The sequence below is a fragment of the Ignavibacterium sp. genome (genome assembly GCF_025998815.1).
Taxonomy (GTDB): Bacteria; Bacteroidota; Ignavibacteria; order Ignavibacteriales; family Ignavibacteriaceae; genus Ignavibacterium.
In genome coordinates this window covers 3,448,187-3,563,529 of the sequence record NZ_AP026678.1, presented here as the reverse complement: position 1 = coordinate 3,563,529, position 115,343 = coordinate 3,448,187, and the positions used below count along the sequence as shown (strand labels likewise).

Here is a 115,343-nt window from a genome sequence, read left to right as displayed (position 1 = left end):
TATTTGATCATCATAACTGTGATAGGTTTTTACTTTGAGAAGAAGGCATCATCAGGAATTGATTCTTACTTTCTTGGTAACAGAAAAATTCCCTGGTGGGCTCTTGGTGCTTCCGGTATGGCATCTAACTTTGATGTAAGCGGAACAATGATAAATGTTGCTTTGATTTATGCTTTCGGTGCGGTTGGATTCTTTGTTGAAATGCGCGGCGGACTCGTTTTAATAATGGCTTTCCTTATGATCTTTATGGGTAAGTGGAATAGAAGATCAAAAGTAATGACGCTATCTGAATGGATGACTTACCGATTCGGTGAGGGTATTCAGGGAAAATCCGCAAGAATAATTTCTGCGATTTCAACTTTGATAATAACAATAGCTATCGTCTCATACTTCGCTGTTGGAGCTGGCAAATTGATCGGTGATGTTCTCAATATACCTGCATTTCTCGGATTTACTTCAGAGTTTTGGGCTGCAGCTATCATAATTACTTTTACAACACTTTATACTGTAGCAAGCGGATTGCAAGGAGTTGTCTGGACGGATGTATTTCAGGGAATCTTGATTTTTGCAATGATAATTATTGTTTGTACGATAGCAATTTTATCAGCAAATATTCCTGAGACATTTTCTATTTCAGTTCCATTGAAAGACGGAAGCTTTTTACCAATTGAAACTACGAGAGATAGCTGGACAAGTATTTTGCCTTCGTGGAAATTAAGTTTTCCTGAAAATTCTTCTTACTCAATTTATAACCTTTTCGGAATTGCTCTGATATTTTATCTGATAAAAGTTATTGTTGAAGGAAGTGCAGGAACCGGTGGCTATATGGCTCAAAGATTTTTTGCTGCACGCAGCGATCGGGATGCCGGATTACTTTCAATGTTCTGGATTTTTCTTCTATCTTTTCGTTGGCCCTTCATTGCAGCCATAGCAATGCTAGGAATTTCATATGGAATTAATTCAGGTGAAATTATTTCTGATCCGGAAAAAGTTTTACCCACAGTTATTTTCAATATTCTTCCTGGTGGATTAAAAGGATTATTAGTAGCAGGACTGATGGCGGCAGCAATGTCAACTTTCAGTTCGCTTATTAATTCCGGTGCTTCTTACTGGGTAAGAGATATTTATCAGGAATTTATTAATCCCAAAGCTGATGAAAAGAAATTAATTATTCACAGTAGAGTTGCATCAATACTAATAGTGCTGTCAGGACTTTTTCTTGCAGCAGGAATTAAAAGCATAAATGAAATTTGGGGTTGGTTGACTATGGGACTTGGTGCAGGTATGGTTGTTCCACTTTTGGTAAGATGGTATTGGTGGAGAATGAACGGATATGGTTTTACTATCGGAACAATTTTCGGAATGGGTTCAGCTATCATTCAAAAAATATTTTATCCCGAAGCTACAGAATATTCTTCTTTTGCAATTCTTCTTGTTTCATCATTAACAGCAACAATATTAGGAACATTACTAACAGAACAAACCAGTAAAGAAACACTTATCAACTTTTACAAAACAACACGTCCGTTTGGTTTATGGAAACCAATTAAATCAAGTTTACCGGAAGAAAAGAAAATCCAAATCAATTCTGAAAATAGAAGAGATATAATTGCAATTTGTTTTACTCTGCCCTGGCAAATAGTTTTATTCCTGACAGGAATGACAGTAATTCTAAAAAGGTTCGATTTGTTCGGGTATCTCTTTGTAATACTTATTATACTTTCGGTAGGATTATATTATTTCTGGTTCCGGCATTTATCAACTGAAGTAAAGCTAGAATAAGAAAGTAGCTATTAACCTAACTGCAGTGGGGAATTTTTCTAGTAAATTAATTATTAGTTAAGCTTATTAATCAAATTTACAACAACCTTTACGATTACATCTTTTTCTTTTGGATTACTTTCTGCAATTAACAGGCACAAAGCAACTAAAGCGTTATCAGCAATTCTCTTCCTGCCATTTTTCCCATACAAATAATTATTCATTTCAAGGAACCATAAAAACAAAGCTGCTGCAATGCGTTTATTACCATCTACAAATGAATGATTTTTAATAGTGAAGTACAGTAAATGAGCCGCTTTTTCCTCTATGCTTGGATAAACTTCATTTTTACCAAAAGTTTGATAAATTGCTCCGATAGTTCCCCTGAAGGATTGATCTTTTTCTTTTCCAAAAAGTTTTGAGCCTCCAAATTTCTCTTTTAACTTTTTAATTACCTTTTTAGCAGAATCATAATCTATCCTAAACAATTCATTTTTACTGGTCCTTTCAATTTTTAATCTTTGATGATCATAGTCATCAAGAAGGTCCAGTGCTCTTGTATAATCTTTAACTATTTTTAGAATTCCGGAGAATTCATCTCGATTCAGTTGATAATGCTCTACAACATTTGAAAATATTTCTAAAGTTTTTTCGAGTTCTTTTATTTTCTCTGTTTGTTCTTTTAATCTCTTCTCATTCAGTGCATATCCCTTAACAAGATACTCCTTTATCACATTATTCGCCCAAATTCTAAACTGAGTTCCTCTTTTGGATTTTACTCTGTAACCGACTGAGATTATCACATCGAGATTATAGTATTTGGTTTTGTATTTTTTACCGTCTGCAGCAGTTGTCAAGTATTCCTTGACAACTGATTTCTCTGAAAGCTCACCTTCTTTAAAGATATTATTGATATGTAAACTGACATTTTGCTTGGTAGTTTGAAAAAGAATTACCATTTGAGCTTGAGTCAACCAAACAGACTCTTCCTCAAGTTTAACATCCAGTTGAGCTGAGCCATCACTGGCTTTATAAATTACTATTTCACCTCTTGGTGCATCGAATTTTTTCATAATAAGAATCCGTTTTACTATACTAAAAATAAAAAATGTAGCTGATGTTTCTCTTGAATGTTTAACTTCGCCAGAATATTTTTTTCTTTGTAAAGAAGCTTGTAATTAAAGCTGCGAGTAGTGTGACAATTACTCCTTTCAAAAATCCCAACCAGGGATTAATGAGCATTTCATTGAGCAAAGAAGATAGTCTGGTCAAAGCAAGTATGGGCATAATGATATGACTGTTAGATAAGTAAGCAATCATCGGATTTTGTCCGTTTTGAATTATAAGTCGGATATACTTTGACTTTCTGAAATAATCAGTAATAACAGAAAATCCAATGAGGCAAAAGATTGCAAGTCCGGTTGTAACCAGATAATAACTTAATGTTGATGGATCTTTTTTTATTCCACCTTCGAATGATTCAAAAGTTAATCCAAGCAAAAGCCAGTAGGCAGCCCAGTAGAATAACTTCTTGTAAAAGTAAAATAAATCAGATTTTGAATTTTTTAGAATAAAATAGAAGATAGTTAGTAGAATTATATTCACAATTAAATTCAGAGTTAACAATCTTGAATAAAGTCCGAATAAATTCCAGATGATTATTCCAATACTTAATACCAACACCGAAACAGAAATATATTTTGCTTCTTTTATATTCGATTCATTTTCAGTTTTCATCCACTTGTAAATAATATCTCCGACAATTGTTCCCGGAATTACAATAAATAAATATTGAAGGTAATAGAATTTATAAATTTCGGGAATTGGAGTTGCATCCCAAATAACTTTAGTCCAGCTTCCATCAATGTTATGTGTTATCCTGAAGGCAAGCAGGAAAGCAAGAATTCCTAAACGAATTAAGATTTTATCCTGAGTAAATAACCAAATTATACTTCCGAACAATGCTACATTAGCAAGAACCAGAATAATTATATCACTACGACTAAGAATAAATCCTTTTCCATTTGTATAAGTCAACTGAGAAAATAAAATTACTCCCCCAACTATGGCTAACAATTTTATCATCAACACTACTTTTTTGCTTATTGAAGATGGATACCGATAATAAATCAGGAATAGAATGACAAATCCAATCAATCCAATCAGCCAGTGAAATGTTTCAGGATTACCACTTAGCGCATAAGGTTTTGAGTGTTGAAGAAACAATGCAAAAACGACAAGCAAAAATCCCCTTTGGACAGCGTGCCAAATTATCAATAGATAGTTTGCACCCTTTTCAAGTTTTTTCTTCAGAGCGAATGGAAATGCTGCGCCCATTGCAAAAAGAAAGAATGGAAATACAAGATCGACCCAGGTTATTCCTGGTAAATTTGGATTGAAAACATGATCCGGTGGAGGAAGTTGCGCGTGATACATCCAACCAGGAAGTGCTGCAGGACCTGAAAACGGAATCGTTCCTGATAATATCATTGTTATGATTGCAAATCCACGAAGGGCATCTAAAGCATCAGCACGTTTTTCCATTAGCGAAGTAAAATCATTTTTTTTGTCTGGACAGAACTGCCGGTCTGTAATTGATAAAAATAAACTCCACTTGTTAAATTACTACCATCAAAATCTACTTCATATAGTCCTGCTTGCTTCTCTTCATTTACCAGTGTTGCTACTTCTTTTCCCAATAAGTCATAGATTTTTAATGTTGTTAGATTCCTCACTTCGTTCGGAATGACAAATCTTATCTTTGTTACAGGATTAAATGGATTTGGATAATTCTGCTCTAATACAAATTCGGTTGGTTGAGTTACATCATTTTCTTTTTCATCATTAACATCCGTAATTACTACATCAGGTGATAACTTCCTGTTTATCATTATCATTACAGCATCTGCCACCAAATATCTTCCCGACTCCAAATATGTGTTATCTATCTTCATCACTCTCTTTGTTCCTTCACTCAGATATACTACTCCTATCTTCTGCCATCCCTTCTTATTCAGATTTGATTGATCTATTATTATTTCACTCGAGTCTGTATCTGAATAGATTACATATCTTGCATTCTGTGTCCAAGTTGTATTTGGTGTCAGATATGCATATACATCAAAGTTTGCACTGAACGGTACTTCAACATTGTATTCTACTGATGCGTATCCTGTTGTTTGATTTGTTCTGATTATTTGCCCTGTATATCCCTGCATTGGATAATTTGTCCAATTTCCTGTTAATGTAACTCCTGATTCGTTTTCATTTTTTATTGTTGCTTTGGGACGCCAGATGTTGCCATTCCTTCCCGGGACCAAAGCCGGTTGTGAATAAAAAGTTGCCCTTAAGGTATCACCAAGTTGATTATTATTTTTTCTGAAACCTTCATAATAAAAATATGCTTCGCCCATAACTCCACGATCTCGATTTGCCTGCAAAGCGGCAAGCAGATATTCCGGAGATATCAGATAGTCATTTGGTGGAAGACCAATATTCATAAGTATGCCACCAAATAATTTATGAAGATTATTCGGTCCAGCCTGATTTATTGCCTGATTAAGTTCATACAAATACTCCGGGAAAGTATATCTATAAAGTTGAGGTATGAACTGATCACATATTCCTGAATCTAACCATGTCTGAACATCCTGAAGATAATTATCATAACTCCACGGATAGATACTTGGACTTGTTGAAACAAAATAATTTTGGTCAAAATTTTTCATCAGCTCTCTGACATTTTTATACCATTGATTCATTTTATTAGCTCGCCATCGTTTCCAATTAACATCATTATAATTTGTAGGAGGATTTTGTCCATTGTGTTCAGATTGATAAAGAGAAACTGTATAAGGCTCATATCCTCCCTCAATCGGCATTGCAGGTATTCTATCTGAAAATTCTATTCCATCAATATCATATTGCATTACTTCAGTAATGAGCTTATTCATAAAATCCTGTACTTCGGGATGAATTGCAGACATCCAGTCAAATCCATTTTTCTTGGCAATCTGTCCATTACTTAATCTGCAAGCCCAATCGGGTTTTGTTTGCAGAATGTGTCCACCTGTCGGAGGATTATTTCCTGAATACCAGGCAGCAAAACCATATTCAAACCATGGATAAACTTCTATTCCATTTCGATGCGCTTCTATTATAACACGCTCCAACATATCACGACCAATAAAATTCGGATGAACAGGTTTTGCAAACAAACTATCCATAGTTGAGCTTGGATACAGAGTATAACCACCATTCCAAACTACCGCCAGAACAACATTTATATTCACAGATGCAAGGTAATCCATTCCCTGAGCAATATTCAGGTCTGTGAACAAAACATTGCTGTCAACATTTGTAAGTTTAACTGCACGAAATTCCTGAAGTGGTTGTGCATAGGATATGAAATGAATTACTACAAAGAGAAAATAAAATAACCTTATCACAATTTTATGCCTCACCCAAACCTCTCCCAAGGAGAGGGCTTATGAAAATTATTTACAATCATCTTAACAATATCATTTTCTTTGTTTGAATAAATTCTCCTGATTTCAGTTGATAGAAATATACTCCGCTTGAAAGATTTCTTCCATCAAATTCTACTTCATATAATCCTGCTTGCTTCTCTTCATTTACCAGTGTTGCTACTTCTTTTCCCAATACGTCATAGACTTTTAATGTTGTTAGATTCCTCAATTCGTTCGGAATGACATATCTTATCTTTGTTACAGGATTAAATGGATTTGGATAATTCTGCTCTAATACAAATTCGGTTGGTCGAGTTACATCATTTTCTTTTTCGTCATTAACATCCGTAATTACTACATCAGGTGATAACTTTCTGTTTATCATAATCATTACAGCATCTGCTACCAAATATCTTCCCGCCTCCAAATATGTGTTATCTATCTTCATCACTCTCTTTGTTCCTTCACTCAGATATGCTACTCCTATCTTATGCCATCCCTTCTTATTCAGATTTGATTGATCTATTATTATTTCACTCGAGTCTGTATCTGAATAGATTACATATCTTGCATTCTGTGTCCAAGTTGTATTTGGTGTCAGATATGCATATACATCAAAGTTTGCACTGAACGGTACTTCAACATTGTATTCTACTGATGCGTATCCTGTTGTTTGATTTGTTCTGATTATTTGTCCTGTATATCCCTGCATTGGATAATTTGTCCAATTTCCTGTTAGTGTAACTCCTGATTCGTTTTCATTTTTTATTGTTGCTTTGGGACGCCAGATGTTGCCATTACGATACGGAACAAGAGCTGGTTGATTGTAGTAATTTGTTCCTAAAAGATTTCCAATTTCATTATTGTTTGCTCTTAATCCTTCATAAAAAAAAGTGCATTCACCATTAACATTATTTGTTCTGTTAAGGTCTATTATCTGAGTAATTAAAGTTGGAGTAATTACCCACGAACCAGCTTTAATTAATACTCCCGCGAAGTAGATGGAAGGATTAACACTTCGTATTTGGGAAAGTGATTGCGAAAGCACTGATTGATATCCTGAAAAATCATAACGATAAAGTTGAGGAATGATATTATCTACAACATTATTCTGAGCCCAATATCTGGAATCCTGAAGATACTCATCATAACCCCAGGGATATGGAGTCGGTGAAGATGATAAAATCAAATAATCTCCTCGTGACTTAACGGAATCTCTCATCCGCAGAAAGAATTGATTTAATTTATCTGCTCTCCATCTTTTCCAGTTCGTATCACCGGGATTATTTGGTGGATTATTTCCATTATGTTCAGATTTATAAATTTCAACAGTAACAGAATCATATCCACCTTCAACAGGCATTGCCGGTAAACGATCATCTCCCTGAACACCATCAATATCATATTTATCAATTACTTCCATAACGAGTGAAAGCATATAGTTCTGAACCTCCGGATTAATTCCGCTTAACCAATCAAATCCGTTTTTTACTACTAACTGACCCTGATTATTCTTTAATGCCCAATGTGGAAATCTTGCAACTATGTGCCCGCCATTTAAACTATAAGAAGAAGAAAATCCAAATTCGAACCACGGAATAACTTCAATACCAACACGATGAGCTTCTATTACCAATCTCTCAAGAAAATCTCTGTTCTGAAAAGAAGGATCAGGAATAGTTGGAGCATTGAAGAGACTATCCATAATTGAACTTGGATAGATTGTATAACCTTTATTATAAACCACAGGAAACACAACATTAATCCCAATCGATGATAGATAGTTCATTGCTTCTACAATAGAAGCATCTGTTGTGAGAACATAACTATCAACATTAGTTAACCAGGTAGCTCTGAACTGTTGATTAGTTTGCGCGAGTGAGGTTGAAATAAGAATAAAGAGTACGAATATTTTAATTTTTTTTCTGACCATAAAAACTTTCTTTTAATTAGATATTCATTTGTTCAGAAGTTCAGGAAATCCAACTCTATCTTTATAAAATTCTTTGAATAAATCAGGATATTTTTTAATACCTTCGTAAAAGAAAAATACCTCACCATTTATTCCGCTTTGCCTGTTAAGTTCTATCATTTGTCTTAGAAATTTTTCATCGGGTTGATATGAACCGACTTTCAGCAAAACTCCGGGAAAAAATCTATGAAAATTATTTTTACTTATCTGATTACTGATTATCTCATTTAACGCTGAAGAATAATCATCAATATTATACCTGTAAACCTGTGGAATAATTAATTCAACAAGTCCTCTTTTCATCCATTCAGGCCAGTCCTGAAGATATTCCTCTTTACTCCACGGATAAATACTCGGAGCCATTGAAACAATCAGATTTGAATTAAAAGTTTTTACAGAATCATAAATGCGCTGCATAAAATCAGTAAGTATATTTGCACGCCATTGAATCCATTCTTCATCTTTATGATTTTCAGGTGGGAATTTACCATTGTGTTGTGACTTATAGAGATTTACCGTGTATTCATCATAACCAGCTTCACTTGGTAATGCAGGCAAACGGTCATCGCCCTGTATTCCATCTACATTATAGTTTCTTACGACTTCCATAATCAGAGAAAGTAAAAAGTCCTGAACTTCGGGATGAAAACCATTCATCCATTCAAAACCATTTTTGGTTACTAAATTTCCATTAATATCTCTAGCTGCCCACTCAGGTTTTTTGTTAAGGATAATTCCACCGTTTTCTTTAAATGATGAAGAGAAACCAAATTCAAACCAGGCGAAGACTTTAATATTTTTTTTATGTGCCGAGTCAATTAATTCTTTCAAAGGATCTCTTCCGGTAAAAGATGTATCTATTTCAATTCCGGTGAGATTCTTCATTACATTACTTGGGTAAGTTGTCATTGCTTTATTCCAGACAACAACAAAAATTGAGTTGAAGCCAAGTTCATCAAGCAGTTTAACAGCATCATCAATATTTTTTTTGGAATTCAGAACCTCGCTATCAACATTAGTTAACCAAACACCTCTGACGGCTTTCGTTTCTTTTGAATCTTTGCTGCAAAAAATTAAGAAAGAGCTGATGATAATTAAGAAAATTATTTTCATTGAAGTCAAGCTCTGTTGGAAAGGATTAAAATTCATACTTTAAGCCGGCTCTTAACTCTATAAATTGAATACCGCTGACATTTTCAAGATTAAGTGCAAGCGTTGGCCAGAGCTCTGCAATAATCAATTTGTAATTAGCTGATAGAATGAAAGTTAATGGATGAAAGAAGTTAAAATTTAAATCAGTTCCAAAGTTCAAAGTTCCGCTCCAATCTTTCTGTCTTAATGATGGAACATCTAGTGTTTCGATAAGAACAAAATTTCCTGTGCCTGATGAGTCGATAGTAAGAGAGTCTTTATAACTGTCTCTGAAATATTCCCAGAAATAAAAACCAAAACCAAAATTAACATCGCAATTAAATCCATCGGCTCTCAATAGATTATATTTTGCTTCAGCAGATAATCCCGCAGCAGTAAATTCCATTTTCATTTTGGGTAGCTGAAATTCAAAAGTTTTCAGGTCACCCAATACATCGGACTTAACAAATTTTTTCATTTCATCTTTGTTAACATCAGTAAGTTTGAAATACTCAAACTTCCCTATCCATGTCCAATCTGTTGAAAGCGGTTTTCCGGCAAAAAGCATAACACCAATGTTGCCCTGCATTCTTTTTGACATCATACCAACAGGAATATTATAGACCGAAGATGCTCCGACAAAGAAATTATTTTCCTGAGCAATCAGAGTTAAGTTAAATAGTAAAACAATTGCTGCTATAAAATATTTTTTCATATCAGTACTTGAATGATAATCCCAGATTGAAAGAAAATTCGCTGCTGAAAGGAAACATATCATATCCCACTGTGCCTTCAGTCTCAAACATTTTTACATAGTATGAAGATGCTGTTATATCAAGATAGCTTAAAAGGTTGTATGTAACATCCAAACCAAATTTGCTAAAGAATGGATTTCCTTTTTTATCAGGTGCAAAATTCCTGAAGGAATAAGTTAAAGTGTAACCGGCATCAGGAAATTTTTTAGACCAGGTTTCAGTAGCGAACATTCGTCTTGTATAAAAATAAACTCCTCCACCAACTGATGGAGTAATAATTAAATCATCAGTTAACTGAAAATCGTAGTTGAGCAAAAGAATAGCAGGTATCAAATCCATTTTCTGGATTGCACCAATCTCCACTGAAAGATTTGGATCAGCATTTAAATCAGATATAATTTTGGGATAATATCTTGCTGTCCAGAAATCCCAGTTCCATGTTTTTAAAACATCAGGTTCATTCAATGAGTAAAGCTTATAACCTGAAGAGAAAGTAAGATTAAAATTATCTATCAGATTCACTTTAACCGAAACCAGTGCGCCCAGAGAATTTGCTTTTGTAATTTGTAATCTTTTATCCTGAGCAAAAGAATAATCAGAAACTAAGGTTATGTTTTTTATCTGTGCAAAAGAAAAGCAGCTGAAAATACTAATAAATAATATTGAAAATATTTTCTTCATTTTACTTCTCTCAATACAAACCAAGTTGAAGAGTAAATCTCAAAACATTACCAAGTCTTCCGTAATCCACAAAAGAAAAATCAGCAATAACCGGCAGACTTATTCCGGGATTCAATCCAACACCGAATGAAAAAGTTTCTTCGTCATAGAAAAATTTATATCCTGCACGAAGTATAATCATCTCATTCCATCCTATTTCAGTTCCGATATTAACTCTTTCATCTGCATCAGTTGGATGTAGAGCTTCGGCTGTAAGTGTTATTCTGTATTCAGAATCTTTTTGACCGATTAGTTCTGCAGCAGCTCCAAGTCTGAGCATTATTGGCATTTTGAATTCATCAGCAATAAATTTTGAATTTGTTCCGAAGTTTTGAAGACTTGCAGCAATCCGAAGAGAGCCAAGTCCGGTATAATATAAAACTCCTCCATCCAACAAAAAGTTATTTGCTTTGTAAACATCTATTTTCTCTTCGACATATTTTGCTACTAATCCAAACGAAAATCTATCAGTCAGCATTTTTGAAAAACCTAATCCGAGTGAAACAGAATTTGCATCAAATGAACCAAGTATATTATAAACCCGTTGACCACCACCAGCAACCGTTCTGGGCATTGAACCGTAATCGAGCATAACTACTCCAACTGCAAACACACCAAGGTCTGATTTGAATGAATAGCTGGAAGCATAGTGTTTAGTATCAGCAAACCAACCTGAATATGATGCAGAAAATGAGTGAGTCAGTTCTGTAAAACCAATGGAGGCAGGATTAGTGAAAATTCCTTGTGAATTCATATCAGAAAGAGCAATTGAAGATTCACCAAGTGCTGCTGTTCTGGCTGTAACCGGAATTTCCAAAAATGCAAAGCCTGCTGTTGCAGTTTTCTTAAAGTCTTGTGCAAAGACAAACGAAGAAACAAATAAAGAAACCAGTAATGATATTTTAATTAAACTCTTTGCCATAAATTTTATCTCACTATTGCGAACTTTCCGATTTTAGTTCCGCCATTAAACTCAGCGTGGAAAATATAAACGCCGCTTTCAACAAATTGTCCAAAGTCAGTAACCTGATCCCACGAAACTATTGCTCCATCACCTTCCTTAACATCAATTGTTTTAACCAAATCTCCGCGCACAGTATAAATTCTTATAGTACAAGGATTAGGTAAATTAACAAACTGAATTTTATCCTGCTCACCCGGTTGTGAAAATCCTTCTCCGATTACAAAAGGATTTGGTACAACCAGAATATCTTCCAGATTATCTCTTGGTGGTAGTGTTGCAGTAAAGGGTATCTGCAAACGATTAGCAAAAATTGAAGTTTCAAGACCTTGAGTATCAAACGAAGTCAGAGCATAATAATATCTTTGTCCAATCGTTACCAAACTATCAACATAGGTATAAGTATTGCCTTCCAGATAATTAATATCACCTTTTGTAACGGTATCGATTGCAATCCAGGGACCAATAGGTAAAAAATCAGAGCGATAGATTATATAACCAACTAAATCAAAATTACCATTATCAGGATCCGGAATTGCTTCTTTGTCATTGTTCCATTTAATAATATTTGCAACAGATTGACTTTCGCGATTATAATCAACTATAAAGTCTGGTGCAGCAGGTGGATCATTATGATTGAATCCATTGTCATAAGTCTGTTGTGCACGGTCTGCTGAAGCGAAAAATGCATTCCGTGTATCACGATTAATTATATTAACAGGATTGTTCTGAGGGTCAATTGCCTGCTTGTAGTCAACTCCATCAACAATCTCAGCAATAACAATTCTGATAGAATCGCCGGGCAATATATCATAAGGTCCAAGTTGCATCAGTGACCACATTCTGGAACGGGTCATAAAAACTGTATCTGTTGAACTTGAAACAAAATTTGCAGCAAGACGAATATCTTTAACAAAATCATACTGAGCTTCAAGCGAGCCGATGTTTGTAAGTGGTCCACTGAGGTCTATTGAATTACTCGCAGCCGACCAACCATATCTTACAACATTAGACTGTATTCCGTTTTTATCCGGTGAAGAATATAAAAGTTTAATGCCTGCAAAAGCCGGTGCAAGATATTCGCCGGTTGGTCTTCCGTTTATTGTGGGACCAAATGCCGGTGAGTAACCAAAGTCCTCATTTAATCCCGGAGTTTCGGGATAATCTGCTGCTCTTCCATATAGTAATCTTCTGGCTGAATTATAGAAAAACTGTGTGTTGCGGGCACCGGGTGAAAGCGAAGGAAAAAGCACCGACCATGATCTTGAATTACTATGAATTCCGTAATTTATCACTGCATAAAAATCAAAAAGTGTATCAGCAACAAAACGCGTTGGAGGAACAATATTTTTTATCTCAGGTGAGATATTTTTTATTATGTACTCGTGAATTATATAATTCTCATCGGCTTTTGATCCACTCCATTGATGTGAAGTTCTCCTTACTCTTATCGGAAGCATTCTTTTGATCTGAAATTCATCTGTGTAGTCAGTATTATATTCCCAGATTGTTTCAATCACTTCTTCACCAGCATTGGGATTGGACTGCAACCAATGATTTGCACCATTTGGATAGACTCTTCTATGAGTTTTCACTCTGTATTTAGCTCCGGCTCCTTCAGCAACCGAACCAGCATACATTGACCATTCTTCAACTGAAAGAATACTATCCTGAGTCCATTTTGTTCCAACAATCAAACCACCAGAAACAAGATGTGATGCTTGTCCACCAATATTATCACTGATAAGACTTGCATCAAATCCGGGCCAATCTAATCCAATGCCTCTTTGTGTCCAGTTACTAAATTGCGGACCGACTTTTCCAAACTGAACTGTTTGCCAGAGTTTACCGCGATTAAATATCAGTGATGATGATTCAATCTGAGCGAATACTATTATTGGATTTACCGATAGAATAAAAAGTAAAATGAAAAATAAATTTATTTTATACTTCATAATTAAAATCCGAAACCTACTGTAAAGAAAACCTGTCTTGGAATATTACTGAATGCACGATAAGGTGCAACCAAATAACTAAATCTGTTAGGATTGTTTCCGGCATCCATCATAGTTACACCTTGTTCTACCCACAGATTTATATCATCATTCGTTGACATTGGTGTAATCCATTTATTATCAAACAAATTCATTACTCTTATTCCAATCAAAAGCTTATATGAACCGAAATAAATATTTTTGATAAAATTTATATCAACACTTGATTCAATCGGATAGCGACGATTATTGACAACATCTCTAAGTCCAAAATCCGTGATATAAGTAAAAGGAACACCAGATTGTGCAGTGTAAGTCATACTAAGAGAAGCATCAGCAAGGGGCTTAACTCCAAATAATTCAGGACCTTCATCTTTATCCCAAAAGTATTGAACTAATGTTCTGAGATTATGAGTTCTATCCCACGAAGCCAAAAATTCACCGGTAAAGTTTCTTGTTGAATAACCCCGTGTATTGTCAGGATAAACTATCGAAGCGCCATAGTTTCCTGTTGTAGTTTGGGATAAGCTGTAACTAATTCTGTATGACCAGTTTTTCGTTCCAAAAGATTCAAGCGTTGCTTCAAAGCCAAGCGTTGAACCGAAAGCATTGTTGGCATAAGATAAGTAATAATAAAGTGGTGTGTTATCAACTGTAAATCCTGCAAACTGATTTCTGCTTCCGGTATAAGCAGCAATATTTCTTGAACCGATTTGTGTTACACGATCATTGTAATAAACAGCAAAATCCAGTCTGTTGCTTTCTCCAATAGTTTGTTGTAATCCGAATTCATACTGGATTGTTTTTTTTGGTTCAAGATTAGGATTTCCTATTCCCTGCCATCCAACCCAGGTTTTATTTGAAAGTGCCTGAGAAAAAATTGGCATTGAAGCAAAATGTCCATACTGAATTCTGAATGCTGTACTTTCTCCGATTGGAAATGAAACACCTACTCTTGGAAGGAAAATATATTTGGTTTCTGAATCTTTAGTTTCCGGATTTCCTATTACTCCGGGACCATCTGTTCCCGGATACAAAACATTAAATGGATCAACCGGCACTCTTGCCTGAAAATTATAAGCTTCGGCTCTCAGTCCGATGTTAGCAATCATTCCTTCAAATTCCATTCTGTCCTGAACATAAAATCCTAAACTTATTGGATAAGCTTTATAGTAATCAGCAAAACCATTTCGCGCAACAAAACTATTTGCCTGAAAACTTGAATTAACTCCATTATTTATCATATCCCAATAATTAAACGACAAACCGGATTTAATCAAATGATTTTGATTAATCTGATTGGTATAGTCGAATCTTAATCCATAGTTTTCAGTACGGCTATCCTGATAATAATTTGTACTGAAACTAAATGGTGCTCTGAAGAAATCTTTTTCCCACCAGCTTCCTTCTCTTAAAACAGTTCCGCTTGGATCTTTTGAACTATCTGCTCTGTCAACTTCTAAACCGTAACCTGCAAGATATTTAAATGGCAATTCATACTTTTCCTGCTGATGTGTTAAGATCAATTCAGAAAAGGAAGTATTACTTATTGTATAAACCCAATTAAGAGTCTGAGCAATTGTCTGTTCATTTCTTACTGGATCAATTGTTACAAGATATTTTGTTGAAACTCCAGGTGGAGTAAATGCAAGTCCTGACCATCTTATATCTGAAGAGCCAGACCATATTCCGCCAAGATAACTCTGATAGCTTCCCATAAATCTAAACTTATGTTGCGGGAACGGCTGATAAGTCATATTCAAAATATAGTTTTGAGTTACCTGTACTTTTTCAGGAGTAGGAAGTCTGGTTGGATTTCTTTTGTACTCTCCTGAAATGTAAAACTTAAGAATGTTTGGATCTTTCCCGAGTGGACCACCAAATCCAAACAAATAACGCTGATAAGAATATTGTCTGTAATCATAAACTCCGAGAACATTATCTTCAGAAGGTTCGTGATTTTTTACCCAAAGATCGTAAGCCCATTTTATTTCTCTTTCAACAAGTTGATTGTATGTATCAGGATCATTGTCTTTATACCATTGATATCTTATATCAAGTTTTAATTCTGAAGCAATTTCATTTTTTCGCGCCATCCAGTTTTCAAGTTTTCCCCACTTCTGCCATTCCCAATTATTTTTATCATAGATATAAGGTCCATAATGGTATTGTCCTGAAGGTCTGTATTCTACCCGGAATTCACCGGTAAAACGAGGAGCACCTTCTTTCAAGACAACTTTTACAACACCTGCCTGAGCATTTCCGTATTCAGCAGAAAAGCCACCTGTTATTAACTGTAATTGTTGAACACCTAAAGGATTGACATCATATTTCCATGAATTATCAGACTTCTCAGTTCCGAAAGTTGCAGGTGCACTGGTGTTGGAGCTCATTTGCTCAACACCATTAATCTGAAAATTAACTTCATAAGAGGATGAACCACGAACCGAATAATTTCCCTTCTGATCTTTCTGAAATCCGGAAGTTAAATCAAGTGCTCCTCTTAATCCTTCAATTGGTGCTGCCTGAATTTGTTTATCGTCAATGTGTGATTGACTTGATGTTCTGTCTTTAATAATCGGTGGTCTTTTGGCAACTACCACTACCTGGTCAAGTTGAACAGTTTCATCTGATAGTTTAAGATTTATCTGAGTTGTCCGATCAATGAAGATTTCAACATTCTTTTCGATAACTTTTGTGTAGCCAACCATGCTTGCAACAACATTATATTTGCCCGGAGCGATGTTAAGAATTATAAATCGTCCTTCGGCATTTGTTGCAGCGCCAATATTAGTACCTTCTAATAAAACATTTGCACCGATCAGAGGTTCACCGGTATTTGCGTCAGTTATTGTTCCGACTAATTTGCCAGTTTGTCCCTGGGAAAGAATAACAGAGTTGAATAGTAAAAAAATCAAAATGATTTTATTTAATAGAATGTGTTTCATATTTAAGTTGATTGGTATTTTCAACTCATTAAATCAATCAAAAAATTTCCCTGTGGTCATTTATGGACCACAGGTATTAAACTCTCCAACAGAATAACTTATCGGAGAAGTAACATTTTTCTGGTTTGCTTAAAATTATCCGTAATTAAACTATAGAAATAAACACCGCTTGGAAGATTAGAAGCATTGAAAGATTTTGTGTATTTCCCAGCGGGCAAATTCTCATCAACAATTGTTGCAACTTCATTTCCCAGAACATCAGTTACAATTAACTTCACATTACTTTGATTTTGTAATGTAAATCTTATCATCGTTGATGGGTTAAAGGGATTCGGATAATTCTGCTCGAGTGAATAATCCAGAATTCCATTGTACTTATCTTCAACAGAAATTAATTGCTTTTCAAATTTAAACGCAGCTCTGGACCACATATCAATTACATAAGCTGTTGAAGCGCTTGGTCCGATTGATACATCACACGGTGAAGTCATCGGAGCACCATTTGGATCAGGAATATCTTCACTGAATTGGCTTGGTAAATCATAGACTTCAAGAGCATTTATTCCATCAATTTCAAATGCTTTTACCCATCGTCTTGTTGAATCAATTCCGGCAACCCACAGAAGTCCGTTTTCATCAACATCAATTCCATAAGGATATGGATCTATAAACTGCAGGAAGAAATCAAAGTCTTCAACTCTGAATGGATCGTAAGTTTGAGGATCATATTGACTACCATTTATCCATTTTGCAATTCCACCGGTAAGCTGAGTTGACGAAATTGAATTTCTTGAAGTATAAAAAGGAACTGTAGTATCTGCATAATTTGCATTTGGTATTAAAGCAACATCTCTGATAAAACTTTTTCCACCCTGATCTGGTCCGCCGGGTTCCATTACATACTGTGGAGGCGGAACATACGAACCATATCCAACAGAGGTCCAACCATAACTAAAGTTATAACATCTGAAAGTTGTACCGAAAGAAATTCCTGTAAATAAAATTGAATCTTTGGAAATGGCTGCTCCGTGGTTATAAGAACCATATCCGCTTCCCTGAATTCCGAACCCATACTTAATAACTTGAGTAGTATCAAAATTTGGATACAGGTAAGTTGCTGATACTGTATTCGGTTGCGTTTTAGGATATGGTTGTGTCGCTACTATATATAGAGTATTACCCAGAACGGTTATACCTCTCAAGAATCCGATATTCCCGGTAAGCGTATCAGAGTCCCCGTTCTCACTAAAGTCAATAAATTTTGTAAAAACAGTATCACCGGGAGCTAACTTATAAATTGCATTATGAGCATTAACATCTAAAAGCCGGGAGGAAATTACCCACAAAGTTCCATCACTTGCTAATGTGGAAAGGTATGGTCTTACGATAAGCGAATCTTCAGGCGGGAAATATAATCTTTGAGTATATCTCCATTCCTCAACCTGAGCAAAAGAAATATTTAAAGTTAAAAGAAAAATGATAAGGACTTTTGGTAAGATGTATTTCATAGCTTCCTCAGATTATTGCTAAATATAAAACTTTTTAATTCCGTGAACTTCTGATTTAAATATAAAAAAAAAATTTTTTTATAAAGAAAATTCTAAAATAATTTTTCCTGAAAGTCGCTTTATTTAAATTTTAACAAACAAAAAAAATCAATATGGAATCAATTCAGGTAATTCTTCTGATAGCAATTTTTCTTTTCTTTGCTCTGATGATGTTCTTCAGGAAGATTCCTGCGTTAATTGCCCTTCCTTTAATGGCTTTTTTTATTTCAATAAGTGGTGGAATTCATTTCAATGATATTATTCAATTCGTAATTGGCGAAGGTTCACTTAAACTATATCAGGCATACACAATTGCAATGTTCGGAAGTATGCTTAGCATTTTAATGCAAAAGACAGGTGTTGCAGAAGCTTTTATTAAAAAAGGTGCCGAACTTTCCGGTGATAATCCGTGGATGATTGCAGTAATAATGTTGCTATTGATTATTTCTTTGTTCACAACTCTTGGTGGATTAGGCGCAATAATTATGGTTGCAACAATCGTACTTCCAATTATGTCTTCAGTCGGAATTGGTCCAATGACTTCTGTGGGAATATTTTTATTTGGACTTAGCATCGGTGGAATTCTTAATGTTGGTAACTGGGCAGTTTATATAAGCGTAATGGGACTTACTGTAAATGAAATCAGACCTTTTGCAATGCTGATGCTCATATCCTCAACTTTAGTAGCAATAAGTTATATAACAATTCAACTTTATAAAGACGGACATCAGATTAACTTCAAAAATATTTTCATCAAATCATCAATCTTGATAATTCTTATTGCAGTTGCTTATTATTCCTACAATTATTTATTAAGCACTGAAGCACAAGATGCAACAAACGCATTCCTCTCAAAGATTGGAAATCTAATCAAATTTTTAGTTGCAGCTTTGATAATTATTCTGTTCGCAATTGCATTCATCAGAATATTACTAAAGAAAAATGAAAATCTTACTCAGCCATACTGGGTTAGTTTCTTCTCTCCATTTCTTCCTTTACTTCTTATACTTTTATTCGATGTGAATTTTATTGCATCTTTTATTCTTGGATTACTCTTTGCTTTTCTTTCAACTTATAAAAAAGGAAGTTTAAATATTTTCATCAAGTCATGTTTTGAAGGTGGTGGAGTTGTAATGCCTGCAGTTGCTTTGATGTTTGGAATCGGAATGTTGCTTGTCGCTATAATGGGTCCAGGAACTCAATTACCGCAATATCCAAATGGCTGGCCTGTACTTAATTTAATTAAACCTCTGATGTTAGAAATTATTCCTTCGAATGCTTTTGCTTATGTTTTAACATTCACTTTAGCAGCTCCACTGGCGCTTTATAGAGGTCCACTTAATGTTTGGGGAATGGGATATGGACTTGCAGCAGTTTTTCTTGCAAGTGGAATGATTCCCGCTTCAGTGATGGGACTATTGATGGCTGTTGGACAAATACAGGGAATTTCTGATCCAACAAATACTCATAATGTGTGGCTTGCAAATGAAATGCGCGTTGATGTTCAAAAAGTTTTATGGAATACAATTCCTTACACATGGTTATTAGCATTTATCGGATTAATTATTTCAGCAATAATGTTTATGTGATGATACATTGAAAGGATTTTATTCGTCATCCTGAACGAAGTGAAGGATCTAATCAAGAGATTCTTCATATCCCGAATAGTCGGGAAACTCAGAATGACAATTACATATTCTCAGTTTATGTTAATAAAAAAGTAAGAATTATTTGATGTCAAGAAAAATTAAAATAGGAATTGATGTCGGCGGTACATTTACTCATGCAGTAGCAGTGGATATTTCAGATTATTCACTGGTTGGAAAATCATGTGTGCCAACAACTCATAAAGCTAAAGAAGGGGTTGCACGTGGAGTTGTTGACTCGATGAAAAATCTTTTGACTGAAAATAATATCCAGCCTGGTGAAGTTGTATTGATTGCTCATTCAACAACTCAGGCAACAAATGCTTTGCTTGAAGGTGATGTTGCTGTTGTTGGAATAATTGGAATGGCAAAAGGAGTTGAAGCGTTTCGGGCAAAGAATGAAATCAATCTTAAAAACATTGAACTTTCACCCGGGAAATTTTTACAAACAAGATTTCGTTTTGTTAATACTTCAAAAGAAATCTCAAAAGTACAAATACAAAAAAGCATTGAAGAACTTTTGAGCGAAGGCGCTCAGGTAATAGTTGCATCAGAAGCATTCGGAGTTGATAATCCTGCAAATGAAGATTTGGTTATTGAAGTTGCTGAGTCAATGAATTTGCTTTGCAGTGCAGCAAGCAGAATTTCAAAATTATATGGACTTCGTGTTCGTACGAGAACTGCCGTGATAAATGCCAGTATGATGCCTAAGATGCTCGAGACTGCAAATATGACCGAGCAGGCAATTCGTGAAAGTGGTGTAAAAGCTCCTTTAATGGTTATGCGTTCAGACGGTGGAATAATGGACATAAACGAAATGCGAAAGCGACCAATCCTTACGATGCTTTCCGGCCCTGCTGCGGGAGTTGCGGCAGCTTTAATGTACGAAAAAGTTTCTGATGGAATTTTTCTTGAAGTCGGTGGAACTTCAACCGATATTTCTGTAATTAAAAATGGTAAACCACAAGTTAAAAGTGCACAGATTGGTGGCAACCGGTTATACTTGCGAACGCTTGATGTTCGCACGCTTGGTATTGCAGGTGGTTCTGTTCCGAGATTTTACAAAAATAAAATTGTTGATGTTGGTCCGAGAAGCGCTCACATAGCTCAGTTAAATTATGTTGCATTCTCAGATGAAGATTTCTCTGATATTGAATTAGAAAAAATTCAACCGCTTGAAAATGATCCTGATGATTATCTCGCTATTAAAATCAAATCATCACAAAATAAATTTACTGTTACACCGACCGAAGCATCGTACATACTAAATCTTGTTGAAGAAAAAGGTCATAGCGAAGGAAACATCAATTCCATTAAGAAATGTTTTTCATCTTTGTCAAAAATTTTTAATAAATCTGAAAATGATTTGGCTGAAGAAATTCTTAAAATCTCCGCGGAAAAAATTAAACCTGTAATTGATCAGTTAATCCGTGAATATAAATTAGACAAAGAATTGGTTGAGTTAGTCGGTGGTGGTGGAGGTGCTTCTGCAATTGTTCCATTCACATCAAAATATCTTAATTATCCTCATCGAATCGCAAAGGATTGTGAAGTAATTTCTGCGATTGGTGCTGCGCTTGGAATGATTCGGGATTCGGTCGAGAAAACAATAATCAATCCGACAGAAAATGATATAATTGCTTTAAGACAGCAGGCATTTGAATCAGTTGTTAAAATGGGTGCTAATCCGGAAACGATTGAAGTAAGCGTTGAGATTGACACAACAAACAAAAAAGTAATCGCCGTTGCAATGGGTTCGAGTGAAATGCGTTCAAAAGAAATTGTTAGTAAAATTTTATCAGAGGAAGAATTGCTTGAGATTGCTTCAAAATCTTTGAGGACTGATAAAAAGAATGTGAATATTTTCTTCAACTCAGATTTCTTCACTGTCTTTAATCTTGAAAAAATTCAGAAGCATTTATTTGGATTGATAAAAGAAGATGTGAACAGTTTCAGAGTAATTGATAAAGAAGGAACAATAAAACTACAATTGCAAAATGCAAAAGGATTGAAAGTAAAAGTAAGTGAAGTAAAATCTTCAATTTCAAAAATAATTTCAGAGTTGACTTCATTTGGAGATGCCGGTGCTTTGGTTCCTGATATTTTCATAATTGCTTCATCACGGATTCTGGATTTTACTGGACTAATAAACGAGACTCAAATTACTTCGTTATCAGAATTTGAGCTTTCTAAAATTTCGCAAGATGAATCTGTTGTAATTTTAGCTTCGCAAAAGAAATGAAAGTAATTGACAAGAAATATGATTTCATAATTTATCCTGCTAACCTTGTTGGCTGCGTTACTGCAATTCAAAAATCAAATGAAGGTGCAGAAGTTTTGTTGCTCAACAACTACGGATTTCCCGGTGGAGAAGTTACACATAGTCTTTGTTGTAATCAGTTTATAAATGAAGAATTGCTTTCCGGTATAACTCTTAAAATTTATAATCAGATTGTTGAAGAAAGACACGGATTATTTTACAAATATCAGAATCAGGTTGTGATGAATCCTGAATCTGTAAAATATGTTTTACAACAAAACCTTGAACGAAGTAAAGTTGATTTATTGTTTCATGTTGTTCCGTTCAAATTAAAAGACGGGAAAGTTTTCAATCAGATTCATCTTTCCGCAAAGGAAGGTGAGCTTGTTTATTCAGCAAAAAAAATTATTGATTGCAGTGAGAACTTTTCACTGATGAAACTTCTGGGGATAAAAAGAGAATTAATCAAAGCTAATTTCAATTTGTTTGTAAGTAAATCCGGCAATAATGGTTTTAACATTGATTTATCGAGAGATGAGGAAGTTATTAATCACAAAGCTGTTGAAAAATTTGTACAACTATTTGATTTAAGATTCTGGGTTTCATTAAACATTCCGATTGAAAGTCAGGAACTTTTTCTTGAGAATGAAGCGCAAAAAATCCTTAATGATTACGAAATTTATCTGTTGACAAAAGGCGCGAGAGTTCAGCTTATAGCACCACAGACTTATAGACTATATAAATCCGAAACATTACCGGATTTTAATGAAGATATCTTTCATACTAATTCATTGATTAATGAAAATTTTGGAATCGAACATAATTTCATAAAATCGTCTTTAATCGAAAAAGCACTTAAAGAAAAAGTAAATCAAAATGTTAAATGAATTAATAGAAAAGCTTAAAGGACAATTGATTGTATCGTGTCAGGCAGAAGGTGATTCCCCTTTCAACTCGCCGGAAGGAATTACAATGTTTGCCAAAGCAGCTATTATGGGCGGTGCGGCTGCTATTCGTTCAGAGGGAATAGAAAAAACAAAAATGATAATTGAACAAACTCAGGTTCCTGTAATTGGTTTAATCAAATCAAAGTTTAAAGATGCTTCAGTTAGGATTACAGGAAGCTTAAAGGATGTAGAAGATTTAATTTCAATCGGAACACACATCATTGCAATTGATGGAACTTTCAGAAAAAGAGAGAACCTTACCGGACCCGAATTTATAAAAAAAGTAAAAGCTGATTTTAATTGTCTGGTAATGGCTGATATCGCAAAAGAAGATGAAGCAATTGCCTGTGCTGAAGTTGGTGCTGATTTTGTTTCGACAACTTTAAATGGTTACACACCTGAAACAGCCGGTGATAAAATTAAATCGCCAAATTTTGAATTAGTAAAATCATTAGTTAATAAGATTAAAACTCCCGTTATTGCTGAAGGAAGAATCAATACTCCGCAAGATGCAAAAAGAATGATTGAGTTGGGGGCATTTGCAGTTGTAGTGGGAACAGCAATTACTCGTCCGCATATTGTTACAAGCTGGTTTGTTGAAGCGATGAAAAAAGTTTAGCAAAAAAAAATGAAAAACATAAAACTTAAATATGATATAATTGTAGCAGGTGCTGGGATTGCCGGAATTAGCGCTGCAGTAAAAGCTGCAAGACTTGGAGCTTCTGTTCTGTTAGTTGAGCACTATGGATTTGTGGGTGGAATGTCCACTGCTGGAATGGTCTCTCCTTTTATGAAACACAAAGTAAATGATGAAACTTTAGTTCGTGGAATTTTTGAAGATATAGAAAATGAAATGATAAACAGAAAAGGAATGATTGATAATGGATTTTATGCTTCATCTTTTCGTGCCTCAGCTTTTAATTTACTGAATGATGCTAATTCAACAGTGCTTCTCAATGCCCAGATTAACGAAGTGATAAAAGAACAGAATAATATTAAAGCGATAAAAGTTTTAGTAAACGGTGAAGAGATAACCATCGAAGCTGATGTATTTATTGACACAACCGGCGATGCACAACTTGTTTACCTCGGAGATTTCCCCTGGGTAAAAGGCGATGAGAAAACAGGCAAACTTCAGGCACTAACTCTCTTTTTCAGAATGGCAGGCATTGATGTTAAAACAGTGACTGAATATGCAAAGCAGCATAAAGAAGATTTCTTCGATTGGATGGAATATGATTTTGACTTTAGTAAAATAATTTCTATAGCAGGATTTTTCTCTTTCGTTAAAAGAGCAATTGCTCAAAAGAAACTTCAGGAAGATATTCAATACATATTCTTTACAACTTTACCGGATTCAGGCGAAGGTTCATTCAACACATCCAACATACTTGGAATTGATGGTTCTACATCTGAAGATCTTACAAAAGCAGAACTGCTTGGAAGAAATCAGGTTCATCAGGTTGTTAAATTGTTACAGGATGAGGTTCCGGGTTTTGAAAACGCAATACTACTTGAAACTGCTGTGCAAGTTGGTGTGAGAGAAACCCGACGCGCAATTGGTGATTATATTGTTACAGGTGACGACATAAAGTTTGCTCACAAATTTGATGATGCGATTGCAAGGGGTTGTTACGGAATTGATATTCACGGACAAAAGGATGAAGATAGCCGAATGGAACATCTTCCCGAAGGTGATTACTATGAAATTCCTCTTCGGGCTTTAATTGTGAAAGACGCTGAAAATCTTCTTGTTGCAGGTCGCTGTATTTCTTCAACCCGTGAAGGTCACAGTGCATTAAGAATTCAGCCTACATCTGCTGCAACTGGTGAAGCTTGTGGTGCATTGGCATATCTTGCCGTAAAACAGAAAAAGAAAATTCGTGAAATAAATTTCAAAGAAGTTCAGAAACTTGTTGAAGAAAATATATCGAAGAGAAATTTATGAACATTTTTTTTGGAACTGATGGCTGGCGTGGTTTACTCGATAAAGAAGTAAATGAACAATCAATTTCTATTGTTGCTCAGGCATTTGCAGACTATCTGAATGAAAATAATAATGAAAATTCAGTTGCAATTGGATTTGATGGAAGAAAAAATTCACAACTCTTTGCAAAAATCTTTGCTGAAGTTCTTTCAGGCAATAAAGTAAAAGTTTTTTTATCCGACAGAGTAATTCCAACTCCGGTTCTTTCTTTTACTGTAAAGAATAAATCTCTTTCTGCCGGTGTGATGATCACTGCTTCACACAACCCGCCAGAGTATAACGGAGTAAAGTTCAAAGCAAGTTACGGCGGACCATTTCTTACTGAGGAAACTGCTAAAGTTGAAAAACTTCTTAACAAAAATTTAATACGAAGAAATAATCTAATCACACAGGAAAATTTTCTGATAGATTATTTTAATCATTTAGAAAAGTTAATTGATTTTGAACTTATAAGAACTGCGCGACTAAACGTTTTAATTGATTCGATGGGTGGTGCCGGAGCAGATTATCTCGAGCGAATTTTACTTGCTCATAATATTCCGGCTAAAACTATTTATCAGTTACCCGATGAAAAATTCTTTGGAAGATTAGCCGAACCAATTGAAAAAAATCTCAAACCGCTTTCAGAAGAATTAAAACAAGGTAATTATTCAATTGGAGTTGCAACAGATGGTGATGCAGACCGTTGCGGCGTAATGCTTGATGATGGCAGCTGGCTGAGTGCTCAGGAAACAATTTTGTTGCTCGCTGATTTTTGTGTGAATATAAAAAAGTATCGCGGCAACATTATTAAAACTTCAAGTGTTACTGATAAGCTTAAAACATTTTTCGAGACAAAACAGAGAAAAGTTATTGATGTTCAGGTTGGATTTAAATACATCACTGAAGTTATGATTAAACAAAATATTGCTTTTGGTTGCGAGGAAAGCGGCGGATTTGGTTATGGCGTTCATATTCCTGAAAGAGATGGAATTCTTTCATCATTATTTATGATTGAAATGCTTGCTCATTCCGGTTTTAATAAGCTTAGCGAGTATGTTCATCATAAAAGAAAAACTTTCGGAGAAATCTTTTACGACAGAATTGATTTGAGTTACGATAAACCTGACAGAAATGATTTGCTTCCGGAACTTTATAAAAAATATTTAGATAAAATTTCTGAATTCAGAGTAGTTTTTGTTAAACCATTTTACAGCAGCAGAAATGTAATAAATGGTTTAAAGTTTTTCCTTGAAGGAAATAACAGATGGCTGTTGATAAGATCATCAGAAACAGAACCGATCGTGAGAATCTATGCTGAAGGACAGAGCACTGATGAAGTAAAACAATTTCTGGAGTTTGGAAAAAATATTTTGAATAAATGATTCTGTCATTCCGAACTTGTTTCGGAATCTCAAAGAAAAATAAGATCCTGAAACAAGTTCAGGATGACTTATGATAATATTATGAAAAAGAAATTCGCAAATAAAAAAGAAGCAAAACAACTTATCTCAAAACTTGGTGATGAGTTTGCCGTTGTAAAAAATCCCGGATACATTCATCCTGAGTATGAGCTTTATCCGCTTGCAAAGAAAATCCGCAAAACAAATAAGCTTGTTGCTGCGGTTATGGATATGGACGGAACGACTACAACAACGGAAGTTCTTTGCATTCATTCACTCGAGTTTATGATTCGCAAATTTTCCGGAAGAATGAATAAAACCATCTGGCAGGGGCTTACAGAAAAGGATTATCCGCATATAATCGGAAACAGCACAACAAAGCATGTTGAGTATCTAATTTCAACTTATTCAAAATCATTCAAGAAAAATGAGATAATAAAATCTTTCCTGTTCGCAGCTGTTTGGACAATATTTTTCGGAAAAGATCAGCAGCGAAAAGATGAAGTGCTTTTGAATTTAAAATCTTTTAGTTGTCAGGATTTAATTGATGATCCTTTCATTAGGAAGTTTAAAAATATCAATGCACTTGTTGATGAAGACAAAGAACAAATCTCAGAATATCTTTTTAACAAATACAAAAATCATTTTAACACATTTGGCTTCAGTGATTATGTTCGATTAGGAATTGATGTTTACTATCAGCGTTATCACGAAATACTGGAAAGAATTCGTTTGGGTGAAAGCCGCTTTATTGCGGAAGAATTATTCAACGATGCAAATAAACATCTGATCGAGGCAATGCCCGGAATAGCAGTCTTCCTTCCGATGATTAAGGGAATGATTACTGAACATCAGGAACTGTTTTATGATTATCTCATTAAATCTTATGAACATAAAACCGGAAAAACATTAAGCAATAAAAAAATTGAGAGTGCACGAAAATATTTTTATTCGCTTTGTAATCATTTTCAGAAGTTACCGATGAAGACAGCAATTGTTACTTCATCAATTTTTTATGAAGCCGATATAGTTTTAAGAGAAGTGTTCAAAGTTATTTGCAGCGAATTGAATAATCTTCTGCCGGATTCAGATTTTAAGAGAAATCTGATTGAGAAATTTTCTGATTATAATTTGTATTACGATGCAGTTGTAACTGCCAGTGACTCAAGTGAAATAAGACTGAAACCTCATAGAGATTTGTACAGCATTGCTTTATACAAATTAAATATTCCAAAAAATGATTTCGACAAAGTAATTGGATTTGAAGATAGCGAAAGCGGAACAATTGCAATTCGTGCAGCGGGAATTGGTTTATGTGTTGCTGTTCCGTTTACACAAACAAGCGGACATAACTTTAAAGCGGCTTCTTACATTTGTAAAGGCGGAATCCCAGAAGTTATTTTGAAGCATAATTTGTTTATACAATACTAGATTTGTCACTCTGAACGAAGTGAAGAGTCTTTTATCAAAGATTCTTCACCAGATAAATGTGGTTCAGAATGACAATAGAAAATTATAAGATTCACATTTGATAAATTTTTAAGAATTATGACAAACTATAAAGACAAAACATTTCACATAATTTCAAACACTCACTGGGATCGTGAGTGGCGTTATCCTTTTCAGCGCAACAGACAAATGCTTGTTGATATGATTGATAAAGTTCTGGAGATTCTCGAATCAAATCCTGAATACAGAGCTTTTCATCTTGATAGCCAATCAATTGTTGTGAAAGATTATCTTGAAATAAAACCACACAAAGAAAATCTGATCAGAAAATTTGTTCAGGAAAAAAGATTGTTCATTGGTCCCTGGTATGTGTTACCCGAACAATTTCAGGTTGGTGGAGAAAATCTAATCAGAAATTTGTTGATTGGTCACAAGCTTAGTAAAAAATATGGAAGAGTTTCAAAAATTGGTTACTCACCTTTTTCGTGGGGACAAATTTCACAATTACCACAAATCTATAAAGAGTTTGGTATCGAACTGATAATGTTTTATCGTGGTGTAAATTCGCTTGATTCCCCCAAAGCAGAATTTCTTTGGATTGGTGCTGATGGAACCGAAGCTATTGCTTCAAGATTTTCTACAATGCCGCGATACAATTTTTACTTTTACATTTATCGTCCCGTTGTGCATAATGAATTTCCGTTTGACATTGAATACAAGTGGTCCAATGGCGGAGTTCCATTCCACTTTGCAGATAAACTTTTAGTTGATGAAGATTATTTTATAGTTGAGCCGGTTGACGGATACTATCCGGAAAATATCGAAAAGCAAGTTAAAGCAATTATTCAGGATCAGGTGAATGATTTTACAACACCGCATATAATCTGGATGGAAGGACACGATTCAAGTGGTCCTAATGAAAAAACAGTAAGAATAATCAAAGACATAAAAAAAATATTTCCTGAGTTGAATGTTGTTCACTCAACGCTTGAGAATTATGCGAAAGCTCTTTTTGAAAGTGTTGATGTCAATTCATTGAAAAAAGTTTATGGCGAAAGAAGAAGCGCACAATTCGACAGAAGAAGCGGCAATCTTTATGGCTATACAACTTCTGCACGAATGTACTTGAAGCAAAAAAATTTCGAAGCTGAAAGATGGATTCAGTTCTATGCAGAACCGTTCAATATTTTTTCCGCACTTGTTGGCAGAGACATTAAAGATAATTACACAGAACTCGCCTGGGATTTGATTGTTCAAAACTCCGCACATGATTCAATCGGTGGATGCAGTCTCGATGAAGTACACGAAGATATGATGTACAGATACAAACACGCAATTGAAATCTCAAAAGGTGTTTTTGAAAGAGCGATTAAGTTTATCAGTAAAAACATCAATCTGAAAGTATTTAATAGTGTTTCAAGTTCAGATGCAAATTCAATTTTCTTAATTGCGTTCAATCCCACTCAGTTTGTAAGAAACGAAGTCGCAGAATGTTTTATTGATATTCCAAAAGAGTTCGACACAGGTAATTTGGTTGTCGAAGATTCTCAAAGAAATAAAATTCCATTTCAGATAATTTCAGTAAAACCTGTTCAACCGGTACTCGAGCAAATGATTGATCGTCCAATGTACTTTGATATGATTCGCTATCATTGTTTACTTTATCTGAATGAAATTCCTTCGTTTGGATATAAAGCTTTTTCGGTTAAGACGATTGAAAAGTCAAATGTCATAATTCAAAAGTCAAAAAACACCAAATCGAAAAACAATATCATTGAGAATGAATATCTGAAAGTAAAAATAAATGCAAACGGGACTTTCAATATTCTAAACAAAACAACTGGTATTGAGCACAAAAATCTCGGTTACTTTTATGATGAAGGAGAATCCGGACACGCTTGGGTAAACATTCCGACAAAACCATTTATCACTACATTAAAAAGCAAGCCACTGATAAAGCTAACTGAAAATAGTGAATTACTTTCCAAAGTAATGATTAAACACAAGCTTAATATTCCGGCAAACCTTTCAGAAAGAAAAAAGAAAAATCCTAAAACAAAAGTGCTTGATATTGAACTGACACTAACTTTAAAATCAAATTCAAAAATTCTTGAGATGAATATTGAAGTTGATAATGAATGTGAAAGTCATCGCTTGAGAATAATGTTTCCAATTGGATTGAATGCCGATTATCATTTTGCAGAAGGACAATTTGATGTTGTAAAAAGAGATGTGAAAAGAATTGATTCAAAAGATTGGATTGAGCAACCGATGTATGATTTTCCTCTTCATCATTTTATGGATGTAAGTAATGATAAAAATGGACTTGCAGTCATTGTAGATGGACTTAAAGAATATGAAGTAAAAGAAGATAACCAACGAACAATAGCAATAACTCTGTTCAGAGGTTTTGAATACATCATTCAGCCAAGCTCAAAACAGGATTATACTTTTCAGAAAGGAAGTCAATGCCTCGGAAAATCAAATTACAGATTGGCTGTTTATCCTCATAAAGGTGATTGGCAAATTGGAGAAGTTTATAGAGAAGCGCTGAACTTTAACAATCCGCTATCACTTGTTCAAACAGGAAAATCAAATGGAACATTACCGGTTGAAAATTCTTTTATTAAAATTTATCCCGAAGATTTGATATTCAGTTCATTAAAAAAATCAGAAGATGAAGATGGATTTGTGCTAAGAGTTTATAATCCTACTGAAAAGAATATCGAAGGAAGAATTGAGTTGATGAAAGAAATTAAAAAAGTTGAGCAGGTTACTTTGGAAGAAGTTTTTATCAATCACATAAGTTTGATTGATAAAAACAGTTTTAATGTTTCACTTGGTGCTAAGAAAATCGGAACATACAAATTAAAATTTACTTAGTGTTTCTTTGTGCTCTTGGTGACTCAGTGGTAAAAGAATTTCTCTGTGGCACTAAGACACTCAGTTCACGCAGATTTCACTTAGAATAAAAGGGATTATTACTATGATAAAAAATAAATATGGATTCTTTTCCAAAGATGGAAGAGAGTTTGTAATCACGAATCCAAAAACTCCAAGACCGTGGTTTAATTATATGTGGAATGAGAATTATGCCGGACTCATTTCACACACAGGCGGAGGATTCAGTTATCTTGAAACACCACGGGATAATCGTTTAACAAGAATGCGTTACAATTGTCTTCCCTGGGATCGTCCGGGAAGATATGTAATTGTCAAAGATGTTGAGTCGGGAAAATATTGGTCGTTAAGCTGGGCTCCAACAATTGATAAGAAGTATGATTTATACGAGTGTCATCACGGACAGGGATACACAACAATTATCACTGAGAAAAATAAAATAAGAGGTGAGATTACTTATTTTGTTCCGACTGATTTAAATGGTGAAATCTGGAAAGTAAAACTCACAAATCTCTCTTCCAGAAAAAGAAAACTTGAAGTTTATTCTTTCACCGAGCTATTGATGGGTAATGCATTGAATGACATTATCAATCAGCCAAATGATAAACACTTCACTGATATTCATTTCAATAAAGAACACGAAACGCTTGTTTGCACAAGAAGATATTGGGTGTTGAACAGAAAAGTTACTGTTGCGCAGCCAAACATTGACTGGCGATACAATCTTCTTTTCACAACAACTCTTCCCGTTAGTGGATTTGACGGAAGTCTTGATAATTTTATTGGCCGCTGGCGTTCAGAAGCAAATCCAATTTCTGTTGAAACAGGAAAAATGAGTAATACAGAAATCACTGCTGGCGATCCAATTGCAGCACTTCAATCAAAAATTACTCTGGATAAAAAATCCGCCATTGAATTTGCAGTGATAATGTTGGTAGTGAGCAAAGATGAAAAAAATCCATTCAAAGCTTCCCAATTAAAACAACTGAAAGAAATAAAAACTATAGACAAAAAATTTGAAGCTGTAAAAAAATATTGGGATGATTACCTGAACAATGTTAAAGTATCAACTCCGGATAATAAGTTTAATCTTATGCTTAATGTTTGGAATCAGTATCAGGCAGCAGTAACATTTGATATGGCCCGTAACTCCGGATATTATCACGGCGGTTTGTTATTCGGAACAGGAATGCGCGACCAGTTTCAGGATATATTGGGAATGGTAATAGCTCATCCTGAAAGAGTAAGGAAAAGATTGTTGAACGCATTAAGATTTCAATTCAAAGATGGTTCTACACTTCACAACTTTTTTAAGATTACTGAATGGGGTGAAAAAACAAATCACTCTGATACTCCGCTCTGGATTCCTTTTGGCATAGTTGAATATTTAAATGAAACTGCTGACTTTTCAATTCTTGATGAAGTTGTAAAATTCTATGATGAGGGTGAAGCGACAGTTTATGAACATCTCAAACGTGCTGTTGACTTTGCGATATCTTCCTGCACTGAAAGAGGTTTGCCTAAAATTATGAACGGTGATTGGAATGATACTCTTGATCACATCGGACCTAAAGGAAAAGGTGAAACAGTTTGGGGTGCATTTTTCCTCGGCTACATTTTGAAAAAATCTTTTGAGCTTCTTGAATTCAAAAATGATATTGAAACTCTGAAAAGATGGAAAGCAAAATACGAGCAACTGAGAAATGTTATAAATGATGTTTGTTGGGATGGTAAGTGGTATCTTCGGGCTTTCCGCGATGATGGAAGTGAAGTTGGTTCACAAAAACATAAACAAGGAAAAATATTTATTAACGCACAATCGTGGGCAGTTATTTCTGAATTAGCACCGAAAGAAAGAGCAAGCTCTTGTTTACAAAGTGGAAGAAAATATTTGTTAACTCCGTATGGAATGCAGATTGTCTGGCCTGCTTACAGAGAGATTGAAGATAATACAGGATTGATAAGCCGTTGTGTTCCTGGCAAAAAAGAAAATGGCGCTGTGTTTAATCACGCATCATCCTGGTTTGTTCTTGCTTCGATATTAAATGGTGATATTGAGTTTGCTTATGATGTTTACTCAAGAATGATTCCTTTAAACTCGTCGAAAAGAATTGACAGATATGAAGTTGAACCTTATGTTTATGCTGAGTATGTAACAAGTCCTGAACACGAAACTGAAAATCAGGCAAGTCACAGCTGGCTCACAGGTACTGCAGTGTGGATGTACAGAATTGGTCTTGATTATATTCTTGGATTCAGAACATCATTGAAAGGATTGACAATTGATCCACACATTCCATCAAGCTGGAAATCATTTAAAGCTGAAAGAAATTTCAGAGGAAAAAGAATTATTTTAACTGTAGAAAATCCAAACGGAAAAAATACCGGGATTCAATCAATCGAGATTAATGGAAAGTCAGTTGAATCGAATTTCATAAATCCGGATGATTATTCTGAGAAAGAACTTAATGTAAGAATTGTTCTTAAATAATTCCGTAATAATCCGTCTAATCCTTGTTCTATTGTTTTAAAGAATGGGACACTGATTAGACTGATCAGACAGATTTAAACTGATTAATATTCTTAAGGTATAAAAATGAAAAAATATATACTTGTGTCATTGCTGTTCGCATCAATAACATTCTCTCAGACAATAACCTGGACAGAAATTACATCAAACTACAATTTGCCATCAGGCATAAAAGTTTTCCAGGGCGACAGAGCAACACCGAAGCTCAAAATATTTTACATTGATGCTGATATGAATAATCCTGATTTGGTTATTCATCCCTATATCACAAGTCCTAATAAACTTGTAAAAGATTTTGTTCCGTTTGTTGGTGCATATGCCGGAGTAAACGGTGGATTCTTTGGAGGATCAACATCCTACTCAGCAGTTGTTTATCCTTATGAAGTTAAAGCACAAAATGTTGCTGCTGTTACAAGATTCAGTCAATCATATCCTGTTATCAGAAGTTTTTTTGGAATGAAAGCAGATAAAACTTTTAATGTGGAATGGATTTATCACTTCGGAAATAATGTAAATGATATTTATAAATTTTCCGCACCGATGCCTTACACAAATAATCAGCAAACACCTCTTCCTCCGCCTCAGCAATCTGCAGGAACAGTTTATTCCAATTTACTTGTTGGAATTGGTGGCGCTCCAACTTTAGTTAAAAATGGTCAGGTCAATGTTACTTATGATCAGGAAATTATGTGGGGCAGCGGAGTTGGATATGATAATCGTGATCCAAGAACTGCCGTAGGATATACAGCAAATAATCATGTTATCTTAATTGTTGCAGATGGCCGTCAGATAAACAGCGAAGGAGTTGGATTGCCTGAGCTTGCACAAATAATGATTGACCTCGGTTGTGTTGAGGCAATGAATCTTGATGGCGGAGGTTCAACACAAATGGCAATAGGAAATCAATATGTAAACAATCCGTCAGAGCAGAGAGCTGTGCCAACCATTCTGACAATTACACATAAAGATTCGCTTCATCTACCGCCAACAATTCAATTTGAAAAAATAATTGATACCAGTGACCCCGAATGCAGTTTAATTGGTAGCGGATGGTTTACCTCTGCAAATCCAGGTTATTGGGGAAATACACCGGCTTATTTAAATCCGGTTGGTGATGGAAGTGCCTATGCAGAATTCAGACCTCAATTCCCTGCTGATGCAACCTATGAAGTTTACGGTTGGTGGGTTTCTTCTTCAAATCGTTGTCAGGATACTCCATTTATAATCAGACACAAAAATGGAATTGATACAGTCAGAGTGAATCAGGTACAAAATGGTTCGATGTGGAGTTACATTGGAACATATAATTTTTCGCCTGATACTTCACAAAAAATTTTCATTTCAAATGCAGGTACTCCTGGTACATCAACCACCTATGTTGTTGCTGATGCAATAAGAATTATTTCCTACGATCCAGCAACGCCGGTTGAAGAAGAATTTAATACAATTCCATCAGAATTTATTTTATATCAGAATTATCCCAATCCGTTTAATCCAAGCACTAAAATTAGTTGGCAGTCTCCTGTTGGCAGTTGGCAAACTCTAAAGGTTTATGACATACTTGGTAATGAAGTAGCGACACTTGTAAATGAATATAAAAATCCCGGGTTTTATCAAATTGAATTTGACGCCTCAACATTTAATCTGAAAACCGGAATATATTTTTATCAGTTGAGAAGTGGTTCATTTGTAGAAACAAAAAAATTAATTCTTATAAAATGAGGAATACTAATTGAAAAAACATTTTCTATACATTCTGTTAATCACGATTTTCAATCATAATATCAGTTCTCAGATAATATCAGGAATTGTTAAGGATAAAATTTCTCTTAAAGCTCTTGCTGGTGTTAAAGTAGAGATTACAAATATCAATACCGGATTAAAAGATTCGGTTTTCACAAATTCATCAGGGCAATGGCAATTCAATCTAATAACTGATGTTGAAGATAAAATCATTCCAAACGGATTTTATGTTAGTCAAAACTTCCCTAACCCATTTAATCCTTCAACCAGAATTCAGTTTATTATTGACAAAGCAGATAATGTTGAAATTATGATTCACAATGTTCTTGGCGAGCTTGTGGATTATAAACAACAATATCTAACTTCAGGCGTTTATTCTGTTGATTACATAGCAAAAGGTGCTGCAGGAGTTTATTTCTATACCATAAAAACAGGTAACGAATCTGCAACAAGGAAAATGATTCAACTTGATGGCAGTGGTAATGGTTCGGGCTTACAATCAATTTATTCGATTGGAAATTTATCTGGCAAAACAGTGAATAAATCATTAACTAACACATATAAAATTGTTTATTCCAAAAACTCTCATCTTGCTGATTCAGTTCAGCTTTCTCTCAATGGTGGTGAAAGTCTGATGATGCTTCTTACTTCTTTTCATTCCGTGTCAACTCTTATTGATTTGCACAATGATGTTCTTGAAGTTATGGCTAATGATACTTCATATCATTTGAAACAAAGACATAACTACAATCATACTGATATTCCCCGTTTAAAAGATGGCGGAGTTGATTTACAATTTTTTTCCGTTTGGGTTTCACCAACTCAATACACAAATTATTATCAGCAAGCACAAGTGATGTTAAATATTTTTAATTCTGAGTTAAATCAGAATACAACCTCAATTTCACAGGCAAGGAACTGGTCACAGGCAGATTCGATCATTCAGCAAAATAAAATTGCTGCAGTTATTGGTGTTGAAGGAGGTCATCATATTGAAAATAGTATTGATAAGCTGGCTAATCTTTATAATGCAGGAATGCGTTATATGACCATCACCTGGAATAACAGTACTGATTGGGCAGTTTCAGCTCAGGATTCCCGCTCAACTACAGTTGGATTAAGTGATTTTGGAAGACAGGTTATTCGGTCGATGGATTCACTTGGAATTATCATTGATGTTTCACACACAGGAATAAAAACTATTCAGGATATACTTCAGGAAACACAAAATCCGATAGTCGCTACCCACTCCGGAGTACGTGCTTTAAGAAATCATTACCGGAATTTATACGATTGGCAGATTCAGGATATTGCAAACAGCGGTGGTGTGATTGGAGTTGTTTTCTATCCATATTTTCTAAATGGCTCAAGTAATGCAAACATCAATGATGTAATTGCGCATATTGACTACATTAAAAATCTTGTCGGAATTGATTATGTTGCAATCGGCTCTGACTTCGATGGAATAGAAGTAGTTCCGCTTGGACTTGAAGACACATCAAAATTTCCAAACCTCACAGAAGCACTATTTGATCACGGCTATTCAAGAGAAGAAGTAGAGAAAATTCTTTATAAGAATTTCAAAAGAGTATTTGAACAGGTCTGTGGCAATAAATAAAAAACCCCGCTTACTCAGCGGGGCTTTGCTGAAAGTAAATCTAAAATTACTTCATCAGAATCATCTTGTTAGAAATTCTTACTCCGTTTACATTCAACTGATAGAGATAAGTTCCTGAAGCAAGGTTTTGAGCATTGAAATTAACTGTATGTTGACCTGCTGACATTTCTTTATCAATCAATGTTGCTACTTCATTACCAAGCATATCATAAATCTTCAATGTGGTATAACCATTTTTAGGCAATTCAAAATTAATTGAAGTAGTTGGATTGAATGGATTAGGATAATTTTGTGAAAGCTTGTAACCTTCAACAACTGTTAATCCCTGATCGTCTACAGAAACATTTGGATTGCGGAATTTCTGTACTGCCGGGTAATCGCTAGCACCAAAGCAAGTTACATAAGCATATCTGTAATCCGGACTGAAAGCAATTCCCCTTGGTCTTTCATTCGGATTAGCAGGAGTATTAAATTGCCATTTAATACTGTCAACAATCTGACCTGTATTCATATCTCTTGCATACCAGGTTGCAACATCCCAATATGTTGTTTCGCCAGGATATCTGTTTGGCAAATCATTGTATGAACCTGAAGAAGCCCAAAGAATTTGTCTGTTTGGTGACCACGAGAAAGATTCAGAATCAAATCCTTTGAAAATAGTATCGACGACAGCAAAAGGATCAAATTCGGAAGCTCTGTTATAAACAATCACACAGTGATTAGTATAACCTGCCCAGTATATAGTGTTTCCGTCAGGTGATACTTCAAATGATCTTGAGAATCCAACTGTTGTATCAACTGCATTGCCCAAAAATGTGAAGTCAGCAGCATATTCTTTTATTGGCATTGCGCCAGGTATGACAGGGGCAGTAAATACTCTACCATCATCAGCAACACCCGGAGCGGTTAAAGTTTGGCCGGCCACTGGCTGTACTTTAGAAATTCCTTCGCCGGTCTGATAGTTAATCTTATAGAGAACATCAAAGCTTGCAACTAAAATATTACCATCAGCAGCTGTTCTTAGTCCTCTGTTTGAATTAAAGAGCGGTTCCAAAACACCATTAATAGTTACAGACCTAATCGGTGAGAATGATGCAGGAGATCCATCTGGATTAAATACATAAACTACTCTGACTGGTAAATATCTACCACTATCTGGAATAAATAAACTATCAGTTGCTCCAAATAATTGAACCCATACTTTACCATCTGGATCGACAGCTACGCCGTGACCGCCAGAGCCACCTTTAAGGTTTGTATCCGGGAAAGCCCCCTCATAAATCCAACCCTGCGAAAACGCAGCGCCGGAAAGCATTAGAACAAGAGAAAGTGTTGTGAGAAGTTTTTTCATAAAGTACTCCTTTGTTTGTTGTTAGTAATTATGTCCTTTGAGACAATTTTCTTTATTGATTATAATAATTTGCCCCAGGTTTCTGAATATCAATTTTGAGTATAGTTTGAGTTCTTATTATACTACCTGAAGTAGCATCTCTTTCAGCTTCTCTGGTAACATACAAAAAGTTTCCTGAAGGCCAATACATTGAAACAATATTTTTAGCCGGAATCACACCTTCATATAATGTCTGCGTGCTTTTATCCGGTTTAACAATTATAATCGGGTCTGTTGAGCGATCTGTTCCAAGGAATAAATCGCCATCTGCAGAGAATGTCATTGCATTAATTTTTACACCAGGAAAGTTTGCTGTCATATTGAAATATAATTCTTCTGTACCCAAATCACCATTTGCATCAATTGGAATTCTCCAGACACCTTCAACTCCTGACTTAAGTCCAGCAACATACAGATTACCATTATAAACTCTGACTGCTCTTAACTGTGCCTGAAAAGGAAATTGTGCAACGGATAAATCCTGTTTAATTCTGAAAATAAAATTATTACTTCCAACAGCCCATAAGTTTGTATTTTGATCGAAATCAAAATCAATCAGCACTGTTCCGCTTGGCGTTGCAACCCAAGGTGCATTTGGTGGAGTAACACCTGCAGTCAGTTTCCAGATTCCTCTTAAACTTTTTGAAGCATAAATCTCACCATTTGAGAATTGGCGGAGAGTATTCCACTTTGTTTCAGCTCCTTTCGGAATATATGTTTTGTTTGGGTTTGCATCTCCTGAAAATTTCCAAACGCCCTTCCCTTCAACTGAAACAACCATATTCTGAGTATTGTCGAAAGTTACTGCCCAGGGAACTTCTCCGTTGTTGGGATCGAATTTATAAACTTCAACTACTGCTGCAGTTAATTTATAAATTAGTGTATTGCTAAGATTTATTGCTCCGGCAACTTTCACTTTTACTAAAACTGTATCAGCTACAACAACAGGAGGTTTTACCTGAATTTGTGTAGTTGTGACATTCAGAATCTGACCTTTGACACCGTTGAAGTAAACTGAAGTTTCGCCAGGGATATCTGAAAAATTATTTCCGGTAATTGTTAAAACTGTAACACCGGCAAGAGCAGAACCCGGAGGATCGATGTTAGTGATTACCGGATCTTCTCTGAACTGATATTTACCGGGATCGTAAAGACTTGGTGCTGTCTCTTCAGAACAACTATAAAGAATGCTTAATCCAAGTGCTGCGATTATTAGTAATAGTTTGTATAGATTTTTCATAATTCTATCTCTTAAAATTTTTAATAACCAATGTTAACTGATACTCTGTGAACATTATCGAATATTCCAAATGGAGTGTAGGAATAATCAATTGCGAAATTAACTCCGGCTAATTCCTGTTTAAAGCCAACACCGGCGCTGAATTCCTGTTCATCAGTCGGGAAAGTGTAACCACCACGAATTGAGAAAGTATTCAGGAAAGTATATTCAGCACCAACCGAAACCTGTTCAGGATAATCTCTTGGGTGCGATGCATCAACAGAAAGCAGGAATGAATGCATACCACGATCAATTTCTGTTAAATCAATCAGATTCATTGAAAGACCAATTTTGAATGTAAGCGGAAGCTGAAATGATTCATCAATATATTTTATTTCTTTAGAAAAATTTCTGATACTCATTCCAAAATCCAAGCTTTTGAATCCTGTGTGATATAACATACCGAAATCAAAAGATAGAACTTCTGCCTTATGCTCTTTTGAAACTGCTTTACCTGTAGGATCAACTGTTACAACGGCTGTTCCCATTGATTGTCTTACGAATCTAATATTTCCACCAACAGAAAATTTCTGAGATAATGCTTTGGCGTAACCAATACCAAGAGCAACTGCTGTTGGCTTATATGTTCCGACATCAATGTAACCATCATCGTTATTGGCTACAATTGTACCATTGAATTCACCGTAATCCACAGCAACAAGCGAAAGTCCTATAACTCCATATTGTCCGTCAAAAAGATTTAATGCAGCAGTTCCGTGAATGTAGTTAATATCTGCAATCCATCTTGTGGTACCGAATGAATAATCAACTAATCTATCCATTTCAGCCATACCTGAAGGATTATAAAGCATTGAGGCTGAATTATTCTGAACGGTAGTCATAGCATCGCTTAACGCTGCAGCGCGTGGATCAAGTGAAACACTTAAAAATTTCATTCCAGTTTGAGCCAGCTTTTTTCTTTCCTGTGCATTAACATTAAGCACAGTAGTGATGATTAAGCTGACGACCATTAGTAAAATTATTTTTTTCATTTAAATACCTATAATTTTTTTTCAGATTTAAGAGTAATGAATTTTCTACTCAAGTAAATCCACTTTTATAACTGCATAACCTTGCGGTAATGTGTTGTTTGTATAATTCATATCATAAGATTTTTTATGAACTGCATTTGCCGGAATTTCAGTGCTGTAGAGAATAATGTTTGGTGCTGTTCCGTTTGGGTCACCATTTCTCCTTTCAAGACTGATATGAGCTTTAACACCTCTGAGATCAAGAGGAAATGTAAAACCAGAAGGTGCATTGTTCAGAAAATCTTCGCCGGGAAAGGGATAAGCAGCTGCTGTTCCACTAAATCCGTTAAACAAATCTGCTGCAGCAGGATTTGAAAATCTTCCTGTCGAAATGAAATTTCCATTTACTTCAATCCATCCTTCATAAATCCAACCACCGTAAAGAATTGGTAAATCAAGACCAGCAGCAGGTGTACCGGCATCGAGTGAATCAACAAACCATAATCCGCTGAAATCATTTGCAGCCGGATCGTCAGTTGGAGTATCAAGAGAATATTTGGCTCTTGCTATGGAGTACTTGTCAGCGTTTTCACTTATCCAAAGGTTAGCAGCACCTTTAGTGAATCTTCCCTGAAGTATAATTCTTGAACTCGGTCTGAAATTGGGTGCGCCAACATCAGCCTTGTTTTCTATTGTGATATAGAAAATCTGAGCGCTGTCGAGAATCTTCAAAGGTGTTTCATTATTTATATAAGATATATTTCCGTTCGCATCAGCATCTTTATCGAAAAGGTAAGTTGCAGGAATATCATCTCCATCGAACCATCCGACATAAGTAAGTGATGAGGGTAATGTTGGTAACCCGGTAAGATTCACTTCAAATGAAGAGATGTTCAATGTATCGCTATTCTCGAAATATTCGCATCCTGCAAATGAAAGAACTGCTGTTGCAATCAGTAGAGTTAATAATCTTTTCATTTGTAATGCCTTTTTTATTTTCATAAAATTTTTGTTAACGGATAATTGCGAATTTTTCAATCTTACTTTCGCCTGTATCATTATCTGTAAATACTGCGATGTAAATTCCGCTTGCAACTATCTGGTTTGATGAAGTAACATTATACCAGTAATTATCACCACTTCCCTTGTGTTCAATTGTCTTGATCAATTCACCAAGTTCTGTATAAATCTTTATAGTACAATTTGTCGGGAGATTGAAGAATGAAATTTTATCATCGTCATATCTTCCTGAATATCTGAAATCAGAATCTATAACATAAGGATTAGGAACAATTTTGATTTTTGATAAATCTTTTTCCGGAGGTCTTTTCAATGTGACCGGTTCATAAGTTTGAGTATAATATCTGCTGCTCTCAAGTTTTCCCGGAGGAGTTCCAGGTCCACCAGGTTGATCAGCACCAATAGCAGTTATATAGTAGAAATAACTGAAACCGCGAATTGCTGTTACATCATCAAAACTTCTGGCATCTGCAGGAAGCTCTGCAATCAAAGTATAATCTCTGAAGTAATCGCCAAGTGTACGATAAATTCTGAAACCTGTTGGCGGATTTGGATCAGAAGCATCAACAGACCAGGTAAGAGAAATTCTGTCACCAAGTCCCTGAACTTCAAATGTTTTGGGAGGTCTTGGCGGCTGAGGAATGTTCCAACCGGAATTGAAGTTATCAGTTGCTCGCTGGAAAGTCTGAAACAGTTTTACTCTTCCGCTGTCGATAACTATTCTGTCTTTATCAATAGCACTTATACCCCCGGTTTTAAATAATCTTCCAACTCTAATCTGCTCTGCTCTTGAGAGTCCATCAGCACCTTCAACCATAACAATTCTTACGCTTTCACCAGGACCCAGTGTATAAGGACCATAGCCGTTATTAAATGAAAACCCACCAGTATTGCCAAGGTTCGGGTTTGTTCTTTGCAGAGCGAAATCACCACTTGGCTCAACAAGGTCTGCGTGTCTCGGACTCATATGACCGGTGTTAGCCATAAACTCATATTGAGTTGTCATTCTTGCAATATTAAAAGCATTATCTCTACCGCCTAATAATTTATCATCATCAGAATCAAGATAAGAAGTGTGAGAAGGTTGAGCAGGATCATCTGATTTATCAGTTGCCGATTTATCAGCGTGTAATGTTAATACTCCAATGAATTGTGTTGCACCAAGTCTTCCAATTGTATCATCAGAAGCATTATATAATAACGCATTACTATTCAGTGCCCAGATAGGTCCACCGATATTATCATAAGAAACATCTTTTTCACCAGTGAAACCATGCCAGGAGAACTGACAACGAAATTGTTCACCGGCAGGATCTGGTTTAACTCCATCGCCTCTGGCATCGTTCATTGTATTTTTACCCCAACCTGTTGAATTACCAATTACATATCTTGTAGAAGCATTAACAGCATTTCTGTAAGTCCAGAAAACATACATATCTTTAACAGTATTGTTAGGAAGTTCGATTTCCGGGTCGCCGTCTGTGTTACCGGTATTTGTAAATGTATATTCATAAACGATGTAATTATCGTGATACTGCTGAGAGAACTGATAAATTTTTCTTTCCATTGTAACACCAAGCTGGGTGTTAACAGCATTGATAATCATTCTATCAGCTTTGAGAGTATCTTCCACTCTGTCTATGGTTACGGATTTCTCATAAGTAAGATTTCCATCAACAGTTACAATCGGAGCATCAAACTTGCTAACGAGTTCCATTTTAACAGGATAAGCAGCGTAAAACATTGGATTACGAGGTCCGATTGTTACAACTTTATAAGGAAAATTATTTCCCTGTTCATCAGTGAAATCTTTAGCACCAATCCAGAATCCTCTGGCTGCCTGCATATCCTGAGCTTTGTAAATTGCTGGCCATTGCATTCCGTACTGTTGTCTTCTGACGAATGCTTCTTCAAGCTCAGAGCCAATTTCCGAATACCAGCTATGTAAACTACCTGCTGACATCCAGACATTTGTGAATTGTGCTTTCACTTCAGTTGATGAAAGGAAAACAAACATTATGGAAATCAGTATGATTGATAGCTGTGTTGTTTGTTTTAATCTTTTCATTAGTTCCTCTATTTAAATTCTTTAACTATTATAAATCGAAATTAAATTTAATTCCGAAGAATATATTTCTTGGGTTAAGAAAAGTTGTATAATGCAAATTAGGCATATCAATGTACGCTTTGTTATCAAGCACTTCCTTTACTTTTGAATCAGGTACTTTATTCCATTTATTTCCATCCCATTGATAATAATTGCTTGTTTGTGCATCAAAATACCAGGCTCTTTTATTTGGATTCGACAGTGTAAAAACATTGTTAGCATACTCTAAAGGTTGCCATTCAACTCCTGGTTTTCTGTAATCACCCGGATTATCATCACCCGGAATATTGCCATAATTGAAATCTTTAACTTTATCTGCCGGCAGATGAAGTGATTTCATATAATCATAATAATCCTGTGCATCAACAAATCCTGCCTGATAACTCATATAACGGATATTTAATGCATTATACATATCCATAAATAATTCTACTTCAAGTCTTCCGAAATTAAATGTCTTTGATAATCTTAAATCAAGATTATAGAAATCATTCCATTGGAAATTATTTTCATAACCAGCTTGTGCTGCACCGGGACCAGTCCAACTAAAGAATGTTCCTGAACTCCAGGTTCCGAGCAAATTCAATCTCCACTTATCAAAGATTTTTACTCCGCCTAAACTCGGACCCCAATCATCAGGAGTAAAGATATCAATATTAGCACGAGCATAAGGTTGAGGAACAGGTTTATTCTGATAAAGTAGTTTTGTATCAGTTTGTCTTTGTCTGAATAATGCTGGGTCTTCATAATAAATATCAAGTCCGAAGAAACCGCTTGTTGTGACCATATAAGTATAGTTGAAAAATCCTGTTATCCATTCGCCTCTGTTCTTGCGAAGTTCAATCTCAAATCCTCTGATATCAGCATAGTTGTTCGGTTCAGGTCTGGAATAATTAACTGCACCATTTCTGCTGATATAAGTTACCAATCTTGGTTGATCGCTTATGTCTTTGTAATAACCTTTAATACTTAATAAAAACTGATCAAACATATTTTGTTCGTAACCCAACTCATAAGCAATAGTCCTTGGTAATGGATTCGAAGGATTTGCAATTCTTGTTACTTCGAATGTTGAAAGAGAGCGTCTTAACAAGAACAAGTTTTCAGGAACGGGCATTGATCTGAAATGACCATAGTTGAAATAAAGTTTGCTGTTAACTGTGATTGGGAATGCTACACCAAGTCGTGGTGAAATGTTTAATTGTTTCTCAACGCTAACTTTCTTTAACAGAGTATCCAATCCACCAGCAAATTTTCCGGAAAGAGCTTTGTTGTATGGATCATATTCATACCACTCTCCGCCCGGGTCAAGATAGTCTAATCTTATACCGAGATTTGCAATCATACCTTCAAACTCAAGTTTGTCCTGAACATAAACTCCTAATCTTTTCGGGAATGTATGCCATGCTGAAATTGAATTGCTTGAAGGCAGAGCCGGTTCAATTAAACCATAGTTAACATTGTTATCTGTATAAATAAATTCGAATCCGGTTTTTATGTAGTTATATTTATCAACCTGGCTGGCAAAATCTGTTTTTAATGTGTATGTGGCAAGTTTACTTGAATCTCTTGAGTTACTGTATCCAAGTCCCATATTCATTGCAGAACCAATTCCGGAGCTTACTCCACTAAAGTAACCAATTGGAGATTCATCGAACAGAACACCACCAATATTATAAAGTTTTCTTGTATCTCTTTTTCTTCCCGGATTTGTATCATACTTCGATGCAACACGACTTCCGAGTACTTCATAGAATGTTTGAGGACTTAAAACATGAGTAAATTTAAATCCTTGCATATTAGTTATGATCTTACTTGGAGCCCAGTAATCTGACGCATAAACTCGGGCATCAAGATAGCTTGCACCAGCTCTCACATCGATATTGCTTGCAATACCGGAAGCAGAACGGAATAAACCAGGTCCACCTGAACGACTGCTGTTTGTTCCGGTTTGCTCTCCATATAATCCTTCAACTGATAGCTTCATTCCGGTTGCAATGTCAGAAGTTAATCTAATCTGACCATTAAAATCCTGATAAGAATCTTTTGAAAGAGGAATGTAATACATTTCTCTGGTTTGTCTGTATGAAGCTAAAAACCTCAGATTACCAAGCGATTGCCCACCCGGAACCGGACCACTTACACTCATATCAACATCATAATCATGTTTATTGATATCAAGTTCTCTTCTGTGTTGCCATAAGAATAGTTGCTGAGCTGCTTCAGGTGTTAAATCATTTGTTGGGTCAGAATCACTTAACAAAGCTTCGGAAACAGCATTCCATCCACCGGGGAATTTTGCATAATTTCTTTGAGTGTATATATCCCAATTTCCATTGTTTGTTCCAGTCCATGCGACATCAGGATCAATATATGGTTTTATCCAATATGAATTTGGATCATTGACAGCTGCGCCAAAATGTTTTCTTCCTGCAGGTCTGTATCTTCCAATAAAGGAAACTGAATATTTATCTTTCTTTCCTTCTTTGGTTACAATGTTGATAAGACCTGAGCGAATGTTTCCATATTCAGCATTAAAACCACCTGTCTGAATCTGCAATTCTTCGATTGATGTAAAACTGATTCCGGTATAAGGTGTGTTATCTCTTTCATCGCGAAGTGTGATACCATTAACTACAAATGCAGTTTGATCACTTCCACCACCACGAATCGTTAAGCCCTGAACACCTGCCTGAAGTCCAATGATTCCTGTTACACTTACAACAGGTAAGCTTTTTACTTCTTCAATATTCAGGTTCACAACACTTGAAGAAACATCCTGACGAACAATCGGTTGGGTTGCAATTACCACAACTTCTTCAGTCTGTATTGCAGATGAACTAAGAGTAATATTCAATTCAGTTGTTAAATTGATATTTACTCTTACATCCTGAAAGGTTTTGGGAGAATAACCAACCATTGAAGCTCTTACTGTATAAGAGCCGGGAGGAACATTGATAATTGAATAATAACCATCAATATTCGTTGCGGCACCCATTGTCGTGCCTTCAATAATTACATTTGCACCAATAAGCTCTTCGCCTGTTTCAGCGTCACGGACATATCCGCTTATTTTTCCTGTTTGTGCAAAGGATTGAATTGTGAAGGCAGTTATAAAGAGGGTGAAGAACAGTAGAAGTTTTCTCATATCTCTGACTCCTTTGATGGAAAATTATGAAAACCTGTTACGGTATTCATATAGTTCTATCGTGAATTAATTTTTAGTCAATTGGAATTTTTGACTATTGAAAAACTAATTATTTCGCTTGCTAAAGTCAATAAATTGCATCTACAAAAGTCATTTATAAACAATATTTCGGTGTTAAATTTTAACCTTTGCAGAGTTTTTCTTTTTCCGTGCTAATAATTCGATTGTTCTGATTTTGTCTTTATAAAAATTATTTGAGTTTATTCTTGGTAAATCAAGCTTTGCATCAGTATTACCTTCCCACCTTCTGCAAAGATAAAGTGAATGATAGATTCTACCAATTTTATAATCACGACTAATTGCTAAACCAACAGCATAGTCTTCACCATAACTAACATTCGGAATTTTTATCTCACGAAGAATTGGAGTGTAAAACGCACGTGGTGCACCAAGTCCATTAATTCTTAATGCATTGTTTGCACCATTTTCATCTGTCCATTCTCTGTGATCTATTAGTCCCGGTGGTAATTCATTTAGATTAAAATCTGTAATCTGGTATGAACCTATTACCATCGCACATTTCTCTTTATGAAAAGTATCAACTATTGTCTGAAGTGTATTCTCATCTTTATAGATGTCATCGCTATCTAACTGACAAGCAAATCTTCCGCATTTTTGATGATGAACTGCTTCATTCCAGCAACCTCCGATTCCAAGATCTTTTCTTTCGGGAATAATATGAATTATTCTGTTATCTTCTTTTGCGTGTTTTGATATTACTTCGGTAGTGCCATCAGTTGAATGATTATCAACTATAATCAGATTGAATTTAAAATTTGTATTTTGTGATAAAACTGATTTGATTGCATCGCCAATTGTTTTAACTCTGTTGCGAACTGGAATTATAACACTTGCTTCAAATTCAAAATTATTTTCAAACTCAATTTGTTTTTGCTCGGGTTTTAAATACGCTCCAACAGTTTTCAAATGCTCTGTACAGGCAGCTTCCATTTCAATTTGTACTTGTCTGTTTTTCGGATCAACATAACTGAAATGTTTATCCTCTGTTCCAACTTTCTCAGCTTTTTCTACTGTGTATAAGTATTCCTGAATATGAAACAAAGAATTACTTTCTGAAATTTTTAATCGCAAATCATAAATTCCTGCGAACTTATAATCACTGTTCATTTTGCTAACTGCATTTTTGAAAGCATCTGCTCTGATGAAAAGCATCTCACCGAAATCAAAATCATCTCGTAAACTTCCTTCCTGATAATCAATTACCTGGTGAGCAATCAAAGTACCGTTTTCCGATTCATAAAAATCGGAGTAAACCAATCCGGCGTTTGTGTTTTCAGAGATCTGAATGAATCTTTCAATCATAAAATGACCAGGAAGAATTGGCTTATCACTTAAAACCAACAAAACATATTGAGTATTAAGATGTTTGGAAATTTTTTTAATTGTATCTGTTGTCTGAAAACTTTCAATTTGAATTACTTCATCAGCATTAAGTTTATCATCATCATTGGAAAGCAAAATTATTTTATCGACTAAAAGATTATTCTTTAATCTTTCGATAGTAACCTGATTTGCCTGCTTATTGCCTTTTGGAATTACTATGGTAAGTTTTTTATTCATTTAAAAGCACCTTTTAATTTCATTTCAAAAATAGAAACGAAATAATTGAAATTATATAATGATTGTTAAAAAAATTTTTAATATCTTTTCAATGCTCTTATGGGGAAGCAGATAACAATTTATAATTATCAAATAAAATTAAAAGGCACTTCTGATGAGAATAAAAATCATCGTCTTAATGTTAAATCTTCTTCTGATGAATGTTGTTGCTCAAACTCTCCCGATCAAAATTACTGGTTCAGTTGAAGACATTTGTATGAATCCAACAATTTCACCAAATGGTGAATTTGTTGCATTCACAAAAGCAGGATACCAGGGTATCTGGATTTATAAATTTTCTGATAATTCTATCAATCAAATCACTGATGAAATTGCTGCCGGTTTCGCAATGCAATGGTCACCTGATTCAAAATTTATTTTAAGCAGACCAGCTTATTATGATGGACCGATTCGCTACAACGCAGTTAAAATTTATAATGTAGAAACTGCTGAAGCAATACAACTTACTGATTACAGAACTAAAATGCCTTCATTACCAAGATGGTCAAATTACAATGAAAATGTTTTTATCGTAACTGATAATCAGATTGAAAGCTTTAGTACCGGACTAATTGCAAATGTTGAACAAAGACAAAGTTCAGCACAATTTTTAGTTTATCTGACTAATGATGATAAGATTGGTGTAAAAGATTTAACTAATAACACAATAAAAATCTTTGAACCTACTCCTGGTAAAAAATGTATGAACATTTCCGTTTCTCCCGATAACCAAAGAATTGCATTTGAGATTTACGGAGGTAATTTGTATTCGATGAAAATTGATGGAACTGAGTTAGTCGATTTAGGGAAAGGTTACAGAGCAAAATGGATGGCTGATTCACAACACCTGATTTATATGATTACTGAAGATGACGGACATCAGTTTACTTCATCAGACATTTATACAATTAAATATGATGGAACTGAAAAAAGAAACATCACAAATACAAATGACAAAATTGAATTATCACCTTCCGCTTCTTTTATGAACAACAAAATTGTATTCGAAGTTTTTGATGAAGGTTCAATCTACTTTATGAATTTGGATTAATGGAGTTTAAGATGAAAATAAAAAATTTAGCTGTCATCACATTTATAAGTTTAATTCTGTGCAACCACTTTGATATGAAAGCACAGGTTACAGGATTATCGAACTGGAATATTTATCTGGATCCCGGACACAGTCAGTTTGAAAATATGGGAATTTACGGTTACTCGGAAGCAGAGAAAAACTTAAGAGTAGGTTTGCATCTCAGACAAATGTTACTCAACTGGACAGACATTGATACAGTTTACATTTGTCGTGAAAATGATTCTGTTCAGGTATCACTGGGACAAAGAACTGATCAGGCAAACGCACTTGGTGCTGCTCATTACCACTCAATCCACAGCGATGCTGCATCTTCACCAACTCCAAACAGCACTTTACTCTTGTGGGGACAATTAGGAATCAACGGTCCTGAAAAATATCCTCCGGGTGGAAAAAAGATGAGCGATATTATGGTAGTTCTTCTGACTGCCGGAATGCGAACAACTACAAGAGGTTCTATTGGAGACAGAACATTTTATAATGTCCCAGGATCAACTCCATATCTTTGGGTAAACAGAGAAACAAATATGGCTTCAGAACTTAGTGAAGCTGGTTTTCATACTAATCCAACTCAAAACCAAAGAAATATGAATGAGCTTTGGAAAAGAATGGAAGCCAAAACAATGTTCTGGACAATATTAAAATATCACAATCTTTCGCGACCTTATGCCGGAACTGTTGCAGGAATAATTACTGATTATGAAAGTGGTTTACCAATCAACGGTGCAATCATAGAGATAAACGGTCAGATTGATACTACTGATACTTATGAATCTTTGTTCTATCGTTTCGGATATGATCCTGAATTTTTAAGAAACGGTTTTTACTACTTTGAAAACATACCTCAGGGAACTCATCCGATTAAGTTTTACAGAAATGGTTATGATACTTTACTGACAACAGTTACAATGCCGGATACTTTCATTACATTCAAAGATGTGCAGATGATTTCAAATGTTCCACCAACAGTTGCAAGCACTTCACCAGCAAATGATACTCTTTATCCGGGATATGAAAGTTTCGTCATAAACTTCTCTCGACAAATGGATAGAGCTTCCACTGAAAATGCAATCAACATTAATCCTTCTGTTGGGGTTACTTTCACCTGGAGCAACAGTGATAAAACTTTGTCAATTAATACATCAAACTTTGCCTTTAATTCATCATACCAGATTACAATAAATCCAACTGCCCAGGGAAAATTCGGTCATCCATTTGATGGAAATGGCGACGGAACTCCCGGAGATGCTTTTACAAAAACCATATACACAAAACCGCAGGATGTAACTGCACCGCAGATTCTGAGTGTTTATCCGGACCCAAATTCAACAGATGTTGAAATAAAACCTGTTGTAAATATCTTATTCGATGAACCGCTTAGCACATCAACAGTTTCGGGTAAAGTTAAAGTTTACAGAAATTCTAACGGGACTTTTGCAAATGGAATTTTGAGATTTTACACAGTAAACGGAAAAAGCGCTTTGAACTTTTTCGTTACGACATTGCTTGCAGAAAATGAAACTTACACAATTCAACTTCTTCCGGGAATAAAAGACCTTTACGGAAATGAAATCACTTCACAAAATGATTTTACTTTCACGACTGGAAGCAATACATACAATCAATTACTTCTGATTGATAATTTTGAAAATGGTGTTGGTTCCTGGTGGCAACCAACCGAATCCGGTTCAACTGTTGGAGTAAATCCTGCAAATACAACAATGGCTCTTAACTCTTCGATAGTAAATCTTAATACAGGAAGCACAAGGTCAATGCAATTAAATTATGATTGGAACACAAGCGCTTCTAACTGGTTGATAAGAGAAAAGTATACTCCGGTTACTCCAACATTTGACAACACAAATATTCTTCAGACTTTTGTCTGGGGTGATGGAAGCGGAAACTATTTCAGATTTTGTGTAATTGATCAGGGCATTGGCGGATATGAAGTAAGTCCCTGGTATGAAATAGATTGGGTTGGCTGGAAAGCTGTTAACTGGAACCTTGCTGAAGGACAAACCGGAACATGGCTTGGAAATGGAGTACTCGAACCACCGTTGAGAATTGATAGTTATCAGCTAACATATTTCCCCGGCAATCCAAGCACCGGCACAATTTATTTTGATGATTTACGAATTGTAAACTTTGCACCATTATCGGTTGAACAAACGGATCCGGAGTTACCTGTTTCTTATCAACTTGAACAGAATTATCCGAATCCGTTTAATCCATCTACAAAAATTAAATTCAGTATTCCTGAACAGACTTCTGTTAAAATAATTGTTAGCGATATTCTCGGAAGAGAGGTTACAACTTTGGTTGATGATGTTTTGAATGCAGGCAATTACTCTGTTGAATTCTCTGCTAATGATTTTTCGAGCGGAGTTTATTTCTATTCTTTAATTACAGATAATTTCAAGCAAAGTAAGAAAATGATATTATTGAAATAATTATTCTGTGGGGAAAGGTCTCCTGACCTTTCCGTGCTTATAAGATTTAACAATAAAATTACCAACGCAACTAAAAGGTTGCGTTTTTATTTGTTACGGTATTCATAAATTTGTGAACAAAAAATAACATTCAGGTATATATGAACTACAGAAAATTCGGGAACACAGATTTACTCGTGAGTGAAGTTGGTTTTGGTGCCTGGGCAATTGGTGGTCCGGCAAAGGTTGGAAATTTACCAATCGGTTGGAGTAATGTTGATGACAACACTTCGATCGAAGCTCTCAAAAAATCTTTTGACCTTGGAATTAATTTTTATGATACAGCTGACTTTTATGGCTTCGGACACTCTGAAGAACTTATCGGAAAAGTTTTTGGTAACAGAACTGATGTTATAATTGCCACAAAAGTTGGTCATCGTGTTGAGAATGATCAAATTCTTCTTGACTATACCAAAGCTCACATTCTCAAATCCTGCGATGAAAGTCTGAAAAGATTAAAAAGAGATTATATTGATTTCTATCAACTTCATTCAGCAAAACTAAATCATCTTGAGGATGGTCAATGTATTGAAGCTATGGAAGAACTGAAATCTAAGGGCAAAATCCGGTACTGGGGAATTTCTCTTAACACTTTCAATCCATATCCAGAAGCTGAATTTTTAATGCAACGAAATCTTGCTTCTGGTTTTCAGGTTGCATTCAACATCATAAATCAAAGAGCGATTAAACTTATCGAAGCTGCATCCCAAAAAGGTTATGGAATAATTGCAAGAATTCCGCTTCAGTTTGGATTGCTTACAGGCAAGTTCACCAAAGAAACAAGATTTAGCGAAGATGATCACAGAAGTTTCCGTCTTAAGCCAGAATTTCTATCTGAGCTTATTGATTCCCTGGATGATGTCTGGAAAATTTCAGACAAGTATAAAGTGGATAAAGTTACTTTTGCTTTAAGCTTCATAATGAACCACAAAGGAGTTTCAACAGTAATTCCGGGAATAAAAACACCTGAACAGGCAATTAAGAATACACAAACATTAATAAAAATTTCTCAGGAAGATCTGGATTTAATTCATCATTTGTTCGAAATTAAATTTGATTCTTTAGTAAGCAAGATGGCATGAAAAAAATTTTTGTTTTAATACTTCTTTATCTCTCATCATCATTTCCGCAGCAATTAAAATTTGCTTGGCTGACAGATATTCATATCGGTTATCCAACAGCTAGTGAAGACTTAAATCAATCCGTAAACGATATTAATTCAATTAAAGATATTGACTTTACAATTGTCTCCGGTGATATAACTGCAACTGGTACACTTGAAGAGCTTTCACTTGCAAAATCAATTCTCGATAAACTTAATAAACCTTACTACATTATTCCAGGCAACCACGACACAAAATGGAGTGAATCCGGTTGCACAGATTTTATACGGCTTTGGGGAAATGACAGATTTGTTTTTGAAAATCAGAGTTTGCTTATTATTGGTTTGCACGAAGGACCTCGAATGCGAATGGCTGACGGTTATTTTGCACCGGAAGATTTACGATGGTTTAATTCATTATTCAAAATAAAATCTGATTCTGTTAAACCAATGATTTTTATTACTCACTACCCTCTTGATGAAAGCATTGCAAACTGGTTTGAAATGACGAAACGATTGAAAACTCTCAACACAAAGTTTGTTTTGTTTGGACATGGACACGCAAATAAAATTTATAATCTCGAGGGAATTCCCGGAATAATGGGAAGGTCAAATTTAAGAGCAAAGGAAGAAAATGGCGGTTATAACATTGTTGAGATTAAAGATGACTCTGTATTTTTTTATGAAAAGAATAATTCGAAAGAAAATTATAGCAGATGGCATTCAATCAGCATATCTAAAAAACTAAATTTTACAGAAACAAAATTTCCGGATTATTCTATCAACAATTTCTATCCAAATGTAAGAGTAAAATGGCGGTACAACACCGGCTACACGATTGGTTCTTCTGCTGCGGTGAGTGATGAAAATATTTTTGTCGGAGATGTATCAGGAAAATTTTATTCTTTGAATATTAATGATGGAAGTGTTCAGTGGACATTTAAATCAAATAATGCAATTTATTCATCTCCTGCAGTTTCATCTGATTATGTTGTATTTGGTTCTGCTGACAGTTCTATTTATTGCTTAAGTAAAAATAACGGTGAATTAATCTGGCAATTCAAAACGAATGCTGCAGTGCTTGGCTCACCACTAATTCACAACAACATTGTTTATATCGGAAGCAGTGACAAAACTTTTCGTGCAATCAATTTACAAACAGGAAAAATTATCTGGCAGTTTTCAGAGCTGAATGGATTTGTTGAATGTAAGCCAGCTTTGATTAATGATAAAATTATTTTTGGTGTCTGGGATGAACATCTTTATTGCCTTAATGCAAATTCCGGAAATCTCATCTGGAAATGGAAAGGCGATCGTGAAGGAAAATTTTATTCACCGGCTGCTTGTACACCTGTAATATCTAATGGAACAGTTTTCATCGTTGCACCAGACAGACAAATGACAGCAATTGATATTGAAAGTGGTAAACAGTTGTGGCGAACCGGAAAATATCAGGTGCGGGAAACTATCGGAATATCAGAAAAAGGTGATAAGATTTTCATCCGAACTATGAACGATACAATTCTTGCACTTCCCTCTTCAAAAGAATTACAGGAACCAATGTGGATAACTGATTGCAAATTCGGATATGATATTAGCTCAGCACAAATAATTGAAAAAGACGGAGTAATTTTTTATCCTATTAAAAACGGTGTTATCTATTCGCTTGATTCATCAAATGGAAATATTCTCTGGAAGCACAAAATCACAAATGGATATGTAAACACAATAACTGCGATCAGCAAAAACCAAATCATCGTAACTGATTTTGATGGGAATATAATTTGTTTGGTTGTAGAGTGAGTAATCTTTTTAACAAAGAACTTCGCAAAACTTTTCAGTCTCTTTACCTACCTGATTTTTTTCTCTCGTTTACTCCATCATTTTTTATATATTACAAAATAATTATCTAAGCTTTATAACAATCCGATAACAATACAGGAAGCATTATGGCAGAAACTCAGAATAAGACTAATAAATATCTTGAAAAATTTCTTGGTATTGTGGAAAGTGTGGGAAATAAATTACCAAATCCAACAACACTTTTTGCAATATTTGCTCTAGCAGTTATTGTCCTTTCGTGGATAGTCAGTCAGTTTGATTTTTCCGTTATTCATCCGGGAACAGGAAAAGAAATAAGACCGGTAAATCTTATGTCGGTTGAAGGTCTTCACAAAATAATTCTTAATCTTATTACTAACTTCACTTCATTCGCACCTCTTGGAACTGTGCTTGTATCGCTGCTTGGAATAGCTGTTGCAGAACATAGTGGTTTGATTGGAACTGTACTTCGTTTGCTTGTTCTGAAATCGCCTAAAAAACTTCTGACATTTGTAATTGTTTTTGCCGGAATTCTTTCGAACACTGCAAGTGAAATCGGATATGTTTTACTTGTTCCTTTATCAGCAATAATTTTTCTTGCTGCAGGAAGACATCCGATTGCAGGTTTGGCTGCAGCGTTTGCCGGAGTTTCAGGTGGTTACAGCGCGAATCTCTTACTTGGAACTATCGATCCGCTTCTTGCCGGACTCACTCAGGAAGCTGCTCACATTATTGATAAATCTTATGAAGTTAATGCAGCTGCAAATTATTATTTTATGTTTGTTTCAACTTTCTTTATAGCTGCTGCAGGAACCTGGGTTACTGAAAGAATTATTGTTCCGCGACTTGGTAAATATGAAGGAAGCGTTAAGGCAGAAGAGATTAAACCATTGTCAAAAGATGAAATAAGAGGTTTATGGTATGCAGGATTTGCAACTTTAATTTTTTCTGCGGTAATTCTTGCCGGCTTAATTCCTGAGAATGGTTTTTTGAGAGATCCAAAAACACAAGGAATACTTAAATCTCCTTTCTTAAGCGGAATTGTTACATTCATTTTCTTTGGTGGTGTAATTGTTGGTCTGGCTTATGGAATAGGTGCTAAAACAATTAAATCTGATAATGATGCCATTAAAGGAATGAATAAATCTATGGAGACACTTGGTTCTTACATCGTGCTGGTGTTTTTCGCTGCTCAGTTTGTTGCGTTTTTCAATTGGACAAATCTCGGTTTAATAGTCGCAGTAGAAGGTGCAAACTTTTTGAAATCATCAGGATTAGGTCCGATTCCACTACTTATTTCATTTATAATTATTTCGGCAATAATTAATCTGTTCATCGGAAGTGCATCAGCAAAATGGGCGGTTATGGCTCCTGTGTTTATTCCAATGTTTATGTTGCTTGGATATTCCCCTGAACTTGTGCAGGCAGCTTACAGAGTTGGTGATAGTGTAACAAATATTATTTCACCAATGATGTCTTACTTTGCATTAATAATTGCATTTGTTGGAAAGTACGTTCCCAAAGCAGGTATAGGAACTTTGATTGCAACTATGGTTCCTTATACAGTAATATTTTTCATTATATGGACTATATTATTCATTGTTTGGTTTGCGCTTGGGATTCCGGTTGGTCCTGGGGCACCAATGTTTTTGGAGAGATAAATTATTAAACTGAAAATTATCAAACCTTACTTATTATAAATAATGAGACGAGCAGATCACTCGTCTCATTAAAATATTTTCACTTAAAGTCCTGTGGATTATATCCTTGTTCTTTCAGAATTGAATATATTTTTTCCAGAGTCTCGTTATCTAGTTTTGGCTGACGGGCTAATATCCAGCCGTACTTTCTGGTCGGAGTTCCAACAATTGCCCACTGATAATTTTCATCAAGTCCGATTATCCAATAATCGCCCCAAACAGGTCGCCATCCGAGTATGCTGAAAAAACTTACTTCGAGCTTTGCATTTGATTTCTTATCAACAACTCTTGCAACGCCTTCTGTTTTATCCAAATCTCCATCTTCATCAAAACAAGAGTTAACTACTTCAATCTCTCCGTTTTCTTTAAGTGTGTATCTGGCTGTTGTTCCTTTAACACATTGACTTTGAAAACGATTTGGAATTTTTGCTACTTCATACCAAAGCCCGGCATATTTTTTCAAATCAACATAATCAACTGTTTTCAGTTCTTTTTGTTGTGCGAAGATATTCATTGCAAACATTACAATTAAAAAATATTTAATCATTCATTAATCCTTTGTTAAAAATTATTTGAGTAAAACGACTTTATGATTCAGTATTTTATTCTGCATTTTCATTCTTATGAAATATATTCCTGAGGCAAGCTCATTGGCATTAAAAGAAAATTTATAAATTCCTGCTGTTTTATACTCATTCATTAATTCAGCAACTTCTTCTCCCACAATATTGAATACCTGAACAGAAAGATTTCCATCTGTCGGAATTTTAACAACAATATTTGTTTGAGAATTAAATGGATTAGGATAATTGAGTAATTCAAAATCATCCGGAACAAATTGAATAATATCCTGATGAACATTTGTTAGTTGTTGTTTCTTCTGAATAATTCTGTTATACGACTCATCAATTCTTTGCTCAGTTATTTTACCTTCGGAAATTTTATTCATTACAATTCCAACAACGCTATCAACAAGCGATTTACCTGAAAGCTTATTTGTTGTATAAAGAAGAATATCGTTTCCGGCATTGATTGCAAGTTCCACAGCTTCATCAAATGAGTAATTATTTGAGATAGCACCCATAAACATTCCATCCGTAATAATCAATCCATCAAATCCGAGTGAATCGCGAAGCAAACCGGTTAAAGTTTTATTTGAAAGAGATGCCGGATAGACCGAATCAATCTGAGCATTGAAAAGATGTCCGCTCATTACAAAATCATCATATCCATTTTGTATCAATCTTTTATATGGAATTAATTCTGAATCTGCCCAGGTATTGGTAATGTCGGTAAAACCGAGATGAGAATCTGTTGATGCACTTCCGTGTCCGGGAAAATGTTTCAGACAGTTGAAAATATTTTTCTGATGAAACTCATCTATAAACCACGAACAATGATTAAATACGGTATCCGGAATGCGTGAAAAACTTCTGTCAAGATATCCGATTGCAGGACTTTCAGGATTAACATTTACATCGGCAACTGGTGCGAGGTTAAGAGTTATTTTAGCATCTTTCAACCAGCCAGCCATTAAAGATGCCCAGCTTCTGTTAATGTTTTCATCGTTAAAAATTGTTCCTATCTGAAAAGCAGAATAAGTTGAAGTGTAACCATTTGTTTCTCTTAATCGTGCAATCCTTCCACCTTCCTGATCAATTGCAATAAATAATGGAGTTGAAGAAAGATTATGAAGCTGAGTTGTAAGTTGGTTAAGTTGAGTTGGTGATTCAATATTCCCACCAAATAAAATTACACTTCCTACTCCCCTGTTTTGCAAATCATTTATAATAACTGAATCGCTTAATGTTTTGCCTGAAAATCCAACCATTATCATTTGTGATATTTTATGATAAAGATCAGTTTGAGGAAAGAAAGTTTGAGTGAATAAAAGGAACAGTAGAATTTTTTTCATATTATTTTCTGCTAAGAGTGAAATCTATTTAACTAATTACACAAACCAGATGGAAAGCATAAATTCACCAATGCTCTCATTAAATATTGATCATCAAACAAAAGGCTATTCATAATAAAATTGTCCTCTGAGTTCACTTTCCGGAATATACTTAGTTGCTTGTCTATAAATTGCTTTTAGTGTTCCTTTATCAATCTCTTTATGGTTAGGAAAAACTAAAACTTGTCTTTTACCTTGATGCAATCATAAAATTTTAATATGACTTCCTTTTTGAGAGATTACAGAAAAACCAAAATCCTCAAATAACTTAATTAAATCTATTCCTGAAAGAACTTTTAACTTAGGCATAGATAAGGTTGTTCAATTCAATATTAGCAATTATAGCGGGATTAGTCTGAATATCATATTTGGATAAATCTTCATCTTCAAGAAACAACTTAAGCGATTCCTTAAGATTATTTATCAATTCATCTAATGTTTTACCCTGAGTTACAACAGGAATATTAAACCCTTCAGCGATATAATATAAATCACCTTTGTAAATAGAAAATTGAATTACTTTTCTCATAAATCACCTTAATTTTTTGTCCAACTTAATAACTAATTCTTTTCCAGAAAATTAAAAAATAATTTCAGTTATTCAGCTTTCATCAAACTTTTATAAAAATTTTCTTTGCGTAAAGAATCCACATCAAGCCAAGCCAGAATAAAATATAAAATATTGCCCAGGCAAGTGATGCATTAATTGGTTCTAACCAGGAAAGGAAAAATGTTTCAAATAAATATGATTTAATTGTAAAAACTTTTCCATCTTCAGCTGTCCATTTTACCATATACATAATTCTGCCTAAAATGCCTGAGAGAAAGAAAACAGTAATTGCATTCATACCATAAACTAAAAATGGTTTTGTCCACCAGGTAATTTTTTTCACATCAATAAACCAATAGCAAAATCCGAGAAAATGCAAAGCAAGTCCGGCAGTCCAAAGTACATAGGAGCTTGTCCACAAATTTTTATTCAGCGGAAACCAGAAACTCCAGATCCAACCGGCAATCATTAAAACATTCGCCCAAATAAACAGATAAACTACTTTTTCTTTCTGATCATTTTCACTCCTTAACCAGTTGCCGGTAAAAATACCAAGCATAGCAGAACCGATAGCAGGAATTGTTGAAAGAATTCCTTCCGGATCCCACAACTTTGTTCCACTCCACAAATGCGCACCTAAAATCATCTGATCAATCCACGCAGATAAATTTTTTCCTGGTTCGAAATTAGCATAACCAACTCCGGGTACAGGAATAAAACTCATAACAGCAGCATAAAGAATTAATATCGCTGCAGTAAACCAATACTGAAACTTTGTTGAAGTGGTTAAAAATAAAAATGCTGCCACACAATAAACGATTGCAATTCTCTGCAGCACTCCGGGAATTCTTAAAGTCTCCCACGAAAACTGATGACCGAATAATAAACCGAAAGGAAATCCGTTCAGAATTATTCCAAGCAAAAACAAAATTACAGTTCTTCTGATAATATTAAGATAAAGTGATTTCATACTTCCGCCCTGAGCTTTGCGCTTGGTTAATGAGTATGAAATCGCAACACCAACGATGAAAAGGAAAAACGGAAATATCAAATCAGTAAATGTACATCCATGCCATTCCGCGTGAAGCAACTGCGGATAAACAGCACTCCAGGTTCCCGGATTATTAACCAAAATCATCCCCATAATTGTAATTCCCCTGAACACATCAAGAGAGACTAATCGTTCGGAAGGTTTCATATTATCTCCAATGAAGAATAATTACAACTCAAAAATAAGTAAAATGAAATTGAATATTATCCGTTTTAATAAGTTAGATAAGTTAAATCCGTGTTCTCAATATCGTATAATATTCCTGAAATTTTATATGGAATTACTTTAATTTTACCAAAGAGCAAAAAATAATTTATTCAAACCCGATAGAACTGATATGAAAACAATCATTCTAACAATTATGTTATCAACTTTTATTCTTCCACAAACAAAATTCGATGATGTTAATGAGCTTGTTAAAGCAGGTGAATTTACCATAGCAACTAAACTTATCGATGAAAAAATTAAAACAATGAACTTATTGCACGAAGAAATATTTCAACTTCAGTTTGAAAAAGAACGACTTGAAAGAATCAGAAAAGATTTTAACAAAACTGCTGATGACATATTGAAGTATGTCAGAAAGTATTATCCGAATGCAACTGAATCGGATTTGCAAAAATGGGAGGAAGATGGCTCACTTGAGTTCAAAGTAATTGATGGTAAAAAATGGTACTTCGCTAGAGCAGCATCAAATCTTTTCAGGATAAATAAAGAAGCAAAAAAGCAGAAAGAATTGGTAGATGGTTTTAAGAAAGACCCTCTTGATGTTTTTCTTGAATCCTATATTCCAGAAGTTCTTGATGAATCAGCCAATTCTCAGGAAAAACTTGTAAAGCCGGTTACATTCAAATTAAATTATAAGGTTACTGTTGAACCAAATGTAGTTCCGCCTGGTGAAGTGATAAGATGTTGGTTACCATTTCCAAGAGAAGGTCACGAAAGACAGAAGAATATTAAATTGCTGGGAATAAACTCAGATGAGTATGTAATCGCAAGCAATGATAACTTGCAACGAACAATTTATTTTGAAAAAGTCGCACAAAAAGATCAAACAACTGTTTTTAACATCGCACTTGAAGTTACAAATTACGCTGAAGTAAATTTTATTGATCCTGATTTTGTAAAACCCTACAACAAAAATTCTGGTTTATACAAAACTTTTACCGCTGAAAAAGCTCCGCATATTGTATTCACTGATAAAATCAAAAATCTCTCAAAAGAAATTGTGGGTGATGAAAAAAATCCTTACCTAATTGCTAAGAAAATATTCACATGGATTTCAATAAATATTCCGTGGGCCGAAGCGAGAGAATATTCAACAATAGAAAATATATCCGAGTATTGCATTAACAGAAAACACGGCGATTGCGGAATTAAAACACTTTTGTTTATGACTCTTTGCAGATTCAATGGAATTCCTGCTAAATGGCAAAGTGGATGGATGCTTCATCCGGGTGAAGTAAATCTTCACGACTGGTGCGAAATTTATCTTGAAGGTTATGGATGGGTTCCCGTTGATCAGTCATTTGGTATGGTAGATTCTGAAGAAGATAATGAAAAATATTTTTTCCTCGGAAGCATTGACCCTTACCACTTGATAATAAATGACGAATACTCAACTCCATTGTTCCCGGCAAAAATTTTCCCGAGAAGTGAAACCGTTGATTTTCAGAGAGGTGAATTAGAATGGCGTGGTGGAAATTTATATTTTGACAAATGGGATTATCATATGGAAGTTGATTACATTGAACCAAAATAAAGTCAGAGGAATTTTTTATGAAAAAATTTTTAACAATAGTTTTTGTTTTATCAATTCTTTCAAATAATATTTTATCACAGGTGAATCCTGATATGGAAAAAGTAAAATCGATTATAAAAGATGTAAAAGAAAAATTCGCACCTGACAAAAGAGTAGCTGTATTCAATATTGAAGTTGAGCAGCCCGAGAAGAAAATAATTATAAAAGGTGAAACCAATCTTCCTGAGGCAAAGAATTTTCTTATCAAAACACTTGATGCGGAAGCGATAAAGTATGAAGATAAAATTGAATTACTTCCATCAAAGCAATTGGGCGATAAAATTTACGGAGTTGTAAATCTTTCTGTTTCAAACATCAGAACAAATCCTGATCATCCGGCAGAACTTTCCACTCAATCTTTGCTTGGCACACCAATTCAAATTTTGAAGAAAGGACAATGGGGTTATTATCTTGTTCAGACTCCAGATGGTTACATATCCTGGCTTGATGATGATGGGTTTCAGATGATGAATGAAAATGAATGGAACGAATGGAAAAAATCAGAAAAGATAATTTATACAAATGAATTCGGGTGGGCTTATGAAACTGCAGATATAAAATCACAACATATCTCTGATTTAGTTGCAGGAAATCTTCTCAAGTTATTGTCCGAAGAAAATGATTTTTATCAGGTTGAATTTCCGGATAAACGAATTGCTTATGTTCTTAAATCAGAATCGGAAAGATTTGATGAATGGTATAAAAAGCTAAATCCAACCGGCGAAGATATACTAAGCACTGCATACAGATTTATGGGAGTTCCATATTTGTGGGGCGGAACCTCAGCTAAAGGAATGGATTGTAGCGGATTCACTAAGACAGTTTATTTTCTGAACGGAATTATTTTACTAAGAGATGCTTCACAACAAGTTAATACCGGTGAATTAGTTGAAACAACCAATGGTTGGGAAAATCTGCAAGCCGGTGATTTACTTTTCTTTGGTTCTAAAGCGAATGGCGAGAAGAAAGAAAGAATTACTCATGTTGCAATTTATATTGGTGACGGCGATTTCATTCACGCATCAGGTAGAGTAAGAATTAATAGTTTTAATAAAACAAAACCATATTACAGTGAGTATCGCGATAATGCATTCATAAGAGCAAAGAGAATTTTATCTTCAGTTGGTAAAAATGGAATTGAAAGGATAATGGATAATGAGTTTTATAATGTGAAGACGACTCAATGAGTCGTCTCTGTTTTAGATAAGTTATGAACTTAATCTTCTGATCTTTACTATATTTTATGAGACGAGCCAATGGCTCGTCTCCACTTTCTAAATATGATTTTACTTCTTAAATCCCAATCTCTTAAGTAATGCATCAACCTTTGGTTCTCTGCCTCTGAATTTTTTATACAATTCCATTGGATCATCGCTTCCGCTTTTCTCAAGAATATTTTTTCTGAATGATTCAGCAACTTCCTGATTAAATAAATCTGTTTCAAGAAATGCTTCGAATGCATCAGCATCAAGAACAGCTGCCCAGCTATAACCATAATATCCTGCTGAGTATCCATCTCCACCAAAAATATGGTTGAAGTTGGTGCTTTGATATCTTGAAGCGATTTCAGGAATCAAACCAATTCTGTTTAAACTTTCTTCTTCAAATTTATTTACATCTGTTTCAGTTGGTTGATTTAGTGTATGCCAATCCATATCAAGAAAAGATGCAGCCAGATATTCGGTTTGCTCAAATCCTTTGTTGAAGTATTGCGAGTTCTGAATTTTTTGTATCAACTCATCAGGAATTGGTTCATTTGTCTGATAATGTCTTGCGTACATTTTAAGTACATCCGGATGTGATGCCCAATTTTCCATTATCTGAGACGGAAGTTCAACGAAGTCAACCGGAGATCGTTTTGAACCGGGATAAGTTGATCGAGCAAATAAACCATTCAAAGCATGACCGAATTCATGAAATAAAGTATTAACATCATCAAAGCTAAGCAGAGCTGGTTTATCGGAAGTTGGCTTTGTGAAGTTACCGACATTAACAACAAGCGGATAAATCATTTCACCATCCATATTTGATTGTCCGCGGTAGTAACTCATCCACGCTCCGGCACGTTTTCCGTTTCTTGGATAGTAATCTGTATAAAGAATTCCGACTAAAGAGCCATCTGCTTCCTGAACTTCATAAACTTCTACATCGTTGTCATAAACTTCAATGTCATTCCTTTTAATGAATTTAATTCCATATAACTTACTTGCAACATCAAAAGCACCTTTACGAACATTTTCCATTTTGAAATAAGGTCTGAGCATTTCTTCATCAAGAGCGTATTTTGCTTTCTTAACTTTTTCAGCATAGTACCACCAGTCCCAGGCGGCTAATTTGAATTTTCCACCCTCGTCATTAATTAATTTTTGCATTTCAGCAGCTTCAACTTTTGCCTGATTGATTGAAGGAAGCCAAAGCTCATTTAAAAACTTTAAAACATTTTCAGGAGTTTTTGCCATATTCTTTTCAAGTTTGAAGTGAGCATAGGTTTCATACCCGAGTAGCTTTGCTTTTTCAATTCTCAATGCAACGATTTTCTTTATGATTTCTTTATTGTCAAATTCGTTATTGTTATTACCTCTGTTGATGTATGCTTTGTATAATTTCTCTCTCAATTCTCTTTTTTGTGAATATTGAAGGAACGGCGTCCAGCTTGGTCTCTGAAGATTAAAAGCCCACTTCCCTTTCAAACCATTAGCTTCTGCAAGTTCTGCGGCTGCTTTTATTACTGCATCAGGCAATCCTGTTAAATCTTCTTCTTTATCAACTACGAGTCCCAATGCATTAGTTTCCTTTCTCAGATTATCACCGAACTTTAACTGAAGAGAGCTTAATTGCTCATTTATTTCTCTTAATCTTTTCTTTTTATCTTCACTTAATCCGATTCCAGCGCGGGTAAAATCAGTGTAATAATTTTCCAGCAAACGTAGTTCTTCTTTGTTCAAATTAAGTGATTCCCTCTGATCGTAAATTGTTTTTATTCTCTGATAGAGTTTTTCATTCAGATAAATATCATTGTTCAGTTTTGTCAATTGCGGAGTAATTGTTTCGGCTACTTTCTGAAGTTCATCATTGGTATTTGCACTTGTGAGATTAAAAAACACTCTTGAAACTTTTGTTAACAACTTTCCGCTTTTTTCAAGAGCAGCAATTGTGTTTTGAAAAGTTGGAGCTTCGGGATTATTGATAATTTGTTCCAACTCTGCTCTTTGTTGTTTAATTCCTTCTTCAAGTACGGGAAGAAAATGTTCATTCTTTATTTTACTGAATGGTGGAGTTTGAAAAGGAGTTTTCCACTCTTCAAAAAAAGGATTGTTCGAAATAGTTTGTGCAAGCATAACCGTTGAAATGAATGTTAATAAAAAAACTTTTGATATGATATTTCTCATTTTACTCTCCTGATTAGATTTGAGAATTATTTTTTATCTGCTTTAATTCCAAACTCCGGATCAATTTTTACTAAAGCTGTAACGATGAAACCCGGAATAGTTGAAGCCACAACCCACAAAAAGAAATTAGAGTATCCAATGGCTTCCTGTAAAGCACCACTGAACATACCGGGAATCATCATTCCAAGCGCCATAATACCAGTGCAAATTGCATAGTGTGCTGTTTTATGCTCTCCCTGTGAAATCATAATCATATACATCATATATGCAGTGAAGCCAAATCCGTAACCAAATTGTTCAAATGCTACTGCTGCACTGATTATAAAAAGATTCGTCGGCTGTGTTTGTGATAAATAAACAAAAACCAAATCTGGTAAATGCATAATAAGAACCATTGGCCATAACCACCACTTCAATCCCTTTTTTGAAATAACATAACCGCCAAGCAAACCACCAGCTGTTAAAGCCAAAACACCGATTGTTCCATAGACAATACCGACTTCGGAAGTAGTTAATCCAAGTCCACCTTTATCGCGAGGATCTAATAAAAACGGTTGAACAAGTTTAACAAGTTGGGCTTCTGCAAATCTGAAGAAAAGAAGAAATGCAAGTATTATCCATATATCTTTCTTACGCATAAAGACTACGAATGCTTTCAGGAACTCGATAAAAGGAGTAAAAGCATCATTTTTATTTCCTGAGTTTTCAAACTTATCAACTTGTGCAGCAACAATTGTTCTGAATAAAACCACTGCAAGTATCACGAGAAGAATAGTACTCGTAATAGTTTTTCCCATTGATGAAATATTCATTAAAGAAAGGAAGAAGTTCAGAATTTCATAAAGAATAAAAAATGAAACTGCAACCAAAAGAAATCCACCAATCAGAAGTAAAATCTGTTTGGCAGATAATTTTTTATCAGCTAATGTTCCTTTATCCTCAAGTGGATATGGTAAAATAAATTTGTGGTAAAGAAACAGAATTAAAAAGAGTATTCCCATCACAATAAAAACAACAGACCAGGCACCTTTGATTCCGAGCTTTCCTTCCAATTCGCCTGCAATTATCACAAGCAAACCTGAACCAACGATTGTTGCTACACGATAGAAAGTACTTCTAACACCAACAAACGCTGCCTGATCTTTTTGAGGAAGACTGAGCATATAAAATCCATCTGCAGCAATATCATGAGTAGCAGAACTGAATGCCATCAATGCGAAGACAAATAAAGTCAGATGCCAGAAATATGAAGTTGGTAAACTTAGTGCTATTCCAAACAGAGCAGCTGCAACAAAAAACTGCATCGTAACTGTCCAGAACCTTTTTGTTTTGAACATATCGACAAAAGGTCCCCACGCAAACTTCAAAAACCATGGAAAGTAAAGTAAGCTGGTAAAAAATGCGATGTCGGTATTCGAAACTCCTAATCTTTTATACATCATAACAGAAACTGACATCACCATTACATAAGGAATGCCTTGAGCAAAATATAAACTTGGAACCCAATACCAAGGATTTCTATATTCAGTTTTTTGATTTGACATTCAGTCTCCTTTTTAACGAGGATGAAAAATTTTTTGATTTGATTACGAAATCTGTTTTGCCATTATTGCAGCACCTATCTCAGGTGGATTTTCAGCATCCTTGATTATAACATCATCAAACTTTTGCACTACTTTTTCTTTGAAACGAAAAGAGTAATAATTTTCAGTTGTGATTAAACTTCCTACCAATGCTAAAAATAATTTTTTCTCTTTAAGTTTTTTTCGCATAGAATCAATATGAAGAATGAGTTCATCAGCTTCTGATTCAATAATTGTTTGAGCCGGATTGTCTCCTCTTTGTGCAGCTTCAATCACTAACGGTGCAACGGAAGCGATATCAAAATTGTTCCGGTAGATTTCAGTTATAAGACTTTCCGGTGAGTCAATCTTAAATTTTTCTTTTAACAATTCTGAAATAAAAGTTTTGTTTCCTCTTCCGTCAAATTCTTTTGCAACAAGAGATAATCCTTTCTGACCAAGTCTGAACCCACTTCCTTCGTCACCAATAAATCTACCAAAACCTCCAACACGATGGATATTTCCTGCTTTGTCTTTACCGAACATTATTGAGCCGGTTCCTGCAATTAAAATACTTCCGGGTTTTCCGCTAAACGCACCTTCAAGTGCAATTCTTGCATCACTTTCAACCCGAAAATTTTTTAACGGGATTCTTTTATGAGCTGCAAGATGAGTTATTGCTGTCTCAAGTTCTTCGGCATCATTTCTTCTGCCTCCGCCCGTTGTACCCAAAACAATTGCGGCAATATCTTCATACCGGAGGTTTAAATGATTTGCACATTGAATGACAAGACTTAGAATTGTTTCAGCAACTTTATCTGTTCCCAGCATTAAAAAGTTGGACGGACCACCTGTAACTTCATAAAGTGGTTTAAGTTCAAAGTCTGTGATCACACATTTACTTTTTGTTCCGCCTCCATCAATTCCGATTAGGTACTTCACAGAATTTTCCTGAAAATATTTTTAAAAGACGAATGCAAAATAGAAATTTTAGAAAGCATTATGAATTAATGAAAGAATAATAAACAGTTTAATGAATAATTATTCCTAAAATCAAATATAACAATGCTGTAATCGCACCCGCAGTTAACGCATAAGGCAATTGAGTTTTTACATGATCTATATGATCACTTGCAGAAGCCATAGATGAAATAATTGTAGTATCAGAAATTGGTGAACAATGATCTCCGAAAACTCCGCCTCCAAGTGCTGCTGCAATTGTAAGATAAAGATTTGCATCCAGCGCTTGTGCCATTGGAACTCCGATTGCAATCATAATTGCAAAAGTTCCCCATGAAGTTCCCGTCGAAAAAGCAATAAAGCAAGCAACAATGAAAACAATTACGGGAACAAAATTCGGAGATAACCATTGTTTGGAAAGTTCTGCGGTGTAAATACCTGTTCCGAGTTCCCGACAAACTGTTCCTATCGCAAAAGCTAACATCATTAGCAAAGCTAAAGGTATCAAACCACTTATTCCTTTGAATATAAGATCAATTGTTTCAGAAAAAGTAAAAATTTTCTGAGAGATGTATAAAACACTGCTAACGATAATTGCGGTTAATACAGAATATAAAACAGCTGTTGAGCCCGAACCTTTTCCCAATGCAAAGAATATTTGTTCATACCATTTGTATGATGAGATGTTTTCAACCTGACTCCAACCGGTGTAAAGCAACATCAAAGGCATCATTCCAACCATCACAGAAATAGGAAGAATCATATTGATTGCTTTTTCTTTTACATTATCTTTTTTCTCGAGTGAGACAACATCAGCGGAAATTAATGGAATTGCTCCATCTCTCAATACTTTACCTTCTTCTCTTGCTCGCTTCTCTGCTTTCTTCATCGGACCAAAATCTTTTTGACTTATTATTACGAATAAAACCATCGCCATTGCAAGCATTGGATAAAAGTTTAGAGGAAAAGCTTTGACCAAAACTTCAAGAGGATTTGCAAAACTTTGAGCAGCAATCAAACCCATTATATAAGCTCCCCACGCATTCAGCGGAATTAAAATACAAGTAGGTGCTGAAATTGAATCAGCAATGTAGGCAAGTTTTTCTCTTGGTATTTTTAGTTTATCAAATATTGGTCTGAACACTGTGCCAACTGTCAAAGCATTAATACTTGATTCCACAAAAATTGCAGCTCCTGTTGCCCACGCTATAAGTTGGACTGTTTTTCTTCTGTTTCCGATTTTCTTCTGTTCAAGTTTATCGAGAAAATTATTAATCAATTTAACAAATCCAGATACTCCACCAGACCTTTGAATAAAAGCTATCAGTGCACCAACTAAACTGCTGAACATAATGGTTCTTGTATTTCCTGCATCTTTAAAGACATCAACAAGTGCCTGAACTGTTGCAGTTGTGCCATTTACAAAATTTCCATCGCTGAGAATTATCCAGCCCAGCCAAATTCCAAATAAAAGTGAAACAAAAACCTGACGAGTTTTAATTGCAAGTGCAATTGCTAAAACAGGTGGAAGTATTGAAAGGAAACCGTGATGTTCCATAGATTCCCGTGTGAAGTTATTAAAAATTCTGTGATGATTTAACCAAATAATATTTTCCGAATTATCTTTTATAAAAATACAAAAGAAGATTTTAGTTATTAAAAAATTTTTTAATAGAATATTTCACATTAATTCTTCCTTAGTAAAAATTCATTTGAAGAAAGTTTTTTATGCATTTAGATTAGTTGTGCAATTATTTTCTTTTATAAACAGGTAATAATCAATGGTTAGAATTGAAGGATTAACTGAATCATCAGCTTTCGAAATTCTTAATTCTGAAATATCAGATTCATTAAAACAATTTCTTAACACACCAAAAGAGTTGTCCAAAGAGCAAATTAATTTCTACCACAACAATGGTTATGTAAAAATTGAAAATGTTGTTGAAGAAAATTATCTGACTGAACTGAGAAGAATTATTGAAGCTGCTGTTTTTATAAGAAAAGGAAAAGATGAAAGAGATTTGAAACAAAAATCACAGTATGAACAATCATTCCTTCAATGTGGATATTTGTGTTTGGATTTTCCTGCTGTAAAAGAAATTGTGTTCGCAAAAAGATTTGCAGGAATTGTTCGAGACTTAATGCAGGCAGAACATATCAGACTCTGGCACGATCAGGCATTATTCAAAGAACCCGGTGGCAGAATTACCGATGCTCATCAGGACTGTAGTTACTGGCCTATTCACGAACCACAATTTACTTCAACAATGTGGCTCGCACTTGTTGATGTTCCGGTTGAAAAAGGTTGTCTTTACTTTTATCCCAAAACAAATGATCCGAACCTTAGAGAGTATGTGGATATTTTCAAGAATCCTCATCAGCCTGAATTTCTTAAAAACGAAGAAAAAGTTTTTGTTCCACTAAATGCTGGAGATGCAACATTTCACTCTGGTTTAACTTTTCACGGCGCAGGTCAAAACAAAACAAATCAGATGCGTGAAGCAATGACTGTTATTTATATAAAAGACGGAGTTACATTTGATTCATCCGACGAAAGAAATAAAACACATACCTCCTGCATTGGACTACAGGAAGGCGAAATAATCAATACTAAATACACACCAATTTTAATTTAAAGTTACTATGACGAAACTTATACAAATTCCCGCTATTCTTTTAATTGTATTTTTATTCTCTCAGTGCGCTACAACCTCTGAGATGATTATTATTTCCGATTTACATTATCCCTCTGACCTGAAAGTTATATCGCGCTCAGACTGGGGTTGGCAACCACTTACACAAACTTTGTCTCAACATAAAATTGATAAAATAACAATACATCACGGTGGAGAATTTTTCGCTGAAGATAAAGATATGATTCAGTACTTAAGAAATCTTCAGAGCTGGAGCAGAAGAGAAAAGAAATGGATTGATATTCCTTATCATTTTATGATTGACCTCAAAGGAAATATTTATGAAACACGACCAATTAATTATCCGGGTGATACAAATACAGATTATGATGTAACAGGACACGCATTGATTTGTGTTGTTGGTAATTATGAGGAACAAAAAATTAATCAAAGTCAGCTTAATGCTTTGGTAAATCTTATTTCTTTTCTTAAAGATAAATACAATGTAGCTGATAAGAATATTCGCGGACATAAAGATTATACAAATCAAACTGTCTGTCCCGGAAAAGATCTTTATAAGTACATTGAAGATGGAACTATTGTAAGAATGGTTCATGAAAAGAAAATGATTGTGAAAACTAAAGCAAAAGTGAAAACCGGAATTGAAGTCTTGCGTGAAAAAAATTTTGATATTCTGAAAGGCAAAAGAGTTGGATTAGTTACAAATCCAACCGGTGTGGATAGCAAACTAAAATCAACAATTGATATTTTATTTGAAGCTCCGGAAGTAAATCTCGTCGCTCTTTACGGACCTGAACACGGAGTCAGAGGAAATTATTCTGCCGGTGAATATGTTGATTTTTATATTGATGAAACAACAAAACTTCCTGTCTACTCTCTGTATGGAAAGACAAGAAAACCAACAACTGAAATGTTAAAAGATGTTGATGTCTTGGTATTTGATATTCAGGATATTGGTAGCCGTTCTTATACTTACATAAGCACTATGGGATTGGTAATGGAAGCAGCAGCCGAGAATGATAAAGAAGTTGTTATACTCGACAGACCAAATCCTCTTGGTGGAAACAGAGTTGAAGGAAACTTAGTTGAGGATGGTTTCTATTCTTTTGTCAGTCAGTTTTCAATTCCATACATACACGGTTTAACAGTTGGTGAGTTAGCTATGCTATTGAATGAAGAAGGTTTGTTGAACAATAAAGCTAAGTGCAAATTATCAGTTGTTAAAATGGAAGGTTGGAACAGAAGTATGTATTTTGAAGAAACCGGTTTGCCGTGGGTTTTAACATCGCCACATATTCCGCATCCTTACTCGGCATTTTATTATGCTGCTTCCGGAATTGTCGGTGAACTTCGCGGAGTTGTTTCAATTGGAATTGGTTATACTCTTCCCTTCCAGACTTTTGCCGCTGAGTGGATTAATTCTGTTGAATTAGCTAACAAGATGAACTCATACAATTTGCCGGGAGTAATTTTCCGACCGATTACTTATAAACCATATTACGCTTTCGGAAAAGATAAAATGTTAAACGGAATTCAAATTCATATTCTGGATTATGATATCGTTGAACTGATTCCAATTCAGTTTTATTTTCTTCAGGCAGTAAATGAATTGTATGGAAAAAATTTAATTGTAGAAGGAAGCAATAACGATATGTTTGATAAAGTTCTCGGCACAAACAAGATTCGCGAAAAGTTTATTATAAATCAAAAGGTTGAAGAGATTATTCCTTATCTGAATAAAGACATTGATAACTTCAAAAGAATTTCAAAAAAATATTATTTGTATGATTAAAAATTTCTTATATCGAATTTGATTTTTTCACTGATAACACAGATTAAATTTGATTTATCTGTGTGCTATTAAACACGACTGCTATCAACGATTTAATTTTAATAAAAAATAAAACTATGAATTACTTTGAAACAGAATTTATCAAATACAAAAACAATGAATTATTCATTGAAAACATAAAAGCAATTGAAATTATTAAACAGTTCGGAACACCTCTCTATGTTTACAGCAAAAATCATTTCATCAATCAATACCAGAAATTTGAAAAAGCATTCTCTGCAGTCGATCATAAGATTTTTTATGCGATGAAATCAAATTTTAATTTGAGCGTTATCAACACTTTTGTCCGGCTTGGAAGTGGAGTTGATGTGAATTCCGAAGGCGAATTATTCAGAGCATTAAAGACAGGAGTTGCGCCTTCAAAAATAATTTTAACAGGTGTTGGAAAAACAAAGGATGAAATTCGGTTGGGATTAGAGAAAAAAGTTCTGATGATAAAAGCAGAATCTGAAGAAGAAGTAGAACTGATAAACAAAATTGCTTCTGAAAAGAATCTTGTAGCACCTGTTGCTTTGCGGGTAAATCCAGATGTTGATGCTAAAACGCATCCGTACATCTCAACAGGATTATCAAAAAATAAATTTGGAATAGACACAACAACAGCTCTTTCGATATATCGGAGAAGAAATGATTTTAAGCATATTCAATTCACAGGAATTGATATGCATATCGGCTCACAAATAACAACCATTGAACCTTTTGTTGAAGCAATTCAGAGAATGAGTGAATTATATTTTACGCTAAGTGGTGAAGGTCTGAAGCTCAGCCACTTTGATGTTGGCGGTGGAATTGGAGTTCAGTATAATGATGAAAGCTCTTTTACAATTGAAGAATTCTCTGAAAGAATAGTTCCATTATTTAAAAAACTTGATTGCAAAATTCTTTTTGAACCAGGAAGATTTTTAACTGCTAACGGCGGAGTTTTACTCACCGAAGTTCTTTACAATAAACAAAACGGTAATAAAAATTTCATCATTGTTGATGCAGCAATGAATGATTTACTAAGACCAACAATTTATCAGGCATATCATCATATTCAACCTATAGTTAAAAATGAAAGCAGAACTGAAATAGTTGCTGATATAGTTGGTCCCGTTTGTGAAACCGGAGATTATTTTGCTCGCGATAGAAAAATAACGAAAACTCTATCAGGAGAATTTCTTGCAATTATGTCTGCCGGAGCTTATGGAATGACTATGGCTTCAAATTATAATGCAAGAAGAAGACCAGCAGAAATTTTAGTTGACGCAGATAAAGTTTTAGTTGCCCGAAGTCGCGAAACATTTGACCATCTGTTGTGGGATGAGAAAATTATATAATGTTTGCGATTTGATTTTATATCGGATGAAATAATTCGTAAGAAATTTGAATAGAAATTTTTTCACGAAAGAAGTTTTTTTATCAGTGTAACCGGATGAAGAACTTCAACATCAACATTAAATTTTTCTGCACCGTATTTTATCTGACCCATACAACCGGGATTTCCTGTTAAAACAATTTTTGCGCCTGTGTTTCTGATATTCTTCATTTTTCTTTGCAACTGAATCAAAGCATCTTCATATCGCACAACATTATAAATGCCGGCACTACCACAACACCAAGAAGCTTCTTCAAGCTCGGTATATTTTATTCCCGGCAATGATTTGATTACTTCTCTTGGTTGTAAAGAAACTTTTTGAGCGTGAGCTAAATGACAAGCGTCGTGATATGTTATAAGTTCTTGTTCAGATTTAAGATTAAGTTTTGGATTTGAAATCGAAATACCATTTAATGGCTTTTGTTCAGCAAAGAATTCCATCACATCCTTTACTTTTGAAGAAAATCGTTTAGCTTTTTCGGAGTAATCAGGATCATTTTCTAAAAGATGTGAATAGTCTTTCATAAAAGCACCACAACCGGCAGAATTGGAAATCAAATAATCATAATCATGTTTATCAAAAGCATCGATATTTTTTCTTGCTAACTTTAAGGCAAATTCCATATCACCGTTATGTGCCATCAATGAACCACAGCAAACCTGATCTTTTGGTGTAATAATTTTACAACCAACCTCTTTTAGAACATCTATAGTATCAATGTTAATATCAGCGAACATCGTATTCATCAAACAACCAAAGTGAAATGCTGTTTTGTATTTGATTTCTCCTGCTGGTAACTCAATCTCTTTGATTCTCGAATCTGAAAAGTGACTTGCAATTGGAGGAGAAAGCTTTTCAATCTCAGGAAGATTTTTAGAAAATAGTTTGAGAATTCCTGTTGCCCTTACAAGTTTTTGTATTCCTGATTTTTGATAAAACCAAAGTAACCGTGAAAAAAATTTTAACCAGAATCTGGAGGCAACAATTTTTCTCAAAGCTAATCTTTTAAGAAATAGCTGAACTTTTGGTGTATATCCACTTTCATCAACTAAAACACGAGCTGCTTCAACCATTCTTCCATACTTAACTCCGGCCGGACAGGCAGTTTCGCACGCCTGGCAATCCAGACAAAAATTCATTTCTTCGGCAAACAAAGAACTTAATTCCATTTCACCACGAGCTACCGATCTTATCATCCTGATTCTTCCTCGTGGAGAAGATCTCTCAAGTTTTGTCAAATCATAAGTTGGGCAAGTTGCCAGACACATTCCACAATGAATACACTGTTGGAGTATGTCATCGCTTGGTAAGACTTTTAATAATTCTGAATTTTGTTGGAGATTACTCATTAAAATTCTTTATGTGTTCTCTTTTTTTAGGAAGCGCTCCTTCGCATTTCGGTGAGAGAGCAAATATTTTACCCGGGTTAAGAATGTTATTTACATCAATGGCTTTTTTAATTCTCATCATCATATCTAATCCGACTGGTCCGGTTACCTTTTCAAGAAATTGTTTTTTTGCCAAACCAGTTCCATGCTCACCGGTAATAGTTCCGCCAAGTTTAACAGCTTCATCGAAAATATAATCAAAAGCACGATGAGCTTTATCAAGTTCTTTCTGCTCTCTTTCATCTGTTAAAGCTGTTGGATGAAGATTCCCATCTCCAGCGTGACCAAAGTTACCAATCATCACATCAAACATTTTTGATGCTTTTACAATCTTCTCAATCATTACAGGTAATTCACTTCTTGGTACAGTTGCATCTTCAAGAATAGTTGTAGGCATTCTTCTTGCCAAAGCACTGAAGGCACTTCGCCGGGCAGTTTTCAATATATTTGCCTGTGCTTCATCAAATGCTTCACGAACAGCCAAAGCTTTATTCTTTTTCAGTATAAACTTAACCGTTTCAGCATCATCTTTAACTTCACTACCACGACCATCAACTTCAATAAGTAATAACGCATCTACATTTCTTGGCAAACCAATTTTAGTATAATCTTCAACGCAATTAATTGTAGTGTTATCAAGAAACTCCATCATTGCAGGGGTGATTTTAGCCGCAATTATATCAGATACTGCTTGTGCACTATCTGTTAATTTTTCAAAGAATGCTAAAATAGTTATTGACTTGGTTGGCTTAGGAATTAACTTCAATAAAACTTTAGTTATTATTCCTAATGTACCTTCACTTCCAACAATAAAATCCCTTAGATTATAGCCGGCAACATCTTTCATATTTTTCCCACCAGTTCTCAGAAATTTCCCGTCTGGCAGAATCATTTCGACGCCAAGTACATAATTTTTTGTTACACCATATTTCAATCCACGCAATCCACCAGCATTGTTAGCAACATTTCCACCGATAGTACAAACATTAAGACTTCCAGGATCTGGAGGATAAAACAATCCAAGCTTTTCAACTTCTTTCTGAAGAATACCGGTTACAACTCCCGGTTGAACTGTAGCAGTTAAATTTTTCTCATCAATCTCCAGAATTTTATTCCATTTTGTCATTACAATTACAACAGAATTCTCAGTTGGGACAGAACCACCGCTTAGCCCGGTTCCAGCACCTCTTGGCACAACATTAAACTTAGTATTATTTGCCAGATCAATAATTTTAGATATCTGTTCTTCATCTTGCGGAAAAACAACCGCTTCAGGCATCTGCTGAATTACAGGGGTTCCATCATAAGAATAAACTAAACGATCCTCAAAAGAATCAAAATAATTATCCTGCCCAACAATAGATTTAATTTTATTTTTAACAGATGCATCCATAAGAATCTAAATTATTTGTAAGTCAAATTTAAGAAATGTTTTGATTCTAAAATGGCTTTTTATTCTTCTTAATAATTAAAAAAGTAATATCATCATTCTGAAGTTCATCTTTTTTCCATTTTAGAATTAAATCTTTTAGATCAGATACTATTTCATTGGTGGATTTGTGGGAACAGTTCAAAAGCGTTTGTTTGATGTTTTCAATACCGAGCATTTCTTTTTTAGAATTGAAAAGTTCGCTTAAGCCATCTGTATAAATAAATAATATGTCGTCTTCTTCGAGTTTTATTGTTGATTCAATAAATTCAAAGTTAGCTTTTACACCTAGAGGAATATTTTTATGGTGGTAAAGATCAAACTTATTTAAGTTTGCTTTATAATGAATAAGAGGTGGTAATCCAGCGACAGAAAAAGTAATATAATTTCGATTAACAGAGATAATTACCATACAGAGAAACAGTTTAGTAAAATTAATTTTCTTTAAAGTGTTATTTATTTGAAATAGTGTTTTAGAAGGACCATTTAGCTTAAGTGAAGTAATAATTGTCTTTAAAGAGACTACCAAAATTCCTGCCTGAAGACCATGACCAGAACCATCCGCAACAAATATTTTTATTTCTTCATCATTCTGATAATAATCAAAAAAGTCGCCGCCTACTTCTTCTGCTGAACTGATATAAGCTGATATTTCATAATCAAGGAAAATAAAGTTACTTCTGGGCATTAAATTCTGTAGAATTTTTTTTGTTTCCTGCATTTCGAAAGACTTTCGATAATTATCTAATTCAATAATTTTCTTTTCTTTTAAGAAAATAAATTCAATTAGAAAAAATCCAAGAGTAAAAGACAGAATTAAACATACAACTATTGAAACATAAAATAAAAAATGACCCAGAATAAACAGTATGAGAGTTAATAATGTTAATAAGAAAATTGAGGACAACAAGCTTACAAATAAATAAATTCTTTTTTGTTTGAAGAACAATGAAAATAAAATAATTAGCAAAATATTTAATACTAGAGTACGCTGGTTAAAACTAATTTTATTAATAAAGGTATTATTTATTAATGCATTTAACATCGATGAATGTAACATCACTAGAGGAGTAAGCTTTGATAATGGTGTTGGGTAAATATCGGCAGCACTTGCTGAGACATCAGCAATTAGCACAATCTTGCCATTTAAAGAATTTCTTAACCTTACTTTATCATATATATCATTGTTCATTTTGATCAAATCCTCTAAAGCCAAAGCTTCGAAATCATTGCCCCACTCAGAAACAAAAGGAACGAGAGTCCTTCCTAAATGATCAATTGGAATCTTTAAATTATCATTAATTATAAGGAATTCATTCTCTATTAATTTCACTGTAAAAACAGAATCTTTCTTCATTCTTAAAAATGAAGCGAAACTTAATGATGGAATAAAAGTTGAATCTTTATTTATTATCAATCTTGTATGTCGCATTACACCATCTTTATCGGAGTAATCGCTAATATGCCCTAAGAAACTGTCTTTAGAGAGAAACTTTAAATTTGGAAATATTATTTCATTAGAAGTTGATAATTTTAAGTGAGTTTGCAAATCTATTAATTTAATTGTCTTTAAATCTTTGTTGGTTGTTATATCAGGGTAGTTTATCAAAGCAATTGGCTGAATAATGTTATCATATTTGCTTAATACTTTAGATAAGGCAATATCATCTCTTGGATTTGATGGATGAAGAAAGATTATATCAAAGATTATTAATTCTACCCCCAACTCCTCTAGTAAGGCTACAGCTTCTGCGATTTTACTTCTATCAATTAAATTAGATTTAAATAATTCCTCATAAGTATTGTTCGTAATCAAAACATATTGAATATTCTTATTTTTATATTGTTTATAAACCTTGCTTAATAAAAAATCATAAACTAAATAATCAAAAGATATTCCATTTGGTAAAAAAACATAATTAAATATATTTATCCAGATAATTATAAGGAATAGCCAAATTGTAAGAGTTCTGTTCCTTTTTTTATTGGTTAACATCAAATAAATACTTCTTTATTAAAACATTACTAACCTCTAATTCTTCAGATAATTCAGATGTACGTATATTACCACTTAATTGGAGGATTGGAGGTACAGGTTTGCTTTTAATAGTAAAAAACTCATTAAACTGATCATCAATTAATTTCCATTTTTCTTCACAATTCAATGAGGGTTTTAATAATATGTCATAAAGTTTAAATTCTCTTTTGAATATTACTAAACTGATTTCTTCAGTCTTGTTAGAGCCATCAAATACAAAAAATTCTTTGGGACTTGGTAAATAATAATTTCTATTAGAGTTGATAAAAACATTCGTCAAAATCTTACAATCTTTTAAAGATTTATTTATCATAATCAATCGAACATCTGAATTCGATCTAACTATAAATTGAAATTTTTCACTTGTATTTATTTTATCAAAACTTTTAGCGAGTCTGAACTTTCCATTATCACCATATATAATTAAATCAACTTGAACTATTAAATTAGTTCTATTCAATGAATTATTTTGCAAAAATGAAAGTTGTAAATAACACATATTCAACAGAATTATTGTTGAAATTATAATTAAATACATATCTACCTTCTTTTCTTTATCTTGAATACTATTGGAGACATTTTATCAAAATTTGCAATTGAGCTAAACAATATTTTATTATCAGAGTTAATAAAAACGGATAATTGATTTTCGCTTTTTGCTAGAAGCTTTGATATTATTTCACTAATCCCTTTCTTATCAAACAACATTTTTTGCGTTAATTCATAAAGATCAACAGGTCTTTTTGAAAGTAAGATAAATATGTAATCTTCTGTCCCTTTATCATCAAGTTCTAAAAAGTGAAATTCGTCTGGGATGGGTAGTGTACTTCTTCTATAAGGGAATATATTATTTGTTAATGAATCTTTCGGGAAAATTTTTGTAAAATTTTTTTGATCATCAATGGCAAAGCAATAAATGTAGCAAGGTGTGTTATTTGTTATAAAAATTTCGAACTGGGTTTTGGGAGGATAAGCATTTTTTGAACAAATAATCCCATTTACTTTTTCAAATTCCATTAAACTGCTATCAAGTAGTTTTAGATAAATCGAACCATTATATGCATCATTGATATTTGTTAAATTCACTTTTTCAATTAACTCATAGCCATTGTAAACAAAGTGTTCAAAATCTCTATACTTTATCCAACAATATCCATTTATTCCCCATTCACTTCCCCAACTGTTCAATATTTCAAACGAACCCCCATATTTTTCATCATCATATCCGGTTACTACCACAGCGTGTCCATTGTGGTAATTTTTATAATCCTCAGGTTTTGGTTCCCATACATCTGTAACATTTTCAAAAGATATCGGGCAAGCCATGGCTATTATCACTGGCTTAAATTCCGAAACGCTTTTTTTTGTTTTTAGTACTTTAAGTTTATCATTTCGTGAAAAAATCTCTCTATAATCTAGAATGTCATAATTTTTTGCTTTGATTAAATCACTTAAACTGACAATCCTGTCACAAGAATAATCAAAATCTTTATAAAAAAGCGACCCTTTATTTTTAATAATATCCAGTGCCTCTCTAAGAGATATTCCAGATAAGCACATTGTATCCTTTTTTAATTGGTTGTAAACAAAAGAGGGCGAAAAGTAATAATCTTTCTTATCGATGGTTTCTAATCTATTCGAAATTAGATATGATATTGTTCTTGCAGAATATGCTGTTGCCCAAGCTCCACAAGTAGAGAAGGGACCTTGATCACCTGGTTCCGGAGCATAATTTTTCAAGGTTATATATCTAGGTAAATTAAAATAATCCGATAAAATAAGGGTGGGAGACCTTTGTACAGACAAATCATCTTCAGATTCCAATATTAATCCCCTCGAATATTTCTGAGCCATACAAAGATTAGTCAGAAATAAAAAGAATGTCAATAAAATGATTTTATTTTTTAATAAAAACAAAATCACCGCCCTCATCTCCAGTATCATTAATATTTCCGAAAAGAGGTCTTTGATTTAAAGGACTGTTATTAATCACTGCTTCCCTGAAGTTTAAGAACAATTCTTCAGAAGTTAAATGACTTTTCTTATTCTCACGAAGTGCTTTAAGCAAATAATAGATGAATATACTTTTATCAGGAACAGGTGTTAAAGCACCACTTGTAATTGCCTTTCGAGCAGTTCTTGATTGATAATATTCAATATCATACGACTCACCTAAGAATGCATCTCTGGTCTTAAATATGCTACCACTAAAACAAGCATCGCTTATCAATAAAGTATGTTTTGATTTAATTGCTTTTATATATGCTGTAATTTCAGTGTTAGTAATTACTTGGGATAAATCATTCGGCTTGGAATCTGCCGGTAACCAGTATCCTTGTTCAGCTATCTCGTCCCAATTTCCATGACCAGCATAAAAAACTAATAAATTGTCTGAAGAATTTAGCTTATTCTTTAAGGTCAAAAATGATTTAATAATTTCAGATCTTTGTGGATTAAATAGTGTTATGATGTTTCCCTCATCAAAGGAATATAAATCAACCAGCAGTCTTTTTAACTCTAAAGCATCCTTTATTGGATATTTCAGGTCTAGATTATCATCATCATAATCCTGAATAGCAATTAATAGAGCATAATAATTTGATTTTTCACTATTAAATGTATCTACTAAGATGGGGTTTGAATGCACCTCAACTTCATAATTCTGATTAGAAAATAATGCCAAACCTTTCTCGAGAAAATCGATTTTTATTTTATTATTACTCCACCAGATTAATTCTTCTTTAAGTTTTCTGAAATCCTCTTCATCCCCATTCAATAAAAAATCTTTAGATAACTCTTTAAAGATAGAATCTTTATTTAACAGATAACTTGAAAAAATTAAAGGAAGTAACTCAGAATTCTTAATCTTCTTTTTGAGATTAAAATCTAATGTGCTCAAAACATTTTCACTTTCATCAATCAAACCATTTTCAAAAAAAAGTTTTCCAACATCATATTTTACATTGTTATCTTCCGATAAATAATAGTTTTGAGAAATAATCTTAAGCAAAGGTAGATAGTATGAGTTTGGAGAAATGCTTGAAAATTTTTTAATATCTTCATAGGAAAATTTCCAAGGTAAACCTTCGTTCTTATATTCTGAGATGAAATTTTCCAAATATCCTACATCGTTATCAATATAATGTAAAAAGAGTTCATTCTTTAAATTTTTAATTTTTTGAAAAGTCACTTCATCAATTTCTTTTTCATTGTCACGATTAAGTGAATAAATAAAATGGTTAAAAATTCTTATATCAAAGTTTAATAAGTTCTCACTTAAAAAAATTGTAACTGAATCAATCCTTGGGATAAAATAATCTTTCAACTTATCCATATTGATGCCTATCGTCTTACAAATACCAGAGATTCCAATTTCGGGATTAGCAAAAGCTTGATAAGCCATATAGGCAGAATATATTTTTATTAAACTATCCGATTTCTCGTTTATAATTGAGAAAAAATTTAGTTGCAATTCAGGTGAAAGACTTGAATAAAGTCTAAGCAAATTGAGGAGCGATTTTTCAGTTACACTATATCCACAAAACTGAATATTCTCCAAATATGTTTGAACCATATAAATATTATTATCATTCATATAATGTATAGTCAAATCAAGTAGAGGTAACGAACAAGGGTCTTTAATTAATCTAACACACGAATTTATAAGTTCTTCATCTGCTGAAATTTTGTCAAAATGATATTTAAAGACTAATTTGAGCTGTTTTTGGGCTTGATAATCGTTCGGGTCAAGACTGAGAATTTTTACCAAAAGAGACAGGCAAGAAGCCATGTCCTTTTTCTCATTGAAAACTTGCAATTGTCTTTTCAATTCCGAGATATCGGTTTCAGAATTATTTATCTGTGCTAATCCAATTTCACAGAAAAATAAAAACCCCAGAAGAACAAAAACCAATTCAGAATGTAAATATAATTTGGAATTCATATCGTCTAAAAAAATTATCAAAAGTTTTGACTCCCCACTTATCGTCGGGGTAAAGGTTTTCTGATGTATATCTAAATGATAAGATATTTGACGGATTTATATAAGCACCTATGCCTAAACCTGAATTTCCAAAATCAAAATAAATTGCTGGTCTTAATGCTAACGGAATTAAGTTAAATTGTCCCACAGAATAATTTTCCAATTCACCCTTGTCGAGTATTGCTACTGTTCCTCCGATGTTTACTAAATCTATTCCGAAATGTGCTGTGATAGCATAACCATCCTTCAGAATTATAGTATATTCTGGATTAATAGATAATGTGAAAAAGTCCATATTAATTTGATAGTATTTTATTTCATTTTGAGGGAATACTAATTCTCCATCGGAACCAATAGAAGTTGAACCCATTGCTAACCCAATTCTGAAAATCCCATCTAAGGTAAATCTAATTTCACTAAAATTATTAATAAGAATATTTCCAATATTTGTAATATCATAATCTGTTGCATAAGAAATACCATGGTAATCAATTCTTGATGGAGTAATTCCATTTGGTAATTTATGTGACCCGCTATAATAGCCAAATGAAGAAAGATTGGGTTCCCTACTATAAATTTTCAAGTTACCATATTCAGAGGTTTGAGCATATAACAATGTAGTTAATAGAAATACAAAAATGGTTATTATATAATTTTTTATTTCCATTTTAACCCTCATAATCAGTTATGAATAAAAATAAAGTCACCTGAAAGACCTTCATCACCGGTAAAAGGAATACTACCATATTCCGGAGTTTGAGAAATCTTGGTGTTGTTTAATAATGCGGCGCGAACTTTTGTAAAAAGTTCCTGGGTTGTTAAAAATTTATTTTTATTTTCCAATAAAAACTTTATTAAGTATTCTGTAAACTTGCTTCTGTCCTGAACTTTTTGATTTTTTACACCACTTGTCATCGCTTTACGGCTTTTGACCTTATAGATCTCCAATATAGATCTGGATGCATCTCTAAAAGGTTCTCTGGAGCTAAAAATTGAACCAGCAAAACAAGCATCCGAAATCAGTAATGTATGTTTAGTGTTTATAGCTCTTATAAAATCTCTTATTGTGCTATTAGGTAACCAATTACTATAGTCATCTTTAACAGCATCTGATGGTAACCAATACCCCATATCTTGGTCTGAGTCAAAAAAACCGTGACCAGCAAAAAATATCAGTAAATTATCTTTTTCAGTAAGCTTTTCTCTTAACTTCTGAAAAGCAGATATTATTGCTGTTCTCCTAGGATTTTTCAAAGTAATAATATTATTCTTTTCGAATTGATAATTATCAATCAAAACTTTTTTCAAATTTTCAATATCCCTGATCGGATAATCAAGATTATTTATTCTTTGATCGGCATAATCCTCGACTCCAATTAAAATTGCATGGTATTTAACTTCGCTGATTTCAGTTAAAGTAGTACTTGGATCTTCAACCTTAATTACAGCTGTAATTTCAGTAAAATTTCCAAAGATATCAGATGCATAGATTACCAGAGATTCCGGGGGTTCGGGACCCAAATTAAAATAAAAATTACCATCGAATACTGAATCAACGTTAATGTCGTTGACTTTAATTTCTGATATTTCATTCTCGTCAAAAAATTTGCCTCTAAGAATAATACTCTCATCTTTTGTAGGTTTTGGAATAACTTGTATTCCCCTGCTAAGCTGCTCAAAGGGTGGTAGAAGTTTTAATTGAGGTGGATTTACATCGGCTCTTGGATCATAATTTATTCTTATTCTTTTCTCAAACTTGTTATTTCTTTTGTCAACAGCAGTAATAGTCAAAAGATTTTCGCCACTATTTAGTCGGAAAGATGTTGAATATTGACCATTTATGAAGGTACCGATAAAATTATTATTGACAAATATTTTAGTTTTTCCCAAGTTATCTGAAACTAGTCCGTTTATAAAAAAAATCGAATCTCGATGATTTATTGCAAAACCTTCTTTTACATTAGGTAGGTTAACTGATAATATTGGTGGAACTGTATCTGGTGGTAAAGCTTTGATATTTAAACGAATTAAATCACTTTTTGAAGAAAACTTTATTTGGGGAATAAGTAAAGAAGTATTAAATGTCAATGATATTGTTAAAAATATTATAAAGTATTTTTTCATTTGGATTCCTCCAATTTAATCGAACGTGCAACTCTGAAACCAATATCAATTCCATATGAATCCGGAGAAATATAACTTCTCTCATAGACTCTAATACCTTTTTGAGATGAAGTAAATGAACCACCCCTTATCACCTTATATTTCCCAAGAAATGGTCCTACCGGATTTTCAATTTCAGATTGAGAATAATAATTCCACTCATACCAATCGAGGCAAAACTCCCAAACATTTCCACTCATCTGAAATAAACCACAATCATTGGGAGGATAAGCGCCAAGGGATTGTGTCTTTAAAAATGATAAAGTACTAGAATTTTTTAGAGAGTCAAATTGGAACCAAGAATTATAGTTAAAATATTTTGTATCCAATGAATCAATAATTGAAGAATAACGAACTTTTTTACCACCACAGCGAGCAGCATACTCCCATTCAGCTTCTGTGGGAAGTCTAAAACCATAAAATTTACAAAACTCATTTGCACCATACCAGGTTACCCCCGTCACTGGATAATATTCAAAACCATCAACCGGCTTCCATTTATCATTTATCTGAACTAATCCATTCTCAATTGGATAGTATAAGCGTTCCCCCTTAAATTCTCCTGATTTAACAAAGTTACTGCCATAATCATTTAGAAATTTTGCAAATTGATAATTTGAAACTTCATATTTTCCAATTTCAAAATCGTCAATTTGTACTTTATGAACCGGCACTTCATCAACTTCTCCCTCATTAAATTCATCTCCCATATCGAATGAACCCCCTCTGAAAGTTATCATTTGCATATCTGTTTCGCTTCCTAAAAAAGTAGCATTTATTTTAAATACAAAATCTTCTCCTATAAGTTCTAAATTCTCCTCTAAGGGTTTCCAATAAACAATTTTATTTATGCCTCTACTTATACCGTAACCAAATTGCCCTTCCAAAGCTTTAGGATTTATTACATAACTCATTCCCCCATTATTCGATACTTCAAAGTCAATATAATATCTATCCTGATCACGCTGGCTAATTAAATTATATACTATTTTAATTGAATCTTCCTCTTGCTCAATTTTTACTATTTTTATGCTCTGAGGAATAATTGGAGTAAAAAATGAAAATAGAATTAAAAAGAAAAGATTTGTTATTAAGAAATATTTTATACGGCAAAATTCTTTAAGGTGTCTCATAAGCGATTGATTTATATTTATTAAACCCTCAACTATATTATAAATGAAAAAAAAAGTTTCTCGGAAAAATTCAAAAATTTTTTTAGTGGAGTTTTTATGCAGTATTTCATAATCCTGTTAATTACTGGCTTACTGGCAGGAGTAATGAGTGGATTTTTAGGTATCGGAGGTGGAATAATAGTGATTCCTGCTCTGGTTTATTTATTGGATTTTTCTCAAAAGCAAGCTCAGGGAACTTCATTAGCTATGTTGTTACCTCCAATTGGTTTACTTGCTGCCTATAATTACTATAAAGCCGGACTGGTCGATATCAAAGCAGCGGTTATACTTATAATAGCATTTATTATCGGAAGTTATTTTTCTTCAATGGTTGCAGTTAATCTTCCTGAAAACATTATTAAAAAAGTTTTCGGAGTTTTTCTTTTGTTTTATGCTTTTAAACTTTTTTTTGAAAAGTAATAGAATAAAAATCGGCTTAATGATTAAAAAATTTTAGATTCATCTAAACTGAGGATTATATTTACTCCAAAACATCGAAGATTCCAAAACTTAATGATTATCACTGGGCTTTAAAAATGCAAAAACCCGAGTCTGTTTTCTCGGGTTTTCCATTTAGAGCTGGCGAAGGGATTTTCCAGAGGTTGCTTCGCAGAATCCCCGACCTGCTGATCTTCTTTCTGGTCAAAATACAAAAACCCGAGTTTGTTTTCTCGGGTTTTCTATTCAGAGCTGGCGAAGGGATTTTCCAAAGGTTGCTTCGCAGAATCCCCGACCTGCTGATCTTCTTTCTGGTCAAAATGCAAAAACCCGAGTTTGTTTTCCCGGGTTTTCTATTCAGAGCTGGCGAAGGGATTTTCCAAAGGTTGCTGCGCAGAACCCCCGACCTGCTGATTTTCTTTCTGGTTAAAATGCAAAAACCCGAGTCTGTTTTCTCGGGTTTTCCATTTAGAGCTGGCGAAGGGATTTTCCAGAGGTTGCTTCGCAGAATCCCCGACCTGCTGATCTTCTTTCTGGTCAAAATACAAAAACCCGAGTTTGTTTTCTCGGGTTTTCTATTCAGAGCTGGCGAAGGGATTTTCCAAAGGTTGCTTCGCAGAATCCCCGACCTGCTGATCTTCTTTCTGGTTAAAATGCAAAAACCCGAGTTTGTTTTCTCGGGTTTTCTATTCAGAGCTGGCGAAGGGATTTTCCAAAGGATGCTGCGCAGAACCCCCGACCTGCTGATCTTCTTTCTGGTCAAAATGCAAAAACCCGAGTTTGTTTTCCCGGGTTTTCTATTCAGAGCTGGCGAAGGGATTTTCCAAAGGATGCTGCGCAGAACCCCCGACCTGCTGATCTTCGTTCTGGTTAAAATGCAAAAACCCGAGTTTGTTTTCTCGGGTTTTCTATTCAGAGCTGGCGAAGGGATTTGAACCCCCGACCTGCTGATTACAAGTCAGCTGCTCTACCAACTGAGCTACGCCAGCATTTCAAAATTTGCGAGCCAAAGTTATAGTAATTCCAACTTCTAATCAAGAATTTTCTTCTTCGATTTCCTTTAAATCACCTTTTTGTGAGTAAACCCGAAATTGAACCATTTTCTGACGAATCTTCTTAATAAGCTCAAAAACTAATCCTTCAAATTCCAACTGATCGCCTGGATTCAGAATTCTTCCGGTTCTTTCCGCAACGAATCCTGCTATTGTATTATACTCCTCGGACTCAGGTAATTTGTAATTAAAAACTTCATTAAAATCACTGATGTTCATCGACCCAAGTATATAATATTTACCGTCTTTGCCCCTGTTGTATAATTTATATTCTTTACCTTCATTCCTGATTTCACCAATAATTTCTTCAAGAATATCTTCCATTGTTATCATTCCTTCAGTTCCACCATATTCATCTGTTACAATCGCAAGTCTTTGTCCTTGTTTCTGCATATCTCTTAATATATGAGAGATTGGTTTGGATTCAGGTACATAATAAACTGGTCTCATCAATTCCTTAAGTGATATATTTTTTTTCTCAATCAATGATTTCATTACATCTTTTGTGTGAAGTACTCCGATTATGTTATCAATTGAATTTTCATAAACGGGTATTAGAGTATGACCAGTTTGAATAATTTTTTTAATGTTCAAATCGAAATCATCATCTATATTGATTGCTACCATATCTGTTCGCGGAATCATTACTTCGTTTGCCTTTAAATCGGTAAACTCGAATACATTTTCAATTATCTGCTGTTCAGTCTCATCAAGTGTTCCTGATTTTACACCATCTGAAATTATATCAAGTATTTCATCTTCAAATGGTTTCGATTGTGAGAATCCAATTTTTTCTTTTATTGGAACCAGAATAAAGTTTGCTACTGATGAAATTAACTTTATCGGATATCTGAAAATAGTTGCGAGTAAAAGAATTTTTCTGACAGATTTTTTCCCTATATAATCAGAATATCTGAATGCAATTGCCTTTGGTAAAAGAACATTAAAAATCAATACAATGAGAGTAAGAATTAGTGCAGTTAAGAGAACTGCAACAATATCAGCAACATCACTCAGTTCTTCTGCTTTGGAAATAAGATTTAATATATTTCTCGAAAGGATAAAATATCCAAGTATGCTTATTGTAATAAGTAAAAAATGATAAATAAATTGAATCGTCCCGTAAACTTCTTCCTGTTGCGAATTTAGTTTTTCAAAGTAAGTTACGGTTTCATCTTTTGCTTCACGAAGTTCTTCTATTTTATTTTCACCAAAAGCACCAAGAGCAATTTCTGATATGGATAGTAAGAAGTTAATAAACACCAGAATCAGAAATAATATTATTAAAAGCATCTTTCCTTTAGATTATTTTGTCTACACAAAAATAGTATAATCTTTGCTCAATCATAAGTTATATTTGCATAGTAAATCACATTGAATTTTATTTTATGAAACCTAAACAAATAAAAATTCTGGATAAAACTAAGTTGTTTGTTAAATGGGATGATGATACAGAATCAACTATTGGATTAAAGTATCTTCGTGATGAATGTCCTTGTGCTAATTGTAAAGGAGAGACAATTCTTTTGAAGACTTATCGTCCACCAAAGTTGAATTTCATTAAAGAAGGAATGTATGAAATTCAGAATATTGAAGTTGTTGGCGGATATGCAATTCAAATTACCTGGAAGGATGGACATAACACAGGAATTTATTCGTGGGAATATTTAAAGGAACTTGAAAAGGGTGAAAAAGATAATACTCGTCAGAACTATGATAAGCTTTTATGATTACAAGAAATGAGTTAAAATATTATTCATCTCTTTCCCAAAAGAAATTTCGTGAAAGCGAATTAAAGTTTCTTGTTGAGGGATTAAAAAATGTTACTGAAGGTCTGAACAGTCATTTTAGCTGCGAAATAATTTTAACCACTTTTGAATTTGCTGAACAACATAAAAGTTTACTTAAAGAAGCTAAAAGAAAGAAAATCCGAATTGAAACGATTCGCTCACAGGATTTTATTAGAATCTCGGAGACTAAATCTCCTCAGGGAATTGCTGCGGTATTTAAGTATGCTAAACTTAATTTCTTTCCTGATAAAACTGAATCAAAAATATTAGTATATCTTGATAACATCTCTGATCCGGGAAATCTTGGAACAATTATCAGAACTTGTGACTGGTTTGGGATTAATGAAATTTTAATCAGTAAAAACTCTGTTGATTATCTTAATCCGAAAGCGATAAGAGCATCAATGGGCTCGATTTTTCATCTTTACATTTTTGAAGAGCTTGATTCCGATGTCCTAGCTGATTTGCAGAATAAAAATTTTAAAATAATTTGTTCTGATCTTGAGGGTAAAAATCTTTTTGAATATAAATTTCCGGAAAAGTTTGTTCTGGTATTTTCTAACGAAGCAGTAGGTCCTTCGGATTCAGTTAAGAAGATTGCGGATGATATTTTAACAATCCCCAAATTCGGCAATGCCGAGTCATTAAATGTAGCAATCGCATCCGGAATTATTTTATCAAGAGCTTTGTCTATCCAAGCAACTCACTTTATTTGATTATCTCTGTGCGTTCTTAGCCAATAGCTTTGCGCTCCTTGTGGTTAAATTGCTTTTTCACCGCAAAGGACGCGAAGGATGTCGCAAAGTACAGCAAAGATTTTTTATCTCAGTAATATCATCTTCCTGGTTTGAATGAAATTGCCAGCTTGCAATCGATAAAAATATACTCCGCTGGATAATCGCTCTGCATTGAATTCTACTTCATAATATCCGGGTTCTTTTTGTTCGTTGACTAATGTCGAAACTTCATTACCGAGAATGTCAAAAACTTTTAATGTTACAAGATTCCTCGCTCCGCTCGGAATGACAAATGTAATTTTAGTAGTAGGGTTAAATGGATTTGGGTAGTTCTGCTCTAAAGAAAATTCAGTTGGAATTGATTCACTAACCTCTTCTGCATCAAGTAATAATCCGGGTTCCGGAGTCGGAAGCTTAACATTTGTATAAATGTGAAATTCACCTGGCTCAAGTGTTATCTGCTGATTTGGATTTGTTACTTCAATACTATCACCACTGAAGTAATCATACCACCAACCTGTTGAACTAAAATTAGCTGACGGAGAAAGTGGTCCAACATAAAAATTTCCAATGATTGCTACATCCATTGTAGGATGATAAAGATTAATTTTCTTTATAAATCCACCTGTGTCCATTGTAAAGTTACTCGTACTAAATGCTACATAGTTCTTTTTAAGATTAATTAACTCTCTGAAAACCTTATAAAGATTTTTTCTTCGAAGATCATTAAGGTAATCCCATTTAACAGGCTTTTCTCCGGTTCTTCCGTTAAAGTCAATACTGATATCATAACCCAGCTCACCAAACTGCCAGAACATTTTAGGTCCGGGAATTGGGAAAAGAAATGTTGCTGCAAGCTTAATTCTTTGCAAAGCAATAGATAAGTTTCTGATATTGTAATCACCTAATGAATTTCCATACATTAGATTTTTGTACATCAATCTTTCTTCATCGTGGCTTTCCATGTAAGTTATCAAATGAGGATATGCCCAACCACGTGTTTTGTAAGAACCCCAACTTAAACTTGATTGATATCCCATTGCAGCTTCACTGTAATCGTGATTAAGATTTCCCCACAACAACATACCGTAGTTTGAGAGAACAACTTCCTCAGAGTTATCTGCAAAATGCTCAAGTATTACATAAGCAGTTGAATCAACTTCCCAAATTTTATCAGCCATTCTGGTAAGGATATTTATTCGTGATTGATCATATTGACTCCATTGACCAACATCATTGGAAAAATTCTGTGTAAAACCTTTCGAAAGATCAAATCTGAATCCATCAAACTTAAATTGCTTTAACCAATATTCGTTTACTCTATCTACAAAATATTTTGTTGCATTGCTTTCGTGGTTAAAATCATTAAAAACATTAAACGGATGTCTTGCAACAGGATTCAGATAAGGATTATTTTGTGCTGGTCTGTTTTGAATATCATCCCACCACAACATTGCCAAAGGTGACAGATTATCAGCGTGGTTTAAAACCATATCAAGGATAACTGCAATTCCATTCTGGTGGCAAAGATCTATGAACTGCTTTAATTTATTTGCGGTTCCATAATATTTATCTACTGCGGTGTGATAAATTGGATTATAGCCCCAACTAAGATTACCACTGAATTCCATAATCGGCATCAATTCAATAGCGTTAACTCCAAGCGATTTAAGATAAGATAAAGTATCAATAAGGAATTGAAAATTTCTTTGCGTAGAAAAATCACGAATGTGTAATTCATAAATCACGAGATTTTCTTTGGGAGGTTTTTGAAAATTCTGAACCTGCCATTGATATTGCGATTGACCTGGCTGTAAAATACTAACTATCTTTTCTGTCTTTCCACTCGGATATGGCTTTAAGTTTGGATAAGTTGTAGCGGGAATGAATTGATCATTCCAGGGATCAAGAATTTTTTCTGAGAATGGATCGCCTGTTCTGATTTTACCATCCACCAAATATTGAAATGCATATTCAACTCCCGGACTCAGAGAGGAAAGTTCTATCCACCAAATAACACTATCCTGATTAACATATTGTCTTTTCATAAAATAATTTGTTTGGACTTTCCAATCATTGAAATCGCCAATGACAAAAACAAAATCTTTATATGGAGCAAAGAGTGCAAGTGTCGCTGTAACCGGACTTGTATAATTTATTCCTGGCTGGATACCATTTGGTAATGGCGCGTTAACAATCTGAGGATTTACAAACATCATAAATGAAGTTGAATCAATACTATTTACAGTATCAACTCCAACGACTTTAACTATATGCGGACCAACTGAGAAATTTGAGTATGAAAAATTGTATATCAATCGTGAAGAATCACTCTGTGCTACCGGATTTCCATCAACAAACAAAGTTATTGATTGAACTCTTGTCTGAATTTCAACAGCACGAATGTCAATTGGAACTGTTTCACCTTCTTTAACAAATGCAGGAGAGCGTTGCGGATCACCAAACTGAACTGAAACAACAGGATTCTGAACAACAAGATTTAATCCTGGTTGATATAAATTTAAGAAAATATCCGGACGTGTTTGTTTTGTTGCGTCAGCGCTTCTAAAGACTAAAGCTATCGCATTGATGATTTCTGCTGGATTTGTTACACTGTAAAATATTCTTGGATAACCAACAGTTAATTTATAAAGATTAGGTCCCAATCTTGTCAAAGCCGGCTGAGTTTGATTATTGCCCCAACTACCAATCACATGCTGCCAATTACCAAAATTAGTATTTACTCCTGTGTGAGCGTAAACTGTTCCGGTATAGTTTAGTAATTCTTCAGCACCAGGTTGAGTTGCATCAAAAAATATTACAATACTATCAAGTTGAGTTGGATATTCTGGTTGAGTTACAACTATCTGAGGGAAAATATTTATCGAAAATAATAATAAAGTAAGATTCAATAGTTTTTTCATTTCTCTTTTTCCTATTCGGTTGCTTTGAGTCCGGTTAATTGAACAATTATTTCTCTGTTTCTTGAACGATTATCAAAATCAACAAGAATTATCTGTTGCCAGGTTCCCAAAAGTAATTTAGAATTCTTAAATGGAACTGTGAATGATGATTTCTGCAAAGATGCACGTAAATGAGAATGACCATTTCCATCGTGCCAGGTAAAATTATGATGATAAGATTCACTTTCTGGTATTAGTTTATCAAATAGTTTGGGATAATCCTTCAGCAAACCAGGTTCATATTCAATTGTTGTAATTGCCGCAGTTGAACCGCTAATAAATATTAAGGCGTTTCCTTCAATAAAATTATTCTCTTCAACTAATTTTTCTACTGCAGAAGTAATATCAATAATATCACAATTACCTTTGGTTTTAACACTAAAGGAATATGTTCCAATAGTCAATGTCATTTAATTCTTTAATTATTTTTTCAAAAATTATCAAACAAGGATGCAATAAACAAGATTAAATAAAGCACTGCAGCATCCTGAGGATATTCATCACAAATTACTTTGGTAATCAGCGACTGCGGCGGTAATTTTCGGATGCATTTTTATCATTTATGAAACAAAATACGGAAGGATTATGAACTCACAATATTTTATAGAGCTTGAGCACAAGTACGGTGCACACAATTACCATCCACTTGATGTTGTAATCGCAAAAGGAAAAGGAGTTTGGGTTTGGGATGTTGAAGGGAAAAAATATCTGGATTTCCTTTCTGCATACTCTGCAGTTAATCAGGGACATTGCCATCCAAAAATTGTTAATGCAATGATTGAACAAGCCCAGACTTTAACTTTAACATCAAGAGCTTTTTACAATAATGTTCTCGGTGAATATGAAAAATTCATAACCGAACTTTTAGGTTATGACAAAGTTTTGCCTATGAATACTGGTGTCGAAGGCGGAGAAACTGCAGTTAAGCTTGCTCGCCGTTGGGCTTATGATGTTAAAGGGATTAAAAAATATAACGCAAAGATTATTGTTGCGAATGATAATTTCCATGGAAGAACAATGATGGCAGTTTCAGCATCAACTGATCCTGATTCATACGAAGGTTACGGACCATTTCTTCCGGGATTTATAAAGATTCCTTTTAACGATATCCCGGCTTTGGAAAAAGCACTTGAAGACCCGGATGTTTGTGCATTTATGGTTGAACCTATTCAGGGTGAAGCTGGTGTTGTTGTTCCTGATGCTGGTTATCTTAAAAAAGCTCAGGAGTTGTGCAAAGCAAAAAATGTTTTACTTGTTTGTGATGAAGTTCAAACAGGATTAGCAAGAACCGGCAAAATGCTTGCATCCGACCACGAAAATGTTAAGCCCGATATTCTGATTTTAGGAAAAGCACTTTCAGGTGGAACTATGCCTGTATCCGCAGTACTTGCAAACGATGAGATTATGTTAACAATTAAACCCGGTCAACACGGTTCAACATTCGGTGGAAATCCGTTAGCTGCACGAGTTGCAATCGCTTCGCTACAAGTTTTGGTAGAAGAAAAGCTTGCTGATAATGCAGCAAAAATGGGTGAATATTTCAGAAGTGAGGTTCAGAAAATGGTTAATGAATTTGAAAATCTTGTTCTTGTAAGAGGAAAAGGATTACTGAATGCAATTGTAATTAAACCAACATCTGACGGTAAAACTGCGTGGGATGTTTGTGTTGCTCTGAAAGAAGAAGGTTTGCTTGCAAAACCGACTCACGGAGATATTATCAGATTTGCTCCACCACTTGTAATTAATAAAGAAGAAATTGATTTTGCAATTGAGACTATTAGAAAAGTTTTGAAGAAATTTAATTGATAAAACAAAAGCCGCATCGTTAAATGGTGCGGCTTTTTCTTTTAATAATTTTGATTTGATTTAGTCCGCAAGCACATCTTTAAATAATTCTTTTGACTCACGAACAACTTTTGTGAGCTTAATCATTCTTTCCTCAACGCTTTCAATATCCAGACTTTTTGCTGATAGCTCAATGCCCAAAGCTTCATCACCGATTGCTTTCGCCCCAACTGAGTAACTTGATCCTTTAAGAGTGTGAGCTAATTCCTGAATCTTTTTAAGATTTCTTTGCGAAATAAATTCTTTCAGAGTTTCGAGTTTGATTTCAACATCTTTGAAATAATCACCGAGTAAATCTTTTTCGAACTCTTTATCCCCCAAGCTAACCTGATTCAATCTGTCGAAATCGAACAGAGCAGATGCTTTATCCATCACCTTATTTTCTCCTTGAGGTTTATTTTTTTTAATTCCTAAGTATTTATCGAGAATTTGTACGATTTCTTTAGCCACAACAGGCTTGGAAATGTAATCATTCATACCTGCAATAAGACATTTTTCTTTATCACCTAGTAAAGCGTGCGCAGTAAGAGCAATAATCGGAACTGAATTTAATGGTGAGTCTAATTTTCTGATCATTTTAGTTGCAGTGTAACCATCAACTTCGGGCATTTGAATATCCATAAGAATTAAATCATAATTTTTTGCTTTATGCTCACTTACTGCTTGTTCTCCATTCAAAACTGCATCAACCTGATATCCGAATGATGTTAATGTTCTTATTGCAACTTTCTGATTAATAAGATTGTCCTCAGCAAGTAATATTCTGAATTTTTTTCTCTGCTCTACCAATGCCTGATCAAGCTGTTCGTGAAGCGAATCAGTATGAGTTTTATTTTGCTCTGAATCTGTGTTGGATTTTTTACCAAGGATATTACTTAGTGCCGGATCAACAAAGAAATGAAATGTAAATTTAGTTCCGACACCTTCAACACTTTCAACTTTAATGTCACCTTCCATCAAGTTTAAGAATTCTTTACAGATAACTAATCCCAGACCTGTTCCACCAAATTTCTTACCTTCAGAACCATCAACCTGAGAGAATGGTTTGAATAATTCAGATATTTTATCTGCTGGAATTCCAATTCCTGTATCTTCTATTGATGAAATGATTTTTATTCTTGAGCCATTGTGATTTTCGGTTTCAACTTTAATTCTTATCTCACCTTCTTCAGTAAATTTAACAGCATTTCCCAAAAGATTTATATAAATCTGTCTTATTCTTGTTGGATCACCTACAAAATTCAATTCGTCATTTGACGGAAGTTCTTCTATAATCTTAATTCCTTTTTCTCGGGCTTTCTGATGAATTACCATTACTGCCTGATCAACTACTTTACGCAAATTAAAATTCAGTTTTTCAAGTTCGATCTTTCCTGCTTCAATTTTAGATAAATCAAGAATTGCATTTATAACTTCAAGCAAAGATTCGGCAGAGCTTCTGGCAGTTGAAATAAATTGTCTGACCTCATCTTCACTTCTGGCATTTCCATCTTCAATAATTGAGAGAAGTCCGATTATACTGTTAAGCGGTGTTCTTACTTCGTGACTGAGATTCGCAAGAAATCTGCTTTTGACCTGACTAAGATTTAATGCTTCCTGAGCAAGTTTTTCAGACTTTTCTTTTTCTTTCTTTAATGATTCCTGATATTCATCCCGAATTTGTTCTGCTTTTACCTGTTCTGTAATATCCTGAAGATTTCCTTCTATAATTTTTTGATTGTTTCCGTTAAAGTCGATTAATCTTGCATTCACTTTAAGATATATTTCATCAAAATCTTTTCGAATTAATGTCAAACGAAGATTTTCAACAAGTCCTTTCTCATTCAATAATTCAATAAGATGCTCTCGTTCCTGAGGATTTTTGTAGAAAGTTAAAATATCTTTTCCAATCACTTCTTCTGATCTTTCATAACCTAGAATTCTTGCCATTGCATCGTTTGCTGTAATGATTTTTCCATCGAGTGTTGTCTGGTAGATTCCAATAAGTGCATTGTTAAATATTGACTTAAATTTTTGTTCAGATTTTTCTGTTTCGATTGACTTTTCTGCTACTTGCAATCTTAGCTTAAAATTAATTGCGCTTCCCAGAATAGAAAGCAAACTCATAAAAAGAACAAATGCAAGTGATTCCAAAGTGTTAGGAAGGATATAAATTTTCTGATCATTGAAAAGAATTGCTGCTGCAAAAACCAGATTGTAATAGATTGCTGCTATAATCTGATTTACTACTTCCCAACTCAGGAAAAGTGCTGATGTGAAAATTACTAATCCAACAATCTGAGAATTAACAACGATTGTTTTGGGCATCATAAAAATCATTATTGCAGAGGAAATGATAATCGTTAACAGAAGAATATGCACCAATGCTGTGGAATATTTTTCAGAGTTTTTTGAATTAGTGAATACGAGAATAAGAAATGCAATAAGAGTGGCAAATAATCTGGTAAAATAAATTTCTAACTGTAAATGCTGATAATATCTGACCTCGAAAATCATTGCAAACAAACCGGAGACGGCTACCATAAAGGCAATGACTTTCAAAGGAGTAACTAGGTGTTTCCTGGATTCCTGACGGATTTTCTGATAGTTCTCTTTCTTGAAAAATCCTGTCGGATTAAGTAAAAATTGTATCAAATTTCCTTTTTTTTCCATCAAACAAATGTAAATATTTCAGTTAAAACTACTTGAAATTGAAATTTTAACTGATTCTTTAATTATTTTTAACCATCAGTTTTATTTACAAAGGCAAAAATGAGCGATTTTCTTTACTCAATTGACCTGACGGTTTTTTACTTCTTTAATCATACAATTTCCTTGCCTGTTTTGGATAAGTTTTTCTCTATAATCACAAGCGTAAATAATTGGTACATTGCCTATGTTATTTTACTGGGAATTAGTTGGACTAAAGGCGGTTTGCGCGGCAAAATTGCTGTTGTTGGTGTTATTTTACTAATAGTTGCTTCGGACCAAACCGGATACAGAATTCTGAAAGAATTTTTTGCCCGGCCAAGACCTTGCGATGTTCTTGATGATGTTATTACTCCACTTGGCTGCACAGGAACATTTTCTTTTCCGTCGAATCACGCTTTGAATAATTTTGCTGCAGCATTTTTCTTTTACAAACTTTTTCCACAATTAAAATGGGTACTATTTATAACTGCAGGTCTTGTTGCAATTTCAAGAGTTTACTTAGGTTTACATTATCCTTCTGATATAATCGGAGGCGCTTTAATCGGAATATTTTTCGGTTATATTTTTTCACAATTAGCACTGTTCACAGAAAATAAATTTCTTGAGCGAAGAACTCAAGAAGACATAAACAAAGAATAAAAACTTTAAGGAATTAAAAATGAAATTCGTTAATCTTTTAATAATAATTTTAGTGATTGCCACATCAGCAAAAGCTGAAGTTGATTCATTAACCATAATCAAAAAAGAATTTTATCAGGCGACTGAAGATACCTCGGCATATGTGAAAATATCATATCCGCAAATTAGTGGTCTTGGCAATTCAGAAGTTCAGGGAAAAATAAATTCTTTTCTGGAAACAGAATTTATGCAAGCTAAAAGTTGGTTTGATGATTTTGTTGCAGACACAGATTACACTTCAGAATTTCCTCCTGATTGGGTATTCAGCTTCGAAACAGATTTCAGAGTTACTTTCAACAGTAAAGATTTCATCAGCGTAGTACTTGATTATTATGAATTTACCGGTGGAGCTCACGGTAATTATTATTCGATAGGTTATAATATCAGAACATCCGATGGAAAAGTATTTGGTATTTCTGATATTCTTAAGCCCAACTCATTACAAGCATTATCTGAATTTTGCGCAGAAGAAATTATGAACATGTTTGATGCGAACTCTCTGAATGAAGCTGGTTTATTTGAAGATGAATTAAATATTTCCGAAGATCAGGATTTTTACATTATTCCAAATGCTTTAGTAATCCAGTTTGATCCCTACGAAGTTGCACCGTATGCGATGGGTTCAATTGATGTGGAACTTGAATTCAGCAAGATTAAAAATATTATAAAGGATAATCTTCCATTTTATAAAAAGTAATTAATGCAAGTTTTACTATGGAAAAATTAAAAATAAGAAGAGCTGAAAAATCAGATATTCCAAATATTCTGAAACTGATTAAAGAATTAGCAGAATACGAAAAATTATTACACGAAGTTGTTACAACTGAACAACATCTTGAAGAAGTTATTTTTGGCGAAAAGAAATTTGTTGAAGTTCTTATTGCTGAATATGAAGGAGAATTAGCAGGTCAAACAATTTTCTTTCATAACTTTTCAACTTTTGTCGGCAAACCAGGTTTATATATAGAAGACTTATATGTTCGTCCACAATTTCGAGGTAAAGGAATTGGGAAAGCACTTTTGAACGAAGTGATAAAACTTGCAAAAGAAAGAAATTGTGGAAGAGTTGAATGGGTTGTGCTTGATTGGAATCAGCCCGCAATAGATTTTTATAAAAGTATTGGTGCAAAACCAATGGATGAATGGACAATTTTCCGTTTGACAGAGGACAAATTCTAGGTTCCCTTCATCAAAAATTAGTTTATTCAAACTAATAAAATTCTCTATCTTTGCATAAATAAATTGCCTATATAAGAACAATTGAAAGGATAAATATGATTTCCAATCGCAGAGTTGTAGTTACCGGAATGGGAGCTTTAACACCTATTGGTTTAAGTGTACAGGAATTTTGGAATGGAATGATGCAGAGCAAAAGCGGCGCTGCTCCAATCAAAAGTTTTGATGCTTCCAGAGTTGATACAAAATTCGCTTGCGAACTTAAAGATTTCGATGTAACAAAATATTTAGATAGAAAAACCGCCCGAAGACTTGATCCTTTTGCACAATATGCGTTGGTTTCTGCAAAACAATGTATTGATGATAGTGGATTAAACCCTGAAAGTTTAAGTGCAGAAGAAAAATCAAAAATTGGAGTGATATTCGGAAGTGGAATTGGCGGTATTCAGACTTTCTATGAACAATCAGTAATCAATCGTGAACAAGGTCCCGGAAGAATTTCACCGTTCTTTATTCCGATGCTTATTCCGGATATTGCTGCGGGACATATCTCAATGCAATATGGATTTCAGGGACCGAATTATTGCACAGTATCGGCTTGTGCAACAGGCAACAACAATCTTATTGATTCATATCTGCTGATTAAAAATGGTTTAGCTGATAGAATGATTGCCGGAGGAAGTGAAGCTTCGATAAATGAAATTGGTGTTGGAGGTTTCAATGCAAACAGAGCACTTTCCACAAGAAATGATTCGCCTGAAACAGCAAGCAGACCTTTTGATGCTACAAGAGATGGATTTGTAATGGGTGAAGGTGCCGGTGCATTGCTTCTTGAAGAACTTGAAGTTGCACTTAAACGAGGTGCAAAAATTTATTGTGAGATAGTTGGAGTTGGCCTTTCCGCTGACGCACATCACATTACTGCACCTCATCCGGAGGGCACAGGAGCTATTTTAGCAATGGAAATGGCTTTACGAACAGCAGGAATTACTCCTGACAAAATTGATTATGTAAATATGCACGGAACCTCAACTCCGCTTGGCGATATTGCTGAAACTAAAGCTATAAAAAAAGTGTTTGGAGAACATGCATACAAGATGAATTTGTCTTCAACTAAAAGTATGACAGGGCATTTATTAGGTGCTGCAGGAGCTGTAGAAGCGATAGCATCAATACTTGCAGTCGTTAATGATAAGATTCCACCAACTATTAACTTTGAACATCCTGATCCTGAATGTGATTTAAATTATACATTCAACAAACCTCAGGACAGGGTAGTTAATTATGCGTTGAGTAATGCTTTCGGATTTGGTGGACATAATACATCTGTTATTTTTAAGAAATATAAAGAATAGGAAAAATGAAAGTTAAGTTCTCTTTACTAATTATAATTTTGTTCTCAGTTTTCATCAACGCAGGTGATATTCAGAAAGCAAGGTTAATTGTTAAGATTAAGGGTTTGAAAAGTGATCAGGGTACTGTTAAAGTAGCACTCTGTAATTCATCCGAAAATTACAAAGATGATTTATCACCTTTTAAAGCAGCAATAATTGAAATAAAAAATAATCAGGCAATTGCTGTATTTGATAATTTGCCTGCAGGAAATTACGCAGTGAAAGCTTTTCACGATGAAAATAATAACGACGATTTCGATACTAATTTTCTTGGCATACCAAAAGAAGACTATGGTTTTTCAAATAATGCCAGAGGATTATTCGGACCTCCATCGTGGGATGCAGCAAAATTTCAATTAAATAAAATGGATCAGATTGTTGAAATTAATTTCAACTAATTTTTGATGTGATTATTTTGTGATAGATAATTTAATGACTTTTTTCTTTTTGCTCATTATTATATTGTTGTAACAGAAATTAGGCGATGGTAGATAAAAAATGCCTCCTAGAGTGCTAATGGTTCCCTCCTTAGTAACCCTTGCAAACTACCATCGCCATTTTTATTGCTTTTCTTCAAAAACCGAATCCGGTATTCCAATATTGACTTTATAATTTGAATATTTAACAAATACATTTCCCTTGGTTGGCGCATCTGGTAATCTTTTCTTTTTTGAAGGAGGATTTCCATCAGTTGAAAAAGCTTTTGGCAGGTTCAATTTGTCAATGTTAAACGAGAAAACCATTTTCTCCGGTAATGGATATTTAAGGGATTCATTGTATGACAATTCAATAGTGAAAGTGCCATTAGTCTTTGTAGTTGATTCAACTTTTCTTATTACTTTATCAATTGGATCAATCCAGAGCGTTGAAAGAATAATATTTGATTGCTCACCAATTGGTATAACTTTCACCATCGAAACTTTCTTCCCGTTCAGAATCACATCCTGCTCGTAAATAGCAGTATAATCTTTTTTGACTAAAGCAGCCGGTGAAAAGTCCAATCCTTCTTTGGGAAGTAAAGCAAAACCTTCAGACTTTAATCTGATTTTATCCGGTTGTTTAAAGTAAATCTTTGCTTTTGCATCGGGAACTTTTAGAAAATCAACATCAACTTTTATTTCAACATCTACTTCATAATCTTTTACTTTGTTATAATTAGTAATTACAGAGTTAATTAGTTCATCAGCAAGTTTTTGTTGAGGGAAAATCTCTATAATTACAAAAAGAGTAAATAAAATTATCTGCTTCATAAAATCCTCATCAGGTAAGTATATCTTTTCTTTTGAAAATAATTAATGTTGCACCAAAAAATATAGCAATATGAAGGACTAAAATTCCTATTGATTTAAGAATTTCATTTACATCAACAGGATTATCAAAAAACAATTGCCACGACGAAATGTAATTAGTAAATAAATAAGGACGAATTGCCTGAAGCAAGTCAACATTTATCGCAGAGATAATAACAAAGACAATTATCACCGCCATTGTGCTTACGATCGGTCCAATCGCATTTTCAACCAAAGATGAAAAAAGATATGCAAGCGAAGCCACAACGGTCATTCCCAAAGAAGCATAACCATAAGCGCCTAAAAATCTCCATAAAACATCCTTTTGTTCAAATATAATTATCATATCACCTCTGATAATTAAAAGCTCACCTACTCCGAAAATGAAATATCCCACAACCAGACTCATCAGAGCTAACCAAAGTATCAGCAGGTTTGTATAGATTACACCGGCAATGAATTTTGCAATTACAAATTTTTCTCTCGTAACTGGTCTGGTCAACATCAATCGATAAGTGCCGGCGGTTGCTTCACCAGCAAGCAAATCGCCTGCAACTAAGGTTATCAGAAAAGGAATGTGGACTGTTAAACTGGTCAGAACGATATAAGAAATAAGATATGTGTTCAGAAGATTGCCAACGAAGACAAAAGATTGTTGAATATTTCTTGTCATGAAGTCAATAGTATTTTTTCCTTCATAAACCATTGCAATATGAATAATAGGAACCAGGACACCTATTGCAGCAAAACCAATATAGGTTCTCCACTTTCTGAAAATTTTATATAACTCAATGCTAACCAAAGTAAACATCAGAGTGCCTCTTGAGTAATTTTTAAGAAATATTCTTCGAGTGACCTTGTGGGAATTATAGAATAAACATCAATTCCATTTTCAACCAGATATTTATTTAGCAGAGCAATTTCATTATTGCCAATAGTAAATTCAAGCTTGTTGCCTGATTTGCTTTTTAGTTTTTCTGACCAGTTACTTGCTGAAATCAGTGAAATTGATTTCTCAATCTCGTTAACTTCAAAAGTGACAGATAGATTTGTTGCATTCAATAAATCTTTAACACTTCCCTCAACTCTTGCAGTTCCTTTATTTATAATTATCATTCTGTTGGCAACTTGTTCAACTTCATATAAAATATGTGAAGAAAGGAATACGGTTTTTTTCTGATCACGGCTTAAGTGTATAATCAAATCACGAATTTCTTTCATACCCATCGGGTCTAATCCTGTTGTCGGTTCATCGAGTATTATCAGGTCAGGATCGTGAAGTAAAGCTTGTGCAATTCCTAATCTTTGTTTCATACCGTGGGAAAAAGTTTTTACTTTACTTTTATATCGTTCAGCTAGACCAACTAATTCAAGTACTTCCATTATTCTTTTTTTAGAAATTTCGTGACCTGAAATTTTTCCAAGTATCTCCAAATTTTTATAAGCAGGCAAATAACCATAGAAGTCGGGTTTTTCAACAATTGCCCCAACATTTCTTAGTATGGATAATCTTTCTCTGAATAAATCTTTTCCAAAGATTTTTATTGATCCGCTGTTAGGTTTAATAAGAGTTAAAAGCATTCTGATGGTTGTACTCTTACCAGCTCCATTTGGTCCCAGAAATCCAAATACATCACCACGGAAAACATTGATATTCAGGTTATCTACAGCTTTAAGATCTTTAAAGTGTTTTGATAAATTTTTTATTTCAATAATCGGTTCGTTATTCTGTGATTCCATAAATATTTAAGATTATTTTACATCAAAAGTTACGCATAAAATTTTTCTGAACTAATCCAAACTTTTTATATCAAAAAAAATTTTTTTTATAGTTTGATTTTTATTAATGAAGTTATAATTTGTTGATGAAAGTTTGACCTGAAAAAATTTTTTGAAAAAATCTTGCACTAAGAAAAATTTTTGATTAGTTTCACGCCCACATTAATATTCAGTTCACAAATCAAAAGAACTGAATAAAAATTTTTTCAGATCAAATCACTCCAATAATTAAAACAGTTTTTAATAACTAAATCCGCGGGAGAGTTGGATGCAAATAAAAAGATTTTTTACCGTTGAGGGGAAAGATCCTTTATCAGAATTTACTTTCGAAAAACGCACATCAGAGATACGTAATCCGGACGGTTCCATTGTTTTCAAAATGGATGATGTTTATGTACCATCGCAGTGGTCACAGGTTGCTACAGATATTATAGCACAGAAATATTTCAGAAAAGCCGGAGTTCCCAAGCTGCTTAAAAAAGTAAAAGAGAAAGGAGTTCCTAACTGGCTTCTTCCTTCAACAGCTGATACCGAAAGATTACAGGAATTACCTGAACACGATAGATATACTTCAGAAAAAGATGCAAGACAAGTATTTCATCGTCTTGCAGGAACCTGGACATATTGGGGATGGAAAGCAAAATATTTTGATACAGAAGAAGATGCTAAAACATTTTATGATGAAATGATGTATATGCTTGCTAATCAGATGGCAGCACCAAATAGTCCGCAATGGTTCAATACAGGACTTAACTGGGCTTACGGAATTTCCGGTCCATCTCAGGGACATTATTATGTTGATCACGAGACTGGTGAACTTGTTAAATCAACTGATGCATATACTCATCCGCAACCACACGCTTGTTTTATTCAATCAATTAAAGATGATCTCGTAAACGAAGGCGGAATAATGGACCTTTGGGTTCGTGAAGCACGTTTATTTAAGTATGGTTCCGGTACAGGCTCAAATTTTTCTGAACTTCGCGGTGCAAACGAACCACTAAGTGGCGGTGGAAAATCTTCAGGACTAATGTCTTTCTTAAGAATTGGTGATCGCTCAGCAGGTGCTATCAAATCAGGCGGAACTACCAGAAGAGCAGCTAAGATGGTTACACTCGATCTGGATCATCCAGATATAGAAGAATATATCAATTGGAAAGTTGTTGAAGAGCAGAAAGTTGCTGCACTCGTTGCGGGTTCAAAGTTATGCAACTATCACCTGAATGCAATAATGAAAGCTTGCTATGACGAGCATCCGGAAAATGACAGATTCAACAAGCAGTTGAATAAAAAACTTAAACACGCAATCATCGAAGCACGCAAAGCACAAATTCCAAACAACTACATCGAAAGAGTAATTCATCTTGCTAAACTTGGCTTTAAATCAATTGAATTTCCTATATATGATACTGATTGGAATTCAGAAGCTTATGCGACTGTATCAGGACAGAATTCTAACAACTCAGTAAGAGTTAATAATGAATTTATGCAAGCTGTTATCAATGATGGTGATTGGAAATTATACTGGAGAACAGAGAAAAGAAAAGCAAAGAAGGAGAACAGAGAACCAAAACCCTGTAAAGTTCTTAAAGCAAGAGATCTTTGGGAACAAATTGCTTACGCTGCCTGGTCCTCCGCTGATCCTGGAATTCAATATCACGACACAATTAATGAATGGCACACCTGCCCTGCCGGTGGAGAAATCAGAGCTTCGAATCCTTGCAGTGAATATATGTTCCTTGATGATACTGCCTGCAATCTGGCTTCAATAAATCTTGTAAAATTTTATGATGATAAGAATCATAAATTTAACATAGATGCATTCCGACACGCTTCAAGATTATGGACAATAGTTCTTGAAATAAGTGTTGTGATGGCTCAATTCCCAAGTAAAGAAATTGCCAGACTAAGTTATGAATACAGAACACTTGGATTAGGTTATGCAAATCTTGGTGCATTACTTATGCTTCAGGGTATACCATACGACAGCAACGAGGGCTTTGCAATTTGTGGTGCATTAACAGCAATTATGCATATGACAGCTTATGCAACCTCTGCAGAGCTTGCAAAAGAAGCTGGTCCATTTCCAAGATACGAAGAGAACAAAGAAAATATGCTGCGTGTTTTAAGAAATCACAGAAGAGCTGCCTACAATGTTCCGAACGAAGAGTACGAAGGTTTAACAATTTCCCCTGTTGGAATTAATCCTAAACACTGCCCTTCTGATTTACTTCAGGCAGCAAGAGAAGATGCTGACAGAGCTTTAGAACTTGGAACTTTATATGGTTACAGAAATGCTCAGGTCACTGCAATTGCTCCAACAGGAACAATTGGTTTGGTAATGGATTGCGATACAACCGGTGTTGAACCTGACTTTGCTTTGGTTAAGTTCAAGAAATTGGCTGGTGGAGGTTACTTTAAAATTATTAATCAATCAATTCCGCCTGCACTGGAAAAACTTGGTTATAATAAAGACCAAATAACAGAAATCATCAAGTACGCAAAAGGCGCTGGTGCACTCGAGGGTTGTCCGTATATCAATCCGCAATCATTGAAAGCCAAAGGTTTTACAGATGAGATAATAAATAAAATTAACAAAACACTACCATCAGTTTTCGATATAACATTTGCTTTCAATCGTTATACAATTGGTGATGAGTTTCTTACCAAAACACTTGGTTTCAGCAAAGAAGAGATTGATTCTTATGATTTTGACCTGCTGCAGAAACTTGGATTTTCTAAACAAGAAATTGCAACAGCAAATGATTACATTTGTGGTACGATGACAATTGAAGGAGCTCCGTTCCTGAAGCACGAACATTATCCCGTTTTTGATTGTGCTAACAAATGTGGAAAGAAAGGTACACGATTTATTAAACCTCTCGCTCATATAAAAATGATGGCAGCTGCACAACCATTTGTTTCAGGTGCAATCTCAAAAACAATTAATCTTCCGAACAGCGCTTCAATCGATGATATCAAAGATGCTTATATGCAATCCTGGAAACTTGGTGTAAAAGCAAATGCTGTTTACAGAGATGGTTCAAAACTCTCACAACCACTAAATACTTTAACTGAAGAAGAAGCAGAAGCAATTCTTGAGGATAAAGAAAAGAATGACATTGTAAAAGTAGCTGAAAAAATTATTCACAGATACATTGCTAAAAGAAGAGAACTTCCAAGCCGCAGAAGTGGATACACCCAAAAAGCAAAAATTAATGGTCAATCAGTTTATATAAGAACCGGAGAATATGAGAACGGTCAGCTCGGAGAAATATTCATTGATATGCATCGTGAAGGAGCTGCCTTCAGAAGCTTGCTGAACTGTTTTGCAATTTCCATCTCACTCGGTTTGCAACACGGTGTTCCATTGGAAGAATTTGTTGATGCATTTGTATTCACCAAATTTGAACCAAGTGGAATTGTTACCGGAAATGATAAAATCAAAATGGCAACATCAGTTATTGATTATATTTTCCGTGAATTAGCAGTAACATATCTAGGAAGAACCGATCTTGCACACTTGAATGATGATGAAATTTCTACCAAAGCTTCAAGAGGAATTGTAAAGAAAATCTCTGAACCGGATTTTGTAAGTGAAGAAGTTGTTAGCGAACGCGTTTTCGAATTAGATAAACAGAATGTTGAAAAGTTAAGTTATTCAACAACACCATCCGGATTTGGAATAAGTTCAACTAGTTCGAAGCAAAATGGATTGACTGCTAAAGTTAAGAAAGCTATCGAAAGTGGCTACACTGGTGACATTTGTCCTGAATGTCAAAGCATCACAATGGTAAGAAACGGAACCTGTTTGAAATGTATGACTTGTGGAGCAACAACCGGTTGCAGTTAATTGATAATAATTTCAGTAAACTACTCTCCTGCCTGAAGCAGGAGAGTTTTTTATTTTAAAAAGTATCATCCTCAACAACTCTGCGTGCGCCCATATATCGTTTAAAATAATAATCTTCATCAAGAGAAGAAATCATAACTCCACCCTTTGTACTTGCGTGAGCAAATAATCCATCTCCAATATAAATCCCAACATGACCGGGACGCACCCGTCTTCTTGTGTTGAAAAATACGAGATCACCAAATTCAAGTTCATCTTTATTCTTTATAACTCTGCCTTGAGTAAATTGATCGCGAGCGGTTCTGTTAAGATTCACATTCAGAGCGTCCTGATAAACAGATTGTGTGAATGCGCTGCAATCAATTCCACTTAATGTACTTCCACCATATTTATAAGGAGTATCAAGATACTTAATAATTTCCATCAATAATTTTTCTCTTGCAGTCGCCTGCTCAGTGCTGAGGTTATCAGTCTTCTCAAGTTTTTTCATTATATCAGAAATATTGTACGAGGATTTTTCCTCAGGCATATCATCAGGCTCGAGATATTCAGCAATTTCATCGCTATCATCATAAACTAAAGTATCTCTGGATTCAGTCGAATCCTGCTTTGCCTGAGTTTTATTTTCCTTTCCGTATCTTATAGTTTGCGATGAAGGCGAACATCCAAAATGAATTAATAATAAAGTGAGGAGGAAAAGGTATTTAAAAGAAGAACTCATTTGTTATCCAAGATATGACTTTAAATTTTTACTACGGGAATTATGTCTGAGCTTTCTGATTGCTTTTTCTTTTATTTGCCTTACTCGTTCACGCGTAAGATTAAACTTTTCACCAATTTCTTCAAGTGTTAAGGGCTGGTCATTGTCAATCCCAAAATACAATTTCAGCACTTCCTTTTCTCTTTCGTTAAGAACATTCAATGCGCGTTTTATTTCTTCCTTCAATGATTCAGTCATAAGCTCATCATCAGGAGAAGGTAAATCGTCATTAACAAGCACATCGTGTAAACTATTTTCTTCATTCTGATTGAATGGAGCATCCATCGACATCGGTTTGCCGGTCATTTTCATCACATCACTAATTTCTTCAACATCCATTTCAAGTGCGTTTGCAAGTTCTTCCGGACTTGGTTCCCGTTCAAATTCCTGTTCTAAATGGCTATATGCTTTACCAATTTTGTTCAGAGTTCCAACGCGGTTCAAAGGAAGTCTGACAATTCTTGATTGTTCAGCAAGTGCCTGAAGAATGGATTGTCTTATCCACCAAACAGCATAAGAAATAAATTTAAATCCTCTTGTCTCATCAAATCTTCTGGCAGCTTTCATTAAACCTACATTACCTTCATTAATCAAATCACCAAGAGAAAGTCCCTGATTCTGATATTGCTTTGCTACACTTACAACAAATCTAAGGTTTGATTTTATCAGTCTTTCTAATGCGGCAGTGTCTCCATTACGGATTTTAATAGCGAGCTCGATTTCATCTTCGGCAGTGAGCAATGGTTCTTTTGCAATTTCACTCAAATATTTATCGAGTGATGCTGCTTCACGATTTGTTATTTGTTTATATAATTTCATTGCTCAACTCAATTTCTGACAAATCAAATTAATGATTTTATTTTTGATGCTTAGCCAGATCGAAACAATTTCAAACAATTCTTCATTTGTGCCTGGTTAAGATAATAAACCGATTAAAAAATATAAACTGAATTAAAGAGAGATTTATTTTTCTGATTTTCTTTGAGCTTTCTTTTGTGTAATTACCTTTACTTTACCAAAATTGTATTTTGAAGGTGTGTTTGTGGCAATAGTAAGATTATTCTTTTCTGCAGCAATATAGAATAGACATTCACGAAAATTGTTGAATTTATCTGCGTATTTAGGAATCTCAAGAGAATATCTGCTATTTAATCCTAAAACTTTAAGAGCATAAAGTAATTTTTTTATCGCAAGCTTTTCCTCTTCGGTTCTCGCTGAGAAAAACAATTCGCTAGCATTCAAAACTGTTGTAAAGCATTCTCCTTTTGTCATTAAAGTTGTAAGAAATGATCTTTTATTCTTCTCATTGTGAGTGAGATGGTCATAAAGAATATCAGTATCAACTAAATAATGTTTATTCATCTTTTACTTTTTCAGTTTAAACTTTTTATTGGATAAAGCGCCTTCGGTTTTGAGGAATTCAACAACAAATATTTCATCCAATTTTTGAACTTCAGAAATTTTCTCAACTAATTTTATTTCTTTATCTGTTAATCCTTCAAAACTTTTCCCCGGAATAAAGATTCTGTAATTATAGCCGGGTTCAAATTTAAGAAAAACATTTTTTGGATTCAGGAAATCGTGTGTCTGCTTTTTCATTTGAATACTATAATTACTGATTTAGAAAACTTTCCCCTGAAAGTTCATTAGGCACCTTAAAGTATTCTGCAACAGTTTTACCCACATCAGCAAAAGTTTTTCGGGTTCCCAATTCATAAGCTCTTTTATTCTTTCCGTAAAAGAGAACAGGAACATATTCCCTGCTGTGATCGGTACTTGGAGTTGTCGGATCATTACCGTGATCAGCCGTAATAATTAAACGATCATTTTCGCTCAATTTGCTTATTAGATTCGGAAGAAAATCATCAAATTCTTTCAAAGCTTCATAAAACCCTTTCGGGTCATTTCGATGACCGAAATAAACATCGAAATCGACAAGGTTAACAAAGATAAAAGATGTTGAAACCATCGAAACATATTCCAACAATGTTTTCATACCTTCGGAATTTGATTTTGTATGTTCCGAAACATTAATTCCCCGATGATTAAACAAATCATTTATTTTACCTATTGCAATTGTGTTTATTCCATTCTTCTGAAGATAATCTAACACTGTTTTTGAAGGAGGATCGAGTGAATAATCTTTCCGGTTAGTTGTTCTGGTATAATTACCATTATTACCAATAAATGGTCGGGCAATCACTCTTCCAACAACTAAAGGAGGCACTAAAATTTTATTACGGGTGATTTCACAAATTCTATAAAGATTATCCAAACCAAAATGTTCTTCGTGAGCAGCAATCTGAAATACTGAATCAGCCGAAGTATAAACTATAGGATAACCTGTTCGAATATGTTCATCACCAAGTTCATTAATTATTTCAGTACCGGATGCAGGTTTATTACCAAGAACTCCTTTAACACCTGTTAGTTCAATAAACTTTTTTATGATTTCATCCGGAAAACCATGAGGAAAGTAATCGAAATTAAAATCAATTTGTAATCCTGAAATTTCCCAATGTCCGGTTGTACTATCTTTCCCTTTTGAAACTTCGGTCATTTTTCCGAATGAAGCCATTGGCTTTGTTACTGGTTCAATTCCATTTATCGGAATGATATTTCCAAGACCAAATTTTTGAAGATTGGATAATTGTATTGAACCAAGTGCTTTACTGATGTTAGCTAATGTGTTACTGCCTTTGTCACCATATAATTCTGCATCAGGAAGTTCGCCAACACCAACTCCGTCAAGGATAATTACGATAAAGTTATTCATTGATAATCAGATTAGTTTATGTTCCGCACCGCATTGCCACCTTTTTCAACAGCTTTCTGCAGGGCAAGATGAGCATTTTCCAAAACTTCATCTGCATCAGTTCTGCCTGTTGTTGTGGCAACTCCAATTGAAATTGTATAAGTATTCTGTCTCGAAACAACATTCACAGGTTTACGAGCAACTTTGACTCTTAATTTTTCTGCCCAGATATAAACAGATTTTGGTTCAGTATTAAAGAAGTGAACAGCAAAAATTCTTTCATCAAGTCTGCCGAAAATTGTCATTGGGGTTAAGTCTTCTGAAATTGCTTCAGCCACAGCTTCTAAAACTTTTGGAAATGGATCTCCATCAAACAAAGATTCCTGTTCAAGGAAATCATCAATTTTGATAAGTGCCAGTGCTCCCTGTGCTTTTACTGAATATTGTTTTACCAAATCTTCAATCAATCTTTGTTTGAAATTCTCTGCATTTAAAGCACGGGTATCGAGATCCAAAGCAATCAAGCTCTTTAATAATTTCTGTGATGAATAAGAATAGATTATGTAAGCAATGATATTAACAGCACTTTGTAAGAATTTAACATCGGCATTTGTGTAATGGGCTTTCTTCAGACTTTCGAAGCAAAGTACACCAAAATTCTGATTTGAATAAACGATTGGAATTGCAAGGAAAGAACCATCCAGCGTTAAGTCTTCATTTTTGGTAAAGCGCTTAAAAGTTTCTGAGGACATCTCATCAATTTTTACTGCAAGACCAGTTGTAACTGCTTTTCCAATTATGGTTGATGATAAATCAACCTGAAGACCTTGTCCGATGTACTTTAGTGTTGTATTGTTTATTACTTTAACTACTTCAAATCTTTTTTCAACAGGTTTGAAATAAACAAAGGAAAAGACATCCCATTCAATTAAATCTTTAAGAGAATTTTGAATCGCATTAAACAATCCTTCTTCAGTTTCGAAATCAGACTCAGGTCCAATCAAATTTAATAAAGCTTTAAGTCGGTTTTGGGAAATAATATCAGAGTGTTTCTCTTCAAAAATCTGAATGATCATTGTAATAACTCTTACAAACCTGCCAAGCGAATAGATTGTTTCAATTCCAAAAGCATCGTCCATCTTGGAATCCATTGCAAGAATTCCAATAAGATTATTCTCATAGAAAAGCGGAACTCCAACAAAACTTCTGATTCCCTGTGGCTTATCGTAATATCTGATAACATCAGCTTCTGCTGTTGGTGAAATGTTACTTAATAATTCAGGTTCACTTTTCTGAACTATTTTACTCAGAATATCATCTTCAATATCAAATTTCCGATTACTTATATCAGTGCTTACGGAAACAAATTTTTCTATGCTAAGTTTTTCTTTTTTCTTATTGTACCAGAAGAATAAAGCAGAGTGGGCTGAGTAAGCATCTTTTATTACTGCGAGAACTTTTTCCAATGCGAAAGCAAATTTCCCATCATTGCCAATGCCTGCAGGAAGTTCTTCTTTTGCAATCTCTTCAAATCTTTCTTTTAAGTCTGGTGGAATTAACTTCGTATCTGATGGTCTGACAAAATTCCGTTTATAATTTTCAGCAGTGATTACGCTTACATCTTTATTCTTTGAAACGATTACAAATGATTCTTCTGTATCGGAAGTTGATGATGGTGTATATTCTGGCTCCAAATCTTCGTTCGTATCGATTGAAAATTTTCCATCAAATCTTATTGAGTCTCTAAGAAAAATAATAAATGCGACATAGATTACCATTAAAGCAATTGTGATAACTCTTATCAGCAAATCATCTGTAAAAAATAAAATTGCAGCTAATATGGGCACAATTAGAAAAATAAGTAAACGTTTTCTCTGTCTTTTATTCATCCGGAGGCTTTTGGCTTAATTACTTTAAAATAAAAATAACTTTGTTGGCAAATTTTATCAAACAAATTGAAATCTGAAAGCGTTTACGAATAAAAAGTGGAAGAAAGATAACTTTTAATTTCTTTTTTTCCTGTTCCCTTAACTGAAGAATAGAAAAATGTGTTTTCATTATATATGGCTTCAGGAAATAGTTCAGCAATATTTTTTAAAGCAATTTTAAACTCTGACTGCTTTAGCTTATCAGATTTATTCAATAGAAAAATGTAAGTAAGATTAAGTTGCTTCATCAAAGTGTTTAATTGAATGTCAAGTTCAGTGGGTTTATGTCTTGAATCAATTATATGAATTACAAGATTGATGTAACCGGATTTTGTAAAAAATTCTTCTATCAATTTAGCCCACTTCTTTCTTTCTGATAAACTGACTTTAGCATAGCCATAACCGGGTAGGTCAACAATATAAAATTTATTGTCAATGTCGTAATAGTTGATAGATCTTGTTTTGCCGGGAGTAGAACTAATTTTTGCTAAATCTTTTCTGTTGAAAAGAGAATTTATAAATGATGATTTACCAACATTAGACCTGCCACAGAGAACAATTTCAGGCAGTCTTAGTTTTGGAAGATCATCTATTGAATAAACTGATTTAACAAATTTTTGTTCTTTGAACATAAGCAAATAAAAAAAGAGTAACCGGAATTCCGATTACTCTTTTAGATTTTAATGATGGCTAAATTATTTTTCTTCTGCTGTTTGAGTTGCAGTTTCTTCAGCAGCTTTCTCTTTTTGTGCTGCTTTTTCCTGAGCTTTCTGCTCACGTTTTTCTTTTCTTTCTTCAGCTTTCTTATTAGCAACTTCGTTATAATCAACTAATTCGAGTATTGCCATCTGAGCTGCATCACCAACTCGTGCACCGAGCTTAATAACTCTTGTGTATCCACCTGGTCTGTCACCAATCTTAGGAACTATTTCTGCAAAAAGTTCTTTTACAACCTCTTTATCTTTTATTTCACTCATTATTAATCTTTTTGAGTGAAGGTCATTTCTTTTTGCTTTTGTAATAAGTTTTTCAACAAAAGTACGAGCTTCTTTTGCTTTTGCTAATGTTGTTTTGATTCTTTTATGTTTCAAAACAGAAGTTGCAAGTGAACGCAAAGTAGCGGTTCTGTGCGAAGCAGTTCTTTTTAATTTTCTTCCTTTTACTCTATGTCTCATAAATCAACCTATCTGGGATTAATGATTATCTGAATCGTCTTTTAAGTATTTGTCAACATCCATTCCGAATTCAAGTCCCATACTTTCAACAATTTCTCCAAGCTCAGCAAGAGATTTTCTTCCGAAATTTCTGAAGCGGAGAAGTTCCTGTTCATCTCTTCTTACCAAATCAGCAATAGTCTTAATATTAGCAGCTTTAAGGCAGTTGTGTGCTCTTACACTTAATTCAAGATCATCAACATTGGTCAGAAGCATTCTTTTGATTTTTTCAAATTCACTGTCTTTATGTGTAGTAGTTTCTTCTTCTTCTTGTTCAACATCGAAATTAATGAAATACTGAATATGATCTTTCAAAATCTTTGCTGCCTGAGTAAGAGCATCATCTGGTGTAATCGAACCATCAGTTTGAATTTCGAGAGTTAGCTTCTCGTAATCATTCTTATCACCGATACGAACATTTTCTACTTCATACTTGACATTTTTAATAGGAGTAAAGATTGAATCAATTGGAATTACTCCGATAGTCTGATCCGGTTGAACATTTTCAACAGCTGGAACATATCCGTAACCTCTGCCAACTCTTAGCTCAACATCAAACTTTGCATTTTTGTTGAGAGTGGCTATATGCAAATCAGGATTAAGAATTTCAACTTCGTTGGTAGCTTTCTGAATATCAGCAGCTTTCCATTCGCCCTGACCATTGAATGATAGTTCAATCTTGCCAGGTTTCTTACTTAACAAAATCATCCTAACCTGTTTGAGATTAAGAATGATTTCAGAAACATCTTCAACAACACCTTCAATAGTAGAGAACTCATGAAGAACACCGCTAAACTTCACAGAAGTTATAGCAGCACCGGGAAGTGAAGACAGAAGTACTCTTCTTAAAGAATTTCCAAGTGTTACTCCGTATCCTCTTTCGAGAGGTTGTAAATAAAATCTACCAAATGTATTCGTATAACTAGCTTCATCGAGTACAAGTGCTTCAGGCATCTTGAATGATAATCCGCTCATTTATTGTCCTCTTAATTATTCAAAAATAAAATTATTATTTGGAGTAAAGTTCAACTACCAATTGTTCATTTGCATTAAGTGGAATATCAGCTCTTTCAGGAATCTGAACAAAAGTACCTGAGAGAGAAGCTTTGTCCACTGTAATCCAGTTATATGTATTATCCTTTACTCTTTTCAAAGAATTATGAATTGCATCAAGCTTTTT

Annotated in this window: 86 protein-coding genes, 1 tRNA gene and 1 pseudogene (2 of these 88 running past the window's edge); 34 read left to right on the top strand and 54 right to left on the bottom strand. The window is 34.3% G+C overall.

Going from position 1 to position 115,343, the window contains the following annotated elements; translation table 11 throughout:
- A protein-coding gene (locus Q0X14_RS15550; RefSeq protein ID WP_297840680.1) for a sodium:solute symporter crosses the window boundary here: on the top strand, positions 1-1,782 show its 3' portion. Its footprint begins 33 nt before the window's first position; only the last 1,782 of its 1,815 coding nucleotides appear in the window; its start codon lies beyond the left edge, outside the window; the stop codon is at positions 1,780-1,782.
- Between the two features lie 53 nt (positions 1,783-1,835).
- On the opposite strand, the gene Q0X14_RS15545 is transcribed toward Q0X14_RS15550, so the two are convergent.
- The 11 genes from Q0X14_RS15545 to Q0X14_RS15495 form a co-directional block, all read right to left on the bottom strand.
- Positions 1,836-2,834, bottom strand: coding sequence for a virulence protein RhuM/Fic/DOC family protein (locus Q0X14_RS15545; RefSeq protein WP_297840678.1), 999 nt, complete (start codon positions 2,832-2,834; stop codon positions 1,836-1,838).
- 61 nt (positions 2,835-2,895) lie between these two features.
- Positions 2,896-4,305 carry a DUF5009 domain-containing protein gene (locus tag Q0X14_RS15540; RefSeq protein ID WP_297840675.1) on the bottom strand — a complete coding sequence of 470 codons (1,410 nt, stop codon included), beginning with the start codon at positions 4,303-4,305 and terminating at the stop codon, positions 2,896-2,898.
- On the bottom strand, positions 4,305-6,209 hold the full coding sequence (locus Q0X14_RS15535) for a family 10 glycosylhydrolase (RefSeq protein ID WP_297840672.1): 1,905 nt from the start codon (positions 6,207-6,209) through the stop codon (positions 4,305-4,307). Before Q0X14_RS15535 ends, Q0X14_RS15540 begins: the two co-directional genes overlap by 1 nt.
- 58 nt (positions 6,210-6,267) lie before the next feature.
- Positions 6,268-8,163 carry a family 10 glycosylhydrolase gene (locus Q0X14_RS15530; protein WP_297840670.1) on the bottom strand — a complete coding sequence of 632 codons (1,896 nt, stop codon included), beginning with the start codon at positions 8,161-8,163 and terminating at the stop codon, positions 6,268-6,270.
- Between the two features lie 24 nt (positions 8,164-8,187).
- A complete protein-coding gene (locus tag Q0X14_RS15525; RefSeq protein WP_297840666.1) occupies positions 8,188-9,315 on the bottom strand; it encodes a family 10 glycosylhydrolase in 1,128 nt (375 codons plus the stop codon).
- A gap of 25 nt (positions 9,316-9,340) precedes the next feature.
- Entirely contained in the window at positions 9,341-10,048 is a 708-nt protein-coding gene (locus tag Q0X14_RS15520) for a hypothetical protein (protein ID WP_297840662.1), read from the bottom strand.
- Position 10,049: 1 nt separating this feature from the next.
- Positions 10,050-10,769: a hypothetical protein gene (locus Q0X14_RS15515; RefSeq protein WP_297840659.1), complete on the bottom strand. Its 720-nt coding sequence runs from the start codon at positions 10,767-10,769 to the stop codon at positions 10,050-10,052.
- 10 nt (positions 10,770-10,779) lie between these two features.
- Positions 10,780-11,730 (bottom strand): PorV/PorQ family protein, encoded by a 951-nt coding sequence (locus Q0X14_RS15510; protein ID WP_297840656.1) that lies wholly within the window; start codon positions 11,728-11,730, stop codon positions 10,780-10,782.
- Positions 11,731-11,735: 5 nt separating this feature from the next.
- Positions 11,736-13,724, bottom strand: a complete 1,989-nt coding sequence (locus tag Q0X14_RS15505; protein WP_297840654.1) for a hypothetical protein — start codon at positions 13,722-13,724, stop codon at positions 11,736-11,738.
- A gap of 2 nt (positions 13,725-13,726) precedes the next feature.
- On the bottom strand, positions 13,727-16,711 hold the full coding sequence (locus Q0X14_RS15500) for a TonB-dependent receptor (protein ID WP_297840652.1): 2,985 nt from the start codon (positions 16,709-16,711) through the stop codon (positions 13,727-13,729).
- Positions 16,712-16,809: 98 nt separating this feature from the next.
- On the bottom strand, positions 16,810-18,219 hold the full coding sequence (locus tag Q0X14_RS15495; RefSeq protein WP_297840648.1) for a T9SS type A sorting domain-containing protein: 1,410 nt from the start codon (positions 18,217-18,219) through the stop codon (positions 16,810-16,812).
- Between the two features lie 152 nt (positions 18,220-18,371).
- On the opposite strand from Q0X14_RS15495, the gene Q0X14_RS15490 reads away from it, so the two are divergent.
- The 11 genes from Q0X14_RS15490 (at position 18,372) to Q0X14_RS15440 (ending at position 36,721) form a co-directional block, all read left to right on the top strand.
- Positions 18,372-19,847, top strand: coding sequence for a citrate transporter (locus tag Q0X14_RS15490; RefSeq protein WP_297840645.1), 1,476 nt, complete (start codon positions 18,372-18,374; stop codon positions 19,845-19,847).
- A gap of 145 nt (positions 19,848-19,992) precedes the next feature.
- On the top strand, positions 19,993-22,146 hold the full coding sequence (locus Q0X14_RS15485) for a hydantoinase/oxoprolinase family protein (RefSeq protein ID WP_297840642.1): 2,154 nt from the start codon (positions 19,993-19,995) through the stop codon (positions 22,144-22,146).
- A complete protein-coding gene (locus tag Q0X14_RS15480; protein ID WP_297840639.1) occupies positions 22,143-23,051 on the top strand; it encodes an FAD-dependent oxidoreductase in 909 nt (302 codons plus the stop codon). The genes Q0X14_RS15485 and Q0X14_RS15480 overlap by 4 nt, the downstream gene beginning before the upstream one ends.
- On the top strand, positions 23,041-23,730 hold the full coding sequence (locus Q0X14_RS15475) for an N-acetylmannosamine-6-phosphate 2-epimerase (RefSeq protein ID WP_297840637.1): 690 nt from the start codon (positions 23,041-23,043) through the stop codon (positions 23,728-23,730). The genes Q0X14_RS15480 and Q0X14_RS15475 overlap by 11 nt, the downstream gene beginning before the upstream one ends.
- 9 nt (positions 23,731-23,739) lie before the next feature.
- A complete protein-coding gene (locus tag Q0X14_RS15470; RefSeq protein ID WP_297840635.1) occupies positions 23,740-25,059 on the top strand; it encodes an FAD-dependent oxidoreductase in 1,320 nt (439 codons plus the stop codon).
- On the top strand, positions 25,056-26,462 hold the full coding sequence (locus Q0X14_RS15465; RefSeq protein WP_297840633.1) for a phosphoglucomutase: 1,407 nt from the start codon (positions 25,056-25,058) through the stop codon (positions 26,460-26,462). Before Q0X14_RS15470 ends, Q0X14_RS15465 begins: the two co-directional genes overlap by 4 nt.
- Before the next feature lie 81 nt (positions 26,463-26,543).
- Positions 26,544-27,911 carry a hypothetical protein gene (locus Q0X14_RS15460; protein ID WP_297840630.1) on the top strand — a complete coding sequence of 456 codons (1,368 nt, stop codon included), beginning with the start codon at positions 26,544-26,546 and terminating at the stop codon, positions 27,909-27,911.
- 117 nt (positions 27,912-28,028) lie between these two features.
- Positions 28,029-30,812, top strand: a complete 2,784-nt coding sequence (locus tag Q0X14_RS15455) for a glycoside hydrolase family 38 C-terminal domain-containing protein (protein ID WP_297840627.1) — start codon at positions 28,029-28,031, stop codon at positions 30,810-30,812.
- A gap of 103 nt (positions 30,813-30,915) precedes the next feature.
- A complete protein-coding gene (locus Q0X14_RS15450) occupies positions 30,916-33,321 on the top strand; it encodes a glycosyl transferase family 36 (RefSeq protein WP_297840624.1) in 2,406 nt (801 codons plus the stop codon).
- Positions 33,322-33,426: 105 nt separating this feature from the next.
- Positions 33,427-35,082, top strand: coding sequence for a phosphodiester glycosidase family protein (locus Q0X14_RS15445; RefSeq protein WP_297840622.1), 1,656 nt, complete (start codon positions 33,427-33,429; stop codon positions 35,080-35,082).
- A 10-nt stretch (positions 35,083-35,092) separates the two neighbouring features.
- Complete coding sequence (locus tag Q0X14_RS15440; protein ID WP_297840619.1) at positions 35,093-36,721, top strand: membrane dipeptidase; 1,629 nt, start codon at positions 35,093-35,095, stop codon at positions 36,719-36,721.
- Between the two features lie 46 nt (positions 36,722-36,767).
- On the opposite strand, the gene Q0X14_RS15435 is transcribed toward Q0X14_RS15440, so the two are convergent.
- From Q0X14_RS15435 to Q0X14_RS15405, 7 genes are all read right to left on the bottom strand, one after another.
- Complete coding sequence (locus Q0X14_RS15435) at positions 36,768-38,072, bottom strand: T9SS type A sorting domain-containing protein (protein WP_297840616.1); 1,305 nt, start codon at positions 38,070-38,072, stop codon at positions 36,768-36,770.
- A gap of 52 nt (positions 38,073-38,124) precedes the next feature.
- Positions 38,125-39,351 (bottom strand): IPT/TIG domain-containing protein, encoded by a 1,227-nt coding sequence (locus tag Q0X14_RS15430; RefSeq protein WP_297840614.1) that lies wholly within the window; start codon positions 39,349-39,351, stop codon positions 38,125-38,127.
- A 20-nt stretch (positions 39,352-39,371) separates the two neighbouring features.
- Positions 39,372-40,382: a PorV/PorQ family protein gene (locus Q0X14_RS15425; protein WP_297840612.1), complete on the bottom strand. Its 1,011-nt coding sequence runs from the start codon at positions 40,380-40,382 to the stop codon at positions 39,372-39,374.
- 45 nt (positions 40,383-40,427) lie between these two features.
- Positions 40,428-41,339, bottom strand: a complete 912-nt coding sequence (locus Q0X14_RS15420) for a hypothetical protein (protein WP_297840609.1) — start codon at positions 41,337-41,339, stop codon at positions 40,428-40,430.
- Between the two features lie 34 nt (positions 41,340-41,373).
- Positions 41,374-43,449 (bottom strand): hypothetical protein, encoded by a 2,076-nt coding sequence (locus Q0X14_RS15415; RefSeq protein ID WP_297840606.1) that lies wholly within the window; start codon positions 43,447-43,449, stop codon positions 41,374-41,376.
- 28 nt (positions 43,450-43,477) lie between these two features.
- Positions 43,478-46,636 carry a carboxypeptidase-like regulatory domain-containing protein gene (locus tag Q0X14_RS15410; RefSeq protein ID WP_297840602.1) on the bottom strand — a complete coding sequence of 1,053 codons (3,159 nt, stop codon included), beginning with the start codon at positions 46,634-46,636 and terminating at the stop codon, positions 43,478-43,480.
- 174 nt (positions 46,637-46,810) lie between these two features.
- Positions 46,811-48,277 carry a glycosyltransferase family 2 protein gene (locus Q0X14_RS15405; protein WP_297840599.1) on the bottom strand — a complete coding sequence of 489 codons (1,467 nt, stop codon included), beginning with the start codon at positions 48,275-48,277 and terminating at the stop codon, positions 46,811-46,813.
- A 154-nt stretch (positions 48,278-48,431) separates the two neighbouring features.
- On the opposite strand from Q0X14_RS15405, the gene Q0X14_RS15400 reads away from it, so the two are divergent.
- The 5 genes from Q0X14_RS15400 to Q0X14_RS15380 all read left to right on the top strand — a co-directional run bounded on the left by Q0X14_RS15400 (position 48,432) and on the right by Q0X14_RS15380 (position 56,479).
- Positions 48,432-49,367, top strand: coding sequence for a hypothetical protein (locus Q0X14_RS15400; protein WP_297840596.1), 936 nt, complete (start codon positions 48,432-48,434; stop codon positions 49,365-49,367).
- 11 nt (positions 49,368-49,378) lie between these two features.
- Entirely contained in the window at positions 49,379-51,856 is a 2,478-nt protein-coding gene (locus Q0X14_RS15395; RefSeq protein ID WP_297840593.1) for an Ig-like domain-containing protein, read from the top strand.
- Between the two features lie 140 nt (positions 51,857-51,996).
- Positions 51,997-52,977 carry an aldo/keto reductase gene (locus Q0X14_RS15390; protein ID WP_297840590.1) on the top strand — a complete coding sequence of 327 codons (981 nt, stop codon included), beginning with the start codon at positions 51,997-51,999 and terminating at the stop codon, positions 52,975-52,977.
- Entirely contained in the window at positions 52,974-54,800 is a 1,827-nt protein-coding gene (locus tag Q0X14_RS15385; RefSeq protein ID WP_297840588.1) for a PQQ-binding-like beta-propeller repeat protein, read from the top strand. The genes Q0X14_RS15390 and Q0X14_RS15385 overlap by 4 nt, the downstream gene beginning before the upstream one ends.
- 146 nt (positions 54,801-54,946) lie before the next feature.
- The gene (locus tag Q0X14_RS15380) at positions 54,947-56,479 is read left to right on the top strand and encodes an AbgT family transporter (protein ID WP_297840585.1); all 1,533 of its coding nucleotides are present in this window, start codon (positions 54,947-54,949) and stop codon (positions 56,477-56,479) included.
- Positions 56,480-56,558: 79 nt separating this feature from the next.
- Here Q0X14_RS15380 and Q0X14_RS15375 read toward each other — a convergent pair whose 3' ends face one another.
- The 5 genes from Q0X14_RS15375 to Q0X14_RS15360 all read right to left on the bottom strand — a co-directional run bounded on the left by Q0X14_RS15375 (position 56,559) and on the right by Q0X14_RS15360 (position 60,220).
- On the bottom strand, positions 56,559-57,065 hold the full coding sequence (locus tag Q0X14_RS15375) for a lipocalin family protein (protein ID WP_297840582.1): 507 nt from the start codon (positions 57,063-57,065) through the stop codon (positions 56,559-56,561).
- 21 nt (positions 57,066-57,086) lie between these two features.
- A complete protein-coding gene (locus Q0X14_RS15370) occupies positions 57,087-58,433 on the bottom strand; it encodes a glycoside hydrolase family 3 N-terminal domain-containing protein (RefSeq protein ID WP_297840579.1) in 1,347 nt (448 codons plus the stop codon).
- Between the two features lie 105 nt (positions 58,434-58,538).
- Positions 58,539-58,676: a type II toxin-antitoxin system HicA family toxin gene (locus Q0X14_RS15670; protein WP_366522784.1), complete on the bottom strand. Its 138-nt coding sequence runs from the start codon at positions 58,674-58,676 to the stop codon at positions 58,539-58,541.
- A 97-nt stretch (positions 58,677-58,773) separates the two neighbouring features.
- Entirely contained in the window at positions 58,774-59,001 is a 228-nt protein-coding gene (locus Q0X14_RS15365) for a hypothetical protein (RefSeq protein ID WP_297840576.1), read from the bottom strand.
- Positions 59,002-59,083: 82 nt separating this feature from the next.
- Positions 59,084-60,220 carry a DUF5009 domain-containing protein gene (locus Q0X14_RS15360; protein ID WP_297840574.1) on the bottom strand — a complete coding sequence of 379 codons (1,137 nt, stop codon included), beginning with the start codon at positions 60,218-60,220 and terminating at the stop codon, positions 59,084-59,086.
- A 190-nt stretch (positions 60,221-60,410) separates the two neighbouring features.
- Between Q0X14_RS15360 and Q0X14_RS15355 the strand changes: the two genes are divergently transcribed.
- Together Q0X14_RS15355 and Q0X14_RS15350 are read left to right on the top strand one after the other, a co-directional pair.
- Positions 60,411-61,835 carry a transglutaminase-like domain-containing protein gene (locus Q0X14_RS15355; RefSeq protein ID WP_297840572.1) on the top strand — a complete coding sequence of 475 codons (1,425 nt, stop codon included), beginning with the start codon at positions 60,411-60,413 and terminating at the stop codon, positions 61,833-61,835.
- 17 nt (positions 61,836-61,852) lie between these two features.
- The gene (locus Q0X14_RS15350; RefSeq protein ID WP_297840569.1) at positions 61,853-63,061 is read left to right on the top strand and encodes a C40 family peptidase; all 1,209 of its coding nucleotides are present in this window, start codon (positions 61,853-61,855) and stop codon (positions 63,059-63,061) included.
- A gap of 99 nt (positions 63,062-63,160) precedes the next feature.
- Here the strand turns inward: Q0X14_RS15350 and Q0X14_RS15345 are convergent, their stop codons facing one another.
- The 4 genes from Q0X14_RS15345 to Q0X14_RS15330 form a co-directional block, all read right to left on the bottom strand.
- A complete protein-coding gene (locus Q0X14_RS15345; RefSeq protein WP_297840566.1) occupies positions 63,161-65,263 on the bottom strand; it encodes a M3 family metallopeptidase in 2,103 nt (700 codons plus the stop codon).
- Positions 65,264-65,289: 26 nt separating this feature from the next.
- Positions 65,290-66,807, bottom strand: coding sequence for an MFS transporter (locus Q0X14_RS15340; protein ID WP_297840563.1), 1,518 nt, complete (start codon positions 66,805-66,807; stop codon positions 65,290-65,292).
- A gap of 42 nt (positions 66,808-66,849) precedes the next feature.
- Positions 66,850-67,767 carry a BadF/BadG/BcrA/BcrD ATPase family protein gene (locus Q0X14_RS15335; protein WP_297840560.1) on the bottom strand — a complete coding sequence of 306 codons (918 nt, stop codon included), beginning with the start codon at positions 67,765-67,767 and terminating at the stop codon, positions 66,850-66,852.
- 88 nt (positions 67,768-67,855) lie between these two features.
- Positions 67,856-69,343: a Na+/H+ antiporter NhaC family protein gene (locus Q0X14_RS15330; protein ID WP_297840557.1), complete on the bottom strand. Its 1,488-nt coding sequence runs from the start codon at positions 69,341-69,343 to the stop codon at positions 67,856-67,858.
- 223 nt (positions 69,344-69,566) lie between these two features.
- Here Q0X14_RS15330 and Q0X14_RS15325 point away from each other — a divergent pair, with 223 nt between their 5' ends.
- The 4 genes and pseudogenes from Q0X14_RS15325 (at position 69,567) to lysA (ending at position 73,610) form a co-directional block, all read left to right on the top strand.
- Positions 69,567-70,421 (top strand): phytanoyl-CoA dioxygenase family protein, encoded by an 855-nt coding sequence (locus tag Q0X14_RS15325; protein ID WP_297840554.1) that lies wholly within the window; start codon positions 69,567-69,569, stop codon positions 70,419-70,421.
- Between the two features lie 7 nt (positions 70,422-70,428).
- Positions 70,429-70,974, top strand: a pseudogene (locus Q0X14_RS15665) (peptidoglycan recognition family protein); the annotation flags it as partial.
- Positions 70,975-71,025: 51 nt separating this feature from the next.
- Positions 71,026-72,231, top strand: a complete 1,206-nt coding sequence (locus tag Q0X14_RS15320; RefSeq protein WP_366522817.1) for a DUF1343 domain-containing protein — start codon at positions 71,026-71,028, stop codon at positions 72,229-72,231.
- 116 nt (positions 72,232-72,347) lie between these two features.
- Complete coding sequence (lysA, locus tag Q0X14_RS15315; RefSeq protein WP_297840548.1) at positions 72,348-73,610, top strand: diaminopimelate decarboxylase; 1,263 nt, start codon at positions 72,348-72,350, stop codon at positions 73,608-73,610.
- A gap of 62 nt (positions 73,611-73,672) precedes the next feature.
- On the opposite strand, the gene Q0X14_RS15310 is transcribed toward lysA, so the two are convergent.
- From Q0X14_RS15310 to Q0X14_RS15270, 9 genes are read right to left on the bottom strand one after another with little or no spacing between them, the layout of a single operon-like run.
- Positions 73,673-74,998 (bottom strand): (Fe-S)-binding protein, encoded by a 1,326-nt coding sequence (locus tag Q0X14_RS15310; RefSeq protein ID WP_297840545.1) that lies wholly within the window; start codon positions 74,996-74,998, stop codon positions 73,673-73,675.
- Positions 74,991-76,430 carry an FAD-linked oxidase C-terminal domain-containing protein gene (locus Q0X14_RS15305; protein ID WP_297840542.1) on the bottom strand — a complete coding sequence of 480 codons (1,440 nt, stop codon included), beginning with the start codon at positions 76,428-76,430 and terminating at the stop codon, positions 74,991-74,993. The genes Q0X14_RS15310 and Q0X14_RS15305 overlap by 8 nt, the downstream gene beginning before the upstream one ends.
- Positions 76,431-76,476: 46 nt before the next feature.
- Positions 76,477-78,462 carry a CHASE2 domain-containing protein gene (locus Q0X14_RS15300; protein WP_297840540.1) on the bottom strand — a complete coding sequence of 662 codons (1,986 nt, stop codon included), beginning with the start codon at positions 78,460-78,462 and terminating at the stop codon, positions 76,477-76,479.
- Positions 78,449-79,042 (bottom strand): hypothetical protein, encoded by a 594-nt coding sequence (locus Q0X14_RS15295; RefSeq protein WP_297840537.1) that lies wholly within the window; start codon positions 79,040-79,042, stop codon positions 78,449-78,451. Before Q0X14_RS15295 ends, Q0X14_RS15300 begins: the two co-directional genes overlap by 14 nt.
- Positions 79,043-79,044: 2 nt before the next feature.
- Positions 79,045-80,448 carry a C1 family peptidase gene (locus Q0X14_RS15290; RefSeq protein ID WP_297840535.1) on the bottom strand — a complete coding sequence of 468 codons (1,404 nt, stop codon included), beginning with the start codon at positions 80,446-80,448 and terminating at the stop codon, positions 79,045-79,047.
- The gene (locus tag Q0X14_RS15285; protein WP_297840531.1) at positions 80,402-82,447 is read right to left on the bottom strand and encodes a caspase family protein; all 2,046 of its coding nucleotides are present in this window, start codon (positions 82,445-82,447) and stop codon (positions 80,402-80,404) included. Before Q0X14_RS15285 ends, Q0X14_RS15290 begins: the two co-directional genes overlap by 47 nt.
- On the bottom strand, positions 82,419-83,153 hold the full coding sequence (locus Q0X14_RS15280) for a hypothetical protein (RefSeq protein ID WP_297840529.1): 735 nt from the start codon (positions 83,151-83,153) through the stop codon (positions 82,419-82,421). Before Q0X14_RS15280 ends, Q0X14_RS15285 begins: the two co-directional genes overlap by 29 nt.
- A gap of 14 nt (positions 83,154-83,167) precedes the next feature.
- Complete coding sequence (locus tag Q0X14_RS15275) at positions 83,168-84,610, bottom strand: caspase family protein (protein WP_297840526.1); 1,443 nt, start codon at positions 84,608-84,610, stop codon at positions 83,168-83,170.
- On the bottom strand, positions 84,607-85,782 hold the full coding sequence (locus Q0X14_RS15270; protein WP_297840523.1) for a formylglycine-generating enzyme family protein: 1,176 nt from the start codon (positions 85,780-85,782) through the stop codon (positions 84,607-84,609). The genes Q0X14_RS15275 and Q0X14_RS15270 overlap by 4 nt, the downstream gene beginning before the upstream one ends.
- Before the next feature lie 96 nt (positions 85,783-85,878).
- Here Q0X14_RS15270 and Q0X14_RS15265 point away from each other — a divergent pair, with 96 nt between their 5' ends.
- A complete protein-coding gene (locus Q0X14_RS15265) occupies positions 85,879-86,241 on the top strand; it encodes a sulfite exporter TauE/SafE family protein (RefSeq protein ID WP_297840522.1) in 363 nt (120 codons plus the stop codon).
- 116 nt (positions 86,242-86,357) lie between these two features.
- A complete protein-coding gene (locus tag Q0X14_RS15260) occupies positions 86,358-87,194 on the top strand; it encodes a hypothetical protein (protein ID WP_297840521.1) in 837 nt (278 codons plus the stop codon).
- On the opposite strand, the gene Q0X14_RS15255 is transcribed toward Q0X14_RS15260, so the two are convergent.
- A tRNA-Thr gene (locus tag Q0X14_RS15255) sits at positions 87,176-87,248 on the bottom strand. The two genes, Q0X14_RS15260 and Q0X14_RS15255, sit on opposite strands and share 19 nt — an antisense overlap.
- Positions 87,249-87,293: 45 nt before the next feature.
- Entirely contained in the window at positions 87,294-88,604 is a 1,311-nt protein-coding gene (locus Q0X14_RS15250; RefSeq protein WP_297840518.1) for a hemolysin family protein, read from the bottom strand.
- Positions 88,605-88,699: 95 nt separating this feature from the next.
- On the opposite strand from Q0X14_RS15250, the gene Q0X14_RS15245 reads away from it, so the two are divergent.
- On the top strand, positions 88,700-89,041 hold the full coding sequence (locus Q0X14_RS15245) for a DUF971 domain-containing protein (RefSeq protein WP_297840515.1): 342 nt from the start codon (positions 88,700-88,702) through the stop codon (positions 89,039-89,041).
- The gene (locus Q0X14_RS15240; RefSeq protein ID WP_297840514.1) at positions 89,038-89,817 is read left to right on the top strand and encodes an RNA methyltransferase; all 780 of its coding nucleotides are present in this window, start codon (positions 89,038-89,040) and stop codon (positions 89,815-89,817) included. The genes Q0X14_RS15245 and Q0X14_RS15240 overlap by 4 nt, the downstream gene beginning before the upstream one ends.
- Positions 89,818-89,921: 104 nt before the next feature.
- Here Q0X14_RS15240 and Q0X14_RS15235 read toward each other — a convergent pair whose 3' ends face one another.
- The gene (locus Q0X14_RS15235; RefSeq protein ID WP_297840512.1) at positions 89,922-92,762 is read right to left on the bottom strand and encodes an alpha-amylase family glycosyl hydrolase; all 2,841 of its coding nucleotides are present in this window, start codon (positions 92,760-92,762) and stop codon (positions 89,922-89,924) included.
- An 11-nt stretch (positions 92,763-92,773) separates the two neighbouring features.
- On the bottom strand, positions 92,774-93,211 hold the full coding sequence (locus Q0X14_RS15230; protein ID WP_297840510.1) for a secondary thiamine-phosphate synthase enzyme YjbQ: 438 nt from the start codon (positions 93,209-93,211) through the stop codon (positions 92,774-92,776).
- 175 nt (positions 93,212-93,386) lie between these two features.
- Between Q0X14_RS15230 and rocD the strand changes: the two genes are divergently transcribed.
- Positions 93,387-94,607: an ornithine--oxo-acid transaminase gene (gene rocD, locus Q0X14_RS15225; protein WP_297840507.1), complete on the top strand. Its 1,221-nt coding sequence runs from the start codon at positions 93,387-93,389 to the stop codon at positions 94,605-94,607.
- A gap of 60 nt (positions 94,608-94,667) precedes the next feature.
- On the opposite strand, the gene Q0X14_RS15220 is transcribed toward rocD, so the two are convergent.
- Complete coding sequence (locus tag Q0X14_RS15220) at positions 94,668-97,298, bottom strand: ATP-binding protein (protein WP_297840505.1); 2,631 nt, start codon at positions 97,296-97,298, stop codon at positions 94,668-94,670.
- 99 nt (positions 97,299-97,397) lie between these two features.
- On the opposite strand from Q0X14_RS15220, the gene Q0X14_RS15215 reads away from it, so the two are divergent.
- From Q0X14_RS15215 to Q0X14_RS15195, 5 genes are all read left to right on the top strand, one after another.
- On the top strand, positions 97,398-97,976 hold the full coding sequence (locus tag Q0X14_RS15215; RefSeq protein ID WP_297840502.1) for a phosphatase PAP2 family protein: 579 nt from the start codon (positions 97,398-97,400) through the stop codon (positions 97,974-97,976).
- Positions 97,977-97,995: 19 nt separating this feature from the next.
- On the top strand, positions 97,996-98,712 hold the full coding sequence (locus tag Q0X14_RS15210; RefSeq protein WP_297840500.1) for a DUF3298 and DUF4163 domain-containing protein: 717 nt from the start codon (positions 97,996-97,998) through the stop codon (positions 98,710-98,712).
- Positions 98,713-98,729: 17 nt separating this feature from the next.
- Entirely contained in the window at positions 98,730-99,194 is a 465-nt protein-coding gene (locus Q0X14_RS15205) for a GNAT family N-acetyltransferase (RefSeq protein ID WP_297840497.1), read from the top strand.
- A 98-nt stretch (positions 99,195-99,292) separates the two neighbouring features.
- Positions 99,293-100,546, top strand: a complete 1,254-nt coding sequence (gene fabF, locus Q0X14_RS15200) for a beta-ketoacyl-ACP synthase II (RefSeq protein WP_366522816.1) — start codon at positions 99,293-99,295, stop codon at positions 100,544-100,546.
- Between the two features lie 5 nt (positions 100,547-100,551).
- Entirely contained in the window at positions 100,552-100,983 is a 432-nt protein-coding gene (locus tag Q0X14_RS15195) for a DUF2141 domain-containing protein (RefSeq protein WP_297840492.1), read from the top strand.
- 162 nt (positions 100,984-101,145) lie between these two features.
- On the opposite strand, the gene Q0X14_RS15190 is transcribed toward Q0X14_RS15195, so the two are convergent.
- The 3 genes from Q0X14_RS15190 to Q0X14_RS15180 are packed head-to-tail and all read right to left on the bottom strand — an operon-like array spanning position 101,146 to position 103,614.
- Positions 101,146-101,835 carry a hypothetical protein gene (locus tag Q0X14_RS15190; protein ID WP_297840490.1) on the bottom strand — a complete coding sequence of 230 codons (690 nt, stop codon included), beginning with the start codon at positions 101,833-101,835 and terminating at the stop codon, positions 101,146-101,148.
- A 10-nt stretch (positions 101,836-101,845) separates the two neighbouring features.
- Positions 101,846-102,685: an ABC transporter permease subunit gene (locus Q0X14_RS15185; protein ID WP_297840487.1), complete on the bottom strand. Its 840-nt coding sequence runs from the start codon at positions 102,683-102,685 to the stop codon at positions 101,846-101,848.
- Complete coding sequence (locus tag Q0X14_RS15180) at positions 102,685-103,614, bottom strand: ABC transporter ATP-binding protein (protein WP_297840486.1); 930 nt, start codon at positions 103,612-103,614, stop codon at positions 102,685-102,687. The genes Q0X14_RS15185 and Q0X14_RS15180 overlap by 1 nt, the downstream gene beginning before the upstream one ends.
- 307 nt (positions 103,615-103,921) lie before the next feature.
- Here Q0X14_RS15180 and Q0X14_RS15175 point away from each other — a divergent pair, with 307 nt between their 5' ends.
- A complete protein-coding gene (locus Q0X14_RS15175; RefSeq protein WP_297840483.1) occupies positions 103,922-107,506 on the top strand; it encodes a vitamin B12-dependent ribonucleotide reductase in 3,585 nt (1,194 codons plus the stop codon).
- 55 nt (positions 107,507-107,561) lie between these two features.
- Here Q0X14_RS15175 and Q0X14_RS15170 read toward each other — a convergent pair whose 3' ends face one another.
- The 10 genes from Q0X14_RS15170 to rpsD all read right to left on the bottom strand — a co-directional run.
- Positions 107,562-108,227, bottom strand: a complete 666-nt coding sequence (locus Q0X14_RS15170; RefSeq protein ID WP_297840480.1) for a C40 family peptidase — start codon at positions 108,225-108,227, stop codon at positions 107,562-107,564.
- A gap of 3 nt (positions 108,228-108,230) precedes the next feature.
- Positions 108,231-109,085, bottom strand: coding sequence for an RNA polymerase sigma factor RpoD/SigA (locus tag Q0X14_RS15165; RefSeq protein WP_297840477.1), 855 nt, complete (start codon positions 109,083-109,085; stop codon positions 108,231-108,233).
- Positions 109,086-109,229: 144 nt separating this feature from the next.
- The gene (locus tag Q0X14_RS15160) at positions 109,230-109,628 is read right to left on the bottom strand and encodes a PIN domain-containing protein (protein WP_297840475.1); all 399 of its coding nucleotides are present in this window, start codon (positions 109,626-109,628) and stop codon (positions 109,230-109,232) included.
- Between the two features lie 3 nt (positions 109,629-109,631).
- Complete coding sequence (locus Q0X14_RS15155) at positions 109,632-109,865, bottom strand: hypothetical protein (protein ID WP_297840469.1); 234 nt, start codon at positions 109,863-109,865, stop codon at positions 109,632-109,634.
- Positions 109,866-109,878: 13 nt separating this feature from the next.
- Entirely contained in the window at positions 109,879-111,042 is a 1,164-nt protein-coding gene (locus Q0X14_RS15150; protein WP_297840465.1) for a phosphopentomutase, read from the bottom strand.
- Between the two features lie 11 nt (positions 111,043-111,053).
- Positions 111,054-112,868, bottom strand: coding sequence for a GAF domain-containing protein (locus Q0X14_RS15145; RefSeq protein WP_297840463.1), 1,815 nt, complete (start codon positions 112,866-112,868; stop codon positions 111,054-111,056).
- A gap of 125 nt (positions 112,869-112,993) precedes the next feature.
- Positions 112,994-113,581 carry a ribosome biogenesis GTP-binding protein YihA/YsxC gene (gene yihA / locus Q0X14_RS15140; RefSeq protein ID WP_297840460.1) on the bottom strand — a complete coding sequence of 196 codons (588 nt, stop codon included), beginning with the start codon at positions 113,579-113,581 and terminating at the stop codon, positions 112,994-112,996.
- Positions 113,582-113,644: 63 nt separating this feature from the next.
- The gene (gene rplQ, locus Q0X14_RS15135; RefSeq protein WP_348343397.1) at positions 113,645-114,124 is read right to left on the bottom strand and encodes a 50S ribosomal protein L17; all 480 of its coding nucleotides are present in this window, start codon (positions 114,122-114,124) and stop codon (positions 113,645-113,647) included.
- A gap of 18 nt (positions 114,125-114,142) precedes the next feature.
- Positions 114,143-115,138: a DNA-directed RNA polymerase subunit alpha gene (locus tag Q0X14_RS15130; RefSeq protein WP_297840457.1), complete on the bottom strand. Its 996-nt coding sequence runs from the start codon at positions 115,136-115,138 to the stop codon at positions 114,143-114,145.
- A gap of 34 nt (positions 115,139-115,172) precedes the next feature.
- Positions 115,173-115,343, bottom strand: the final stretch of a protein-coding gene (gene rpsD, locus Q0X14_RS15125; RefSeq protein WP_297840455.1) for a 30S ribosomal protein S4. Its footprint extends 456 nt past the window's final position; the window shows 171 of its 627 coding nt (coding positions 457-627); the start codon falls outside the window, past its right edge; the stop codon is at positions 115,173-115,175.

Coding starts and splice junctions, on each gene's coding strand:
- Q0X14_RS15545 (WP_297840678.1), bottom strand. CDS start 2,834: ATGAAAAAATTCGATGCACCAAGAGGTGAAATAGTAATTTATAAAGCC.
- Q0X14_RS15540 (WP_297840675.1), bottom strand. CDS start 4,305: ATGGAAAAACGTGCTGATGCTTTAGATGCCCTTCGTGGATTTGCAATC.
- Q0X14_RS15530 (WP_297840670.1), bottom strand. CDS start 8,163: ATGGTCAGAAAAAAAATTAAAATATTCGTACTCTTTATTCTTATTTCA.
- Q0X14_RS15525 (WP_297840666.1), bottom strand. CDS start 9,315: ATGAAAATAATTTTCTTAATTATCATCAGCTCTTTCTTAATTTTTTGC.
- Q0X14_RS15520 (WP_297840662.1), bottom strand. CDS start 10,048: ATGAAAAAATATTTTATAGCAGCAATTGTTTTACTATTTAACTTAACT.
- Q0X14_RS15515 (WP_297840659.1), bottom strand. CDS start 10,769: ATGAAGAAAATATTTTCAATATTATTTATTAGTATTTTCAGCTGCTTT.
- Q0X14_RS15510 (WP_297840656.1), bottom strand. CDS start 11,730: ATGGCAAAGAGTTTAATTAAAATATCATTACTGGTTTCTTTATTTGTT.
- Q0X14_RS15505 (WP_297840654.1), bottom strand. CDS start 13,724: ATGAAGTATAAAATAAATTTATTTTTCATTTTACTTTTTATTCTATCG.
- Q0X14_RS15500 (WP_297840652.1), bottom strand. CDS start 16,711: ATGAAACACATTCTATTAAATAAAATCATTTTGATTTTTTTACTATTC.
- Q0X14_RS15495 (WP_297840648.1), bottom strand. CDS start 18,219: ATGAAATACATCTTACCAAAAGTCCTTATCATTTTTCTTTTAACTTTA.
- Q0X14_RS15490 (WP_297840645.1), top strand. CDS start 18,372: ATGGAATCAATTCAGGTAATTCTTCTGATAGCAATTTTTCTTTTCTTT.
- Q0X14_RS15485 (WP_297840642.1), top strand. CDS start 19,993: ATGTCAAGAAAAATTAAAATAGGAATTGATGTCGGCGGTACATTTACT.
- Q0X14_RS15480 (WP_297840639.1), top strand. CDS start 22,143: ATGAAAGTAATTGACAAGAAATATGATTTCATAATTTATCCTGCTAAC.
- Q0X14_RS15475 (WP_297840637.1), top strand. CDS start 23,041: ATGTTAAATGAATTAATAGAAAAGCTTAAAGGACAATTGATTGTATCG.
- Q0X14_RS15470 (WP_297840635.1), top strand. CDS start 23,740: ATGAAAAACATAAAACTTAAATATGATATAATTGTAGCAGGTGCTGGG.
- Q0X14_RS15465 (WP_297840633.1), top strand. CDS start 25,056: ATGAACATTTTTTTTGGAACTGATGGCTGGCGTGGTTTACTCGATAAA.
- Q0X14_RS15460 (WP_297840630.1), top strand. CDS start 26,544: ATGAAAAAGAAATTCGCAAATAAAAAAGAAGCAAAACAACTTATCTCA.
- Q0X14_RS15455 (WP_297840627.1), top strand. CDS start 28,029: ATGACAAACTATAAAGACAAAACATTTCACATAATTTCAAACACTCAC.
- Q0X14_RS15450 (WP_297840624.1), top strand. CDS start 30,916: ATGATAAAAAATAAATATGGATTCTTTTCCAAAGATGGAAGAGAGTTT.
- Q0X14_RS15445 (WP_297840622.1), top strand. CDS start 33,427: ATGAAAAAATATATACTTGTGTCATTGCTGTTCGCATCAATAACATTC.
- Q0X14_RS15435 (WP_297840616.1), bottom strand. CDS start 38,072: ATGAAAAAACTTCTCACAACACTTTCTCTTGTTCTAATGCTTTCCGGC.
- Q0X14_RS15430 (WP_297840614.1), bottom strand. CDS start 39,351: ATGAAAAATCTATACAAACTATTACTAATAATCGCAGCACTTGGATTA.
- Q0X14_RS15425 (WP_297840612.1), bottom strand. CDS start 40,382: ATGAAAAAAATAATTTTACTAATGGTCGTCAGCTTAATCATCACTACT.
- Q0X14_RS15420 (WP_297840609.1), bottom strand. CDS start 41,339: ATGAAAAGATTATTAACTCTACTGATTGCAACAGCAGTTCTTTCATTT.
- Q0X14_RS15415 (WP_297840606.1), bottom strand. CDS start 43,449: ATGAAAAGATTAAAACAAACAACACAGCTATCAATCATACTGATTTCC.
- Q0X14_RS15410 (WP_297840602.1), bottom strand. CDS start 46,636: ATGAGAAAACTTCTACTGTTCTTCACCCTCTTTATAACTGCCTTCACA.
- Q0X14_RS15405 (WP_297840599.1), bottom strand. CDS start 48,277: ATGAATAAAAAACTTACCATAGTAATTCCAAAAGGCAATAAGCAGGCA.
- Q0X14_RS15400 (WP_297840596.1), top strand. CDS start 48,432: ATGAGAATAAAAATCATCGTCTTAATGTTAAATCTTCTTCTGATGAAT.
- Q0X14_RS15395 (WP_297840593.1), top strand. CDS start 49,379: ATGAAAATAAAAAATTTAGCTGTCATCACATTTATAAGTTTAATTCTG.
- Q0X14_RS15390 (WP_297840590.1), top strand. CDS start 51,997: ATGAACTACAGAAAATTCGGGAACACAGATTTACTCGTGAGTGAAGTT.
- Q0X14_RS15385 (WP_297840588.1), top strand. CDS start 52,974: ATGAAAAAAATTTTTGTTTTAATACTTCTTTATCTCTCATCATCATTT.
- Q0X14_RS15380 (WP_297840585.1), top strand. CDS start 54,947: ATGGCAGAAACTCAGAATAAGACTAATAAATATCTTGAAAAATTTCTT.
- Q0X14_RS15375 (WP_297840582.1), bottom strand. CDS start 57,065: ATGATTAAATATTTTTTAATTGTAATGTTTGCAATGAATATCTTCGCA.
- Q0X14_RS15370 (WP_297840579.1), bottom strand. CDS start 58,433: ATGAAAAAAATTCTACTGTTCCTTTTATTCACTCAAACTTTCTTTCCT.
- Q0X14_RS15365 (WP_297840576.1), bottom strand. CDS start 59,001: ATGAGAAAAGTAATTCAATTTTCTATTTACAAAGGTGATTTATATTAT.
- Q0X14_RS15360 (WP_297840574.1), bottom strand. CDS start 60,220: ATGAAACCTTCCGAACGATTAGTCTCTCTTGATGTGTTCAGGGGAATT.
- Q0X14_RS15355 (WP_297840572.1), top strand. CDS start 60,411: ATGAAAACAATCATTCTAACAATTATGTTATCAACTTTTATTCTTCCA.
- Q0X14_RS15350 (WP_297840569.1), top strand. CDS start 61,853: ATGAAAAAATTTTTAACAATAGTTTTTGTTTTATCAATTCTTTCAAAT.
- Q0X14_RS15345 (WP_297840566.1), bottom strand. CDS start 65,263: ATGAGAAATATCATATCAAAAGTTTTTTTATTAACATTCATTTCAACG.
- Q0X14_RS15340 (WP_297840563.1), bottom strand. CDS start 66,807: ATGTCAAATCAAAAAACTGAATATAGAAATCCTTGGTATTGGGTTCCA.
- Q0X14_RS15330 (WP_297840557.1), bottom strand. CDS start 69,343: ATGGAACATCACGGTTTCCTTTCAATACTTCCACCTGTTTTAGCAATT.
- Q0X14_RS15325 (WP_297840554.1), top strand. CDS start 69,567: ATGGTTAGAATTGAAGGATTAACTGAATCATCAGCTTTCGAAATTCTT.
- Q0X14_RS15320 (WP_366522817.1), top strand. CDS start 71,026: ATGGTTCATGAAAAGAAAATGATTGTGAAAACTAAAGCAAAAGTGAAA.
- lysA (WP_297840548.1), top strand. CDS start 72,348: ATGAATTACTTTGAAACAGAATTTATCAAATACAAAAACAATGAATTA.
- Q0X14_RS15310 (WP_297840545.1), bottom strand. CDS start 74,998: ATGAGTAATCTCCAACAAAATTCAGAATTATTAAAAGTCTTACCAAGC.
- Q0X14_RS15305 (WP_297840542.1), bottom strand. CDS start 76,430: ATGGATGCATCTGTTAAAAATAAAATTAAATCTATTGTTGGGCAGGAT.
- Q0X14_RS15300 (WP_297840540.1), bottom strand. CDS start 78,462: ATGTTAACCAATAAAAAAAGGAACAGAACTCTTACAATTTGGCTATTC.
- Q0X14_RS15295 (WP_297840537.1), bottom strand. CDS start 79,042: ATGTATTTAATTATAATTTCAACAATAATTCTGTTGAATATGTGTTAT.
- Q0X14_RS15290 (WP_297840535.1), bottom strand. CDS start 80,448: ATGATACTGGAGATGAGGGCGGTGATTTTGTTTTTATTAAAAAATAAA.
- Q0X14_RS15285 (WP_297840531.1), bottom strand. CDS start 82,447: ATGAATTCCAAATTATATTTACATTCTGAATTGGTTTTTGTTCTTCTG.
- Q0X14_RS15280 (WP_297840529.1), bottom strand. CDS start 83,153: ATGGAAATAAAAAATTATATAATAACCATTTTTGTATTTCTATTAACT.
- Q0X14_RS15275 (WP_297840526.1), bottom strand. CDS start 84,610: ATGAAAAAATACTTTATAATATTTTTAACAATATCATTGACATTTAAT.
- Q0X14_RS15270 (WP_297840523.1), bottom strand. CDS start 85,782: ATGAGACACCTTAAAGAATTTTGCCGTATAAAATATTTCTTAATAACA.
- Q0X14_RS15265 (WP_297840522.1), top strand. CDS start 85,879: ATGCAGTATTTCATAATCCTGTTAATTACTGGCTTACTGGCAGGAGTA.
- Q0X14_RS15260 (WP_297840521.1), top strand. CDS start 86,358: ATGCAAAAACCCGAGTCTGTTTTCTCGGGTTTTCCATTTAGAGCTGGC.
- Q0X14_RS15250 (WP_297840518.1), bottom strand. CDS start 88,604: ATGCTTTTAATAATATTATTTCTGATTCTGGTGTTTATTAACTTCTTA.
- Q0X14_RS15245 (WP_297840515.1), top strand. CDS start 88,700: ATGAAACCTAAACAAATAAAAATTCTGGATAAAACTAAGTTGTTTGTT.
- Q0X14_RS15240 (WP_297840514.1), top strand. CDS start 89,038: ATGATTACAAGAAATGAGTTAAAATATTATTCATCTCTTTCCCAAAAG.
- Q0X14_RS15235 (WP_297840512.1), bottom strand. CDS start 92,762: ATGAAAAAACTATTGAATCTTACTTTATTATTATTTTCGATAAATATT.
- Q0X14_RS15230 (WP_297840510.1), bottom strand. CDS start 93,211: ATGACATTGACTATTGGAACATATTCCTTTAGTGTTAAAACCAAAGGT.
- rocD (WP_297840507.1), top strand. CDS start 93,387: ATGAACTCACAATATTTTATAGAGCTTGAGCACAAGTACGGTGCACAC.
- Q0X14_RS15220 (WP_297840505.1), bottom strand. CDS start 97,298: ATGGAAAAAAAAGGAAATTTGATACAATTTTTACTTAATCCGACAGGA.
- Q0X14_RS15215 (WP_297840502.1), top strand. CDS start 97,398: ATGAGCGATTTTCTTTACTCAATTGACCTGACGGTTTTTTACTTCTTT.
- Q0X14_RS15210 (WP_297840500.1), top strand. CDS start 97,996: ATGAAATTCGTTAATCTTTTAATAATAATTTTAGTGATTGCCACATCA.
- Q0X14_RS15205 (WP_297840497.1), top strand. CDS start 98,730: ATGGAAAAATTAAAAATAAGAAGAGCTGAAAAATCAGATATTCCAAAT.
- Q0X14_RS15195 (WP_297840492.1), top strand. CDS start 100,552: ATGAAAGTTAAGTTCTCTTTACTAATTATAATTTTGTTCTCAGTTTTC.
- Q0X14_RS15190 (WP_297840490.1), bottom strand. CDS start 101,835: ATGAAGCAGATAATTTTATTTACTCTTTTTGTAATTATAGAGATTTTC.
- Q0X14_RS15185 (WP_297840487.1), bottom strand. CDS start 102,685: ATGTTTACTTTGGTTAGCATTGAGTTATATAAAATTTTCAGAAAGTGG.
- Q0X14_RS15180 (WP_297840486.1), bottom strand. CDS start 103,614: ATGGAATCACAGAATAACGAACCGATTATTGAAATAAAAAATTTATCA.
- Q0X14_RS15175 (WP_297840483.1), top strand. CDS start 103,922: ATGCAAATAAAAAGATTTTTTACCGTTGAGGGGAAAGATCCTTTATCA.
- Q0X14_RS15170 (WP_297840480.1), bottom strand. CDS start 108,227: ATGAGTTCTTCTTTTAAATACCTTTTCCTCCTCACTTTATTATTAATT.
- Q0X14_RS15165 (WP_297840477.1), bottom strand. CDS start 109,085: ATGAAATTATATAAACAAATAACAAATCGTGAAGCAGCATCACTCGAT.
- Q0X14_RS15160 (WP_297840475.1), bottom strand. CDS start 109,628: ATGAATAAACATTATTTAGTTGATACTGATATTCTTTATGACCATCTC.
- Q0X14_RS15155 (WP_297840469.1), bottom strand. CDS start 109,865: ATGAAAAAGCAGACACACGATTTCCTGAATCCAAAAAATGTTTTTCTT.
- Q0X14_RS15150 (WP_297840465.1), bottom strand. CDS start 111,042: ATGAATAACTTTATCGTAATTATCCTTGACGGAGTTGGTGTTGGCGAA.
- yihA (WP_297840460.1), bottom strand. CDS start 113,581: ATGTTCAAAGAACAAAAATTTGTTAAATCAGTTTATTCAATAGATGAT.
- rplQ (WP_348343397.1), bottom strand. CDS start 114,124: ATGAGACATAGAGTAAAAGGAAGAAAATTAAAAAGAACTGCTTCGCAC.
- Q0X14_RS15130 (WP_297840457.1), bottom strand. CDS start 115,138: ATGAGCGGATTATCATTCAAGATGCCTGAAGCACTTGTACTCGATGAA.